The organism is Reyranella sp. (assembly GCF_965279465.1).
Taxonomy (GTDB): domain Bacteria; phylum Pseudomonadota; class Alphaproteobacteria; order Reyranellales; family Reyranellaceae; genus Reyranella.
This window is the reverse complement of record NZ_OZ257242.1, coordinates 4,134,643-4,249,045: the sequence shown is the minus strand read 5'-3', so window position 1 is coordinate 4,249,045 and position 114,403 is coordinate 4,134,643. Positions and strand designations below refer to the sequence as shown.

Annotated in this window: 101 protein-coding genes (2 of these 101 running past the window's edge); 39 read left to right on the top strand and 62 right to left on the bottom strand. The window is 66.7% G+C overall.

From position 1 onward, the window contains the following. Window positions 1-648, top strand: the end of a protein-coding gene (locus ACQY8M_RS20655; RefSeq protein WP_428658975.1) for an LLM class flavin-dependent oxidoreductase. The gene continues 699 nt to the left of window position 1, outside the view; 648 of the gene's 1,347 nt are visible here — the last part of the coding sequence; its start codon lies beyond the left edge, outside the window; the stop codon is at window positions 646-648. Beyond that, on the top strand, window positions 645-1,301 hold the full coding sequence (locus ACQY8M_RS20650) for a DUF1028 domain-containing protein (RefSeq protein WP_428658972.1): 657 nt from the start codon (window positions 645-647) through the stop codon (window positions 1,299-1,301). The genes ACQY8M_RS20655 and ACQY8M_RS20650 overlap by 4 nt, the downstream gene beginning before the upstream one ends. Before the next feature lie 319 nt (window positions 1,302-1,620). Here ACQY8M_RS20650 and mqo read toward each other — a convergent pair whose 3' ends face one another. Genes mqo through fumC form a run of 4 tightly spaced genes read right to left on the bottom strand, consistent with a single transcriptional unit; the run spans window position 1,621 to window position 6,239 of the window. After that, complete coding sequence (gene mqo, locus ACQY8M_RS20645) at window positions 1,621-3,117, bottom strand: malate dehydrogenase (quinone) (RefSeq protein ID WP_428658969.1); 1,497 nt, start codon at window positions 3,115-3,117, stop codon at window positions 1,621-1,623. Further along, window positions 3,114-3,515, bottom strand: coding sequence for a cupin domain-containing protein (locus ACQY8M_RS20640; protein WP_428658966.1), 402 nt, complete (start codon window positions 3,513-3,515; stop codon window positions 3,114-3,116). Before ACQY8M_RS20640 ends, mqo begins: the two co-directional genes overlap by 4 nt. After that, window positions 3,512-4,792, bottom strand: coding sequence for a threonine/serine ThrE exporter family protein (locus ACQY8M_RS20635; protein WP_428675417.1), 1,281 nt, complete (start codon window positions 4,790-4,792; stop codon window positions 3,512-3,514). The genes ACQY8M_RS20640 and ACQY8M_RS20635 overlap by 4 nt, the downstream gene beginning before the upstream one ends. Beyond that, complete coding sequence (fumC, locus tag ACQY8M_RS20630; protein WP_428658963.1) at window positions 4,785-6,239, bottom strand: class II fumarate hydratase; 1,455 nt, start codon at window positions 6,237-6,239, stop codon at window positions 4,785-4,787. The genes ACQY8M_RS20635 and fumC overlap by 8 nt, the downstream gene beginning before the upstream one ends. 266 nt (window positions 6,240-6,505) lie before the next feature. On the opposite strand from fumC, the gene ACQY8M_RS20625 reads away from it, so the two are divergent. Further along, entirely contained in the window at window positions 6,506-6,976 is a 471-nt protein-coding gene (locus ACQY8M_RS20625) for a carboxymuconolactone decarboxylase family protein (protein WP_428658960.1), read from the top strand. Next, window positions 6,973-8,631: an acetolactate synthase AlsS gene (gene alsS / locus ACQY8M_RS20620; protein ID WP_428658957.1), complete on the top strand. Its 1,659-nt coding sequence runs from the start codon at window positions 6,973-6,975 to the stop codon at window positions 8,629-8,631. Before ACQY8M_RS20625 ends, alsS begins: the two co-directional genes overlap by 4 nt. A gap of 232 nt (window positions 8,632-8,863) precedes the next feature. Here alsS and ACQY8M_RS20615 read toward each other — a convergent pair whose 3' ends face one another. From ACQY8M_RS20615 to ACQY8M_RS20595, 5 genes are all read right to left on the bottom strand, one after another. Continuing rightward, window positions 8,864-10,465, bottom strand: a complete 1,602-nt coding sequence (locus ACQY8M_RS20615; RefSeq protein WP_428658953.1) for an ABC transporter substrate-binding protein — start codon at window positions 10,463-10,465, stop codon at window positions 8,864-8,866. A 277-nt stretch (window positions 10,466-10,742) separates the two neighbouring features. Then, window positions 10,743-12,044: a lyase family protein gene (locus ACQY8M_RS20610; RefSeq protein ID WP_428658950.1), complete on the bottom strand. Its 1,302-nt coding sequence runs from the start codon at window positions 12,042-12,044 to the stop codon at window positions 10,743-10,745. A gap of 122 nt (window positions 12,045-12,166) precedes the next feature. Then, window positions 12,167-13,003: a universal stress protein gene (locus ACQY8M_RS20605; RefSeq protein ID WP_428658947.1), complete on the bottom strand. Its 837-nt coding sequence runs from the start codon at window positions 13,001-13,003 to the stop codon at window positions 12,167-12,169. 438 nt (window positions 13,004-13,441) lie between these two features. After that, the gene (locus ACQY8M_RS20600; RefSeq protein WP_428658944.1) at window positions 13,442-13,837 is read right to left on the bottom strand and encodes a GlcG/HbpS family heme-binding protein; all 396 of its coding nucleotides are present in this window, start codon (window positions 13,835-13,837) and stop codon (window positions 13,442-13,444) included. Between the two features lie 35 nt (window positions 13,838-13,872). Next, complete coding sequence (locus ACQY8M_RS20595) at window positions 13,873-14,997, bottom strand: LVIVD repeat-containing protein (RefSeq protein WP_428658942.1); 1,125 nt, start codon at window positions 14,995-14,997, stop codon at window positions 13,873-13,875. A gap of 184 nt (window positions 14,998-15,181) precedes the next feature. Between ACQY8M_RS20595 and ACQY8M_RS20590 the strand changes: the two genes are divergently transcribed. The 5 genes from ACQY8M_RS20590 to ACQY8M_RS20570 all read left to right on the top strand — a co-directional run bounded on the left by ACQY8M_RS20590 (window position 15,182) and on the right by ACQY8M_RS20570 (window position 20,534). Then, window positions 15,182-16,849, top strand: a complete 1,668-nt coding sequence (locus ACQY8M_RS20590; protein ID WP_428658939.1) for a flavin-containing monooxygenase — start codon at window positions 15,182-15,184, stop codon at window positions 16,847-16,849. After that, window positions 16,846-17,655, top strand: coding sequence for an SDR family NAD(P)-dependent oxidoreductase (locus ACQY8M_RS20585; protein ID WP_428658937.1), 810 nt, complete (start codon window positions 16,846-16,848; stop codon window positions 17,653-17,655). Before ACQY8M_RS20590 ends, ACQY8M_RS20585 begins: the two co-directional genes overlap by 4 nt. 310 nt (window positions 17,656-17,965) lie before the next feature. Next, the gene (locus ACQY8M_RS20580) at window positions 17,966-18,358 is read left to right on the top strand and encodes a type IV toxin-antitoxin system AbiEi family antitoxin domain-containing protein (RefSeq protein WP_428658935.1); all 393 of its coding nucleotides are present in this window, start codon (window positions 17,966-17,968) and stop codon (window positions 18,356-18,358) included. Between the two features lie 536 nt (window positions 18,359-18,894). After that, on the top strand, window positions 18,895-19,302 hold the full coding sequence (locus tag ACQY8M_RS20575; protein ID WP_428658932.1) for a CopG family transcriptional regulator: 408 nt from the start codon (window positions 18,895-18,897) through the stop codon (window positions 19,300-19,302). 68 nt (window positions 19,303-19,370) lie between these two features. Further along, window positions 19,371-20,534: an extracellular catalytic domain type 1 short-chain-length polyhydroxyalkanoate depolymerase gene (locus ACQY8M_RS20570; RefSeq protein ID WP_428658929.1), complete on the top strand. Its 1,164-nt coding sequence runs from the start codon at window positions 19,371-19,373 to the stop codon at window positions 20,532-20,534. Window positions 20,535-20,630: 96 nt separating this feature from the next. Here ACQY8M_RS20570 and ACQY8M_RS20565 read toward each other — a convergent pair whose 3' ends face one another. The 5 genes from ACQY8M_RS20565 to ACQY8M_RS20545 all read right to left on the bottom strand — a co-directional run bounded on the left by ACQY8M_RS20565 (window position 20,631) and on the right by ACQY8M_RS20545 (window position 24,031). Continuing rightward, entirely contained in the window at window positions 20,631-21,218 is a 588-nt protein-coding gene (locus ACQY8M_RS20565) for a hypothetical protein (protein WP_428658927.1), read from the bottom strand. A 22-nt stretch (window positions 21,219-21,240) separates the two neighbouring features. Beyond that, complete coding sequence (locus tag ACQY8M_RS20560) at window positions 21,241-21,543, bottom strand: PepSY domain-containing protein (RefSeq protein WP_428675415.1); 303 nt, start codon at window positions 21,541-21,543, stop codon at window positions 21,241-21,243. Between the two features lie 599 nt (window positions 21,544-22,142). Further along, window positions 22,143-22,310 (bottom strand): hypothetical protein, encoded by a 168-nt coding sequence (locus tag ACQY8M_RS20555; RefSeq protein ID WP_428658924.1) that lies wholly within the window; start codon window positions 22,308-22,310, stop codon window positions 22,143-22,145. 434 nt (window positions 22,311-22,744) lie between these two features. Next, entirely contained in the window at window positions 22,745-23,443 is a 699-nt protein-coding gene (locus ACQY8M_RS20550) for a Crp/Fnr family transcriptional regulator (protein ID WP_428658921.1), read from the bottom strand. Window positions 23,444-23,806: 363 nt separating this feature from the next. Beyond that, on the bottom strand, window positions 23,807-24,031 hold the full coding sequence (locus tag ACQY8M_RS20545) for a hypothetical protein (RefSeq protein WP_428658919.1): 225 nt from the start codon (window positions 24,029-24,031) through the stop codon (window positions 23,807-23,809). A 504-nt stretch (window positions 24,032-24,535) separates the two neighbouring features. Here ACQY8M_RS20545 and ACQY8M_RS20540 point away from each other — a divergent pair. After that, the gene (locus tag ACQY8M_RS20540) at window positions 24,536-25,288 is read left to right on the top strand and encodes a Crp/Fnr family transcriptional regulator (RefSeq protein WP_428658916.1); all 753 of its coding nucleotides are present in this window, start codon (window positions 24,536-24,538) and stop codon (window positions 25,286-25,288) included. A gap of 982 nt (window positions 25,289-26,270) precedes the next feature. On the opposite strand, the gene ACQY8M_RS20535 is transcribed toward ACQY8M_RS20540, so the two are convergent. The 3 genes from ACQY8M_RS20535 to ACQY8M_RS20525 form a co-directional block, all read right to left on the bottom strand. Continuing rightward, the gene (locus ACQY8M_RS20535) at window positions 26,271-27,494 is read right to left on the bottom strand and encodes an MFS transporter (RefSeq protein WP_428658914.1); all 1,224 of its coding nucleotides are present in this window, start codon (window positions 27,492-27,494) and stop codon (window positions 26,271-26,273) included. A gap of 8 nt (window positions 27,495-27,502) precedes the next feature. Continuing rightward, window positions 27,503-28,468, bottom strand: a complete 966-nt coding sequence (locus ACQY8M_RS20530) for a TIGR03619 family F420-dependent LLM class oxidoreductase (protein ID WP_428658911.1) — start codon at window positions 28,466-28,468, stop codon at window positions 27,503-27,505. Window positions 28,469-28,606: 138 nt separating this feature from the next. Beyond that, the gene (locus ACQY8M_RS20525) at window positions 28,607-29,017 is read right to left on the bottom strand and encodes a hypothetical protein (RefSeq protein WP_428658909.1); all 411 of its coding nucleotides are present in this window, start codon (window positions 29,015-29,017) and stop codon (window positions 28,607-28,609) included. Window positions 29,018-29,474: 457 nt separating this feature from the next. Here ACQY8M_RS20525 and ACQY8M_RS20520 point away from each other — a divergent pair, with 457 nt between their 5' ends. Further along, window positions 29,475-30,026 carry an alpha/beta family hydrolase gene (locus ACQY8M_RS20520; protein ID WP_428658906.1) on the top strand — a complete coding sequence of 184 codons (552 nt, stop codon included), beginning with the start codon at window positions 29,475-29,477 and terminating at the stop codon, window positions 30,024-30,026. 544 nt (window positions 30,027-30,570) lie between these two features. Here the strand turns inward: ACQY8M_RS20520 and ACQY8M_RS20515 are convergent. The 4 genes from ACQY8M_RS20515 to ACQY8M_RS20500 all read right to left on the bottom strand — a co-directional run bounded on the left by ACQY8M_RS20515 (window position 30,571) and on the right by ACQY8M_RS20500 (window position 36,227). Further along, window positions 30,571-32,643 carry a dipeptide ABC transporter ATP-binding protein gene (locus tag ACQY8M_RS20515; protein WP_428658903.1) on the bottom strand — a complete coding sequence of 691 codons (2,073 nt, stop codon included), beginning with the start codon at window positions 32,641-32,643 and terminating at the stop codon, window positions 30,571-30,573. Continuing rightward, window positions 32,627-33,484 (bottom strand): ABC transporter permease, encoded by an 858-nt coding sequence (locus tag ACQY8M_RS20510; protein WP_428658900.1) that lies wholly within the window; start codon window positions 33,482-33,484, stop codon window positions 32,627-32,629. The genes ACQY8M_RS20515 and ACQY8M_RS20510 overlap by 17 nt, the downstream gene beginning before the upstream one ends. Further along, window positions 33,481-34,494, bottom strand: a complete 1,014-nt coding sequence (locus tag ACQY8M_RS20505) for an ABC transporter permease (RefSeq protein WP_428658897.1) — start codon at window positions 34,492-34,494, stop codon at window positions 33,481-33,483. The genes ACQY8M_RS20510 and ACQY8M_RS20505 overlap by 4 nt, the downstream gene beginning before the upstream one ends. A 152-nt stretch (window positions 34,495-34,646) precedes the next feature. After that, window positions 34,647-36,227, bottom strand: a complete 1,581-nt coding sequence (locus ACQY8M_RS20500; protein ID WP_428658895.1) for an ABC transporter substrate-binding protein — start codon at window positions 36,225-36,227, stop codon at window positions 34,647-34,649. Between the two features lie 479 nt (window positions 36,228-36,706). Between ACQY8M_RS20500 and ACQY8M_RS20495 the strand changes: the two genes are divergently transcribed. Beyond that, window positions 36,707-37,678: an SDR family NAD(P)-dependent oxidoreductase gene (locus tag ACQY8M_RS20495; protein ID WP_428658892.1), complete on the top strand. Its 972-nt coding sequence runs from the start codon at window positions 36,707-36,709 to the stop codon at window positions 37,676-37,678. Window positions 37,679-37,748: 70 nt separating this feature from the next. Continuing rightward, a complete protein-coding gene (locus ACQY8M_RS20490) occupies window positions 37,749-38,336 on the top strand; it encodes a metallophosphoesterase family protein (RefSeq protein ID WP_428658890.1) in 588 nt (195 codons plus the stop codon). A 122-nt stretch (window positions 38,337-38,458) separates the two neighbouring features. On the opposite strand, the gene ACQY8M_RS20485 is transcribed toward ACQY8M_RS20490, so the two are convergent. Further along, window positions 38,459-39,148 carry a maleate cis-trans isomerase family protein gene (locus ACQY8M_RS20485; RefSeq protein ID WP_428658888.1) on the bottom strand — a complete coding sequence of 230 codons (690 nt, stop codon included), beginning with the start codon at window positions 39,146-39,148 and terminating at the stop codon, window positions 38,459-38,461. Window positions 39,149-39,158: 10 nt separating this feature from the next. Then, entirely contained in the window at window positions 39,159-40,424 is a 1,266-nt protein-coding gene (locus tag ACQY8M_RS20480; protein ID WP_428658885.1) for a CmcJ/NvfI family oxidoreductase, read from the bottom strand. Window positions 40,425-40,631: 207 nt separating this feature from the next. Here ACQY8M_RS20480 and ACQY8M_RS20475 point away from each other — a divergent pair, with 207 nt between their 5' ends. Both ACQY8M_RS20475 and ACQY8M_RS20470 read left to right on the top strand, forming a co-directional pair. Further along, window positions 40,632-42,263, top strand: coding sequence for an AMP-binding protein (locus ACQY8M_RS20475; protein ID WP_428658883.1), 1,632 nt, complete (start codon window positions 40,632-40,634; stop codon window positions 42,261-42,263). A 30-nt stretch (window positions 42,264-42,293) separates the two neighbouring features. Continuing rightward, window positions 42,294-43,292, top strand: coding sequence for an LLM class flavin-dependent oxidoreductase (locus tag ACQY8M_RS20470; RefSeq protein WP_428658880.1), 999 nt, complete (start codon window positions 42,294-42,296; stop codon window positions 43,290-43,292). Window positions 43,293-43,502: 210 nt separating this feature from the next. On the opposite strand, the gene ACQY8M_RS20465 is transcribed toward ACQY8M_RS20470, so the two are convergent. From ACQY8M_RS20465 to ACQY8M_RS20445, 5 genes are all read right to left on the bottom strand, one after another. After that, window positions 43,503-46,853 carry a calcium-binding protein gene (locus tag ACQY8M_RS20465; protein ID WP_428658878.1) on the bottom strand — a complete coding sequence of 1,117 codons (3,351 nt, stop codon included), beginning with the start codon at window positions 46,851-46,853 and terminating at the stop codon, window positions 43,503-43,505. Window positions 46,854-47,345: 492 nt separating this feature from the next. Further along, a complete protein-coding gene (locus ACQY8M_RS20460) occupies window positions 47,346-47,864 on the bottom strand; it encodes a DUF1993 domain-containing protein (protein ID WP_428658875.1) in 519 nt (172 codons plus the stop codon). 45 nt (window positions 47,865-47,909) lie between these two features. After that, window positions 47,910-49,085, bottom strand: coding sequence for an LLM class flavin-dependent oxidoreductase (locus ACQY8M_RS20455; protein ID WP_428658872.1), 1,176 nt, complete (start codon window positions 49,083-49,085; stop codon window positions 47,910-47,912). Between the two features lie 13 nt (window positions 49,086-49,098). Next, entirely contained in the window at window positions 49,099-49,866 is a 768-nt protein-coding gene (locus ACQY8M_RS20450; RefSeq protein WP_428658869.1) for an alpha/beta fold hydrolase, read from the bottom strand. A gap of 127 nt (window positions 49,867-49,993) precedes the next feature. Beyond that, entirely contained in the window at window positions 49,994-50,929 is a 936-nt protein-coding gene (locus ACQY8M_RS20445) for a 2-hydroxyacid dehydrogenase (RefSeq protein ID WP_428658866.1), read from the bottom strand. Window positions 50,930-51,085: 156 nt separating this feature from the next. On the opposite strand from ACQY8M_RS20445, the gene ACQY8M_RS20440 reads away from it, so the two are divergent. Beyond that, window positions 51,086-51,565 carry a nuclear transport factor 2 family protein gene (locus tag ACQY8M_RS20440; RefSeq protein WP_428658863.1) on the top strand — a complete coding sequence of 160 codons (480 nt, stop codon included), beginning with the start codon at window positions 51,086-51,088 and terminating at the stop codon, window positions 51,563-51,565. Between the two features lie 19 nt (window positions 51,566-51,584). Here the strand turns inward: ACQY8M_RS20440 and ACQY8M_RS20435 are convergent, their stop codons facing one another. The 17 genes from ACQY8M_RS20435 to ACQY8M_RS20355 form a co-directional block, all read right to left on the bottom strand. Further along, window positions 51,585-52,295, bottom strand: coding sequence for a C40 family peptidase (locus ACQY8M_RS20435; RefSeq protein ID WP_428658860.1), 711 nt, complete (start codon window positions 52,293-52,295; stop codon window positions 51,585-51,587). Between the two features lie 301 nt (window positions 52,296-52,596). Continuing rightward, window positions 52,597-56,130 carry a beta strand repeat-containing protein gene (locus ACQY8M_RS20430; RefSeq protein WP_428658857.1) on the bottom strand — a complete coding sequence of 1,178 codons (3,534 nt, stop codon included), beginning with the start codon at window positions 56,128-56,130 and terminating at the stop codon, window positions 52,597-52,599. Window positions 56,131-56,502: 372 nt separating this feature from the next. Further along, window positions 56,503-57,462 (bottom strand): oligopeptide/dipeptide ABC transporter ATP-binding protein, encoded by a 960-nt coding sequence (locus tag ACQY8M_RS20425; protein ID WP_428658854.1) that lies wholly within the window; start codon window positions 57,460-57,462, stop codon window positions 56,503-56,505. Continuing rightward, window positions 57,459-58,442, bottom strand: a complete 984-nt coding sequence (locus tag ACQY8M_RS20420; RefSeq protein ID WP_428658851.1) for an ABC transporter ATP-binding protein — start codon at window positions 58,440-58,442, stop codon at window positions 57,459-57,461. The genes ACQY8M_RS20425 and ACQY8M_RS20420 overlap by 4 nt, the downstream gene beginning before the upstream one ends. Window positions 58,443-58,574: 132 nt before the next feature. Then, complete coding sequence (locus ACQY8M_RS20415; protein ID WP_428658848.1) at window positions 58,575-59,435, bottom strand: ABC transporter permease; 861 nt, start codon at window positions 59,433-59,435, stop codon at window positions 58,575-58,577. Further along, window positions 59,435-60,442, bottom strand: coding sequence for an ABC transporter permease (locus tag ACQY8M_RS20410; protein WP_428658845.1), 1,008 nt, complete (start codon window positions 60,440-60,442; stop codon window positions 59,435-59,437). The genes ACQY8M_RS20415 and ACQY8M_RS20410 overlap by 1 nt, the downstream gene beginning before the upstream one ends. Beyond that, window positions 60,442-62,028 carry an ABC transporter substrate-binding protein gene (locus ACQY8M_RS20405; protein ID WP_428658842.1) on the bottom strand — a complete coding sequence of 529 codons (1,587 nt, stop codon included), beginning with the start codon at window positions 62,026-62,028 and terminating at the stop codon, window positions 60,442-60,444. Before ACQY8M_RS20405 ends, ACQY8M_RS20410 begins: the two co-directional genes overlap by 1 nt. A 2-nt stretch (window positions 62,029-62,030) precedes the next feature. Then, entirely contained in the window at window positions 62,031-65,912 is a 3,882-nt protein-coding gene (locus tag ACQY8M_RS20400; RefSeq protein WP_428658839.1) for a hydantoinase B/oxoprolinase family protein, read from the bottom strand. Window positions 65,913-66,046: 134 nt separating this feature from the next. Next, complete coding sequence (locus ACQY8M_RS20395) at window positions 66,047-66,592, bottom strand: REP-associated tyrosine transposase (protein ID WP_428658837.1); 546 nt, start codon at window positions 66,590-66,592, stop codon at window positions 66,047-66,049. A 131-nt stretch (window positions 66,593-66,723) separates the two neighbouring features. Continuing rightward, window positions 66,724-66,954 (bottom strand): MoaD/ThiS family protein, encoded by a 231-nt coding sequence (locus ACQY8M_RS20390; protein WP_428658834.1) that lies wholly within the window; start codon window positions 66,952-66,954, stop codon window positions 66,724-66,726. Beyond that, the gene (locus tag ACQY8M_RS20385; RefSeq protein ID WP_428658831.1) at window positions 66,954-69,230 is read right to left on the bottom strand and encodes a xanthine dehydrogenase family protein molybdopterin-binding subunit; all 2,277 of its coding nucleotides are present in this window, start codon (window positions 69,228-69,230) and stop codon (window positions 66,954-66,956) included. The genes ACQY8M_RS20390 and ACQY8M_RS20385 overlap by 1 nt, the downstream gene beginning before the upstream one ends. Further along, the gene (locus ACQY8M_RS20380; RefSeq protein ID WP_428658828.1) at window positions 69,227-69,733 is read right to left on the bottom strand and encodes a (2Fe-2S)-binding protein; all 507 of its coding nucleotides are present in this window, start codon (window positions 69,731-69,733) and stop codon (window positions 69,227-69,229) included. Before ACQY8M_RS20380 ends, ACQY8M_RS20385 begins: the two co-directional genes overlap by 4 nt. Continuing rightward, window positions 69,730-70,578 carry an FAD binding domain-containing protein gene (locus tag ACQY8M_RS20375; RefSeq protein ID WP_428658825.1) on the bottom strand — a complete coding sequence of 283 codons (849 nt, stop codon included), beginning with the start codon at window positions 70,576-70,578 and terminating at the stop codon, window positions 69,730-69,732. Before ACQY8M_RS20375 ends, ACQY8M_RS20380 begins: the two co-directional genes overlap by 4 nt. A gap of 72 nt (window positions 70,579-70,650) precedes the next feature. Next, window positions 70,651-71,502: an alpha/beta fold hydrolase gene (locus tag ACQY8M_RS20370; RefSeq protein WP_428658822.1), complete on the bottom strand. Its 852-nt coding sequence runs from the start codon at window positions 71,500-71,502 to the stop codon at window positions 70,651-70,653. 3 nt (window positions 71,503-71,505) lie between these two features. After that, window positions 71,506-72,018, bottom strand: a complete 513-nt coding sequence (locus ACQY8M_RS20365) for a YybH family protein (RefSeq protein WP_428658819.1) — start codon at window positions 72,016-72,018, stop codon at window positions 71,506-71,508. Beyond that, entirely contained in the window at window positions 72,015-73,037 is a 1,023-nt protein-coding gene (locus ACQY8M_RS20360; protein ID WP_428658816.1) for an LLM class flavin-dependent oxidoreductase, read from the bottom strand. Before ACQY8M_RS20360 ends, ACQY8M_RS20365 begins: the two co-directional genes overlap by 4 nt. 13 nt (window positions 73,038-73,050) lie before the next feature. Next, window positions 73,051-73,851 carry an IclR family transcriptional regulator gene (locus ACQY8M_RS20355; protein ID WP_428658814.1) on the bottom strand — a complete coding sequence of 267 codons (801 nt, stop codon included), beginning with the start codon at window positions 73,849-73,851 and terminating at the stop codon, window positions 73,051-73,053. 188 nt (window positions 73,852-74,039) lie between these two features. On the opposite strand from ACQY8M_RS20355, the gene ACQY8M_RS20350 reads away from it, so the two are divergent. The 17 genes from ACQY8M_RS20350 (at window position 74,040) to ACQY8M_RS20270 (ending at window position 90,447) form a co-directional block, all read left to right on the top strand. Beyond that, entirely contained in the window at window positions 74,040-75,668 is a 1,629-nt protein-coding gene (locus ACQY8M_RS20350; RefSeq protein WP_428658811.1) for an ABC transporter substrate-binding protein, read from the top strand. 16 nt (window positions 75,669-75,684) lie between these two features. Continuing rightward, entirely contained in the window at window positions 75,685-76,701 is a 1,017-nt protein-coding gene (locus ACQY8M_RS20345) for an ABC transporter permease (RefSeq protein WP_428658809.1), read from the top strand. Next, window positions 76,701-77,594 (top strand): ABC transporter permease, encoded by an 894-nt coding sequence (locus tag ACQY8M_RS20340; protein WP_428658806.1) that lies wholly within the window; start codon window positions 76,701-76,703, stop codon window positions 77,592-77,594. The genes ACQY8M_RS20345 and ACQY8M_RS20340 overlap by 1 nt, the downstream gene beginning before the upstream one ends. Then, window positions 77,591-78,592: an ABC transporter ATP-binding protein gene (locus tag ACQY8M_RS20335; protein ID WP_428658803.1), complete on the top strand. Its 1,002-nt coding sequence runs from the start codon at window positions 77,591-77,593 to the stop codon at window positions 78,590-78,592. Before ACQY8M_RS20340 ends, ACQY8M_RS20335 begins: the two co-directional genes overlap by 4 nt. Next, entirely contained in the window at window positions 78,570-79,553 is a 984-nt protein-coding gene (locus ACQY8M_RS20330) for an ABC transporter ATP-binding protein (RefSeq protein WP_428658801.1), read from the top strand. The genes ACQY8M_RS20335 and ACQY8M_RS20330 overlap by 23 nt, the downstream gene beginning before the upstream one ends. A gap of 24 nt (window positions 79,554-79,577) precedes the next feature. Beyond that, window positions 79,578-79,901: a hypothetical protein gene (locus ACQY8M_RS20325; protein WP_428658799.1), complete on the top strand. Its 324-nt coding sequence runs from the start codon at window positions 79,578-79,580 to the stop codon at window positions 79,899-79,901. 10 nt (window positions 79,902-79,911) lie between these two features. Next, window positions 79,912-80,235, top strand: a complete 324-nt coding sequence (locus tag ACQY8M_RS20320; RefSeq protein WP_428658796.1) for a hypothetical protein — start codon at window positions 79,912-79,914, stop codon at window positions 80,233-80,235. Further along, window positions 80,232-81,008, top strand: a complete 777-nt coding sequence (locus ACQY8M_RS20315) for an SDR family NAD(P)-dependent oxidoreductase (protein ID WP_428658794.1) — start codon at window positions 80,232-80,234, stop codon at window positions 81,006-81,008. Before ACQY8M_RS20320 ends, ACQY8M_RS20315 begins: the two co-directional genes overlap by 4 nt. 110 nt (window positions 81,009-81,118) lie before the next feature. Next, complete coding sequence (locus ACQY8M_RS20310) at window positions 81,119-81,367, top strand: type II toxin-antitoxin system VapB family antitoxin (RefSeq protein WP_428675413.1); 249 nt, start codon at window positions 81,119-81,121, stop codon at window positions 81,365-81,367. Further along, on the top strand, window positions 81,364-81,777 hold the full coding sequence (locus tag ACQY8M_RS20305; protein ID WP_428658792.1) for a type II toxin-antitoxin system VapC family toxin: 414 nt from the start codon (window positions 81,364-81,366) through the stop codon (window positions 81,775-81,777). Before ACQY8M_RS20310 ends, ACQY8M_RS20305 begins: the two co-directional genes overlap by 4 nt. A gap of 310 nt (window positions 81,778-82,087) precedes the next feature. Further along, window positions 82,088-83,686: an ABC transporter substrate-binding protein gene (locus ACQY8M_RS20300; protein ID WP_428658790.1), complete on the top strand. Its 1,599-nt coding sequence runs from the start codon at window positions 82,088-82,090 to the stop codon at window positions 83,684-83,686. 214 nt (window positions 83,687-83,900) lie between these two features. Further along, window positions 83,901-84,953, top strand: a complete 1,053-nt coding sequence (locus ACQY8M_RS20295) for an ABC transporter permease (RefSeq protein WP_428658788.1) — start codon at window positions 83,901-83,903, stop codon at window positions 84,951-84,953. Continuing rightward, entirely contained in the window at window positions 84,953-85,819 is an 867-nt protein-coding gene (locus ACQY8M_RS20290) for an ABC transporter permease (protein WP_428658785.1), read from the top strand. The genes ACQY8M_RS20295 and ACQY8M_RS20290 overlap by 1 nt, the downstream gene beginning before the upstream one ends. Further along, window positions 85,812-86,846, top strand: a complete 1,035-nt coding sequence (locus ACQY8M_RS20285; RefSeq protein WP_428658782.1) for an ABC transporter ATP-binding protein — start codon at window positions 85,812-85,814, stop codon at window positions 86,844-86,846. The genes ACQY8M_RS20290 and ACQY8M_RS20285 overlap by 8 nt, the downstream gene beginning before the upstream one ends. Then, the gene (locus ACQY8M_RS20280; protein ID WP_428658779.1) at window positions 86,843-87,790 is read left to right on the top strand and encodes an ABC transporter ATP-binding protein; all 948 of its coding nucleotides are present in this window, start codon (window positions 86,843-86,845) and stop codon (window positions 87,788-87,790) included. The genes ACQY8M_RS20285 and ACQY8M_RS20280 overlap by 4 nt, the downstream gene beginning before the upstream one ends. 18 nt (window positions 87,791-87,808) lie before the next feature. Then, a complete protein-coding gene (locus tag ACQY8M_RS20275; RefSeq protein WP_428658777.1) occupies window positions 87,809-88,906 on the top strand; it encodes a DUF917 domain-containing protein in 1,098 nt (365 codons plus the stop codon). Then, window positions 88,903-90,447: a hydantoinase/oxoprolinase N-terminal domain-containing protein gene (locus tag ACQY8M_RS20270; RefSeq protein WP_428658774.1), complete on the top strand. Its 1,545-nt coding sequence runs from the start codon at window positions 88,903-88,905 to the stop codon at window positions 90,445-90,447. Before ACQY8M_RS20275 ends, ACQY8M_RS20270 begins: the two co-directional genes overlap by 4 nt. Here the strand turns inward: ACQY8M_RS20270 and ACQY8M_RS20265 are convergent. Then, on the bottom strand, window positions 90,438-92,249 hold the full coding sequence (locus ACQY8M_RS20265) for a hypothetical protein (RefSeq protein WP_428658771.1): 1,812 nt from the start codon (window positions 92,247-92,249) through the stop codon (window positions 90,438-90,440). The two genes, ACQY8M_RS20270 and ACQY8M_RS20265, sit on opposite strands and share 10 nt — an antisense overlap. 56 nt (window positions 92,250-92,305) lie before the next feature. On the opposite strand from ACQY8M_RS20265, the gene ACQY8M_RS20260 reads away from it, so the two are divergent. After that, a complete protein-coding gene (locus ACQY8M_RS20260; protein WP_428658768.1) occupies window positions 92,306-94,021 on the top strand; it encodes a hypothetical protein in 1,716 nt (571 codons plus the stop codon). 14 nt (window positions 94,022-94,035) lie between these two features. On the opposite strand, the gene ACQY8M_RS20255 is transcribed toward ACQY8M_RS20260, so the two are convergent. The 6 genes from ACQY8M_RS20255 to ACQY8M_RS20230 form a co-directional block, all read right to left on the bottom strand. Then, complete coding sequence (locus ACQY8M_RS20255; protein WP_428658766.1) at window positions 94,036-95,130, bottom strand: malate/lactate/ureidoglycolate dehydrogenase; 1,095 nt, start codon at window positions 95,128-95,130, stop codon at window positions 94,036-94,038. A 105-nt stretch (window positions 95,131-95,235) separates the two neighbouring features. Beyond that, a complete protein-coding gene (locus tag ACQY8M_RS20250; RefSeq protein WP_428658763.1) occupies window positions 95,236-96,000 on the bottom strand; it encodes an SDR family oxidoreductase in 765 nt (254 codons plus the stop codon). 168 nt (window positions 96,001-96,168) lie between these two features. Beyond that, window positions 96,169-97,269: an ABC transporter ATP-binding protein gene (locus tag ACQY8M_RS20245; protein ID WP_428658760.1), complete on the bottom strand. Its 1,101-nt coding sequence runs from the start codon at window positions 97,267-97,269 to the stop codon at window positions 96,169-96,171. A gap of 12 nt (window positions 97,270-97,281) precedes the next feature. Beyond that, a complete protein-coding gene (locus tag ACQY8M_RS20240) occupies window positions 97,282-98,193 on the bottom strand; it encodes a carbohydrate ABC transporter permease (RefSeq protein ID WP_428658757.1) in 912 nt (303 codons plus the stop codon). Further along, a complete protein-coding gene (locus ACQY8M_RS20235; RefSeq protein WP_428658754.1) occupies window positions 98,193-99,122 on the bottom strand; it encodes a carbohydrate ABC transporter permease in 930 nt (309 codons plus the stop codon). Before ACQY8M_RS20235 ends, ACQY8M_RS20240 begins: the two co-directional genes overlap by 1 nt. An 82-nt stretch (window positions 99,123-99,204) precedes the next feature. Next, the gene (locus ACQY8M_RS20230) at window positions 99,205-100,545 is read right to left on the bottom strand and encodes an ABC transporter substrate-binding protein (RefSeq protein WP_428658751.1); all 1,341 of its coding nucleotides are present in this window, start codon (window positions 100,543-100,545) and stop codon (window positions 99,205-99,207) included. Window positions 100,546-100,771: 226 nt separating this feature from the next. Between ACQY8M_RS20230 and ACQY8M_RS20225 the strand changes: the two genes are divergently transcribed. The 5 genes from ACQY8M_RS20225 (at window position 100,772) to ACQY8M_RS20205 (ending at window position 104,419) form a co-directional block, all read left to right on the top strand. Beyond that, window positions 100,772-101,950, top strand: coding sequence for an aminotransferase (locus ACQY8M_RS20225; RefSeq protein ID WP_428658748.1), 1,179 nt, complete (start codon window positions 100,772-100,774; stop codon window positions 101,948-101,950). 199 nt (window positions 101,951-102,149) lie between these two features. Further along, entirely contained in the window at window positions 102,150-102,407 is a 258-nt protein-coding gene (locus ACQY8M_RS20220) for an AbrB/MazE/SpoVT family DNA-binding domain-containing protein (RefSeq protein WP_428658745.1), read from the top strand. Then, the gene (locus ACQY8M_RS20215; protein WP_428658742.1) at window positions 102,407-102,739 is read left to right on the top strand and encodes a type II toxin-antitoxin system PemK/MazF family toxin; all 333 of its coding nucleotides are present in this window, start codon (window positions 102,407-102,409) and stop codon (window positions 102,737-102,739) included. Before ACQY8M_RS20220 ends, ACQY8M_RS20215 begins: the two co-directional genes overlap by 1 nt. A gap of 227 nt (window positions 102,740-102,966) precedes the next feature. Then, window positions 102,967-103,839, top strand: coding sequence for an alpha/beta fold hydrolase (locus ACQY8M_RS20210; protein ID WP_428658739.1), 873 nt, complete (start codon window positions 102,967-102,969; stop codon window positions 103,837-103,839). Between the two features lie 37 nt (window positions 103,840-103,876). Next, a complete protein-coding gene (locus tag ACQY8M_RS20205) occupies window positions 103,877-104,419 on the top strand; it encodes a cupin domain-containing protein (RefSeq protein WP_428658736.1) in 543 nt (180 codons plus the stop codon). Window positions 104,420-104,433: 14 nt separating this feature from the next. On the opposite strand, the gene ACQY8M_RS20200 is transcribed toward ACQY8M_RS20205, so the two are convergent. From ACQY8M_RS20200 to ACQY8M_RS20155, 10 genes are all read right to left on the bottom strand, one after another. Next, window positions 104,434-104,805 carry a nuclear transport factor 2 family protein gene (locus ACQY8M_RS20200; protein ID WP_428658733.1) on the bottom strand — a complete coding sequence of 124 codons (372 nt, stop codon included), beginning with the start codon at window positions 104,803-104,805 and terminating at the stop codon, window positions 104,434-104,436. Next, window positions 104,802-105,593, bottom strand: a complete 792-nt coding sequence (gene thiD / locus ACQY8M_RS20195; protein WP_428658730.1) for a bifunctional hydroxymethylpyrimidine kinase/phosphomethylpyrimidine kinase — start codon at window positions 105,591-105,593, stop codon at window positions 104,802-104,804. Before thiD ends, ACQY8M_RS20200 begins: the two co-directional genes overlap by 4 nt. After that, on the bottom strand, window positions 105,590-106,939 hold the full coding sequence (gene glmM, locus ACQY8M_RS20190) for a phosphoglucosamine mutase (RefSeq protein WP_428658727.1): 1,350 nt from the start codon (window positions 106,937-106,939) through the stop codon (window positions 105,590-105,592). Before glmM ends, thiD begins: the two co-directional genes overlap by 4 nt. 10 nt (window positions 106,940-106,949) lie before the next feature. Continuing rightward, window positions 106,950-107,771 carry a dihydropteroate synthase gene (gene folP, locus ACQY8M_RS20185; RefSeq protein ID WP_428658724.1) on the bottom strand — a complete coding sequence of 274 codons (822 nt, stop codon included), beginning with the start codon at window positions 107,769-107,771 and terminating at the stop codon, window positions 106,950-106,952. A 260-nt stretch (window positions 107,772-108,031) separates the two neighbouring features. Continuing rightward, a complete protein-coding gene (ftsH, locus tag ACQY8M_RS20180; protein ID WP_428658721.1) occupies window positions 108,032-109,996 on the bottom strand; it encodes an ATP-dependent zinc metalloprotease FtsH in 1,965 nt (654 codons plus the stop codon). A 25-nt stretch (window positions 109,997-110,021) separates the two neighbouring features. Next, the gene (tilS, locus tag ACQY8M_RS20175; protein ID WP_428658718.1) at window positions 110,022-111,089 is read right to left on the bottom strand and encodes a tRNA lysidine(34) synthetase TilS; all 1,068 of its coding nucleotides are present in this window, start codon (window positions 111,087-111,089) and stop codon (window positions 110,022-110,024) included. 92 nt (window positions 111,090-111,181) lie between these two features. After that, entirely contained in the window at window positions 111,182-111,907 is a 726-nt protein-coding gene (gene ybgF / locus ACQY8M_RS20170; RefSeq protein ID WP_428658715.1) for a tol-pal system protein YbgF, read from the bottom strand. A gap of 120 nt (window positions 111,908-112,027) precedes the next feature. Next, window positions 112,028-112,498 carry a peptidoglycan-associated lipoprotein Pal gene (pal, locus tag ACQY8M_RS20165; protein WP_428658712.1) on the bottom strand — a complete coding sequence of 157 codons (471 nt, stop codon included), beginning with the start codon at window positions 112,496-112,498 and terminating at the stop codon, window positions 112,028-112,030. Between the two features lie 124 nt (window positions 112,499-112,622). Next, a complete protein-coding gene (tolB, locus tag ACQY8M_RS20160) occupies window positions 112,623-113,927 on the bottom strand; it encodes a Tol-Pal system beta propeller repeat protein TolB (protein ID WP_428658709.1) in 1,305 nt (434 codons plus the stop codon). 14 nt (window positions 113,928-113,941) lie between these two features. Beyond that, window positions 113,942-114,403: the end of a hypothetical protein gene (locus ACQY8M_RS20155; protein WP_428658706.1), read on the bottom strand. 549 nt of this gene lie beyond the right edge of the window; only the last 462 of its 1,011 coding nucleotides appear in the window; the start codon falls outside the window, past its right edge — the gene reads right to left on this strand; it ends in the stop codon at window positions 113,942-113,944.

Below are 114,403 nucleotides of genomic sequence, written 5' to 3'. Positions count from 1 at the left end.
GGCGGCGAGGGATTGTTCGGCACCGCGAGCAGCAAGGCCGACGCGCAGCGGGAATATGCCGACATCAAGGGGCGGATGGCGAAGTATGGCCGCCCCACCGATGCGCTGAAGATCCTGCCGGCGCTCAGCGTGTTCGTCGGCCGCACCGCGGCGGAGGCCGACGCGCTCTATGAGGAGCTGCAGGCGCTGATCCCGCCGCCGCTCGCCGTCAGCTACCTGTCGAAGCTGGTCGGCTTCGACGTGACCGAGGCACCGCTCGACGGCCCGATGCCACGCGGCCCGGGAGAAAGCGTAGGCGGCACCGCGATCGGCCGTTCGGTCGTCGAGATGGCGCAGCGCGACGGCCTCAGCGTGCGCGCGACCTCTCAGCGCGTGCTGTCCTCGATGGGCGGCAACATGGTGAAGGGCGATCCGGGACAGGTCGCCGACTTCCTGGAGGATTGGTACACGAGCCGGGCGTGTGACGGATTCATGCTGTCGATGCCGGTGCAGCCGCGCAGCCTGCGCGACTTCGTCGAGCTGGTCGTGCCGGAGCTGCAGCGCCGCGGCCTGCGTCCGCTCGACTATCCGGGTCCGACATTGCGCGACAATATGGGACTGGCCCGGCCGGCCGATCCGTTCGAACGCGCGCAGGAGACTTCGTCATGACCTTCTCCATCGCCGGCCGCTGCCCCCGCACCGGAATGCTGGGCGCCGTCGTCACCACCTCCTCGATGTCGGTCGGCAGCCGATGCGCCTACGCGACCGCGGGCGTCGGCGCCGCGCTGACGCAGCATCGCACCGACCCGCGCCTCGGGCCGAAGATGCTCGAACGGCTCGCGCAGGGCGCCGCGCCCGAGGCGATCGTGCGCGATCTCGCGGCGAGCGAGCCGGGCATCGGCTGGCGGCAGCTCGCCGTGATCGGCGCCGATGGACCGGGCGCGTTCTTCAACGGCGACAGGATCAGCTCGGTCGCCAAGGGCCAGGTCGGGCGCGACTGCGTGGCGATCGGCAACATCCTGCGCAACACCGGCGTCGTCGATGCGATGGTCGAGACGTTCGAGACCAACGCCGATCAGCCGCTGGCCGAACGGCTCCTGCGCGCGATCGAAGCCGGCGAGGCGGCGGGCGGCGAGCTGAAGCAGGTGAAATCCGCCGGCCTCGTCGTCGCGCACAGGGAGAGCTTCCCGTACGTCGACCTCCGCGTCGACCTCGACCCGCAGCCCCTCGTGCAGCTGCGCTTCCTGTGGGAGCTCTACCAGCCGACCGCCGATGCCTACGTCGTGCGCGCCGTCGACCCCGACAACGCCCCGCCGCCCTGACCCGTCTTCGCCGGAAGCGCGGCTCTCATAGGCCCTGGCCTTGGCTCAAAGGTCACCCGGGAACCTTGTCCATCAGAGCCTGTGAATTTTGTCCGCGCAACCCACTTTCATTGTCATGCTGCTGGGAGCGCGGCTCTCCAGAGCCGCTCATATACGTTAGTTGCAACATTCCATGAGCGGCTCTGGAGAGCCGCGCTCCCAGCAGTCTGAAAGATTCACAAGCTCTCAGGACGAGGGTCATGTTGGCTTGCCCACCAAAGCGCCGATGAGCTCGGCGCTCCAGAGCCGCTCATGACCATGCCGGGATGTGAGCCGGCCCTCAGACGAACTCGAGACCGAGAGTCTTGGCCGTGCTTGCACGGGTGTCGCGGCACGCGACAGCGTCTTTCTTCAAGTCGATGCCGTAGGTTGGGATAATCTCCCTGAGACGACCAAGCCATCCGTCGGGCGTGAGCCTGTCGTCGAAGCATTTCTCGAGAACCTCGACCGCGATGAATGCCGCCGTCGACGCCCCCGGCGATGCGCCGAGCAGCGCCACGAAGGACTTGTCGGCGCTCGCGACCAGCTCGGTGCCGAACTCCAGCACGCCGGTACGGTGCTGATCGGGCTTGATGATCTGCACGCGCTGTCCGGCGACCGCATCGCGCCAGTCATGACGTTGCGCGCGCGGGAAGAACCCCTGCAATGCGGTGAACTGATGGGCCGACGTCTGCAACACCTGCCCGATCAGATACTCGCTGAGCTGCCAGTTGTCGCGAGCCACCGCCAGCATGGGAAGAATGTTGCCCGGTTCCACGGACTTCGGCAGGTCGAAAAAGGATCCATGCTTGAGGAACTTGCTCGAGAATCCGGCATAAGGCCCAAAGAGCAGCGATCGCTTGCCGTCGATCATGCGCGTATCGAGATGGGGAACCGACATTGGCGGCGAACCTTGCGCTGCCTTGCCATAGACCTTTGCATGGTGCCGCGCGCTGATGGCGTCCACGTCACACCGCAGCCAGACTCCGCTGACCGGAAACCCGCCGAAGCCATGCCCCTCGGGTATGCCGGACTTCTGCAGGAGGTCGAGCGCGCCGCCGCCGGCGCCGGCGAAGACGAACTTCGCGGAAACCGTCTTGATCTCCCGCGTGACGACATCTTCGACCGACACCCGCCACCGCCCGTCTTCCGACTGCACGAGATCCGTGACGCGATGCCGGTAATGGACCGAGAATCCGGACTGCGCTGAAAGCTGCGCGACAAGGAGATGGGTCAACGCGCCGTAGTCGACATCGGCGCCGGAGACGATTCGCGTCGCCGCGACCGCCTGCCCGGCATCGCGCCCCTCGATCGTGAGCGGCGCCCAATCGGCGATCTTCCCGTGATCCTCGCTGTACTCCATGCCGTGGTAGCAATGATGCGCCGACATCGCGCGATAGCGTTCGCGCAGGAACGCGACATTTGCGTCGTCCCAGACGAAGCTCATGTGCGGGCACGAATGAATGAAGGCGTGAGGATCGGGAATCGCGCCTTTCGAGACGAGATATGACCAGAGCTGGCGCGAGAGATCGAACTCGGTGTTCACTTCCAGCGCTTTGGAAATGTCCACGCTGCCGTCGGCGCGCTGCGGCGTATAGTTGAGCTCGCAATTGGCCGCGTGGCCCGTGCCGGCATTGTTCCAGGCCTGGGAGCTTTCCTGCGCACAATCGGCGAGCGTCTCGAACATCGCGATGTTCAGGGACGGCTCCAGTTCCTTGAGAACCGTGCCGAGCGTCGCGCTCATGATCCCGGCGCCGATCAGGACGACGTCGGGCGTCTCGGACAGGGTGGTGCTCATACGACCTGCCTCCCGCGGGCGGGGCTGAAGCCGAGCGCGGCGCCCTCCTTGTAGACGACATACGCCCGCCGCCATGGTTCATCGCCGATCAGCCGCCAGGTGTGACCGGAACCGCTGTTGTCCTGTGCGAGCAGGATGTCGCCGGGGCGGATGGTGAAGGTCGCGCCCGACTTCGTCTCGAACTCGAGCGTGCCCGAGAGGGTGATGACGAACCTCGGAACAGGATCCTGATGCCACTCGTAGGAGCCGCCAGACCGCGTTTCCTGAAAGGAGAGCTCGATGGCGGGCACGGCCTTGCCAACAGCATCCCCGCGCATGCCACCACCGAGATCTATCCAGCCTTCTTCGAAGAGCGAGTTGCCATCCTCGCCGGTCCACATGCGCACGCAGCGTATCATCGGGGGTCTCCTGTCGATTCGAGTGAGCGGTACGGTTTGGGAACAGGCAGAGCGAGCGCGAGGCACAGCCCGATCGCAATGGCTGCCGTCACGACGATGGTGGTGACCGCGAGACCGATCGTTTCGCCCACGAGCGCGGCCGGCGCGTCGCGGCCGGCGCGCATGATGTCGAGGCCACCGATGCCGGCGCGAAAGGCATAGGCTCCGGGAATCATCGCGACGATGCCGGGAAAGGCGAACGTGACGGCAGCCACCCGGAACCGATGGGCCAAACCGCGCGCGAGCATCGTTGCCGCAAATGCGCCGATCAGAGAAGCGACGCTCAATTCGAGGCCGAGATGCTCCACCGCGGTGCGCAAGCCGTGCCCGGCCATTGCACAAACCATGCAGGCCCAGAGGGCGCGCGCGGGCACGTTGAACAACATTCCATAGCCTATTCCCGCGAGGGCGGAGAACAGAAGATCCTCGCCGGTCGGCAGAAGCGGAAAGCCCTGTGCCACCGCCAGCGCATCGCCGGCGAAGCCCGCTGCCAGGAACAGGCCGAGAGCGATCGCAAGGACGGTCGCCGTGCCGAGCGTAAGGCGCGCAAGGCCGGTGCCGACATGATTGCCGAGCGTATCGCGCACTCCATTGATCAGGGGAACACCCGGCACCAGGATCATGCCCGCGACGACGAGGCAGAGCGCCGGCGACGTGCCGGGAAACACCCGCATGGCCAACGCCCCGAACAATCCGCCACCGAAAGCCGCCAACGCCGCTCCGCCGACCGGGTTGGTGTGGTGTGCGCCCAACGTCTGGCGCAGAAGCTGCGTCACCACGCCGACGAGGAACGAGATCCCGACGACGGACCAGCTGCCGCCGAAGAGCCTGGCGAGAGCCGCGGCCGTGATACCGATACCGATGGCGACCAGCCAGGGACCATAGCGATGCGCACCGTTTTCGATCTTGTCCAGCTGCCGGTCGATCAGCGCAATGTCAGGCACCGACGCAAGTCCAACCCGGCAGACCCGATCGAGCGCGCCGAGCGCACTCATGTTGACCGTCATGCCGGAGATCGCTGGCCCGAGCCGGGTCCGGAAGCCCTCCGCGCTGACCAGGGTGAGGACGAGCCCCTCGGCAGCTATGAGCAGGTGCGCCTGATATCCGCACCTGCCGGCGAGCGCGACGACAGATTCATGGACATGCTCCGTATCGGCCCCGTTGGTCAGCATCAGCCGACCCAGACGCAACGCGACATGCGCCGCGTCGGCAACTGACGGCACGGCGGCTTCAGGCACCTGCAAGCCCTGATCCGACCATGTCGATCGGGCGCACCGTCTTGTCGAACAGCGCTTCGTCGACCTTGCCCGAGGCGAGCGCCGCCTGCTTCAGCGTGAGGCCCTTGGCAATCGCCTCCTCGGCAATGTGTGCGGCGTTCTGATAGCCGATCACCGGCGAGAGCGCCGTCACCAGCATCACGCTGCCATCGACATACTCCTGGATCTTGGCGGGATTGATCTCGGTCCCCTCGACCGAGTATTCGCGGAATTTCGTGCAGCCATCGGCGAGTATCCGCGCCGAGTGAAGAAAATTGTTGATGATGACGGGCCGCATGGCATTGAGCTGGAAATTGCCCTGGCTGCCCGCGAAGGCGACGGCGCTGTCATTGCCCATGACCTGGATGCAGATCATCACCATCGCCTCGCACTGGGTCGGATTGACCTTGCCGGGCATGATCGAGGAGCCTGGCTCGTTGGCCGGCAGGGTGAGCTCGGCAAACCCGCAGCGCGGACCGGACGCGAGCCATCGCATGTCATTGGCGATCTTCATCAGGGCCACTGCCAGATTGCGCAGCGCACCGTGCGCCCGAACCATCGCGTCGAGCGAGCCCTGCGCGGCGAACTTGTTGGGCGCGGTGACGAACGGCCGGCCCGTCAGCTCGGCGATCCTGGCGGCAACGTCCCGTGAGAAACCCTTGGGCGCGTTCAGGCCGGTGCCGACGGCCGTGCCGCCGACCGCCAGCTGATAGAGCCCGGCCCGGCTCGCCTCGATCTCCGCAAGGGCATCGCGGATCTGGCCCGCCCAGCCGTGCCATTCCTGGCCGACGGTCAGGGGCACCGCATCCTCCAGATGCGTGCGACCGATCTTGACCACGTCCATCCAGCCGTCGGCCTTGCGCTCGATGGTCTCGACGAGAGCGCTGACTGCCGGCACGAGTCGATCGTCGATCTCAGCGACGGCGGCGATGTGCATTGCCGTCGGGAAGGTATCGTTCGACGACTGGCCCATGTTGACGTCGTCGTTGGGACCGACCGGCTTCTGCGATCCGAGCGTCCCGCCCAGCAACTGGATCGCGCGGTTCGAGATCACCTCGTTGACATTCATGTTGCTCTGGGTGCCGGACCCGGTCTGCCAGACAAACAGGGGAAAGTGATCGTCCAGCGAGCCGTCGATCGTCTCGTCGGCTGCACGCACGATGGCGTCTTTCTTCCATGCCGGAAGCCGTCCGGCGGCGTGATTCACCAGGGCACAGGCCTTCTTGACGAAACCATAAGCGTGGTAGACGGCCTTTGGCATTCGATCGTCGCCGATCGAGAAGTGCTGCAGGGACCGTTGCGTCTGCGATCCCCAGTAGCGATCCGCGGGAACCTCGACCTCGCCCATGCTGTCGAATTCCCGTCGCGTGCCGGTCTCTCGAAGGCCGATAGGCACATCCCGCAGCGCTGGAGCTTGATCCGTGCTCATGCTCTACACCCTCCCCCTCGTCGACCTTATGGGCAAGCTGAACACATCGAGGACTCTTAAACCAGAACCTTTAGCGAAGTCGCCGTCGGGACTTCCGTGCCGCTCCGAGAGCTTGTGAAAAAATCGACGTCGCGACTCAATGACGATCTCGCCACACGACGGCGTCGGCGCACCGGTCTCTTCTCCGCAGATTGATGCCGTGCAAGCCCGAACGCTGCCGCGCTATAGTCCGGACCAGACCAAGGAAGTGAGCAGCGACAGTGGCCATGCCCAAGACGAAGTCGAGGAAGATCTCCGCTGGCACGCACGACGAAAAGTCGGCCGAGTACCAGCGCGGCATGGCGGAGATCCGCAAGCAGCTCGGGCCGATGGCCGATAGCTACATTCGCAATATCAAGGCGCTGGCGCCGGAATTCGCGTGGGTGAATGTCACCTTTCCATTCGCCGAGCTCTACACGCGCGACGTCATCGACCTCAAGACCCGCGAGCTCTGCACCGTGGCGGCCCTGACCGTGCAGGGTTTCTCACTGCCCGAGCTCAAGCTTCACATCAAGGCCGCGCTGCGCTGCGGCGCCTCGCGTGCGGAGGTGGCTGAGATCATTACCCAGATGATCGCCTATTGCGGTTTTCCCGCCGCCACCAACGCCCTGATGACCATGAAGGCGGCGTTCGACGAGCTCGACTCCACCGCCAAGTCAGGAAAGAAGAAGGCGATGAGCCGAAAGAGGCGCACATGAGCGGCGAACGCAACGGTGCGCACCTGCTGGTCCGCAATCTCGAGGCGCAGGGCGTCGAATATGTCTTCGGCATTCCCGGCGCCAAGATCGACCCGGTCTTCGACGCACTGCTCGATTCGAAGATCAAGACCGTGGTCTGCCGGCACGAGCAGAACGCTGCGTTCATTGCCGGCGGACTCGGTCGTCTCACCGGCAAGGCGGGCGTCGTCCTGGCGACGTCGGGGCCCGGTTGCTCGAACCTCGCGACCGGACTGGCCACCGCCAACACCGAGGGCGATCCCATCGTCGCCTTCGGCGGCGCAGTGCCGACACGCGATCGGCTGAAGCAGACCCACCAGAGCATGGATACGGTCGCCTTGCTCCGGCCCGTCACCAAGTATTCTGCAGAGATCGATTCGGTTGACGCGATCTCGGAGGCGGTGGCTGCCTCCTTCCGTGCCGCCGAAGCGGGGCGTCCCGGCGCTGCCTTCCTCAGCCTGCCCAAGGACGTGATGAGTGCCGCGGCTTCGGGCGATGTCCTTACCCCCGCGCGCTGCCCGGCCCAGGGTGCGGCCGATCCGGATGCGATCGCCGCGAGCGCGCGTCTGATCGACGCCGCAGAGCGACCGGTCGTGCTGCTGGGCATGCTGGCCAGCCAGCCGGCGGCCGCAGCCGCGCTACGCGCGGTCCTCGGCCGGACCAAGCTCGCCATCGCCAGCACCTATCAGGCGGCGGGCGTGGTGCCGCGCGAGCATCTCGACTGCTTCTCGGGGCGGGTTGGCCTGTTCCACAATCAGCCCGCCGACCGCCTGCTCGATGCGGCGGACCTCGTGCTGACGGTCGGCTTCGATCCCGTCGAGTATGACCCCGCCTTGTGGAACCATGGCAAGGTTCGCAAGCTCATTCATCTCGATTGCGTGCCGGCCGCCCCCGATCGCGACTACCGGCCCGACATCGAGCTGATGGGCGACATCGCAGCGAGCCTCGCCGCGTTGGGCGCGCTTCTGAGGAGCCGTCCGCGCGTGGCGCAGACGGCATTTCTTGAAGAGATCGGAAGGGATCGCGCCCAGCTCGCGGCGGAGGCGGCCAAGCGGCTCGGCATGCCGGTGCACCCTCTGCGTCTGGTGCATGCGCTGCAAGGCTTTCTCGATGAGGACACGACGCTCTGCTCGGACATGGGCTCCTTCCACATCTGGATGGCGCGCCACCTGATCGTGCACCGGCCGCGTCAGATTCTGATCAGCAACGGCCAGCAGACGCTGGGCGTTGCGTTGCCGTGGGCGATCGCCGCCTGCCTTGCCGATCCTGCGCGCAAGGTGCTCTCGGTATCGGGCGACGGTGGTTTCCTGTTCTCCGCGGTCGAGCTCGAAACGGCGGTGCGGTTGAAATGCAACTTCGTGCATCTGGTGTGGATCGACGGCAGCTACGACATGGTGCGCTTTCAGGAGGTGGCGGCGCACGGCCGTGAATCGGGCGTGCGGTTCGGGCCGGTCGACGTCGTGAAATTCGCCGAGTCGATGGGCGCCAAGGGCCTTCAGATCGGCTCGGCGGACGAGATCGAATCGGTTCTGAAGAAGGCCATGGCGATGGATGGGCCGGTGATCGTGGGCGTGCCGGTCGATTACCGCGACAATGCCGCCCTGATGGCGGCGTTGCATGCCGACGTGATTCACTAGTCCCTCGTCACGGAGGTCTTGACGAGTTGAGCCGATCGAGAACTGGCAGATCCCGAGGTGGAATAGACCCATCGGCCGGGGGCTCTCTACGAGACCTTCCCGGCGCCCGAGGCGCCGCGCAATGCCTCCGCAGCCCGAATTCAATGGATGTTCACCACCCGGGCCGTCCGGACCAAGCTCCTCGAGGCCCATCGAGACCGTGCCTGGGATTCATGATCCCTGTTCAGGGGTATCAGCGGTCGAGCCAGACGGTGTCGAAGCGCCAGTTGTTGTAGATGCTGTTCTGCTGCAGCACGATACCCTTGACCGCCGGCTGCCAGCAGGTGTTGGCCGCGCCGTGGCTGATGATCGGCCGCGCTCCGTCCTTGATCAGCATGCGCTCGATTTCGCCCACGATCTTCAGCCGTTTGGCGCGGTCGCGCTCTGCCGACTGCGCCTCGATCAATTTTTCGACCTTGGGATTGTTGTAGCCGGTGTAGTTCCTTTCGGACTTGCTGTGATAGTTCTCGAAAAAGTTCACGTCGGGGTCGTCGACGCCAAGGCCGGTCAGGTTCAGGCCGATCGCGTAGTCCTTGCGCGTCACTTTGCTGTGCCAGACCGTGGTGTCTATCGCCTCGAGTTCGCCATCGATGTGGATCGTCTTGAGCTGGTCGATCAGGATGACGGCGGGATCGCGGTAGACTGCGATGTTGCGGGTCGACACCTTGACCATCAGCGGCTTGGCGGCGCTGTAACCCAGCTCCTCCATGATCTTGCGCGCTTCGGCCCGGTTTTTCTCGATGTCCGGCCCGTAGCCCGGCAGCTTGGCGAGTTCATCCGCCGGCAGGCCCCAGACGCCGCTCGGTGGCGGCAGCATGGGGCCGCCGACCACGTCGTTGCCCTGTGACAGGATATCGCTGAACGGTTTGCGGTCGAGCGCCAGCGCCAGGGCCTCGCGCAGTTTGGGATTGTCGAACGGCGGCGCGTCGCGGTTGACGATCAGGTTGGAGCTGACGTTGGTGGTGCGGGCTTCGCAGACGGCATGCGGCGCCTGGCCCTTCACGTCCTTCAGGAGCGGGAAAGTGATGTCGGCGTCGAACGTCAGGTCCAGGTCGCCGGCCACGAAGGCCAGCACGCGCGTGCTGCGATTGGGCACGATCCTGTATTCGATTGCGTCGAGATACGGCAGTCCGTTGTTCCAATAGTCAGGATTGCGCACCAGCTTGATCGACTCGTTCCGCTTGAACTCCACGACCTTGAACGGCCCGGTGCCGATCGGCTTGGACCGCATGTCTCGCCCGTTCGCATGGCAGGCATAGACCGGCGAGTAGCCGGCCGCCAGAATCGACAGGAACGACGGCTGCGGCCGGCCAAGCTCGAAGGTGACCTGGGTGTCGGAATCGACCGTCACGTCCTTCAGATTGATGTACCAGATCTTGCGCGGGTTCTTGCGGATCAGGTCGGACTTCTCGTCAGCCTTTCCGGTCAGTGCGTCCCAGGTGCACTTCACGTCCCTGGCGGTGAACGGCTTGCCATCGTGCCACTTGACCCCGGACCGCAACTTGAAGGTGAGCCTGGTCTCGTCGGCATTCCACGACCAGCTTTCGGCCAGATCGGGAACGATCTTTTCCGCCGAATTGCGCTTCTCTTGCGGATCGAACATCACGAGATTGTTGAACACCGCCATGAACGGCATGATGGTGGAGTTCGTCGCCTCCTCGTGGATCGAGGCGCTGGGCGGGTTGTCACGATGTGTGACACGAAGGATTCCGCCCGACTTCTGGGCGAATACCGGTGATGCTGCCGTGACGAAAGCAGCCAGAGTGCCGGCCACGATTGCCGAGCGTGCGCGCATGTAGTGCCTCCCAGAGTCACGCGCTTGACGCGCATGTTATTTATTCACGGTTTTGAGAGATCTTGACGGCCGAGCTTCGTGTCAACGCAGTGAAATCACTCGGTCGCACGCATAAGATCGACGCGTCGTTGGTGAAACCTAGCACACACAATAGAGTTGCCAAGCGGAATACCGCATGCCGATCCGGCGAACGACGCCATGGACTGGCTGAAACCACATCTCGGTCGGGAGCGAGAGCAGCCGAAACACGCTATCGCCCCTTCCGCACTGTTGGCCGTTAGCGCCGCCGGAGCTCGGCCAGCAGCCGGTCGACGAACTTCGGCGAGTAGCCCAGCATCGCCTTCTTGTCGGAGAGTTCCGCCTGGAGCTGGCCCAGCGCCGCGACGAACGAGCCGCCTTTCGCGAGCGCCTTCTCGACCAATGCGCCGGCCTTTTCCTTGCCCATCGTCTCGGCCAGCAGGAAGGTCGCGCGCTCGGCCAGCACCGCGCCGTTGGTGGCGTCGAGGTTGGCCTGCATGCGGTCGGCAAAGACGGTGAGGTCCGGCGCCACTTCGGCGATGCCCTCGACCGCCGAGCCGAGCGCCTCGAGCAGGCCGGCGAGGCTCGGCCATTCGGCCTGCCAGCCGCCCAGCGCGCGCTCGTTCTCCTGCGGCATGGCGGCGACGATCGTGGCGGCGAGCTGGGCGGTGCGCGCGGCCGCGGTGAGCGCGAGGCCCGCGCCGACCGGATTGCGCTTGTGCGGCATGGTCGAGGAGCTGCCCCTGCCCGGTCCCGACGGCTCGGCCACCTCCTGCAGCTCGTACTGCATCATCAGCGCGATGTCCTTGGCCGCCTTGCCGAGCGCGCCGGTGACCAGCGCCGCGTCCTGCGCGAAGCCGGCGATGCGCACGCGCTGCGCGAACCACGGCGCGGGCGGCAGCGCGAGGCCGAGGCCCTTGGCCAGCGACGTCATCACCGGCTCGGCCTTGCGGCCCAGCGCCGATAGCGAGCCGGACGCGCCGCCGAACTGCAGGATCTGCGTCTCCGCGAAGCTCGCCTCGAGCCGGCGGGTCGCGCGGTCGATGTCGGACGCCCAGCCGGCGACCTTCTGGCCGAAGGCGAGCGGCGTCGCGGGCTGCATCAGGGTGCGGCCCATCACCGGCGTGGCGCGGTGCTTGCGCGCGAGCTTCGCGAAGGCCGCGACGATGCCGTGCAGCGATTCGATCAACGGCGGCACCGCCTCGGAGAGCTGCAGCACCATCGCGGTGTCGAGCACGTCCTGGCTGGTGGCGCCCCAATGGACCCACGCGGCCGCCTCCTCGTCGCGCCGGCGGACCTCGGCGGTCAGCGCCTTCACCACCGCGACGGTGAGGGTCATGCTGCGCCGCGCGACCGGCACCAGCGCGGCGGGATCGTAGAGCGACGCGTCGCAGGCGGCGGCGATCGTGACCGCATGCTTCTTGGGGATCAGGCGCGCGCGCGCCGCGGCATGGGCCAGCTCCGCCTCGAACCGCAGCATATGGCGCAGCGTCGCCTCGTCGGAAAATGCCTCGGCGACTGTCGTCGAGGCATTGAGGGCATTCACCAGACGGCCGGACATTGGCGCTCACAGGTCGTTGCGAAGAGGCCGGACTGTGCGCGCTTCGGCGCGTGGACTCCAGCGTCGGCGGTCCGCGAATCGAGTCAGACCGCCAGAAGATCGAACCGGGTCGGTCGCACCCTTCAATGATAGATGAACAGGGGCACTGTCAGTCCTCGCAACAGGCGTCGCGTGCTCGAGCCGAACAGCATCTCGTGCAGGCCCCGATGTCCAAACGCCCCCATCACCAGCATGCGCGCCTGAACTGCTGCAGCTCGCGCACAAAGGACGTCGGCAGGATGGTCGGTCGACGTAATTGCCTCCATGTCCGTGGTGATGCCGTGCAGCAGCAGAAAGTCGCGTGCGCGGGTTGCCGCCTGGAAAGCTTCGTCGCCGGGAGACACCGACACCACCCGGGCCGAGGACGTGCCGAATATGCCGAGCAGCACCGCGAGCTGCAGAGCCTTCGCGGCGGCCAAGCTGCCGTCGTAAGCGACGATGACCGGCCCCTCTTCGAACGCTTCGGGGCCCGTTACCAGCACCGGCCGGCAACCGCGTGCCACGATATGCTCCACGAGCGGGCTCACCTCGTCGAGCGGCTCGAGATGGAATTCCGCATCTTGCCCGGTGACCACCAGGTCACAGGTCTCCATCGCACAGAGCACGTCGCTGCGGATGTCTTCGCCAAGCATATGGCAGTTCGCTTCGACGCCTGCTGCAGCGCATGACTGCTCGAACGACGCGGGAAGCGCCGCCGCCCGCGCCCGCCGCTCCAAGGCGAGCTTCGCACGGCGTTGACGCCGATCATGTGCATAGTTCTGCGCGCCGAGCGGCGCGAGTTCGCCCCCCTCCAGATCGCTCACGTCGACGCCGGAGATTCCCTTGATTGCGGCCCCCGTCTGCCGCGCCAGCCCAAGGGCAATCCGCTTCGCCGTCGCCCCCGAGGGCGTTTCGTCCAACGTCAGCAGGATCGAGCGCATGTAGCCTAACTCCCATCTGGTGCCATCTTACGGCGGTCTGCCAACGATCTCGGATGCAGCAGATTGCGGGCGTCCTCAACCGCCACGCCGGTCGAGACCCGCATGAAGATGACCTTGCGGACATTGGCGTAAGCGACCCGCCCTTCCTGAATACCCCAGACGACGGACGCGAACTCCGGCTCTTGCCGCAGGAACCGCTGTGCCGGCTGGAAATGTCGGCCGTCGCAACGGTCTTGCCTGCTGCATCAATTGGGACGAGCCAGAGGGAAGCTCCTTGCGATAGATCAAGCGCAGGCCGCTTGGAGAGAAAGGATGCCACGACAGCGACGCGGGCAAGACGAAGTTGCCCCGCCAAAACCACGGTTCCGGCTGTGTCGGTTGCCGCGGCCTGTCGAAATACCTTCACCTACGACTTCCCCGAGGACCAGCCGGAGGTCTTTACAGCTTTTCGGCCCCGGCGCGGGCGCAGTCCTCGTCTTCCTGTGCCGTCCCGCCGCCGACGCCACAGGCACCGACGAGCATACCGTCGCGGAAGATCGGCACGGCGCCCTGGCCGTAGAACATGTGGTTGCCCTCGGCCGCGGCGATCCCGCGCAAGGTCGGATGGTCGGCGCGTGGCGTCAGATCGCCGCTCGGTCGTCCGAAGGCGGCCGAGGCGATGGCCTTGCCCTGGCTGCCGAACGAGCCGGCCCACATCGCGCCATCCATGCGCTGGAAGGCGATGAGCCGCCCGCCGGCGTCGCACACGGCGATATTCATCTTCGCGCCGATCTGGTTCGCCTTCTCGATGGCGCCGGCGATCACGCGATTGGCTTCCGCGAGGGTGAGGGTCATGACTTCATTCCTTTCCGGTTGCTGGGAGCGCGGCCCTACACACGCTCGAGGATCGACAGGCCGCGGTTGCGGTCGATCAGGTAGATCAGGCCGCGATGGTCGACATAGACGTCGTTGCTGCAGACGCGCTGGGCGCCCGGCGGCACGTCCGGCATCCACCAGGCGGCCTGCTTCATCGCCAGCGGATTGGCGATGTCGATCACCCTGAGCCCGTTGGCGAACCAGGCGGCGGGAACCTCGTTGCCGACGATGGTTTCGACCGGCTGGTGGCACGCCGTCATCAACGGCGTCTCGATCCCGACCAGCTCCGGCAGCTGGAAGCAGCCGACCGGCACCGGCCGCGTCTCGTCGGTGATGTTCACCATCCAGAGCGCGGCCGGCAGCTCGGGCGAGAGCTTCGGATCCAGCGGTTGCACATGCTCGTCGGCGACCAGCATCCAGCGATGGCCGGCGATCGGCACATCGATCGGGACCAGGCTGTGCGTCGGCCAGCCGAACGGCGGGCTCCAGTCGAGATGGGAGACCAGCTTGGGCCTGCTCATGTCACTGATGTCGAGGATGACGCCGCCGCCGTACCAGTAGCTGACGTACAGGCGATCGCCGCGCCGGATCGGATGGTGGCAGCGGTGGTTCTTCGCCTTCCAGCCCGGTGTCTCGCCGCCGCCCGTCCATTGCCCTTCCATCCACCAGCGGCCGACCTCTTCCGGCTTCGTCGGGTCCGCGAGGTCGAGGATCATGACGATGGTGCCGACATAGCCCTCCTGCTCGGTGGAGATGTAGGCGTAGCGGCCGTCGAAGGTGAAGCGGTGCACGCCGGACCCGGCGCACTGCCAGTGGCAGATGTCGCGCGGAGCGCCCGGCCGGCTGACGTCGAAGATGCGCAGCCCGACGAAATCGCCCGCCGGCGCGGTCCCCCGCGTGCGCTCGCGGTTGGTCAGCATGAGTCCGTTCGCCACCCGCACCTTGTGCGAATGCAGCCCCGGCGGAATGTCGATCGAGGCGACGACCTTCGGATTCGCCGGGTCCGATACGTCGAGGACCGACGTGCCGTGCGGCGGGTCCATGTGCCCGACGTAGGCGTGGTTGCCGTCCAGCACGACCTGCCCGCCGCCGGCGATATCGAGCCAGGCCACCTCACGAATGCCGGAACCCTGCGCCATGGCGTTTCCCCCTTCGCCGGTTTGCGGTTGGTGGCGATCTTGCGGCGCGCACGCCCGCATTGCAAATGCGCCGCCACTGCAGCCAGCGAAACGATGCCGCTTCCCGGGCTGGCACGTGTGGATGAAGCGGTCTATGCCCGATCACAGTGTCGCCGACGGCAACCCCGAGCAACGAGAGTAACCCATGACATCGATGCGTAGTGCGATGGCGAAGACGAGCGTTCCCGCAGGCGAGATCGACCGCGACGACGAGGTCCTGGGCGCCGTGGTGGTCGGCGCCGGGTTCGGCGGGCTCTATGCCCTGCACCGGCTGCGCGAGATCGGCCTGTCGGTGGCCGGCATCGAAGCGGCGCCCGATGTCGGCGGGACCTGGTACTGGAACCGCTATCCGGGCGTGCGCTGCGACGTCCCGAGCCTGTTCTACTCCTACAGCTGGTCGCCCGAGCTGCGCGCCGAATGGCGCTGGTCGGAACGCTATGCCTCCCAGGCCGAGATCCTGCGCTACATCGGCCATGTCGCCGACCGCTTCGAGTTGCGCCCGCTCATCCGCTTTGAGACGCGCGTCACGAGCGCCACCTACGACGACGACGACGGACTCTGGACGGTGCGCACCAACCGCGGCGACTGCCTGCGCGCCCGCTTCTGCATCCTGGCGACCGGCTGCCTGTCGGTGCCGAACACGCCGGACATTCCCGGCCTCGGCGACTTCGCAGGCGCCATCCTTCACACCGCCCAATGGCCGCACGAGCCTGTCGACTTCACCGGCAAGAGGGTCGGCGTGGTGGGGACCGGCTCTTCCGGCATCCAGGCCATTCCGGAGATCGCGAAGACCGCCCGGCACGTCACCGTATTCCAGCGCACGCCGAACTACTCCATGCCGTCGCGCAACGGCCCGCTGACCGAGCAGGATCACGTGCGGTTCGAGGCCGGGTTCGCCGCTTATCTGGAAAGCCTGCAGCATTCCGAGTTCGGCCGCGTACCGCCTTCGGCGGCGACGGCGCCGATCCCCCCGCGCGACGTCCAGTGGCAGCGCTACGAGGATCTCTGGCAGGAAGGCGGCGGCGCCATCCTCTATGCCTACCCCAACATCCTGACGCATCACGGGATCAACGACGTCGCCTGCGACTTCGTGCGCGGCAAGATCCGCGAGACCGTGCAGGATCCGCAGACCGCGGAGGATCTCTGCCCGACCAACCATCCGATCGGCGTGAAGCGCATCTGCGTCGACAGCGGCTACTTCGAGACCTTCAACCGGCCCAACGTCACCCTCGTCAACCTGCGCCGCGAACCGATCGAGCGCTTCACGCCGACCGGCGTGCAGACCTCCGATCGCGCGGTCGAGCTCGACATGCTGGTATTCGCCACCGGCTTCGACGCCATCACCGGCGCATTGCTGGCGATGGATATTCGCGGCCGCGACGGCAGGACGCTGAAGGACGCCTGGGCGGCCGGGCCGCGCACCTACCTCGGCCTCGGCGTGGCCGCTTTCCCCAACCTCTTCACCATCACCGGCCCCGGCAGCCCGTCGGTCATCGGCAACGTGATCACCAACTGCGAGCAGCATGTCGACTGGCTGGTCGGCTGCATCCAGCACATGCGCCGCGGCGGCCTGCGGACGGTCGAGCCCGAGGACACGGCGCAGGACGGCTGGATGGACCACGTGGCCGAGGTGGCGTCGCACACGCTCTATCCGGAAGCCAACTCCTGGTATCTCGGCGTGAACATCCCCGGCAAGCCGAAGGTCTTCATGCCGTATGTCGGTGCCGGCTACCGGCATACCTGCAGCCGGATCGCGGCGGACGGCTACACGGGCTTCCGGTTCGAGCGTGAGACCGAGGGCACAGTGAGATGACCGATCGTGTTGCAGGGAAGATCGCCGTCGTCGTCGGCGCCGGGCAGACCGAAGGCGAGACCGTCGGCAACGGCCGGGCCACCGCCCTGCTGCTGGCGCGCGAAGGCGCGACCGTTCTCTGCGTCGACCGGATCGGCGAGCGGGCGCAAGAGACGGCCGACATGATCGCCGGCGAGCGGAGCGACGCCATCGCCTCCTCGATCCTCGCCGACGTCACGGTCGCGGCGGACTGCGCCCGCATCGTCGCCGAGGCGAAACAGCGCTACGGCCGGCTCGACATCCTGGTCAACAACGTCGGCATCGGCGGCGGCGGCGATGCGCCAGCGCACCGGCTGGAGGAGGATGTCTTCGACCGCATCATGGCGGTGAACCTGAAGGGCATGTGGCTGACGATCAAGGCCGCCATCCCGGCGATGCGCGAGCAGAAGGCCGGAGCGATCGTCAACGTCTCCTCGCTCGCCGCGCTGACCGGTGCGACGCAGATGGCGTACGAGGTGTCCAAGGCCGCCGTCAATCGCCTGACGACGAGCGTCGCCCAGTCGAACGCGCGCTACGGCATCCGCGCCAATGCCATCATGATGGGTTTCATGGATACGCCGATGGCCGTCTCGGGCATCGCCCGCGCGACCGGCCGCCCGACCGCCGATGTCCGCGCCGAGCGCGACGCCCAGGTCCCGCTGCGCGGCAAGATGGGCACCGGCTGGGACACTGCCCATGCCGCCCTGTTCCTGGCCTCCGACGAGGCCCGCTTCATCACCGGCGAGATCCTGCGCGTCGACGGCGGCATGGGCACCGGCCTGCGCTGACGCGGGCGGGGCCCAGTATGTCGGGAGGAATTGTGGTCTGTTCCATTTGGCCAACAATTCCCCTCTTTATGCCGACGTTTGATAACATCCGACTATGAATTCCATGACCCACCGCGAACGCGCCCTCGGTCTTGCCCGGGCGCGGGGGATCGCCCGTGCGCGTGACTTCTAGGCTGCCGGCATTCCGCTGGTCTATCTGAAGCGCCTGACCGAAGCCGGCGATCTCGTCCGTCTTGGCCGTGGCCTGTATCAGGACCCGGAGCATGTCGGCGAGCACATCGCGCACGATCTCGCCGAAGCCGCCAGGCTGGTGCCGAACGGTGTCGTCAGCCTGGTCAGTGCGTTGCGCCATCACGGACTGACGACCCAGCTCCCGCGCGCCGTCTGGATGACCATTCCCCACAAGGCCCGAATGCCGACCCTGCAAGGCCTCCGCCTCGGGGTCGTCCGCGCCACCGGCGAGGTCATGACGGCGGGCGTCGAGCACACCCGCATCGAAGGAGTGGACGTGCCGATCTACGGCGTCGCCAAGACGATCGCCGACTGCTTCAAGCATCGTCGCCATGTCGGCGAGGATGTGGCCATCGAAGCGCTGCGCGACGCCCTGCGCGAGAGGAAGACCACGCCGAGCGAGATCCTGAAGTACGCCGCCATCGACCGGGTTGCCCGGCGCGTGGAGCCTTACGTCCGGGCAATGCAATGACGGCCAGGATCCTGAAGAATCCGGCAGCGCCGATCGGGGCCAGGCTGCTCGACCATGCGAGGAAGCACGGCGAAGACTACCCAGCGCATCCTGACGCGATATGCGGAAGTGTCCTAATTTGATTTCGCGAGGTATTCGGAGACGACGTGCTCGCAGCCCTTCGCGTCGTGCTCGTCAGCCTCAACCCAAAATCCACGTTCATCAAATGACCAATCTGGCTTACGCCCAAGCGCGAAGGTCCGCCGTAATGACGTGGCAACGGTGCTGGAAACACGGGAGTTCAGCAAGGTCGTGCGCGTTGCCACCCTTCGAGACGCTCCGCTGCGCTGCGCTCCTCAGGGTGAGGTAAGGGGGTGGCGAGATCGTCATTGAGTCGCGACGTCGAATTTTTCACAAGCTCTCAGTTGGACCACCGTCACATACAAAAGCCCATCGCCGAGCTAGCGCCAATCTGGCGTCATCCGAATCATAGCAGGCCTTGAACTCCTCTCGATCGCCACCAAATACCATCCATGTGGATGGTGAGAGGATGGCAGATGGATGAAAAGGCCGATCGACGCGGGGATAGCGAGAAGATCACCATAAATCTTGGGTACGTCGATCTCGGCCATATCGATCTGCTGGTTCGGGAGGGATTCTATTCCAATCGCTCCGACTTCATCCGAACGGCTATCCGCACCCAGCTCGATCGACAATCCGATGCGGTGAAGCAGTCTGTTGCGCGACGCCACCTCGAGCTGGGTCTGCGCCACTTCACGAGGGCGGATCTGGAGGGGGTCAGGGCCGCCGGAGAGACACTCCATATCCAGGTTCTCGGCCTGGCGGTGATCGCCTCCGACGTTTCCCCCGAATTGGCGCGAGCGACCATCGCGTCCATCCAGGTTCTCGGCGCTCTTCAGGCCAGTCCCACCGTCAAGGCGGCCTTGAGCGATCGGATCATCTGACCAGCCCATCGCGGTCAGCGCATTCCGTGCTGGCCCACCCCTGGTACCCCGAACTTTCAGGAGATCCCATGATACGTCCTTCCGTCGACATGATGGAGGCCTTGCGCCTGACCCGGCAAGGCAAGCTGGAAGAAGCGATGGCCGTCCTGCAGGGCGTGCCGCCCGTCGCCGACGCCGCACCCCGTCGCGCGATGGCAAAAGCAACTGTCATTGACATGGCGCCGCCATCCGCCGCTAGCGGCAACGCCTGGACGGCGGCGCCGACGGGCGCGAGGCCCGGCCCGCCACCCCGCCGCGAGACGGGGCCCGCGTCGGCGTCGGTACGCGGCGCATTTTTCGATCGCTTGCGCCGCTCGGAAACTGCAACGGCATCACCGGCGCTGACCTCAGGGGCGACGTTCGAGAGCCACGTCTTCGTCAACGAGGCGGGCAGCCGAAACTACAAGCTTTACGTTCCGAGCCGTTACAAGGGCGAGGCCCTGCCGCTCGTCGTGATGTTGCACGGTTGCACCCAATCGCCCGACGATTTCGCAGCCGGCACGCGGATGAACGATCAAGCTGAGGAGGAGATGTTCCTCGTTGCCTATCCCGAGCAGCCCAAGTCGGCCAACCCGTCCAAATGCTGGAACTGGTTCGACGGTCGCGACCAGCAACGCGGCCATGGCGAGCCATCCCTGATTGCCGGACTCACGCGCCGTATCATGCACGACTATCCGGTCGCGACGGGGCGCGTATACGTGGCCGGTCTCTCCGCCGGTGGTGCTGCGGCGGCCATCATGGGAGCGACCTACCCCGATCTCTATGCTGCGATCGGTGTGCATTCCGGGTTGGCGTGCGGTGCCGCTCGCGACCTTCCCTCTGCCTTCGCAGCAATGCGCGGCGGCGGCGAACTGGCAAGCTCATCGACGCCAGCCACGCGAACGAAAGTTCCAACCATTGTCTTTCACGGCGACAGGGACACAACGGTCAATCCTGTAAACGGTGACCAGGTCATTGCCCAAGCCAAGCCTGCCACAAGCCTCAAGACCAACGTCGTTCGCGGAAACGGCTACGTCCGTACGATCCAAGTCGACGACACGGGACGCTCGGTGCTTGAGCACTGGTTCCTGCAAGGGATCGGGCACGCATGGTCGGGAGGCAACCCAAGCGGGTCGTACACCGATCCGCGCGGGCCTGACGCCAGCCGTGAAATGGTCCGCTTTTTCCTACAGCACTCGATCAACGCGCAATGACGCAAACCGCCCACCGCCCGACCGGCGCAACTCCGGTTTCGGCCGCCGTAGCGGATGGGAAGCGCGCGAGCTTCCCATCCGTAAGACCGACTGCGTTTACGCCGCCTCGCGACGACGCATGCGCTCGATCTCGGTCTCGCTGGGCTTGTAGGCTGGCGCCGCAGGATCGAACGTTGTCCAGCCGGTTTTGCGGTACTCGGCGCCGCGAACCACCGGGTCGATCGGCTCGTAGCTGTCGAGGATTGCTTGGACCCGCGCCGCATCCTTCTCGTCGACCCGCGCGCTGACCAGCGTTCCGCCACGACGGACCGATTCGGAGTAGACGTGCGCGTGATCGTCGGACGTCCCTGCACTCACCAGCGCGCCGACCAGGCCGCCCGCTGCCGCACCGGCGGCGGCGCCAACCGCAAGCGAAGCGAGCCAACCCGCGGCGACAACTGGACCAAGGCCGGGAATCGCCAGCAGGCCAAGGCCCGCCAGGAGTCCCGCGCCACCGCCGAGCGCGCCACCTATCCCGGCACCCATGCCGGCTTTCGAGACGTCGTCAACTTCAGCGTATTTCTCGCTGACATACTTGTTGGCGACGAGACTTACCTCGGCGGCGGCAACACCTGCGGCCTCGATCGCGGTTACAGCGGCCTGCGCCTGAGAGTAGGTGTCGTAAACACGACTGACGGTTTGCATGATCATTGACCTTTTGACAGGGTTAAGGCGCGGTCTGCGGAACGACGTTGCCCTTGTAGTCGACGGCAATCTGGACGGTCTTGCCGTCCTGCATGGCGCTGCCCCGCCAGATGCCATCGCCGTCCTTCTTGAGGTCGGCGACGCTGGTTAGGCCATGCGAGAGAGCGCGATCCTTGGCTTGTCCTTCTGTGAAGCTGTTGGCGCCTTTCAGCGGCGCGCCATCGTCGTTCTTGCGCGTCATGTAGACGTCGGACTTGCACGCTTCCATGAACGAGGCCTGATCGACCCTGCCGTCGGCGCCGAGCTTCTTGTCGTGCACCCGCATCGCCGCGGCATAGCGCATGGACTCGATCTCGGTGAGAGCGCCATCCTTGTTGACGTCGGCCTTGGTCCACATCGATTGGCATTCGGCATCTGTAGCGGCATATGCCGGCAAGGCCGCACAGGTCGCAGCGACTGCTGCGACCAATAGGATCGTCTTCATGTTTTCCCTTTCGGGACGTCGACGGGCGGGGATTGCGCAATGAAGTCCCGCCCTTCAACGTGTCATGAGGCCGGCACGTTCCTTGCCCAATTGGGCTTCACGTCGTCGTGGGGCCAGATGAAGAAAATCGCGATGCGACCACAGGTGAAGGTGGCGCAGCCTCGCGTCAGCGGGCCACGCACTGCCCCGGCGCCTGTAGGTCGTTCAGGAACCGCGCGAGCCGCAGCAGCCAGGCCGGCATCGACGGCGGCTACGGAGTTGCGGGCGTTGGCTGAAGGCAACCGCCGAACGTTGGCTTTGGCCCGTTGTGCGGGGCCGGCATGTCGCTCGAACGCGACAGCGCAAAGGTGGGCGAGCACGCAGAGGACCTCGAGGCTGAAGCCGCTGGGCTAGAAGCTCAGGGAGACCCGCGTGACCGCTCCAAGGTAGTCGGACCTGCTCTAACCGCCTACCGCTTGTTCGGGCCTGTCGCCCATCTTTTGCTCGACGGGCTTCTCGGCATCGGGCCTTGATTTCGGGTCTATGTCCACTTCGCGCACCGTACTGCTGCGGCGTCTCAGTGCTTCATCCCTGGCGGACCCGTTGTTGAGGGTTCTGGAGTAATTCATGACCTGCTCCCTTCTGCGCGGCGACGCTCATGGCCTTCGGGTTGACCCACGCGGTGGAGGCTGCCTCGCCAGATGACCATCACCTGGCGAGGCAGTGGTAGCCGATGACGACACGGGGGGAGAGCAAGGACCGTCATCGACAGAACAACCTACGACCCGCCGCAGCTACGGGCTGTTCAAGGGGAGACAGGCCGGTGCCGAATGTTCAATTTAAGCTGATCCGCTAGCCCCGCCTCTGGCAGGGCGTAGGGTCGCGCCTGACGGCCGGCACCCGAGAGGGCCATTGCGGGACGAGGCTCCCAACGGGCAAATTTCCGGCTTCGCGAATGGGTTGAAGCGCAGCCGAGCCCAAGCGGCGCGCGGCCGCCTCGCGCAGCAAGTCGGGTCAGCTGGGATGGGATGCGGCTCCGAATGACACCAAAGTAACCACTCGATCACTCACGGATAATGATATTTACCAGCGAGGAGTGCACTTTGAGCTCGCCGTTGTATTCGATCAGGCCGAGCTTCCGGAACTTGTTCAGGAAGTGGTTGATACGCGGGCGGGTGGTGCCGACCCGCGCCGCCATGACCTCTTGGCTGATGGGCGTCGAAATGGTGCGAAGCTCGGCTTCCTTGCCAACCTGAGCCAGCATCAGGAGCAGGCGAGCCAGGCGTTTCTCGCTAGAATTGAAGAGGTGATCGACAAGATCCGCCTCGACCTGACTATTCCGCAGCAGAAGGTAGGCCATGGCCAGCTCGGGATGCTCGTTGAGGGCCTGTGCCAAGGTCTTGGTGTCGATGCGCGCCACCGTGGCTTCCGTGACGGCCCGCGCCGATGCGAGATGGCGGGGATGGCCGGCCAGACAGCCTTCGCCAACGAAGGCGCCGGGGCCGATTTGGCCGACGACCCTTTCCTTACCTTGGGCGGAGACGACGCTGAGGTCAATAAGGCCGGTCAAGACGTAGAAGACGGCCTCGCACTCGGCGCCCTGCCGAAAGATGATTGCCTTCGATTTGTAGGTCGAGAGGCTGCGGCCAGCACCTACCGTGGTCAAGAAGGCTTCCGTATCGAACTTAACGACTGCGGCGTTCCTGCCCTTCTGTTTGGGGGCATTCTTGGTCGCTGCCTTTCGCTTTTGACGTACTCGCATCTGCTCCCCTTTTAACGCGCTGGACGCTCTAGAATGGCGAGCTGTCCAATAGTGGACAGTTCAATGTTGAACAGCGGGCGGCATCTTTGTGCCTTAGCGTGCCAACGATCAACCGCAGGAATGATCTATGGATCGTCGTTCGAAGGCTTCGCTTAGCCCGAGAGAGTTCGCGGCACCGCGGACCCTGAAACAGGGGTTTCGAGACATCCCCGATTACAATCGGAGGTTGCTTCTGTCAATGGGGCTCGCCGTCGACGACGGTGAAGCCATAAAGCTATCACTCGCCGGCCTGTCTCGCCTCGATATGGAGGTCCGCGCGAGCTAAGGACAGCCCTGAATCCTGAGCAGCCATGGATTATGAACCTAGTGCAACGGTCGACCCAAATCCTCGGCGATCGAACATCCGAGAACCGTCAACGCAGCGCGGTTGCCATCGATCACCAGCCAGCCATTCTGGACGGCAAACAGAAGGGCGCCCTCAATGCCATCGATCAGCCGAACCGTCTGCCATTGCATCGGTTCACCATCGGTCGCCTCATGGAGCAGTCGCAACAACGCCAGGGCCATCGATTCGGTGTCGTTGGGCATGGACCTCCGGAACCACGGTGAAAGGCCATTGCGGCGGGGTCTAGTGGGAGCGCGGGACACTCTTGGATCGATGCCGCTCTCTCAAGCACCGACGCACACTAAGAAGCCGGTGATGACGACACAACGCGCCCCGAGCCGACAGATGGCAAGCGCTTTTCACTTCCCCCCGGCGCAACGAGCCTGCGGTCCAACTCGGCTGCCATTTCTCCGAGTTCATCGGCGTATTGTGACAATCGGGCTTTGGCCACCACGTTGGTCTGAAACTATAGCGAACGACCCCCAAAGACGCCGAGTTCGCGGACATCGGCAACGCCGTCCCCGACGAATCTCCTCGACCATGATTTCGCGCCGGCAATCCACATTGAACTGTTCAAAATTGGACAGCCCGGAGCATCCTCGCGTCTTACCATTTTACGATCAATCTCGAGCTTAAGCTTTCCGGGGAAGACTTGCGAAAGAAGGTCCCGCGCGCATAACGCGTCCGGGGGACAATTGAGGCGTTGAATGACCGGTATGCTGAAGCGATCAGGGCGGCAGTTTCTCGGACCTTTAAGGGAGAAACTCAGAAGCCCGGGAGGGGCTATTGGTAAGGAAGTTGATGCTGTTCTGAATCGCACCAAGCCGAGAATCGGCCGCGGCGAAATCATTGCTGGTCCTGCGTTTTCCGGCAAGCAATTCGCGGTTTTGCTTGAAGGCCTGGCCTGCATGGCCACCCGGAATGACAACGGGGCCCGACAGATATACGCCTTTTACTATCCGGGCGATTTTCTTGCTCTTCACGACTTCCTGCGCCCGGAATCAAGGGAGCACATCGAGATCGAGGCGCTGTCGAATTGCTCCATCGGCACGATCAATCGCGATATCCTCGAGCGGGCGATACAGCGTCGTCCGATGCTGGGGCAGGCGCTGTGGCAGGCCGCAATGATCGAAGCAAGAATCTTTCGCCAGCGGTTGGTCATGGCGCGGTGGCCCGCCTTACAGCGCGTGGCCCACCTCCTGTGCGAGCAGCGCGCCCGGCTCGGCGCCCACGAAAGAGTCATTCCACTCACCCAGATAGATGTGGCCGACGCAACAGGGCTTTCCGTCGTGCACATCAACCGCCTGTTCCAGGAACTGCGCCAGCTCGGAGTCCTATCTAAACAGCGGACCATAAAGGTCGTGAACAAGGAACGTCTGCAAGAGCTTGCCGCCTTCGACCCCGGCTATCTTGATCCGGGCGAGGCGTTATCCTATTGGGACCTGTACATTGACGACTAGGCGGGGCGTCCCCGCTGCGGCAGGGAATGCTTCAGTCGCTGTTGTGGAATCACCGTCAACCGATGAAGGTTCAGTGAAGGCAATTCTTAGGGTTGCCGCGGCGCGAGCGGAGTCGAGAATCGCTTCAATGGCGTGGCGAACAGGCCTGGAGAACGATGGACTACGATCGAATCCGCTTCGCGCCTGATTTCCCAACCGAAGGCGTCGGCTCCGCGCTGGCCAATCCGCACGAAGTCGCGCGGCCGTTCCTTCGCTTCGAATAGCATCCCGCCCAATGCCCGTCCCGGAGAGCGTCGACAGTGTTTGTGTATTTGTGTACGAAGCCCAGCCACGCCCAAAGACAAACCTGATTCACGCTACTGCGCAGCAGCCTGGCGCTCCAGTTCGTCTGCCTTTTCCTCAAGCTCAGCGGCGAATCGTGACAAGTTGGCTTTCTCCGCCTCATTGGTTTGATCGCTCGCCAGCCGTCTAGCTTGAGCGGCAAGATTTCGAGTGGCAGCCGCTTGGTTCCTTAACGTCTCCGGCATTGCTTTTCACCCGTCCTTAGATAGTGAAATGCTCGCTAAGGATGTTAAGTTCCCTTGCCGCGCAACAATACCGAGCGAGCCATCAGATCTTGCGCGGCCCGACCTCGCCGTCAGGCACCGCGTAAAGGCCACGGCGGCCCCTTGGAAACGAGTCGCCGGACGTTCCGCCAACCTGGCTCCACCAGCGACGGCCCGACAATCTGCCGGGCAAGGACGCCGTCGAGCTGGCCGACGACTGCGCCCGCGTGGGCAGCCCGTCGGGTGTAGACTCGCCCAAGGACCAAATACGGCTCGCCCTGCAACAACCGGTCGCTCCCTGGTGGTTTGTGAATAGCTTGGCCTGCTCGGCGCTGTGAGGTGGCCGTAACGATCACGTCCGTGCAGGTCGACATCGGCTTCGGCGATCGTGTCTATCCCCCGCCCCGGCGCGGCACGTTTCGGGATGACGGAAAAAGTCAGTGCCTTCGGCGTTGAGCAGTCGCCATCGCCATTACGGCAAGCGCCTGCAGTCCCGCGCTCAGCGCCAAGGCCCAGCTGTAGCCATCCGGATCCCAGCCGCCTGAAGCGGTGCGCGGCCAGAGATCGAGGATCCAGCCGATCGCCGCCTGGACCAAAAAGGCAAAGCCGAGCGTCAGCGTGTTCACGGCGGTCGAGACCCGCCCGGTCTGCTCGGGAGGGAACATCTGGCACAGCGCGATATAGCCGACCGGTCCCCCTGCACCGAATACCGCGATCGCCAGCCAAAGCGCGAGCACGACCGGGGGCTGGCTCGGCTGCAGCATGAGGCCCGCCTGCAGCACCACCATGCCGGTGAGCGCCACGATCGGAACGATGAAAGGCGGCAGGCCGGCCGCGTTCGCCCGGCTGGCGGCGCTGCCGGCGAGCATGCTGCCCGCGACCATCGCGAAGGTGTAGACGAACAGCACGCCGGCCCGGGCCGGCCCGTCCAGGCCGGCCACGTCACGCAGCCAGGGGCCTGCCCAGAGGCCCAGGTAGGCGAAGTTGAACATCGACAGCGTCGCAACCGCGGGAGCGACGCGCCAGAAGGTCCGCGAGGCGAGGATGCGACCGCTCAAGGCGATATCGCTCCTCAGCGTTCGCGCCGGGCCCGGCACACGAGGCTTGTCGGGCACCGACAGGAAGATCCAGGCCGCGGCCGCAAGCGCCAAGAGGCACAGGCCCCAGAAGACGCCGCGCCAGCCGATTGCGGGGAGCATGGCCTGGACGGGTGTCGTGGTGAGCGCGCTGCCGAGCGAGCCGAGCGCCGTCGCGATCCCCGTTACGTGCGCGACCCGGCTGCGTTCGTACCAATCGGCGTGCGCCTTGATCACCGCCATCAGCCCCGCCGAGATCCCGATGCCGAGGATGATCCGTGCCAGGGCGAGCCAGGCAAAGTCCGACGACAGAGCGAATGTCGCAAAGCCGATCGCCGTGAGCAGCATCAGCGCGGTCTGCACCCGTCGCGCGCCGAACGCATCGAGAGCGACGCCCAGCGGCAGTTGCGTGGCCGCATAGGCCGCGAACAGGGAGGCCGCCAGCACGCCCAGCTCGACAGCGGACAGGCCGAGCTCGACCGCGAGCACGGGACCGACGATCGCCATCACCATCCGCGCGGCCTGGTTCATGACGTTTGCCGCGGCGAGCGGAAACGTCACCTGCACCAGCATCCGGGACAGCACGCCCGAGCTCAGCCGAGCTTCGACAGCACGCCGTCGCGGAAGCGATGCATGTTGTCGATCGTGCCCTGCAGGGTCTGCGCCTCGCCATAGCCGAACAGCCGCACATCGACCGAGGTGACGCCGAAGTCCTGAAGCCGCCGGATATCGCCGACCCAGTCGGCGTCGCCGCCGCTGAACAGCTCGGGCTCGCCCCCGATGCTCCCCCGGGGACGCATGCCTGGGCCGGTGAGGACGCGATAAGCCAGCGTGATCTCCTTCGGATCTCGGTCACCGCGCTTGCAGAATTCTTGGAAGCGCTCCAGCCCCTTCTTGAAGGTCGAGACCGTGTTCATCGGATGCTGAGCGTTCGTGCCCACCGGATACCAGCCCTGAGCATAGCGGACGGTGCGACGGAGCGCCGGCGCACTTTCCCCGCCGACCCAGATGGGGATCGGCGCCTGCACCGGCTTGGGCGTGAACACGACATCGTCGAAGCGCACATACTTGCCGGCGAACTTCGGCGCGTCGGCCGACCACAGTTCCCGGCATGCCGCCATCCACTCGTCGGTCACGTTGCCACGATCGTCGAACGGAGCGGCGCCGATCGCCTCGAACTCTTCCCGGCACCAGCCGACCCCGATGCCCAGGGTCAGGCGGCCCTTGGAGAGGTAGTCGATGGTGGACAGCACCTTGGCGGTCAGCACGGCCGGGCGGTGCGGCACCACCATGACCGACAGCACGAAGCGAAGCTTCTTGGTCAGCGCGGCGACATAGGCCGTGGTCGTCAGCTGCTCGAGCCATGCAGCCGAAGCGCCGGCCGGGAACTCGCCGCTGCCGGTATAGGGATATTTCGAGTCGAGATTGCGCGGCACCATGATGTGGTCGCTGATCGTGACGTAGTCGAAGCCCAGCGCCTCCCCTTCCGTGACGATCCGGACCAGGCTGTCCGGCTCGATCAGAGGGCCCGTGGTGGGCAGATTGAATCCGATCTTCATGACGTTTTCCTCCTATTGGCAGTGACGCTTCTTTTTCACTGGAGCACGATGGGTTGAGCTCCATTCAGCCTCCCTCCCCCGTCAAAGCGCCTTCCGAGGCGCGGCGGGGGAGGAAGTCCAAGATGATCTCGTGATTGTCTAGCCCGCTCGAACGTCCTGATCTTCGAGGATCTCCAGTATTTCCAGATCCCGGATCGGCACCCAGCTCGTGCCCGCGGGCCAGTACGACGGGCATTGCATCATTGGCTGTGCCCCGTGGGCCGTATCGGACTGGCCGACGTGCCGAAAGATATCCTCCCTGCCGATGAAGCGCTCGAGACCCGGCGCCAACGTGTCGCTACGCATCGGACGGAATATGGCACGCACGCGGTCGAGGTATTGGACCGCACTGCGGTCGATCGGCGGCTGCGGATCGGCCTCGCCAGCGGACTCGTCGCCCCCCGCCGGCCGGTCCGGGTCCGTCATCGAGGGCACGCTCGGTGCGCGGATCACGCGCCGTCCAACCCGCACGCGCTCGCCCGCCTTTCGAGGCAATCCCTTCCAACTCATGCGCCGATCCTGCCACGTAGCCTCGATGGGCGGTAAGAATATTCGGCCTTTGGAAGCACAGGGAGGAACCTGATGAACGAACCATTTCGCCAACGCGTCATTCACAGGCGTCACGCTGGGAGCGCGGCTCTCCAGAGCCGCTCATGGGCCGTGGCAAACCGAAGAAAAGCGGCTCTGGAGAGCCGCGCTCCCAGCAGCATGACATCAATTCAGCGATAAACTCACAGGCTCTCAGGACGACGAGGATGAGCACGGGCTACATTCCAAACGTCTTGTCGGTCCGAGGCAGAGCCTCGCTAGCGCTCGGGGTTCTTTAGTGGCATCGCAAAGCAGCCGATCGCTCGAGATCATCGTCGATGCCGACCACACGGTGTCCGCGGCGTATCTCGCGCCGCGCGGGGCAGCCGCTTGTTATGTTTTCGCCCATGGTGCAGGGGCCGGCATGAACCATCCGTTCATGCTCGAGATCGCCAACGGACTTGCCGCGCGAAAGATCGCCAGCCTTCGCTATCAATTCCCCTACATGGAGGCGGGCTCCAGGCGCCCCGATCGCCCGGCCCTCGCACAAGCCACGGTCCGCGCCGCAGCGCAGGCCGCGGCAAGGCTCGCTCCTCGCATGACGTTGATTGCCGGCGGGAAATCGTTCGGCGGACGCATGACGTCGCAGGCCCAGGCCGCCGCGCCGCTTCCAAAGGTCCGCGGCCTCGCATTCGTCGGCTTTCCGCTGCACCCGGCGAAGAAGCCCTCGGCGACGCGCGCCGATCATCTGGCACAGGTCGATATTCCGATGCTCTTCGTTCAGGGCGATCGCGACGCCTTGGCAGAAAGGAAGCTCCTGCTTCCAATGGTTCGGCGTCTGGGCTCCCGCGGCGTTCTGCGAACGATCAAGGGTGCGGATCACTCCTTCCACGTCCTGGCGCGGTCGGGACGCACCGACAGGCAGGCGTTGGATGAAGTGCTCGACGGTTTGGCCCGTTGGATCACGGAAGTCATCCACGGCGATCGATAGAGCATGATGAGCTGAGCTCCATTCACACTCCCTCCCCCGTCGAAGCGCCTTCTAAGGCGCGGCGGGGAAGAGCCTGAGACGATCTCCGAGTTTGCGAATTTATCGGCCGGCAGTAAGAAGACCAATCTGGCTACCCCTCCGCCTCATCCTGAGGAGCGCAGCGCAGCGGAGCGTCTCGAAGGATGGCGACGCGAAGGACGCGCGGAAAGTGCTGCGATCTCGGCATTTGATCGAGGTTGTACGCGTTGCCACCCTTCGAGACGCTCCGCTGCGCTACGCTCCTCAGGGTGAGGAAAGTGGGTAGCAATATTCATCCTTAACTCGCCAAGGATGGCGACTCGAAGACGTGGCAACGGTGCTGGAAACACTGGAGTTCAGCAAGGGCGTGCGCGTTGCCACCCTTCGAGACGCTCCTCAGGGTGAGGCAAGTGGGAAGCGAGATCGTCATCGAGTCGCGACGTCGATTTTTTCACAAGCTCTCAGCTCATCATTGTTCAGTCGTCCCGTGACAACGCCTCCATGAGCGAGAAGTGGCGAGCGCTGGCTAGCTCAACCGCCCCGGGAAATGGCAGGCGACGCGCTGGCCCGCGGCGGCTTCCAGCAGGGGCGGCTCCTCCCGGGCACAACGCTCTTCGGCGATCGGGCAGCGCGTGCGGAAGCGGCAACCGCTCGGCGGGTTCAGCGCGCTCGGCGGCTCGCCCTTCATCGGCACGTGCCGGCGCGTGCGTTCCACCCTCGGATCGGGCACCGGCGCGGCGGAGATCAGGGTGCGCGTATAGGGGTGCAGCGGACGCGAGAACAACGCCGCGGCCGGGCCCACCTCCATGATCTTGCCGAGATACAGCACCGCGATGCGGTCGCAGACATGGCGCACCACCGCGAGATCGTGCGCGATGAACAGATAGGTCAGCCCCAGCCGTTCCTGCAGGTCGACCATCAGGTTGATGATCTGTGCCTGGATGTTGACGTCGAGCGCCGAGATCGGCTCGTCGGCGACCACGAAATCCGGCCCGACCGCCAGGGCGCGGGCGATCGAGATGCGCTGCCGCTGGCCACCGGAGAATTCATGCGGGAACCGTTGCACCGACTGGTGCGGCAGGCCGACGAGGTCGAGCAGCTCGGCCACGCGCGTGCGGGCCGCTGCCGCATCCCCGGCGATGCCGTGCAGGATCAGCGGACCGGCGAGGATCTCGCCGATCCTCATGCGCGGATTGAGCGACGCGTACGGATCCTGGAAGATCATCTGCATGCGCCGCCGCAGCGGGCGGATCGCCGCCTGGCTGGCATGGGTGATGTCGGTGCCGGCAAAGATGATCTTGCCGTCCGTCGGTTCGTGCAGCCGCGTGACCAGCCGCGCCAGGGTCGACTTCCCGCAGCCCGATTCGCCCACCAGTCCGACGGTTTCGCCGGCCATGACCTGCAGGTCGACGCCATCGACGGCGCGCAGCACGCGCTGGCGCGCGAAGAAGGCCTCCTTCGCCAGCGGAAAATGCTTCTGCAGGCCCGAGACCTCGAGAATCGGCACAGCCGGTGCCGGGTCGACGGGCACGGCAGCTCCCGCCCGGACGCGCTCGGGGGTGTGCAGCGAGCCGCCCGCCTGCGTCACCCAGCACCGCGCGGCCCTCTTGGCGTCGGCCTCTCCGACTTTCACCGGCAGCAGCTCGGGATGCTCGGCGCATTTCTCGATGGCAAAAGGGCAACGCGCCCGGAAGCGGCAGCCGGACGGCCAGGCGCGCGGGTCCGGCGGCTGGCCCTCGATCGTGATCAGCCGGCGATCCTCGGCCTGCGCGTCGATGCGTGGCGCGGCGTGCAGCAGCGCCCAGGTGTAGGGATGGCGCGGATCGGTCAGCAGATCCTCGGGCGCCCCCTCCTCGACCACCTCGCCGGCGTACATCACCAGCACGCGCGAGCAGATGTTGGCGATCACACCGAGGTCATGGCTGATCAGGATGACCGACGTGCCGAGGTCGCGGTTCAGCCCGCGCAGCAGGTCGAGGATCTGCGCCTGGATGGTCACGTCGAGCGCCGTCGTCGGCTCGTCCGCGATGAGCAGCGAGGGCTCGTTGGAGAAGCCCATGGCCAGCATCACGCGCTGGCGCATGCCGCCGGAGAATTGATGCGGGAACGAATTCACGGTGCGGTCGGCCGAGGCCACGCCCATGCGCCGCAGCAGGTCGATCGCGCGGCTGCGCGCCGCCGCCGGTGTGAATCGGCCGTGCGCCGTCATCGCCTCGATGAGCTGCCGCGCAATGCGCAGCACCGGGTTGAGCGACGTCATCGGGTCCTGGAACACCATGGCGATCTCGCGGCCGCGCACCGCGCGGATTCCTTCATCGTCGAGATGCGCGAGGTCGCGGCCCTTGAACAGGATCGAGCCGCCCACGATCCGCGCCGGCTCGTCGAGCAGGCGCATGATCGACTTGGCACAGACGCTCTTGCCGGAACCGGATTCCCCGACGATGCCCAGCGTCTCGCCGGCCTGCAGGTCGAAGCTGACGCCGTCGACCGCGCGGACGGGACCGGAATCCGTCAGGAACCAGGTGCGCAGATCGCGCACCTGCAGCAACGGCTCGGCCAGCGCCGGATCGGGCCGCAACGGCTCAGCGGCGGCTGGCATGCGGATCGAGCCAATCGCGGAAGCCGTCGCCCATGAAGTTGAAGGCCATCACCACCGTCAGGATGGCCAGCCCGGGAAAGGTCGCCACCCACCATTGCTGCACCAGCTCGCGCCCTTCGCCGACCATCGAACCCCATTCCGGTGTCGGCGGCACCGTGCCCAAGCCGAGAAAGGACAGCCCGGCGAACACCAGGATGGCGTTGCCGAGGTCGAGCGTGATCAGCACGATGAGCGGCCCGACGGCGTTGGGGATGATCTGGCGCAGCAGGATGTGAGCCGGGCCGAAGCCGATCGACTGGGCCGCCTCGACATACTCCATGGAGCGCTGCGAGATCACCAGGCTGCGGGAAAGCCGGGCAAACTTCGGCCACCACACCACCAGCATCGCGATGACGGTGTTCACCGTGCCGATTCCGAGCGCCGCCGCGATCGCCATCGCCAGGATGATCGGCGGGAAGCAGAAGACCAGGTCGGTCAGCCGCATCAGGCCTTCTTCCGCCCAGCCCCGCGCATAGGCCGCCGTGGCGCCGAGCAGCGTGCCGAACAGCGCACCGACCAGCACCACCACCATGCCGACGGTAAGCGACACGCGGGCGCCATAGATGACACGCGTCGCCACGTCGCGCCCCAGGGCGTCGGTGCCGAGCCAGTTGCCGGCCGACGGCGGCTTCAGGCGCATCGCCACGTCGACGAAGTTCGGATCGTACGGGGTGAGCCAGGGCGCGAAGATCGCGGCGAGGACCCAGGCCAGGATGACCGCCGCGCCAAACGTCGCCAGCCCGTAGCGGCGCAGCCACCGGACGCGTGGCGAGGCGATCGCGGGAAGAGCGATGTCGCTCATTTCTTCACCACCCGCGGATCGAGCAGGGCGTACGACATGTCGACCAAGAAGTTCACCAGAACGAAGATCGCCGCGACGATGGCGGTGACGGCCATGATGGCCGGGAAGTCGACCGTCACGGCGCTGCGGAAGGTGTAGCGGCCGAGGCCCGGCCAGGAGAACACGGTCTCGGTCATCACCGCGCCGGCCAGCAGGTTGGCATAGGCGAGACCGCCCAGCGTCACCACGGGCAGCATGGCATTGGGCAAGGCGTGGCCGACGACAATCAGCCGCCCGCGCAGGCCCTTGGCCTTCGCCACCCGCACATAATCCTGCGACAGTGCCTCGAGCATGGCGGCACGCGTGGTGCGGGTGATCAGCCCCAGCGTCGCTGCCGCCAGCACGATCGACGGCAGCACCAGATGCGCGGCGGCATCATGGAACGTCTCCCAGTCGCCCTGCAGCGCGGTGTCGATCAGCAGCAATCCGGTGATGCGGTCAGGCGGAAACGAGACCGCGTCGAGCCGCCCCGGACCGGGCGCCCAGTTCAGCCAGCCGTAGAACACCGCGAGCGCAATGAAGGCCAGCCAGAAGGTCGGTGCCGAGACGCCGATGAGCGAGACCGCACGGGCGACATGATCGATGACGGTGTCGCGCCGCACGGCCGCCAGCACGCCGAGCGGCAGGCCCACCACGAGCGAAAGAATGAAGGCGACGGTGGCGAGCTCGAGGGTCGCCGGGGCGTAGTCGATGATGTCCTGCAGCACCGGCCGGCGCGAGGAGATCGACACGCCGAGATCGCCATGGACCAGCCGCTCGAGGAACAGCCAGTATTGCTGCCACAGCGGCAGGTCGAGACCATACTGGGCGCGGAACGCCGCCACCTGCGCAGGATCGGACGCCGCCATGTCGCCGAGCGCCGTCAGCACCGGATCGCCGGGCACGGTGTTGGCGATCAGGAAGATGACGAGGGTGGCGAGCAGCACCATGATCACCGAGACGACCAGGCGCGAGACGACGTAACGGATCATACGGTACTACCCACGCAACGCCTTGAACTCCTCTCCCCCGCTAGGGAAGAGGTTGGGTGTGGGGGACTCGCACCAAACGCTGCCCCCTCACCTGGCCTCTCCCCTTAGCGGGGGAGAGGAACATGAGAGTAGAGAGGCCAAGTCACGCTGCATCAAGCGGGCTTGGCTCCGCCCAGCTCGGCCATCCAGCCGGCCGCCGTCAATTTCAGGCCGGACACGCTCTTGCGCACCGCCACCTGATACACTGGCTGGATCAGCACGAAGTGGTGGGCGGCATCGACCATCGCTTCCTGATACTTCCTGTAGAGTGCCGCGCCCTTCACCAGATCGCGTTCCGCGCCTGCGTCGGCCACCAGCTTGCGGACGTCGTCGGGCACCTTCCAGTGAACGCGGCCGGCGACGCGGTTGATGGTGGCGGAGCTCCACAGCCAATTCTCCGGCGCGGGCGGGTTCCAGAAGGTCAAGGCCGCCTCGAGCTTGCCTCCGAGATACAGGGTCCGCATGTTGACCTGGTCCTGCGGCGTCAGCTCGGCCTTGATGCCGACCCTCGCCAGGTCGGCCTGCAACTTCTGCGCCAGGTTCTGGTAGCCGACCCCGGCGATCGCGGCGTTGCCGTAGGAAAGCTGGAACTTGAATCCGTCCGGCAAGCCGGCCTGCGCCAGCAGCTGCTTCGACTTTGCGAGGTCCTCGCGGAAGCCGATCTCCTTGGTCAGCGCCTCGGTCGAGCCGTTGACGCCGACGGGCAGGAAGCTCACGGGACGGACCGCCTTGCCGCCGATGAGGTTCTTGATGATGCCGTCATAGTCGATGGCGTAGCCGATCGCCTGTCGCGCGAACTTGTTCTGCAGCGCAGGGTTCGTCGGCGCCTCGACCACCGCCATGTAGATGAAGTCGAGGCTGGTCATGCCCTCGATGGTGATGTTGGGATCGTCCTTCAGCGTGGCGATCTGTTCGGGGATCAGGTTGAACGCCACATCCACGTCGCCACGCTGGATGGCCAGGAGCTGCGCCGCACTCTCGCTCATATGGCGGATCAGGACGCGCTCGTAACCGGGAGTGCCCTTCCAGTAGTTCGGGTTTTTCACCATCTGGATCTGTTGATTGCGCTGCCAGCCGGTCAGGCGGTACGGACCCGTGCCGGCGGAGTTCCCGTTCAGCCATTCGGTGGCCTTGTCCTTCTCCTTGGCATCCGGCGCATCGGTGCCGCCATGGGCGATCACCTCCGCCTTCTCCAGCACGCCGAAGGCCGGGGTGGCGATGATGGTCATCAACGGCAGCGAGGGGTCCTTCAGCACGATGTCCACCGTGTGGGGGTCGACGACCTTCACCTCCTCGATGTGGTTGATGTACTGCCAGGGCTGGTCCTTGATGTTGAGCTGGCGCGTGAAGGAGAAGCGGACGTCCTCGGCGGTCATCGGCTTGCCGGAGGCGAACTTCACGTCGGTGCGCAGCTTCAGCCTCACCGTCTTCCCGTCGGGCTGGTAGGCCCACTCGGTGGCCAGCGCGGGCTTCAGGTTGACCGAATCACCGGGGTCGAAGGTGACCATCCCGTCATAGGCGGCATGGGTCGGCAGCGGGTTGGAATACTGGTAGACCCGCACCGGGTCGAGGCCGGTGGCATCGCTGATATCGAGCGCGATGACCAGGGTCCCGCGCCGCGCGGCGCTCTGCGCTGCGGCCGGGCGGGCGCTCTGCAGCACGGCCGCCAGCAGGCCGCCTGCGCCCAGGACCATGGCTCCGCGGCGGCCAAGGCCAGGCTCTGCCGTTGCGGCTTCGGAACCGGAGCTGGTTGCGTCTGCATCTTTGACGGTCATCGCGCTTCCTCGTCGGTGTGGCTTTGTCAGTGTCGCTTTCCTGGCGTTATCGCCCAGCTTCCGCGCAATGGCCAGTGCGGTGCTCGCTGACCTGCTGCGTGCCCACACCGGAGTTGTTCACCGGTGGCCTCGCCGACGCTCGGGAATGAAACGGGACCGTACTTGCGATCGGTCCAGCACACTCGGTGTCATCCCGAGCGCAGCGAGGGATCTATGCTGCGGCCCATAGATCCCTCGCTGCGCTCGGGATGACACCTTTGGTGAGGCGACCCTCGTGCTCTTTCCAAATCCGGTTTCTTGTTGGATGAACGCCCTTGCAACTCATGCCGTTGATCCTGCCACGTGTCCTCGATAAGCGGTAAGAATAACTGGCCCTTCGAGGCACAGGGAGGAATCCGATGAAAGAACTTTCCGGCAGGATTGCCGTCGTCACCGGCGGCGGCTCGGGAATGGGACGCGAGCTGGTACGCCTGCTGGTGGCCGAAGGCTGCCATGTCGCCATGTGCGATGTCTCGATGCAAGGCATGACGGAGACGCGACGGCAGTGCGAGGCGACGGGGCTGCCGCAAGGCCTGCGCGTCACCGCGCATCTTGCCGACATGTCCAGCGAAGCCGACGTGAGGCGCTTTCGCGACGAAGCCGCCGAGCGGCACGCGACGGACCGTATCCATCTGCTGTTCAACAACGCCGGGATCGGCGGTGGTGGCAGCATGATCGTCAACGGCCGGGACGAGTGGGAACGCGTCTTCAACATCTGCTGGGGTGGCGTCTACCTCGGCACCCGCACCTTCCTGCCCCTGCTGCAGGCGGCGGACGAAGCGCATATCGTCAACACCAGCAGCATGAACGGCTTCTGGGCGTCGATCGGCCCCGACGCGCCGCACACGGCCTACTCGGCGGCGAAGTTCGCGGTGAAGGGTTTCACCGAGGCCCTGATCACCGACCTGCGGTTGAACGCGCCGCACATCAAGGTCTCGGTCGTCATGCCCGGACACATCGGCACCGGCTTCCGCACCAACTCGCTCAAGGTCCAGACCGGCAACGATTCGGACGAGCGGGATGCCCGGCAGATCGCCCAGGCCCGCGCGCGGCTCACCTCGATGGGCAAGGACGCGTCGGCGCTGTCGGACGAGGAGATCAAGGCCATGCTCGCGGAACGCGCCCGCCGTTTCCTGGCGGATGCGCCGACCAGCGCGGCCGAGGCGGCGAAGATGATCCTGGACGGGGTCAAGGCAGACCGGTGGCGCATCCTGATCGGATCGGACGCCCATTTGATGGACCGGATGGTGCGCGACGACCCCGAGCACGCCTACGAGGCGCCGTTCTTCGACCGCTTCGCCGCCGCGGCCGGCTGGCATCCCGGACGCTGAGGACGTTGGAGGCGAAGGTCGCTGGGAGCGCGGCGACTATGGGATGTTACCCTCTAATCGGAGGCCTCGGTTGAAGCTCGGTATCGTCTCCGACCTGCACTGCAACATCGGTGGCCTCGACCGGGCCCTGGAGATCATGGGCCCGATCGATGCCCTGCTGTGTCTCGGCGACAGCATCTACGAGCACGGTTTCTCGAACGATGTGATCGGCCGGCTGCGCGAGCTCGACGCGCTCACCATCCTCGGCAATCACGAGGAGGTCTTCCTCGGCACGGCCGGCGCACGGGCGCGTTCGCGGCCGGAGATCGACCAGCGATTGCTCGGCTGGCTCGCCGAGCGCCCGCATCGGCACGAGCTCCGGATCGGCGGCAAGCGCATCCTGATGGTGCACTCGACGCCGTGGGAGCCGCGCGGCAGCTACGTGCTGCCCCACAGCTCCGAGCTGGAACGCTTCGGCGAGGCCGACGCCGATATCGTGCTCTACGGCCATACGCACCGGCAGCTCGTCCGACGCGTCGGCCGGGTGCTGGTCGTCAATCCCGGCTCGGCCGGCGAGGGCCGCGACCCGGGCAATGGTGGGCAATTGAGCTGCGCCGTGCTGGACACGGTGACGGAAGAGGTCGTGGTGCGCGATTTCCGACCACGCCCCGCGGCGTGAACGGTTTTCCCTATAGATCGAATAGCTGGGAGCGCGGCTCTCCAGAGCCGCTCTTCCTTCAAGTTTGCTACATCCCAGGAGCGGCTCTGGAGAGCCGCGCTCCCGGCAGAACAAACAAGCTCTCAGCCCACGGGCAGCTCTTCGAGCAGCCGGCCCTTGCCGGGGAGAGGCAGGTCGAACTTCATGGTCTGCAGCACCGCCCACAGCGCCGCCTGATTGGTGGTGATCACCGGCTTGCCGAACTGGCGTTCCCAGCCGGCGATCCAGTCCATGGTCGGGAAATTGCCTCCCGGCACCACCAGCGCGTCGACCTCCGGCCGGTCGATCCGGCGGAACGCGGCCTCGGCCGCGCCCGCGTCCATCTTGCCGATGGCATAGGCATCGGTGGCGCCCAGGCTTTCCCAGGCGACCGTTTCGACGCCGTACTTCGTCTCGTAGTAGCGCCGGGCCCGCTCGAGCACCTCTTCCGAATAGGGCGTCGCCATGGCGACCTTCGACGCCCCGAGCGCCTTCAGCGCCCGGCCGATCGCCTGGGCAGAGGTCAGAGACGGCACGCCCGATGCGTCGGTCATCCGCTTCACCGTCACCGCGTCGTAGTCGTCTGCGGACAGGCTGGCCGAGGTCTGCGCCAGCATGATCACCTCGACCCGCGCGTCGCCCAGCAGCTTGGCCTGGTAGGCCACGTCGTCATCCAGGGGCGAGGAGAACGTCGTGCCGCCGCCCTTGCCGAGCCGCCCGGTGTGCACCTGCAGCCCTGGCGCCAGCCGGCAGTATTCGATCTCGTTCGTGGTGTTGGTCGAGGGGACCAGCATCCCGAAATGTCTAGAAGAAGACATAGGCCCGGACGACGACGTTCTTGCGGCAGCGCGCATCGGCCGGCGCCGTCGGGTCGATGCAGGCGGTATGGAAGGACCAGCGCGAGACCGAACCGTCGGTGATGGAGTCGTAGCACTTCAGCATCGACACCTCGGTGGATTTCTGCTTGGGGAACCAATACCACTCATGGGTCGGGCGGTAGGTGAAGCGCGTGGTCTCGCCGACCCTGTCGTCGTAGATCCGGTAGTTGTTGATATAGGGCTGGTCGGCAAAGGACGGCCACGCGCACAGCACGAACGGGAATTGCTCGACCGTCTCCATCGGCTTGGCGAGGTTGATCGACATGAACCGTCGCGACATCTTCGCGTCGGCCTCCTCCTCCGTGTAGTTCTGCGGGCGCCCGAAGTTGCGCAGGTTCTTCGTCAGCAGCTCGCGGCAGCGCACGCGCCCGCTGTTGTCGTTCAGGTCGTTGTGCACGAGGTTGACGTAGCGGGCGTTCACGCCCGGGTTCTTGTTGTCCTGGTCTTCGGTGCGGTCGCCGGCATAGTCCTTGTCGAACACATCATGGTTGTAGACCAGGGCATCGGTGGCGCCGGGGAAGAAGTCGAGCAGGAGCTTCTCGATTTCCGGATAGAACACCCGCTCGACCTCGGCCGAATCGTAGAAGTTTGCGCACTTGGACTCGAGATGCGCCAGGGAAACGCCGAGCTTGTCCATGCATTCGGGGCTCCCGGGCGAGAGGCCCGGGTAGTATTCGCCGATGCGCCGGGCGTCGCGCAGCACCTGCGGGAAGTAGAGGTTCCGCCGCCGGTTGTCTTCCTCGTTGCGCTGCAGGATCGCGGCGATCTCGCCGCGCGCCGGATCGCGCCACAGCGCATTGGACGGCACGATCGAGTAGCTCGGCCGCTCATGGACGGTATAGGCCAGCGGCAGAGCCACGCCGCCGTCCGGGGCCTTGATGCTGTTGGACTCGCGGATGTACTTCACGCACTCGTCGTAATCACGGAACGCCAGGCCCCACTTGGTCTTGATCGGACCAGGCGGCGCATTGTCGATCATGTCGACGACGCGCCGGCCCTCGCCGCCGGCGACCTCGGCGAGCGCATCCTCCACCGCCTTGCCAGTTCCTGCATCGCCGTTGCGGTCGAACGACAGGTAGGACAAGCCGCCGTTCGCCGCGACGGGCGGCGGCTGGCCCTCGGTGAGCTGCAGCGACGGCACGTAAGGCGCCGAAGCGATCGCGTTGCTGTCAGGGACCTCGACTTGGCTCATGGCGCACCTCCGACTGATTTGACGCTACGGTCGCACACGGACCCGGTGCTTTCCAGATCATGAATCTCCCCGGGTCATGAGCGCAAGTCATGCGAACGCGCTCCCAGCATGACGCCCTCTTTCCATTCTCACAGAACTTGCGAGTTTTGATCAGGTGAGGTTCGCTGGGGGCGAAGACGCGCCCCAGCGCGCTGCAACGAGGAAACAATGCCCGATATCATGGACGGCACGACCATCGCTGCGGCCTTCGCAGCGGCGGTTTCCGCGTATCCCCATCGTCCGTTCCTGGCCGTGCCCGCCAACGAGGACCGTTCCTACCTGCCCTCGGGCTTCGAGATCTCGTACGGCGAGGCCGGGCAAAGGATCGAGGCGCTGGCGGAATTCTACCGGCAGGCGGGCTACGGGGTCGGCCACCGCGTGGCGACCCTGCTGGAGAACCGGCCGGAGCACGTGCTTCACACGCTCGCCCTCAACAGCATCGGCGTGTGCTGCGTGCCGATCAATCCGGACTACCGTGCCGCCGAGATCGCCTATCTCATCGACCACAGCGAACCCGAGCTCATCCTCACGCTCGCCGAGAGGCAGAAGTCGATCGAGGAGGCGCTGGCGCAGAGCGCGCACCGGTCCGCCGTCATCCTGCCGGATGCCGTCACGGGATCGCTGGCGAAGGCCGCCCGGGCGGCGCGCGACACCCGCCCCCTGCCCGAAACGCCCGCCAGCATCCTGTACACCTCCGGCACGACGGGCCGGCCCAAGGGCTGCATCCTGTCCCACGGCTACGAGATGGCGTCGGGCGCCTGGTACGCATCGCTCGGCGGCGTGGCCGGCCTGCGCACGGCCGAAGATCGCATCTACAATCCGCTGCCGCTCTATCATGCGAATGCCGGCGTCGTTTCGCTGATCGGCGCCATCCTGACGGGCAACTGCCAGATCCAGCCCGATCGCTTCCATCCGCAGCGCTGGTGGAAGGAGGTTGCCGAGACCGGCGCCACCATCGTCCACTATCTCGGGGTGATCGCGCCGGTCCTGCTCAAGCTCCCGCCCGGCGAGCACGAACGGCGCCACGCGGTCCGGTTCGGCATCGGCGCCGGCATCGAGCCCGAGCTGCACGCGGCGTTCGAGCAACGCTTCGGCTTTCCCATGGTCGAGCTCTGGGGCATGACGGAGATGGTGCGCGTGCTGGGCGACACCGTCGAGCCGCGCCAGGTCGGCACGCGCGCGTTCGGACGGGCGGTGCCGGGCGTCGAGGTCCGCGTCGTCGATGACGCCGATCGCGACGTCGCACCGGGCCAGCCCGGAGAGATGCTGGTGCGGCATTCGGCGGAGACGCCGCGGCGCGGCTGCTTTTCCGGCTATCTCAAGGACGAGGCAGCCACCGAAAGCGCCTGGCAGGGCGGCTGGTTCCATACCGGCGATGTCGTGTGGCGCGGGCAGGACGGCATGCTGCATTTCGTCGAGCGCAAGAAGAACATCATCCGCCGCTCGGGCGAGAACATCGCGGCCGCCGAGGTGGAGGCCGTGCTGCTCACGCACCCGGATGTGCAGCAGGTGGCCGTGATGGCGGTGAAGGACGAGCTGCGGGACGAGGAGGTGCTGGCCTGCGTGGTGCTCAAGCGCGCGCTGGCGCAAGACGAGGCGGCGACGGCGCTGTTTCATCACTGCAACGAGCGCCTCGCCTACTACAAGCCGCCGGGCTGGATCCACATCGTGCAGAGCCTGCCCACCACCGGCACGCAGAAGATCCAGAAGCACAACATCTACCCCGCCGGAACCGATCCGCGCGTCCTGCCGGAAATCATCGACCTGCGCCCCTTGAAGCGCCGTCGGCACGGACCATAAGGGGGAGCGACGAAACTCTGGTGAGGGAACATGAGCGATATCGGCTTACCCGTGGACGATCGCCTGCGGCTCGGCGTCCAGACCATCCACCGCCGCACCGAACCGGCGGCCGGCGCCTGGCTGCCGACGATCGACGAGATGCGCTCGCTGGTCGAGCTGGTCGACCGCAGCGGCTACGATTCGCTGTGGGTCGGCGACCACATCTCGTTCCACATCGCCATATTCGATCCGTTGCTGCAGCTCGCGCAGGCCGCCGTGCTCAGCCGGCGGCTGGTCTTCGGCACGGGCGTCTACCTGGTGCCGCTGCGCCATCCCACGCCGGTGGCCAAGCAGGTATCGACCCTCGATCACCTGACGGAGGGCCGGTTCATCTTCGGGGTTGGCGTGGGCGGCGAGTTCCACAAGGAGTTCGAAGCCTGCGGCGTGCCGGTCGCCGAGCGCGGCGCGCGGCTGGCCGAGAGCATTGCGGTGATGAGGAAGCTGTGGAGCGGGCAGCCCGCCACCCACGACGGCCGCTTCTTCAAGTTCGAGGGCGTGACGATGCAGCCGCCGCCGCGCCAGGCGGGCGGTCCGCCGATCTGGTGCGGTGGCCGCTCGGACGCCGCGCTCCGCCGGATCGGCCGGATGACCGACGGCTGGATGTCCTACGTCATCACGCCGGAGATGTTTCGCCAGGGATTGGAGAAGATCGCACTGGCCGCCGCCGACGCCGGTCGCACCTTCGACCGGAGCTTCGGGACGGCCCACCTGCTGTTTACCTGCATCGACGACACCTACGAGAAGGCACTCGATAAAGCGACCGCCTCCCTCAGCCAGCGCTATGGCATGGACTTCCGCAAGGCCGCCCAGCGTTACTGCGCGCTCGGCCCGCCGCAAAGCGTCGCGGAAACGATCATCCGCTTCCACGACGCGGGAGCCCGCCACGTCATCCTCGATTTCGTCGGCCCGTACGAGGAGCGCGACCGCCAGATCGAACGCTTTGCCGCCGAAGCCCTGCCCCTGCTGTCCGCGCTCCGCAAGCCATCGTAGCTCATCCCTGCGCCGCGTCTTGGCGGAAGGGCGACGCCCCCTCAGCCCGAGAGCTTGTGAATCTTTCTGACCGCTGGGAGCGCGGCTCTCCAGAGCCGCTCATGGAATGTTGCAACCAACGTATATGAGCGGCTCTGGAGAGCCGCGCTCCCAGCGGCATGACCATGAAGTCGATTGCGAGGCCGGATCGACTGCCTGCGCGCCGAAAAGTCAGATCACGTTGAACGAGGACGCGCCGAGACCGGGCGCGCCGGTCAAGGACGCAAACTGGGTGGCGCCGCCCGCAGCCGCACCGTTGCTGTCGAAGAACAGCGCTCCCGTCGTGTGGTTGTAGACAATCTGCGGGCCGGCGCCGCTCGCGCTGTCGAGCGCAAAGGCCGTGGCGCTGAGCTGTCCGAGCGCCAGGCCGGCGAAGACGGTGTGATCCAGCTGCAGGGAATCGCCGACACTGAAATCCGAGATCGTGTCGACATTGCCCGGAGCCAGTGGCGTGTCGAACCGGAAGATGTCGTTGCCGCCCCCGCCGACCAGCACGTCGCCGCCGCTGCCGCCGATCAGATGGTTGGCGAGCTCGTTGCCGGTCAGGGTGACGCCCGATGTCGCCCCGGCGCCAACGGCGCGCAGGTACTCGATCGCCTGGTGCGCAGCCATCGACCAGCTCACGCTCGAGCGGACGCCGTCGGTGCCGCCGCCGGCCGCCTCGATCACCTGATCGCCGGCATTGTCGACATAGTAGGTATCGTTGTCCGCGCCGCCCGACAGGGTGTCGGCACCGGCGTTGCCGTCGAGGCGGTCGCGGCCGCCGCCGCCGTTCAGCACGTCGTCGCCGCTACCGCCGACCAGGCGGTTGGCGAACTCGTTGCCGGTCAGGGTGACGCCCGATGTCACCCCACGACGGACACCCAGATACTCGATCTCCTGGCCGGCAGCCATCGACCAGCTCACGCTCGAGTAGACATGGTCGTAGCCGCCGCCGGCCGCCTCGAACACCTGGTCGCCGGCATCGTCGACACCGTAAGCATCGTTGCCGGTGCCACCCGACAGGGTGTCGGCGCCGGCGCTGCCGTCGAGATGGTCGTTGCCGGCGGCACTGTTCAGCACGTCACTGCCGCTGCCGCCGATCAAATGGTTGGCGAGTTCGTTGCCGGTCAGCGTGACGCCCGATAGCGCCCCGGCGCCAACGGCGCGCAGGTACTCGATCTCCTGGCCGGCAGCCATCGACCAGCTCACGCTCGAGCGGACGCCGTCGGTGCCGCCGCCGGCCGCCTCGATCACCTGGTCGCCGACATTGTCGACATTGAAGGTATCGTTGCCTGCGCCCCCCGACAGGGTGTCGGCGCCGGCATTGCCCTGGAGACGGTCACGGCCGCCGCCGCCGTTCAAGACGTCGGCGCCGCTGCCGCCGACCAGGCGGTTGGCGAGCTCGTTGCCGGTCAGCGTGACGCCCGATAGCGCCCCGGCGCCAACGGCACCCAGATACTCGATCTCCTGGTCGTCAGCGATCGACCAGCTCACGCTCGAGTAGACGTGGTCGTAGCCGTCGCCGACTGCCTCGCTCACATGGTCGGCGGAATCGTTGACATGGTAGAAGTCGTTGCCGGTTCCGCCGACCAGGATGTCCTGGACGGCGCTGCCCACCAGCCGATCCGCGCCCGAGCTGCCGACCTGCGCGTTCGGCGCGGCAAAGTAGAATGGGCTGTAGGTGATGTTGCCGGCCGGATCGAAGCTGAACTTGACCTGGTTGGCCTGGTTGGGGATCTGCTCGGCAAGCGCTCCGCCGTCGACCACGGCGGAGGTTATGAGGCTGGTCGGCGAAGACGGGCTCGACTGGACGTAGATGTTGTAGGTCTTGGCGAGGGCGCCGCTGCCGATCACCATCTGGTACCAGCCGGTCGAGCCGTCGCTGGTCACCGGCACGCCGGAGATCAGAAGATATCCCCGCTTTCCGCTGAAGCCGTTGGGCGTGAGGGTCCAATGGCCCGCGCTGCCGCCTACCGTGAAGCTCTGCTCGTAGTCGCTGTTCTGCGTCGCTCCGGTCGGCAGGCTGAAACTGACGAAGCCGTTCTTCGCCTGGGCGTCGCCCGGCGCATAGAAGCGGAACGTGATCGGCACGCCGGCGGCGGGAAAATACTTGCCCAGGGAAAAGTCGAACAGGAACTGGTCCGTGCTCTTCGTGCTCGCGGCCTTGTAGGTCGACCCGGACGGGGCGACGTAGGCGAAGCTGGGCTTGGTGTAGCCGGTCGGCGTTTCGCCGAGATCGAACAGCTTCACGCCGATGCTCGACACGTTGCGATTGGCGCCGGCGTCGTAAAGGCTGAGCGACGGATTGACACCGCCGCCTTCCGACAGCAGGTCCGAGTAGCTGTAGCCGTAGGCGTTGCTGTACTTGACGAACTCCGCGGCGAACGGGTCGTAATACATCTTGCGGTTGGGATCACCGACCGTGCCGGTCCCGAGACCGATCGAGTTCGTATAGCCGAAGTTGTTGGTGCCGGCGGGCGCCGTGATGGCCTGGTAGGTGTAGGGCGCGCTCCAGTTCCAGGTCTGGTTCAGGTCGATCGTGCCCGAAACCTTGGGGTTTATCGAGTTGGCGCTGCCGCCCCACAGGCCGGCATCGAAGCCGGCGACGAGAGACCGGGTGATCTGGCCCCAGGCATTGTTCGGGGTGAAGGTCGAGTATGTCTGAAGCAGGCTCCCGTTCATCGCCGAGTAGCGCTCGAGCGATCCCGTCTGGGTGTAGATGTTCTGGGTCAGGGCGGCGAAGGGGATCTTCAGCGAGTTCTTCGTCGTGTCCACGCCGCTGCCGAGACTGACCGGATTGAGCCAGAAGACCTTATTGCCCGAATCGTAGACCACCTTGTAGAGCGACAGGACACCCGTGTCGTTGAAGTAGGCGGACAGGTAGACGTTCCCCGCGATGCCCCCGAAGCCGGTGACGTAGGTCTTCCAGTCGTTCGCCACGTTCAGCGGATTGGGAACGACGTTGTTGGCGAGCCCCAGTGTCTCGCGCTGGCCGGTGAGCGGCCCTCCGGACGCCCACGGATAGTTCTGCGTGCCGGCCGGCGACAGCGCCTTGAGGTCGTTCACGATCGTCTGGCCGCTCACGGCGTAGCCGCGCGTCTCGGTCTTGCCGCTGCTGTACTTGACGGACAGCGAGATCGGCGCACCGAATTGCACGATGTTCGTCAGGTCGGCGACGTCGGAGCCGGAGTTGCCCAATGTGAACTCGATCGCGTCGTAGCGGTAGTTGAGCTGCTTGGCCTTGGCGGTATTCACCACATCGCCGATAGCCTTCACCGCGCCCGGCAGCGTGCTCGTATGGCCCTTGCCGACCTGCTGCGTCACCACGACGACGTTGCCGCCCGCCACGGTGCTGTTGTCGGCAAGCTGCAGCGACGTGGCCGCCTTCACGCCGTTGTTGACCAGGGTGGCCGATCTCAGCAGCTTGCCGGCGCCATCGAAGGCGAAGGCGTAGACGTAGGCGCCGTTGCCGGAACCGCCCTTGGTGAGGTTGCCGAGCAGGGTGCTGCTCAGCGTGAAATCCATCGACGTCGTGGCCATTGCATTTCCGGCGGTAAGGTTGAAAGAGACGAGAGGCGGAGCAAACGCCCCAGCAGACTTTAGCCTGCCGGGAGCGCGACTCTCCAGAGCCGCTCTTCTTCAGATATCTTACACAGAGGAGCCGCCCACGCCGCGTCTCGGCAGGGACACCTCCCCACCTCACCCTGAGAGCTTGTGAAAAAATCGACGTCGCGACTCAATGACGTTCTCGCCACCTACCTACCTCACCCTGAGGAGCGCAGCGCAGCGGAGCGGAGCGTCTCGAAGGGTGGCAACGCGCACGACCTTGCTAAACTCCCGTGTTTCCAGCACCGTTGCCACGTCCTTCGAGTGGCCATCCTTCGAGACGCTCCGCTGCGCTACGCTCCTCAGGGTGAGGTAGGTATGTCGCCCGATCGCCTTGACTCGTGCTCGGTAGAAAGATTCACAAGCTCTCAGGGTGAGGGGCAAGTCAAAGCTAGCGCCTATGAGAGCCGCGCTCCCGGCAATGCCCTAGAGCCAGTTGACCGGGCCGAGGAAGTCCCGCTTGCCCACCGGCACGCCGCGATGGCGCAGGATGTCGTACGCCGTCGTCACGAAGAAGAAGAAGTTCGGCAGGGCGAACTGCTGCAGGTAGTCGTTGCCCTTGAGCTTCCGGTCGTTGCCGCCGGCGGTCCAGGCGATGACCTTGTCTTCGGCCCCGTCGACCTGCGCGCGCGTGAGCGACTTCACGAAGGCCAGGGCGGTTTCGACCCGGCTCTTGGCGGCGGCGAAGCTGGTGTCGTCCACAGCCGGCAGCGCCGGCGGCGTCACGCCGGCGAGGCGGCCGCCGGTGTTCATGCCGAAGTCCGCCGACTGACGGATCTGCCGGGCAAGGCAGAACATGTCCGGATACAACCGGTCCTGCAGCAGGGCGGATTCCTCGATCTTGTTGGCGGCACAATGCGCGGCCGCCTTGTCGATGATTCCGGCGAGCGCCCCGAGTTGCTGGACGCACGGGGTCACGGCGGCGTCATACAGGGAATATGCCATTGAAACTGCTCCTTGGTGAGAATTGGTAGAAACAAGCGCTCATGCTCACAAGCCCTGCGCGAGGCGCGGCAGGACCTCTTTGCTGAACATCGTCAGGTTGTCGACGGTGTCCTCGTGGGTGATGTGGCCGCCCTGCCCCATCATCAACAGGTGGCCGAAGCCGCCGACATGGTCGTGGAATTCCTTCATCTGGTCGAACACCATGTCGGGCGTGCCCGCGAAGCAGATGCCGGCGTCGATGAACTCCTCGACGGTCGCCTTGTCCGGATCGACCTGCCGGCCATTGCGCAAGGTAACGGTGCGCGTGGCGACGCCCGCGCCGTAGCCGGGCATCCTCAGCGCCTGCGCCGTTGCGGCGACCGACTGGTAGCCGGGCGGGAAGGCGAACTGGGCGCCCACGCGCAGGGCGGTACGGCTGTAATCGAGGATCTGATCGGCGCGCCGGAACCCCTCCTCCCTGGTGCGGCCTACGCCCACCATCGCCATATAGGCAAACCGGTCGGGTGTCGCCTCGCGGCCCTTGCTCGCCGCCCCCTTGCGGTAGGCGTCATAGATCGCCGGCGTCCGGACATAGCCGGTGTTGAGCGAGCCGATGACATAGCCGCGCTCGCCGCCGGTCTGGGCCGACTCGGGGCTGTTCACGGTCAGCCAGACCGGCGGATGGGGCTGCTGCCAGGGACGCGGCCAGACATTGACCTGGCGGTACTGGTAATGACGCCCCTCCCAGTTGAACGGGCCGTCATGGGTGGTCATCGCCTTGAGGATGAGGTCGTGCGCCTCCCAGAAGCGCGTCGACAGATCGGCGGGATTGCTGTTGGCCGGCGTCACCTCGAACGGCGCGCCCTTGACGAAGCCCATCTCGACCCTGCCGCGCGAGATCACGTCCAGGGTCGAATATTCCTCGGCGACGCGCACCGCATCGAAACGGTTGCCGATCGGCATGCCGAGGCACAGCAGCCGCGCCTTCTTCGTCACGCGGGCAAGGATCGCCATCGGGATCGTGCACACCGAGTCGATGCAGGTCGCCGTCGCGTGGTGCTCGTTCACCATGATGTTGAGCCCCAGCTCGTCGCACAGCGCCCACTCGTCGAGACCGCGGTGGTACAGATCGGCCGCGACCTTGGGATCGCAGAGACGGCTCGGGACGACGTTGCGCAGCTGGGCGCCGAGTTCCTCCCACGCGGGATAATAGGCGAGCTCGCTGAAATGCCAGACTTTCATCGTGATCGCTCCTTCACCGGTGCACGAAGGCGTCGATCGCCTGGATGGTCGCTTCGGGTTGCTCGATCCCGGGATAATGTCCCGCCCCGCCGATGAGCTTCAGTTCCGCCGAGGGCAGCGCGGCGGCCAGCAACTTTCCATAGGACGGCGTGGCAAACCGGTCGGCCTCTCCCCAGAGCACCAGGGTCGGCAGATCGACCCGATGCAGCCAGCGCTTCAGCCCCGGATTGTGCAGGTACGGCCGCCAGCCATAGTGCGCGAGCATATGGCGCTCGCGCGCGAGCTGCTCGAGCTCGGCGGCGGTCATCGCGGCGTAGGTCGGTGCATGCCGCTTCGGGTCGGCGAACAGCAGCGGAAAGGCCTCGATGTCGGGCAGGTAGAAGAGATCGGCGAAGTCGCGCTCCTCGCGGCCCCCGAACTTCACGCCGACCGGCGAGACGAGGACCAGCTTCGACAGCCGCGCGCGATTGCGCACGCACATCTCCAGCGCGATCCACCCGCCGAGGGATGCGCCGACCAGAACCACGTTGTCGAGCTTCAGCGCATCGAGAAGATCGAGATAGAGATAGGCCAGATCGTCGACCGATCGAATCTCGGGCGGAACGGACGCTGCGCCGTAGCCGGGATGGCGCGGCGCGATCACTCTCCATTTCTTCGCGAGCGCGTCGAGATGCGGCCCTGCCTGCGCGACATACTGCTCGGCATGCAGGTAGAGAAGCGGCGGTCCCGAGCCCGCGATATGGGCCTCGACGGGGAAGCCCTTGATGTCCAGCGTTTCCATTCCGACCGTCCTGCACAGATTGTCTTATTGCCTGCGCGGGAGAGTGCCGCGAGCCAAGGACTTGCGCACTGATGCATGTGCGCATGGCCCCGCTGGCCGGAATTGCCGGCGATGCGCTGGGGGCGCGTCAGTACCCGTTCGCGACGTCGACCTCTTGCAGGAGCCGTCCTCCCGCGTCGAGGCTGCGGATGTTCGCGGCGACCTCGGTGACGAGCTGGCCCACGGTCGGCCGCCGCGCCACGTGCGGCATGATCGTGACCTTGGGATGTAGCCAGAGCGGGCTCTCCGGCGGCAACGGCTCAGGGTAGAGCGCATCCAGGGCGGCGTACGACAGCTGTCCCGAATCGAGCGCGGCGATCAGGTCCCTGTCCACCACATGCTTGCCGCGGCCGACATTCACCAGCATGGCGCCGCGCGGCATCATGGCGAAGGTGCGCGCGCAGAAGATGCCCTCGGTTTCCGGCGTCAGCGGCAGCAGGCAGACGGCGATGTCGGTCTGGCCGAGAAAGGCTTCGAGCTGGTCGCTGCCGTGGAACAGCGGCACCTCCGCGGCCGGCCGCGGCGAGCGCACCCAGGCAGAGACCGGGAACCCCAGCGACTGCAGGACCAGCGCCGGCGCCTTGGCCATCATGCCGAAGCCCAGGAAGCCGATGCGCCTCTGCTCGGGCCGGGCGATCGGCACCCGGCGCCATTCCCGATTGGCCTGCGCCGCCTGGTAGCCCGGCATGTCGCGATGCAGGCGCAGGACGTGCATGACGACGTATTCCGTCATCATCGGATCGCCGCCCGGCGGCTCCACCTTGCCGAGCGGCACCTTCGGCAGCTTCGGATGCTTGACGATGTCCTCCACGCCGGCCGCGCGGCTGAACATGGCCTTGAGGTTCGGAAAGGCGGGCAACTTGTCGAAATCCGGATGCATGAAGGCGAGGTACTCGATGTCCTTCAACTCGCCGGCCTCGGGCCAGAAGCGGATCGGCAGACCGGGAAGCTGCTCCGCGAAGGCATCGCGAAATGCCTCGGCGCTGCCGATGATCTTGTCCAGATTGACGATGAGCAACGCCATGCATCCTCCAGGGTGACGCCCGTGGCGGCGTGTCACTCGCCGGAATGATAGAGGAGATGATCGGCCGACCCAAATCCTTGGTTCGGCTCTCCCCTCGTTCAACTCCACCGGCGCCGCATCATGCGCAGGCAACTGGCTGGGCAGGTTAAAGGACCGTTGAGTGACATTCTGGTTATGCATCCCAGTGTTGCAGGCCACTCTTGTGCGGCAACAACTACGGGGAGAGGCATGATCAGTCGAGCCCATATGGAACAAACAATAAGGTCACTTTATGCAGCGCGCATACGGGGAGATCTCGACGGGACGGTAAAGGACCTGGCCGAGGACGCGGTCTTCGTATTGAACGGCCGCGGCACCGGCGTTCCGGCGATGAGCCAGGACTGCTGCGGCAAGGCCGCGGTGCGGGAGGCGATCGGGCAGCTGATCGACCATTGGCGCTTTGCCGATTGGAAGGAGACGTCGCTCATGGTCGATGGGCACAAGTTGGCGTTGGCATGGACGGCCCAGGTGACGTTTGTTCCGACCAATAAGTCTGCGACCATCGATGTCGTCGACATGATCACCTTTCGCGACGGCAAGATCGTCGATTTTCGTCAATCGACCGACACCGCCATGGTGATGTCGCTTGCGTCTTGAGGGACGCACGGCGCTCCTGCTACCGCGGCGATAGCCTCACCGCCGTCATGTAGTGCTGGCGGTAGTAGTCGGAGTCGAGGGCCGTGACCGAGACGGGCGAGCCGCGATGCGTGGCGTGAACGAACTGGCCGTTGCCGGCATAGATGCCGACGTGGGTGAAGGTGCCGCGATGGCCGAAGAAGACGATGTCGCCGCGCTGCAGGTCGCTGCGTGCGACCGCAGCGCCCTCGCGCGCCATGCCGTCCGGCATGCGCGGGATGTTCTGTCCAAAGACCGCGCCGTAGAGGTAATAGACAAAGCCGCTGCAGTCGAAGCCCGTGCTGGGCGAGATGCCGCCATTGCGATAGGGCGTGCCCAGGTATTGCATGGCGCGCGAGACCAGGCGGTCACCCCAATCGTTTGCGACCGCGGGGGTGGCAAACGAAGCTGGGACCACTGCGGGCTTCGCCTGTGTGAAACCGGCGAACGCGCCGTTCTCCTGCTGCCATTTGGCATTGAGCTGATCGGCGACACTGTCCGTCGGATCGGCTTGGGGCGCTGCCTTATGAGCGGCCTTCGCCGGAGGTTTCAGCTTCGACTTGGCCGGCGCCTTGACCTGGGCGATCGCGGGGGAAAGAACACCCGCTGTCCCGAACAGCATCAGAGCGGCCAGCACCGCGACCGACCAGGCTGTCGCCCGGCCAAAGACTCGTACGCTCGAGCGCGTGTAGCGCCCGCTTCCCAACGCCATGAACTTCTCCCCCTCGGGACTAAGGCAAGGCGGCCAGCGGCCTACCCCCATAGTGTCGAAAGGCGGTTCTTCCGTCCAACAAATGTTGCAAAGTTGCCACAACACCTTCGGACGGCTGAGCGTTGATTTTGCTTGCTTTTCGGGACTCGCTTCATGTGGCTTGTCCACAGGCGGGAAATCGCCAGCCCGTGCTCTGCCATGATTGCGGGCAGGGAATGCGCTCTTGAAATAGCAACGGGCGCATCTCGCGAGATGCGCCCGTCACCCTGTCAGTCAGCCGGCGTGCCCGCCGGCGATCGCGCTACACGATCGTGAACTGGTTCGCCGTCATGGCGAGGCCAGGGGTAACCGACCCGAACGCGACTGCAGCCTGGGCGCCATTGCCATCGGCGTCGTACAGCATGTTTCCGGTGGCCGAGTCGTAGCCGATCCGGTCCGAGGCATCGCTTGCGGCTGCACCGAGGAAGAAGGCGCTCGCCGCCAGCACGCCGACCGGGCCCGCCTGGCTGAAGATCGACGAGCTCAGCGCGACATTGTCGGCCCCGACGGTGAAGTCGACAATGGTCACGAAGTTGTCGGCAACGAGAGGGGTATCGAACTGGAAGGTGTCGTTGCCGTCACCGCCGATCAGCGCGTCGTTTCCGCCGCCGGTGATGAACTTGTCGTTTCCGCCGAGGCCAGACAGGACATTGTCGGCGCTGTTGCCGGTGATGACGTTGCCGAGCCCATTGCCGGTGCCGTTGATGGCGGCGGCCCCGGTCAGGGTCAGGTTCTCCAGGTTCGTCGACAGCGTGTACGAGACCGAAGACTGCACGGTGTCGATGCCACCGGCCACTTCGGCGGCCACGTCGCCGGCGTTGTCGACGATGTAGGTGTCGTTGCCGAAGCCGCCGTTCATGTTGTCGATGCCCGCGCCGCCATTCAGCGTGTCGTTGCCGTCGAGGCCCGACAGGACGTTGTTGCCGCTGTTGCCGGTGATCACGTTGTCCTTGGCGTTGCCGGTGCCGTTGATCGCGCCCGCTCCGGTCAAGGTCAGGTTCTCGAGGTTCACCGACAGCGTGTGCGTGATCGACGACTGGACGGTGTCGACGCCGCCGGCGACCTCGCCGGCCACGTCGCCGACATTGTCGACGATGTAGGTGTCGTCGCCGAAGCCCCCGTCCATGCTGTCGGCGCCCGTGCCGCCGTCCAGCCTGTCGTTGCCGTCGCCGCCGCTCAGCGAGTCGGCACCGCCGGCACCCTTCAGCGAATCGTCGCCCGCAAGGCCCGACAGGACATTGTTGGCGGCGTTGCCGACGATCAGGTTGTCGAGCGCATTGCCGGTGCCGTTGATCGCGGCGGCCCCGGTCAGGGTCAGGTTCTCGATGTTCGTCGAGAGGGTGTGCGTGACCGAGGCCTGCACGGTATCGGTGCCGCCCGCCACCTCGGCCGCCACGTCGCCGGCATTGTCGACGATGTAGAGATCGTTGCCGAAGCCGCCGTTCATGTTGTCGGCGTTCGTGCCGCCATCCAGCGTGTCGTTGCCATCGCCGCCGATCAGCGTGTCGACCCCGACAAGGCCCGACAGGACGTTGTTGCCGCTGTTGCCGGTGATCACGTTGCCCTTGGAGTTACCGGTGCCGTTGATCGCGGCCGATCCGGTCAGGGTCAGGTTCTCGAGGTTCACCGACAGCGTGTGCGTGACCGAGGCCTGCACCGTGTCAGTGCCGCCCGCGACCTCGCCGGCCACGTCGGCGGCGCTGTCGACGATGTAGGTGTCGTTGCCGAAACCGCCATCCATGTTGTCGGCGCCCGTGCCGCCGTCCAGCGTGTCGTTGCCATCGCCGCCGCTCAGCGTGTCGTCGCCGGCAAGGCCCGACAGGACGTTGTTGCCGCTGTTGCCGGTGATCACGTTGTCCTTGGCGTTGCCAGTGCCGCTGATCGAGGCCGATCCGGTCAGGGTCAGGTTCTCGAGGTTCACCGACAGCGTGTGCGTGACCGAGGCCTGCACCGTGTCGACGCCGGCGGCCACTTCGCCCGCCACGTCGCCGGCGTTGTCGACGATGTAGGTGTCGTTGCCGAAACCGCCATCCATGTTGTCGGCGCCCGTGCCGCCGTCGAGCGTATCGTTGCCGTCGCCGCCGATCAGCGTGTCGGCGCCGGAAAGGCCCGACAGGACGTTGTTGCCGCTGTTGCCGGAGATCACGTTGGCCAGCGAGTTGCCGATGCCGTTGGTGTTCCCGCTGCCGGTCAAGGTCAGGTTCTCGACATACTGGCCGGCCAGGCTGTAGCTGATCGAGCTGAAGACCTGATCGGTCCCCGCGCCGTTCGCCTCGACCGTGCTGTCGCCGGCATTATCGACAAAGTAAGTGTCGTTGCCCGCGCCGCCGGCCATCACGTCTGCGCCGGTCGAGCCGTTCAGGACATTGTTGCCCGAATTGCCGGTCAACGTGTTGGCCAGCGAGTTGCCGATGGCGTTGATGTTCGAGCTGCCGGTCAGGGTCAGGTTCTCGACATACTGGCCGGCCAGGCTGTAGCTGACCGAGCTGAAGACCAGATCGGTCCCCGCGACGTTCGCCTCGATCGCGGTATCGCCGGCGTCGTCGACATAGTAGGTGTCGTTGCCCGCGCCGCCGGCCATGCTGTCGGCGCCCGTGCCGCCAACCAGGGCGTCGTTGCCGTCGCCGCCGAGCAGCGTGTCGGCGCCGCCGGCGCCCTTCAACGTGTCGTTGCCCGCGAGGCCCGACAGGACGTTGTTGGCGTCGTTGCCGATGATGAGGTTGTCCTTGGCATTGCCGGTGCCGTTGATCGCGTTGGCGCCGGTCAGGGTCAGGTTCTCCAGGTTCACCGACAGCGTGTGCGTGATCGAGGACTGCACCGTGTCGGTGCCCCCCGCCACCTCGCCGGCCACATCGCCCGCGTTGTCGACGATGTAGGTGTCGTCGCCGAAGCCGCCGTCCATGTTGTCGGCGCCCGTGCCGCCATTCAGCGTGTCGTTGCCGTCGCCGCCGCTCAGCGTGTCGTTGCCCGAAAGGCCCGACAGGACGTTGTTGCCCGAATTGCCGGTCAACGTGTTGGCCAGCGAGTTGCCGGTGGCGTCGATGTTCGAGCTGCCGGTCAGGGTCAGGTTCTCGGTATACTGGCCGGCCAGGCTGTAGCTGATCGAGCTGAAGACCAGATCGGTCCCCGCGCCGCTCGCCTCGACCGCGGTATCGCCGGCGTCGTCGACGTAGTAGGTGTCGTTGCCTGCGCCGCCGGCCATGCTGTCGGCGCCCGTGCCGCCAACCAGGACGTCGTTGCCGTCGCCGCCGAGCAGCCTGTCGGTGCCGCCCGCACCCTTCAACGTGTCGTTGCCCGCGAGGCCCGACAGGCCGTTGTTGGCGTCGTTGCCGATGATGAGGTTGTCCTTGGCATTGCCGGTGCCGTTGATCGCGTCGGCGCCGGTCAGGGTCAGGTTCTCCAGGTTCACCGACAGCGTGTGCGTGATCGAGGCCTGCACCGTGTCGGTGCCGCCCGCCACCTCGCTCGCCACATCGCCGACGTTGTCGACGATGTAGGTGTCGTCGCCAAAGCCGCCGTTCATGTTGTCGGCGCCCGTGCCGCCATTCAGCGTGTCGTTGCCGTCGCCGCCGCTCAGCGTGTCGTTGCCGCTGCCGCCGCTCAGCGAGTCGTCGCCGGTGTCGCCGATCAGCGAATCGTCGCCGGCGCCACCGTCCAGCGTGTCATCGCCGCCACCGCCATCGAGCGAGTCGGCGCCCGCGCCGGGGAACGATCCTGCAGGAATGCGTGTTACCGTGGCCGAGACGAACAGCGGGGTGATTGTTTCGTCGGCGGCTGTACCCGTGAAAATGGCCATTTCTTTCTCCTGGGAATAATTATGTGGGTACGCAAAACTTGAAAAATGACTTCCACAAACTCCGGAAAGCGCTGCCGGTGTAATAGCCTTGGATGTCCCGCATATGTTGTGCAACCCACATTTACGTTTCGTGGGTTTCCCAGCTGAATGGCCTCGCCACAGAAAGTTTTCTTTTTCGAGAACGACGGTGGTGATTTTTTTGTGGCATAACCGCCGTTCTCGCTGGTATCAAAAACAGGTTTTCCCCGCAGTCGCGTATTTCTGTATATGAAGAACCGATTTCTTGATGAGCGCGCTCGAAGCTCAAAAAATGCGCAGCCGACTCTTTTGCCTAGGCTCGAGCGCCGCGGCGGGAGAAGAATTCCGCGATTCTCAGCGCACCGACGCGAGCGCTACCGGCGGGCAGGCGAGCCCGTTCACCAGCGGCGGCGGATTGCCGGTGCGGCAGGCGGGCTCGGCGCGGCGGCAGCGCGGGTGGAAGGTGCAGCCGGACGGCAGGTCCGCCGGATTGGGCGGCTCGCTCGGCGTGGCGGGGGGCACGGTGCCGGCGTGGAGGCGCGGCACCGACGCGAGCAGCGCCTGGGTGTAGGGATGGCGCGGCGCGCCGAGGACCTGCTCGGCGCTGCCCTGCTCGACGATCCGTCCGAGATACATCACCGCCACTTCGGCGCAGACCTGGCGCACCACCGCGAGATTGTGGCTGATGAACAGGTAGGTGAGGCCGCGGCGGGCGCGCAGCTCGGCCAGCATGTCGAGCATCTGGGCCTGCACGCTGACATCGAGCGCGCTGGTCGGCTCGTCGAGCACCAGCAGCTGCGGCTCCGGCGCGAGCGCGCGGGCAATGCAGACGCGCTGCTTCTGGCCGCCCGAGAGCTCGTGCGGATAGCGGCGCAGGAACTCCGGCCCGAGCCCGACCTCGGCGAAGAGCTGCCGCACGCGGTCGTCGAGCTCCGAGCCGCTGGCGAGGCGCTGGATGACCAGCGGCTCGGCGACAGCGGCGGCCGCCGTGAGCCGCGGGTCGAGCGCGGCCGACGGGTTCTGGTGCACGAGCTGCAGCCGGCGGCGCAGCGGGCGCAACGACGACTCCGGAAGTGCCGTGATGTCCTGGCCGTTGAACAGGATGCGCCCGGCGCTGACCGGCGTCAGCCGCAGCAGCAGCCGCGCGAGGGTGGACTTGCCGCAGCCGCTCTCGCCAACCAGCCCGAGCGTCGCGCCCGGCGCCAGCGAGAGATCGACGTGCGCCACGGCGGTCAACCTGCGTGCCGGCTGGAACGCCGTGCGCGGCAGAGCGTAGGTCTTGGCCAGGCCGGTGGCGTCGAGGAGCGCAGTCATGACGTGGCGTGATGGCAGGCGACGCGATGCGCCGGCGCGAGCTCGCGCAGGATCGGCTTGGTGTTGCGGCAAACATCGGTCGCCAGCGCACAGCGCGGATGGAAGCGGCAGCCGGCCGGCGGCGTCAGCAGGTTGGGGATGCTGCCGGGAATGCCGCGCGGCTTGTGCGCCGGGTTGTCGATGTCGGGTACCGCGGCGATCAGCCCCTGCGCGTAGGGATGGCGCGGATGGGCCAGCAGCCCGGCGGTCGGCGCCTCCTCGACCACCGTGCCGGCATACATCACCGCGACCCGCGCGCAGCTCGCCGCGACGACGCCGAGGTCGTGGCTGATCAGCATCAGCGCCAGCCCGCGCTCCTTCACCAGCCCGGCGATCAGCGCCAGCACCTGCGCCTGCACCGTCACGTCGAGCGCCGTGGTCGGCTCGTCGGCTACCAGCACGCTCGGATTACCCGCCAGCGCCATGGCGATCAGCACCCTCTGGCGCATGCCGCCCGAGAGCTGATGCGGATGGCTGGCGAGCAGGCGGTGCGGCTCGGCGAGGCCGACCGAGGCCAGCAGCCCGGCGGCCTGCTCGCGGAGGGCGCGGCGCGAGCGCTTCACCTCGCCCGCCGCCGCCTCCTGGCCGCGGATCGCGTCCTCCATCTGCGTGCCGATCGCCAGCAGCGGATTGAGGTAGCTCGCCGGATCCTGGAAGACCATGGCGATGCGGCGGCCGCGCAGCCGGCGCATCGCCTTATCGGGCAGGCCGAGCACGTCCTGACCCTCGAACAGGATGGCGCCCGACACGACCCGCGCCGGCGGCGACTCGTTCAGCCGCAAGAGGCTGCGCGCCAGCACCGACTTGCCGCAGCCGGTTTCGCCGACGATGCCCAGCGTCTGGCCCGAATCGAGCGACAGGTCGATGCCGTCGAGCACGTGCAAGGTGCCGTCGAACGTGTCGAACGCCAGCCGGTAATCACGGATCTCGACGAGGCTCATCGGAAAGCGCTCTTCGTTGTCGTCCTGAGCGCAGCGAAGGACCTCACCGACCGATCAGACACGGGCCGCGGGGCTGGCGTGAGGTCCTTCGCTGCGCTCAGGACGACAGAGGAGGAGCTCATGCGGCCAGCCTCATCCGCGGTGGCTTCGCGGGTCGAGGATGTCGCGCAGGCCGTCGCCCAGCAGGTTGAAGCCGAGCACGCTGGCGTAGATGAACGCGCCCGGATAGACGGCGTACCACCACCAGTCGGGCAGGTAGCCGCGCGCGATCGAGATCATCGCGCCCCACTCCGGCGTCGGCGGTTTGGCACCCAGCCCGATGAAGCCCAGCGAGGCAACCGCGAGGATCGCCTGGCCGATGTCCATGCTCATCTTGACGATGATCGGCGAGATGCTGTTGGGCAGCACGTGCCGCCACAGGATGCGCAGACCGGGCGCGCCGGCGACGCGGGCGGCCTCGATGAACGGCTCGCCGCGGATCGAGAGCGCCTTGGATTCGGCGAGCCGCACGTAGCCCGGCCACCACACCAGCACCAGCGCGATCATGGCGTTGACGATGCCGGGCCCGAGTGCCGCGACCAGGGCGATCGCCAGCACGAGGCCGGGCACCGAGAGGAACAGGTCGGTGATCCGCATGATGGTCTCGCGCACCTTGCCGCCCGCGGTGCCGGCCAGGATGCCGAGCGGCACGCCGATCGCGGCGGCGGCGAAGGTGATGCCGATGCCGACCAGCAGCGACAGGCGCGCGCCGATGATGACCCGGGTCAGGATGTCGTTGCCGACCTCGTCGGTGCCGAACCAGTGCGCCGCACTGGGCGACTGCAGCTTGCCGGTCAGGTTGACCCCGCCGGCGACGTCATCCGGATAGGGCACGATCCACGGACCGAGCAGCGCCAGCAGCACGATTATCGCAACCAGGCCCAAGCCGAGCGAGGAGGCGAAGCTGCGGCGGAAATGCCAGGCGGCAAGCCGCATCCCGCGCGAGGCGGCCATCAGGCATCCCTCAGGCGCGGGTCGAGCACGCCGTACAGAAGGTCGACGACGAGATTCACCAGCATGAAATTCAGGCCGACGATCAGCGTCACGCCCATCACCGGCTTGAAGTCTCCGGCGATCGCGGAGGACACCGCGTAGAGCCCGATCCCCGGCCAGTCGAACACGGTCTCGACCAGCACCGTGCTGCTCATCATCCAGCCCCAGCGCAGGCCGATGATCGCGAGAGTCGGCAGCATGGCGTTCTTGAGCGCGTGCACCGTCACCAGCCGCCACGGCGCCACGCCGTGGGCGCGGGCGGAGGTGATGTAGTCGGCGCGCAACGACTCCACCATCTCGCTGCGGTTCACCCTCAGGATCGAGGCGAGGCAGGGCAGCGACAGCACCAGCGCCGGCAGGAGAATGTACGACAGCCCCTGCCAGAACAGCGCCCCGTCGCCGCGCAGCAGGGCGTCGATCAGCAGCATTCCGGTGATCGGGTCGCCCGGATCGGTCGACACGCCGATCCGGCCGCTGGTCGGCAGCCAGCCGAGCCAGACGGCGAAGCCGAGCTGCAGCAGCAGGCCGAACCAGAACGGCGGCAGCGCTATTCCCGACACGGCGAAGATTCGCGTGATGTGGTCGAGCCACTGGTCCTTGAACAGCGCCGAGAGCATGCCGAGCGAGATGCCGACGACGAGCCCGATCGCCATCGCCAAAAGGCAGAGTTCCAGGGTCGCAGGGAAATAGCGCGCGAGATCGCTGCCGACCGGACGGCCAGTGGCGATGCTGCGGCCGAAGTCGCCCCGCGCCAGATCGGTCACGTAGCGCAGGAACTGCTCGGGCAACGGCTTGTCGAGCCCGTACTCGCGCCGCGCCTGCTCGATCTGGGATCGTCCGGCATCGGGCCCCGCGGCCAATACCGCGGGATCCGAGGGCGCGACATTGGCGATGATGAAGGTGAGGCAGATCAGACCGAACAGCATCAGCCCTGCCAGCGCGAAGCGGCGCAGCAGGTAGGCGAACATCAGCCCTCGATCCACATCGGATAGAGGTCGACCTCGCCGGTGAACCAGATCGGGCTGAAGGCGAAGCCCTTCACGTAGTCGCGCATCGCCCAGGTGCGGTTGGGGATCATGCCGAAGATCTCCGGCTGGTCGGCCACGATGCGCTTCTGGATCTCGCCATATAGCGCCAGGCGCTTGTCCTTGTCGGTCATGCCGCGCGCCTCGCCGATCATCTTCCAGACCTCGGCGTTCTCGTAATGCGACATGCCGTAATAGAGGCCCCAGGAATCGCGGTGATACTGGTAGGCGACGGTGTCGGGATCGGTGGCGACCGGCGTCACATAGACCGAGATCATGTTGGGGCAGGTGTCGGGCTTGGAGCCGCGCGCGACCATGGTGGGCCATGGCTGGCCCACGATGTTCACCTTGATGTTCAGCGGCCGCAGGCTGTCGAGCAGCACCAGGCCGATGCGGCGCGCGTCCTCGAGGCCCTGGACATGGACGTACTCGAGCTCGATATCGCCGTTCGGCACCTTGCTCTCGGCGAGGAACTCCTTGGCCTTCTCGAGGTTCTTGCGCGGCATGTCGGGAACGGCAATGTAGCCCGCCATATCAGGCGGGAACGGGCTGGTCATCAGCCGCGCGCCGCCGTTGTGGATGGTGATCAGCGCCTCGTAGTCGAAGGCATAGGCGATCGCCTTGCGCAGGTTGATGTCCGCGGTCGGGCCGGTCTGGCAATTGAACTTGATCCCGAAGGTCGTCGAACCAGGATGATCCTCGGCGCGCACACCCGGCAGCTTGGCGAGCTGCGACATGTCATCGGGCGACATGTTGGCGATCACGTCCATCTCGCGCCGCTGCAGGCCGGCGCGACGCGGGGCGGCCTCGCGGACGATCCGGTAGATCACGCCGGAGAGCCGGTTGGCCTCGCCCATCGGCCAGCCCTTCCAGTAGTCGGGCACGGCGTCGAGGTGGATCAACGCGGTGGAATCGAAACGCTTCAGCTTGAACGGGCCGGAGCCGGCCTCGTTCTCGGTCAACCACTTCTTGCCGTAGTCGTTGTCGACGGTGTTGGCGGCCACCTGCTTGGGATTGACGATATACCACCACGGCACATAGGCGATGAACGGCTGGAACGGCCTGTCGAGCGTGAAGGTCACCGTCCGCGCATCGACCGCCTTGATGTTCTCCGGCTTGAGGAAATCCTTCAGCATCCAGGCGACGCCTGCATTGAGCTTCAGCCCGCGCTCGAAGGAGTAGCGTACGGCTTCTGCATCGAGCGGATCGCCGTTGTGGAACTTGGCATTGCCCACGAGGTGGAAGGTGTAGGTGAGGCCGTCCGGCGACTCCTCCCACTTCTCGGCCAGCCACGGAATCACGCGCGGTGGCGTGCCGGTGTATTTCAGCAGCCCGTCATAGACCGACTGCTGCATCATGCGCGTCGACCAGTCGTAGCGGATATGCGGATCGAGCACCGGCACCGCCTGGTTGCCCGAGAACACCATGATCTTGCGGTTGCCGTCCTTGTCGAATGCCCAGCTGATGCCGGGTGCCAGTGCCGGCAGGGCGGCGGCACCGTGAAGGAAGGTGCGGCGGGTGGTGGTCATCGTCATTTCGCTCCGCTCGGTGTCAGCTCACGTTGGCGCAAGGTTGCTTCGATGTCGATCCGTCCGTCGGCGGTCATCACGCAGCCGTAGTCGCGCGCGGCGCCCTCGGACGTGATGTAGCCGTTCTCGAGGTCGGCGGCGATGTCTTCCAGCGCGCGCTCGTGCGGCGGTCCGAAGCCCGAGCCGCCGGCGATGGTCGCATCGATCTCCAGCCGTTCGTCGGTCATGGTGACCGTCTCGCCGGTATTCACGTTGTGGACCGTGCCGTCCGGCCGCTTCACGAAGCCGACCGCGCCGCCGCCCGGCAGCCCGCCGAACAGGCCCTGCACATGGATGCCGTGGCCCTCCGGAAACAGCCCGACCGTTATCGGATCCTTCGAGGTCGCGAGCCGCCGCGCCCGCATGCGCTGGGCGAGGCCGCCGCGCCGCGTACCCGGCCCGCCGGTGTCGGCGACCAGCGATTTCTCGAGGATCACCACCGGCATGCGGCTCTCCAGCAACTCGACCGGCGTATTGGCGGCCGAGGTCGGGAACAGCAGGCCGGACTTGCCGTCCTGGCGCTGCGAGGCGCCCTGCCCTCCGCCCATGAAGAAATGGTCGGAGGCGACCCTGCCCTGCAGGTTTCGGCCGTAGAAGCCGAAGGCCTTGGGCATGCCCGTGAAGGCCTGCACCTTGTCCGGGATCGCGGGCGCCAGCGCGCGATAGAGGTTCGGCCCGATCCACCACGAGATCCGGGTGCGATAGGCGACCGCCGCCGGCGGATCGCAGTTCAGCGACGTGTGCGGCGCCGCCGTCACGGTGATCGGCGCGTAGCACCCGGCATTGCCGCGCACGTTGGGCGTCAGCATGCACTTCACCGGATAGCTCGAATGTGCCGCGGTGACGTTCATCGTGCAGTTCACGCCGCCGCGCGGCACCTCCGGCGGCGGGTCGACGTGCTCGATACGGATCGTGTCGTCCTTCTTGTGGACCCGCACCTTGAAGCGCAGCAGCTCGACCGCGCCGGGCCGCGCCTCGAGCTCGCTCTCGTAGACGCCGTCGGGCACCGCGCGGATCGCTGCCCGCGTCGCCGCCTCGCTGCGCGCCCGCACGACCGCGGCGAGTGCCGCGAGATCCTCCAGCCCGTACTCGGCCATGAAGGCGAGCAGCCGCTGGCCGCCCAGCGCATTGGCGGTGATCATCGACTGGATGTCGCCCAGCACCTGGTCGGGATTGCGCACGTTGCTGTGCAGCATGCGCAACAGCGACTTGTCGGGCTTGCCGGCCTCGTAGAGCTTCATCGGCGGGATCAGAACGCCCTCGTCGAACAGCTCGCGGACCACCGTCGAATCCTTCACGCCGCCGATGTCGCTCACGTGCCCGACCGTGCCCATCAGCGCGACCAGCCGGCCGTTGCTGAACACCGGGCTCACGAGGGCGATGTCGAACAGGTGCCCGGCGCAGAGCCACGGGTCGTTGGTCACCAGCACGTCGCCTTCCTGCAGCGTCTCGGGCGGGAAGTGCTCCAGCAACGCTTGCACGCAGCGCGTCAGCGTCAGGTTGAACAGCGGCATGGCGCGCGGGCTATGCGCCAGCGGGTTGCCCTTCGGGTCGAGGATCTCGTTGGCGAAGTCCTGGCTCTCCGAGATGATCAGCGAGTAGGCGGTGCGGCAGACCGTCTGCCACATCTCCTCGACGATCGAGATCAGGCGCGACCACATGATCTCGAGCCCGATCGGATCGGCCTCGATGCGTGCCTTGGCCGCCTCAAGCGACATGCCGGGCGTCACGATCGCCTGCGCGTTCTGCGCGGCGGCGACGGCGATGCGCAGGTTGCGCGAGGCATCGACCGTCAGGCTGTCGCCCGGTGCAATCACCGTCGTGGCCTCGCGCTCCTCGACGATCGCCGGGCCGGCAACGGTCTGGCCGGGCGCGAGCGCATAACGGTCGTAGACCGGCGTGTCGTGGAACCTGCCGTCGAAATAGGCGGGGCGATGGCCCTTGAGCGCCGCGCCGACCGCATTGCCGGCAACGGCACCGGACAGGGCGATCTGCGGCTCCGGGCTGCTGACGCGGACGCGGAACGACAGCACCTCGATCTCGGCGTCGTCGACCACGCGGGTGTAGAGCGTACGATAGGTCTCCGCGAAGGCCTCGGTCAGCGCCGGCAGGCTGTCGGCCGCGAGCGCCCCCTCGGGCAGTCGCACCATGATCTGGTGGAGCTGGCCGACGAGGCGCATCTCGGCGGTGCGCTCGACCTTCACATCGGCGTCGGCGACGCCGGCCGCGTGCAGGCGGCTGCGCGCCAGCGATTCGAGCTCGGCGAGATTGGCATTGGCCTGTGCCCAGTCGGTGCCCGCGCCGAGCGAGGTCAGCACGCTGCGCGACTGCTCGAAGGCCAAAGGTGCCGCAAGGAAGCCGAGCGCCGAGGCCGCTCCTGACGCTGGTGGAATCAGGACCTGCCCGATGCCCAGCACGCGCGCGACCCTCACGGCATGCGCCGGCCCCGCGCCGCCGAACGCCACCATGGCGTAGCGCCGCGGGTCTCTGCCCTTCTCGATCAGATGCACGCGGGCTGCACCGGCCATCGCCTCGCACACCACCGCGTGGATGCCAGCCGCGGTTTCGATCGCCGGCAGGCCGAGCTTCGCGCCGAGCCGCGCCAGCGCCGCTTCGGCCGCCGGCTTGTCGAGCGTCATGCTGCCGCCGAGGAAGAAGCCCGGGTCGTAGTAGCCCAGCAGCAGGTTGGCGTCGGTGACAGTCGCCTCCTCGCCGCCCTGGCCGTAGCAGGCCGGTCCGGGCGCCGCGCCGGCGCTGCGCGGACCGACCTTGAGCAGGCCGGTCTCGTCGAGGCCGGCGATCGAGCCGCCGCCGGCGCCGATCTCGATCATGTCGACCACCGGCGCCTTGATCGGCAGGCCCGAGCCGCGCCGGAAGCGGCGCACGCGGGCGGTCTCCATCATCGGCACGACCGCGGCGCGGCCGTTCTCGATCAGGCAGGATTTCGCCGTCGTGCCGCCCATGTCGAAGGCGATGGCGTCGGGCAGCCCGGCCTCGCGCGCGAACAGCACGGTGGCGAGCGCGCCGCCAGCCGGACCTGACTCGAGCAGGCGGATCGGGAAGGTGCGCGCGACTTCCGGTGCGCAAAGGCCGCCGTCGGACTGCATCAGCCGCAAGGTGCCGGCAAAGCCCTGCGCGTCGAGCTCGCGCAGCAGGCGGCCGATGTAGCGATCCATCAGCGGCTGCACGAAGGCGTTGGCGCAGGTCGTGGCGAGCCGCTCGTATTCGCGGATCTCCGGTGCCACTTCCGACGACAGGCTGATGGATACGTTGGGGAAAGCCTCGCGCAGGATGCGGCCGGCGGCCTGCTCGTGCGCCGGATTGGCGTAGCTGTGCAGGAAGCACACCGCGATCGCCGAGCAGCCGTCGGCGACCAGCCGCGTGCCTTCGGCCAGCACTGCCGCCTCGTCGAGCGGCTCGAGCACGCGGCCGTCGTAGGCGAGGCGCTCGCCGATCTCGAGACGGCGATGCCGCGGCACCAGCGGATCGGGAAACTTCAGGAACAGGTCGTAGATGTCGTAGCGCTGCTCGATGCCGAGCTCGAGCACGTCGCGGAAGCCGCGCGTCGTCAGCAGCCCGAGCCGCGCGCCGCGCCCCTCGATCAGCGCGTTCGTGACCAAGGTTGTGCCGTGCAGCAGCTCGCCGATGTCAGCCACGGCGATGCCGGCCGCCGCGCAGATGCTGCGAATACCGTCGAGCGCACCATCGGCCGGATCCTCCGGCGTGGTCAGGCACTTGTGCAGCGAAATGCCGCCCGTCGTCGCATCCAGCAGCACGAAATCGGTGAAGGTGCCGCCGATGTCGAAGCCGAGCCGATAGCGTGCGGTAGATGGATCGATAGCCATGGGTTTCACCTTCCGAACGCCGTCACGCAAATCCTATGCCGCGGCAATCGCGCTGGGAGCGCGGCTCTCCAGAGCCGCTCTTCTTCAGATCGCCACATCCCATGAGCGGCTCTGGAGAGCCGCGCTCCCAGCATTCATGGCCTCAATCTCGCACTACCCCACTCCCAGTCGGCGGGAGCTCTTGCCAGCCCGGCCTTCACAGGATTGTTGTCGATGTAGCTGACCGCCGCGTTGAAATGATTCTCGTTCCGAATGAAGCGATCCCAGCAGTCCCCCTGCCAGAATGTCCCTGACTGTCCGAGCAACCGATTAGCCTGCCGCGCGGTAAATTTCTTCCACGATCCGACGATGTCACTCAGCGAAGCACCCGACGAGACGCCAAGCAGTGCATGGACGTGATTCGGCATGATCGTCCAGGCATGCAGACGATAGCGCTCGCCATCGAAGGCGAAGAGGGACTGCTCGACGACTTCCGCGACATCCGTCCGGCCTAACCAGCAAGCTCCTGAACCTTGATCGAGCGCCTCGTCTCGCAGGCTTTCCGGTCGATCGGACAGTCGTATCCGTTCGAGGGCTTCCTGCGGCAGGCTATCGGCCAACCGATAGGTCACGAATTGGACAACGTCCTGCGAGTCGAAGTGCGGCAGATACCCGCGCGAATGCCAGCCCTTGAATTGCATATGACAATGCTACCAAACAAGAACGGGCTCCAGAAAGGATAGTGACGGCTGGGAGCGCGGCTCTCCAAAGCCGCTCATGGGGTATGACAATCTGAAGAAGAGCGGCTCTGGAGAGCCGCGCTCCCGGCACACTACCCGCCATGCAGGTGGTCGAACAGGAAGACGCGGTCGTTGGGGGACAGGCGGGCGGACAGGGGGACGACCTTGCCGTTGAGGGCGGCGGCGTAGACGTCGTGCTGGGCGCCCATCTGGACCGCGAGGTCCTCGACGGTGGCGGCGTCGGCGACCTGCAGGACCATCGAGCCCGCGCCACTTGGCGCGAAGCGTCGGAGGTTGCCCCACAGGGTGACGCTGACCTGCATCAGTCGCCGTCCTTCAATCGGGCAAGCGCGATCTTCTCGGCGGTGATCGGCAGCGCCTGGATACGCACGCCCGTGGCGGCGGCGATGGCGTTGGCGATCGCGGCCGGCGGCTGGATGCAGGGCGGCTCGCCGACGCCCTTGGCGCCGTAAGGGCCGTTGACGCTGGGCTTCTCGATCAGGATGCATTCGACCCGCGGCATGTCCATCATGGTCGGCATCTTGTAGTCGGTCAGGTTGGCGTTCAGCACGCGGCCGCCGTCGTAGACGATCTCCTCGCTCAGCGCCTGGCCGATGCCCTGCGCCACGCCGCCCTCGATCTGGCCCTCGATGTAGGTCGGGTTGATCGCGAAGCCGACGTCCTGCGCCACCACGTAGCGATTGATCGTGACCTCGCCGGTGACCTCGTCCACCGAGAGGTCGACCGCATGGGTATGGAAGCTGTGGCTGGTCCACGCCGGCGACGGATGATTCTTCACCCGCGTGGGGTCGAAGGTCGGCATCGGATGGATGAACGTGCCGTGCGAGATCAGCCCGCCGCCGGTCCGCTGCGACAGGCCTGCCACCTCGGCCAGCGACAGGCGGTTGTTGCCGCTCACCACGCCCTTGCCCTCGAGCCGGACCGACTCGGGCGCGACGTTCCACAGCGGCGCCACCAGCTCGCCGATCTGGCGCCGCAGGTCCTTCGCGGCCGCGATACAGGCATTGCCCACCGAGAAGGCCGTGCGGCTGCCCTGCGCGCCGTAGTCGTAGGGCGAGAGGTGCGTGTCGACATCGGTCGCATTGATGTCGCTGAGGTCGACACCGAGCTCCTCGGCGAGGATCTGGGCCGCGCCGGTCATCGCGCCCGTGCCGATCTCGACCGCGCCGCTCACCAAGGTGACCGTGCCGTCCGGGTTGATCTTGACATAGACGCCGGACGAGCCGCCGGTCGTCAGCCACCACGAGCAGGCGAGCCCCTTGCCGCGGCCAGGGCCGGGCTTGCGATCCTTCCAGCCGATCGCATCGGCGGCCCGGCGCAGCGACTCCTCGATCGAGACGCTGGTCACCGTGTCGCCGGCCGGTCCCGCGTCGCCTTCTCGATAGACATTGCGCAGCCGGAACTCGAGCGGATCGATGCCGAGGTCGTCGGCGATCAGGTCGATCTGCGATTCGACGGCGAAGTTGCCCATCGGGCCGGCCGGCGCGCGGAACGATCCGGTCGAGCCCTTGTTGGTGTAGACGGCAACGCTTTCGTACGAGAAGTGGGGCGTGCGATACGGTCCGGCCAGCATCTGCAGGGCGAGCGCTGCCGTCCCCGGCCCGGAATTGGCGTAGGCGCCGCAATCCAGCAGCACCTTACCTTCGCGCGCGATCAGCAGGCCGTCCTTGCTCACGCCGGTCTTGAGCGTGATCACGGTCGGTTGGCGCGGATAGGCGTCGGTCAGCTCCTCCTCGCTCGTCGTCGTCACCTTGACCGGCCGCTTCGACTTGCGTGCCAGCCAGGCGGCGAAATGCTCGACACCGACCCGCAGCTTGCCGCCGAAGCCGCCGCCGATGCCCGGCACGACCACCCTCACCTTGCTCGCGGGCAGGTCGAGCACCTCGGCCAGCATGTTCTTCATGTCGAAGGGCAGCTGGGTGTTGCACCAGACGCTGACATCGCCATTGCCGTCCCAGCTCGCGATCGCCGTGCGTGGCTCGGTGTAGCCGGGATGGACGTGCTGTGTCGTGAAGCGATGCTCGTAGACGCGATGGCACGCGGCGAAGCCCGCCTCGAGGTCGCCGACAGCGATCGAGGAGCGGCCAGAGATGTTGCCTTCGCGGTCGAAAACCGGCAGCGCCTGGTAGTCGCTCCAGCCGGCGTGGACCTGCGGCGCGCCGGGCTTCAGCGCGTCCTCCATGTCGAACACGGCCGGTAGCGGTTCGTACGCGATCTCGATGGCGCGTACCGCGGCCTCGGCGATCTCCAGGCTGGTCGCGGCGACCGCCGCGATCGCCTCCCCGCGGAAACGCACGACATCCGACGCGAAGACCGGACGGTCCTTGATCGCGGTGCCGAAAAGGATCTGCGGGATGTCCTTCGCCGTCAGGATCGTGCGCACGCCGGGCAGCGCCAGCGCCTTGGTCAGGTCGAGCCGCACGATGCGGGCATGCGCCTCGCTGCTGCGCAGGATCTTGCCGAACAGCATGCCGGGCAGCGCGAAGTCGGAGGCATAGACGTGCTTGCCAGTGACCTTGCCGATGCCGTCGATGCGCTTCAGCCGCTTGCCGGCGACGCGGCGTTCATGGGTGCTCATGACGCCCTCCTCGCCGTCTCGGGCCACGAATTCATCTGGCGCGCCGCGGCGATCACCGCATCCACGATCTTCTGGTAGCCGGTGCAGCGGCACAGCGTGCCCGACAAGGCCTCGCGCACCTCGGCCTCGCTCGGCACGCGGCCGGGGCGCTCGTCGAGGAACGACTTGGCGGTCAGGATCATGCCCGGGATGCAGTAGCCGCACTGCACCGCGCCATGTTCGATGAAGGCTGCCTGCAGCGGATGGAGATGCTCGGGGTCGCCCAGCCCCTCGATGGTGACGATCGAGCGGCCGCGCGCCTGCTCGGCGAGCAGGATGCAGGAATTGACCGCCTTGCCGTCGAGCAGCACGGTGCAGACGCCGCACTCGGCCTCGAGGCAGTTCGCCTTGGTGCCGGTCATGCCGAGCTCCTGGCGCAGCACATGCAGCAGCGACCAGTGCGGCTCGACCATCAGCTGATGGCTCTCGCCGTTGATCGTGAGGTCGAGCGCCTGACGCGTCATGCTTCACCTCCTGCGATACGATCCGCGCAAGCGAGGAGCGCGCGTTCGACCAGCGTCGCGACCAGCAGCTTGCGGTAGCGCGCGGAGGCGCGCACATCGTCGATCGGCGCGACCGCGTCGGCAGCGATCCGCCCGGCCTCGCGGAACGCGGCGGCGCCCTGCTTCTCGACCAGCGCTTCCGCGTCCGGCATGCGCACCGTGCGCGAGGCCGCGGCACCGATCGCGATCCGCGCCTTGCCGCCGCGCACGAGGTGAGCCGCGACGCAGATCACCGAGATCTCCATCGCCTTCCGCCGGCCGGCCTTGAGGAACCAGGTCGCGCTCTCTGCCGGCGGCTTGTCGAAACCCACTGCCGTCAGGATCTCCTCGGGCCGCCGGTCGGTGCGGCCGCGCTCCACCAGGAAACGGTCCAGCGGCATCGAGCGCGTGCCGGCCGCGCCACGCAGTTCGACCGTCGCGTCCAGCGCGAGCAGCACCGGCACGAGATCGGCCGCCGGCGAGGCGTTGACGATGTTGCCGCCAACGGTCGCGATGTTGCGCACCTGCCGGCCACCGATCACGGCCGAGGCCTGCGTCAGCGCGGTGAGAGTCGTCTGGAAGCCGGGATGGTTGACGACCGCCTCGTGCGTCGCCATCGCGCCGATCACATACCCGGTCGGCGTCTCGCCGATCGTGTCGAGCCCAAGCCCGGCCAGGCTGATCAGGTGCTTCGGTGCGATCCGCCCCCGGTTGATCTGGATGAGGAGGTCCGTCCCGCCCGCCAGAAATCGTGCAGCGTCGCCCTGCTCGCGCGCGAAGGCGATCGCCGCGTCAAGGCTTTCGGGCCGGTGGAATGCAAAGCTCATCGATTATCCTGAGGCCGCAAGATGGGCCTGAGGCCGTAAGAAGGGCTGGGAGCGCGGCATGAGCGTTCAAGCCTAGAGACGACGAATGAAGTCTCGCACGGTGCGGAGGAACTTGGCGTTCTCTTCCCGCATCAGGCGGTGGCCGCTGTCCTCGAACACCACCTGCTCGGCCCCGGGGATGCCGTTCATGATCTCCTCGGACGCATCGGGCGGCGCGATCCTGTCGTGGCGGCCCGTAAGGACGAGAGTCGGCACGGTGATACCGCCGAGCCGCGATCTCACGTCGTAGGTGTGCCGGTCGCGGGCAAAGAACCAGTTCAACATGTCGATGTCGGCGATCGGCCTGAAGCCGCCCGGGGGCGATCGTTCCGGATCGTATTCATAGAATGGCGCGAGAGCCGTGAACACGCGCTCGAGGTCCTGGACGGATCGCACGGTCCCGGTCCTGAGGCGCGCCAGGGCGTCGCGCTGCTCGGGCGATGCGATGGCATGCAGGCGCGAAAGGCCGCGCTCGAAGGCTTCGTTGCTCGCCGCCGTCGCGCAGGGGATGAGCGCGGCCACGCTGTCCGGGTAGGTCGCGGCATAGGTGAGCGCCAGCATCCCGCCGAAAGACATGCCGAACACCACGATGCGCCCGAGGCCCAGCGTCTTGCGCAGAGCCTCCAGATCATCGGCCATGTTGGCCAGCGTGCATGTCTCCACGGGCGGGCGCGAGGAGCGGCCATTGCCGCGATGGTCGACGAGGATCAGCTGCGTGATACCCTCCATCGGTGTAAGCCATGGCACGAATTGCGAATGGTCGATGCCCGGCCCCCCGTGGAGGGCGACCATGACGGGCTTGTCGACCAGCTCGCCGCCGCGGGGCGCAAGCACGGAACCGTAAACGTCGAAGAACAGTTCCACGCCGTTGACCGCGATACGCATCGCTCAGCCTGCCTTGCCTCGGGTCAGCACGGAGTCCTGGAAGCCCCTCCGGATCTCATCGTCCGGTGCGTGCATCGAACAATGATGGTGCCATATCTTCCAGACCGGATTTCCCGCGCCGTCGTCGCGGATCAGCACCTCGGTCTCGCGGACCCTGAACCATCTGTCCGGGGTGCCCGGCGGGAGCTGCCCGCCCGGCTTCGCGACGCGGCGGATGAGGGCCTCGTGAGAGACCCACGCCATGTCGCCGCGGATCTCGATCCGCATGTCGATGACGTCCAGCTGCGGCAGGCCGTAGTCGCGGCCGATCAGCTCCCAGAGCTGGGTCAGCTCGTCGACCGACCGGTAGGTGTGCCCATTGAGGTTGTACTGCAGGAGCTTGTCGCCCGACGCGAAGCACGCGCGCATGCGGGGAATGTCGAGGTCGGTGTTCGCGGCCCACCACTCGTCGTGGATGCGCCGGACCTCGGCGATATCCTGTTCCATCGTCGGCTGGCTCACGGTCGCGGCGCTCATGGCTTCACCCGCGGCCAGACGTCCTTGCCGAGGGCAACCAGCGTTTGCTCGGCGGTCGTGCCCTCGCAGGGCAGCGGCATGACGATGAACCCGTCGGCGCCGGCGGCCTGCAGGTCCCTCATGTGCTGCGCCACCTCCTCCGGCGAGCCGGCCAGCGTGAAGGCGTCGACGTGCCGGTCGGTGACCAGCGGCAGCAGCGGTGTATAGGGTGCGGCACCCTCGGCGTAACGTACGTTGGCGAAGGGCGCGATCTGCTCGTCCGTCAGAAGCAGGCCCTGCTTCTCGGCGGTCATGAACTTCAGCCGGCCCGCCGCCAGCATGCGCGCCACGCCGAGCCGCACGCCGTCGCGTGCCTTCTTGCCATCGGGCGAGACGCAGGCGTTGAGGCGCAGCATCACCTTCACCGCGGAAGGATCGCGGCCCTTGCGTTTGGCACCCTCGGCCAGGATGGCGCGAAAGGCCGTGAGCTCCTCGACATTGCCGCAGCCTTCCATGATCGCGCCGTCGGCGAAGCCGCCGGTCACCCGCTGACCGAGCGGGCCGTTGCTCGCGACATAGATCGGGACGTCGGCGCGCACCGGCTTGAACGAGAGCTTGCCGTCGTGGAACGACACGACGTCGCCCTTGTAGTCGAGCACCTCGCCCTTCAGCAGGACTCGCACGACCTCGATCATCTCGCGGATCGCGACAGCCGGCTTCCGGCGCACGATGCCGAGTTCGGGGAAACCGGAGATGCCGGCGCCGATGCCGAGGATGGCGCGCTGGTTGGAGATCTCGTCGAGGGTGGCGATCGCCATCGCCGTCAGCGCCGGGTGGCGCGCGAACGGGTCGGTGACACAGGTGCCGAGCTTCACCGTCGTGGTGTGCTGGGCCAGGATCGCCAGCGTCGAGTAGACCTCGCGGTAGAAGCGCTCGTCGGCGACCCACAAGGCGTCGTAGCCGTTCGCCTCGGCAAGCCTGGCGCGCTCGACCATCTGGGAGATCGGCACGTTGCCCAGCATCAACAGTTCGAGAGACATCGACAACGGCTCCTTACGCGGCTTCGTTCCAGGACGGCGCCGAGAACGCGGCGAAGCGCGGCGCCGCCCAGTGCTCGTCGTCGAATTTCATGCCGATCTCGCAGCCGGCCCGCATCAGCAGCGTGACGATGCGCGACTTCTCGTTGGCCGAGATCATGGCCGCGGAATAGGAGATGCACAGCGCGACCCGCTCGCCGCTCTCGCGGTCGTCAACGCACACGGCGATCGATTCGACGCCCGGGAGGATCTCGTCGGTCGCCTGCGACCAGCCCTTCTCGCGCACCGTCGCGAGCGCGGCGAAGAGATCATCGATCGTCTGCGGCGCATTGGGCGAGGGCGGTTGCCAAGGCGTGGGATAAAGCGCGCGCACGGCCTCATCGTCGAGGCGGGCCAGCATCGCCCGGCCGGTCGAGGAGCAAAAGGCCGGCAGCCGATCGCCCGGCGAGGTCACGACCCGCAGTGGCTTGCTACCCGGCCGCATGCGCAGGCCGAGCACCTCGATGCAGTCGAGCATCGCGATGTATCCGGTGTGGCCCGTCGCCTTGACGATCTGCGCCAATGCCTCGTCAGCGGCAACGCTCAGCGTCGAATGGGCGCGATGACGACGCGAGGTCTCGAAGATCAGATTGCCCACCGAGTAGCCAGCGCCGAGCTCGGTGACAGCCAGAAGGCCTGCCTCGGCCATCCCCTTCAACAACCGGGACGACGAGCTTTTGGGCAGGGCGAGAAGCTGGGAAACCTCGGTAACGGACAACACGCTGCGATCCGGCGTGAAAAGCCGGAGGACCTTCGCGACATTATCGACAGAATTCATTGGCGAACTTTCTGGGTTCCATTTTTGGAACGCTATATGGGTTTTATTGGAACAGCAAGAATCGTAAATGGCCCGAATTGTGCAAGTCGCCTCCCGTCTTGCGCCACGCTGTTCCGAAAATATGAACACTGATTGACAATACTGGAACAGTATGGACTGAATGTGTCGGGGCTTGGAGGGATAGGACAATGGGCATCACGTCGGATCGGCGCACTTTCCTGAAACTTTCGTCGGGGGCCGGCGCGGCGGCGCTCGGCGGCATCGGCGCGCTGCCGGTGCAGGCGCAGGCCAGCTCGACGCTGACCGTCGCCTGGGACACCGACATCGACAGCCTCGATCCGCATGTCTTCAAGTCGGTCGGCGGCTATGCCGTGCAGTGCAATCTCTACGATCCGGTCGTTGGCTGGAAGGTGCGGCCGGTCGAAGGCAGCAAGGGCGTGTCGCGCTCCTTCCCCAACGAGTTCGAGGGCAGCATCGCCGAATCCTGGACCTTCGAGCGCGACGGCGCGACGATCGTGCTCAAGATCCGGCCGGGCATGAAGTTCCCGAGCGGCCGGCCGGTCGATTCCGCGGCGCTCAAATACTCGCTCGACCGCGCGCTGCAGTCGCCCGGCTACATGCGGTTCATCATGCCGCGCATGCTCCAGGTCACCAAGCCGGAGGAGATCGTGGTGCGCGATCCGATGACGATCGCGCTCGACATGAAGGGCCCGACGCCGCAGCCGATGGTGCTGAACTTCCTGTCGCTGATGACCATCACCGCGCTCGATCCCGAGTTGATCAAGCCGAACGCGACCGAGAAGGACCCGTGGGCGGCCGAGTGGGCCAAGCGCAACGCGGTCGGCTCCGGCCCCTATACGCTCGTCACGAACACGCCGGGCGTCGAAGTCGTGCTCGAGGCGCGCAAGGACCACTGGCGCGGCACCCCGCAGTTCCAGAAGATCGTGCTGAAGTTCGTGCCAAACGAGGCCGACCGCGTGCTCCTGCTCAAGCGCAAGGCAATCGACCTGGTGATCGGCCGGCCCGGCCTGTCGCCGCGCAACATCAAGACGTTCGAGAACGAGAAGGACTTCCGCATCGTCACGGTGCCGGACACGACCTGCCACTGGCTGGCGATGAACCAGACCAAGGCGCCGCTCGACAACGTCAAGGTGCGCCAGGCGATCAACTACGCCATCCCGGTCGCCGCGATCGTGCCCAACGTGCTGATGGGCTACGGCTCGGCGATGAAGTCGCCGGTGCCGGCGCTGACGCCCGGCCACGACGGCAGCCTCTCGCCCTACAAGTTCGATCTCGACAAGGCGAAGGCGCTGATGAAGGAAGCCGGCGTCACCACGCCGGTCACCCTCGACCTTGCGGTGCGCATCGGCTGGCAGCCGCACGAGGAAGCCGCCGTGTGGATCCAGCGCGAGCTCGAGAAGATCGGTTTCAAGATCAACATCACGCGCCAGACCGACGCCACCTTCCGCCAGCTGGCGACCAAGGGCGACATGCAGCTCTCGATCGAGACCTGGCAGTCATGGGTCAACGACCCGTTCTTCCACATGGTGCCATTGTTCCATTCGACCTCGAAGGGCACCAACACGGCGTTCTACAGCAACCCGGCCCTCGACAAGATCCTCGACGAGAACTACCACGAGCCCAACGCCGAGAAGCGCCTGGCCGCCGCCAAGGCCGCGCAGAAGATCGTCATCGACGACGCGGTCTGGGGCATGCTCTGGTACGACAACTGGACCCGCGTGATGCGCAACGACATCGTCGGCGTCGAGAAGCGCTGGGACACCTTCGACCGTTTCACGTCGCTCAAGACCGGCTAGGCCGGCAGCCAGCACAGTGGGCTTTTTCGGTTATTTCCTGCGCCGGCTGTCTCTCGTCATCCCGACCCTGCTGGGCGTGACCATCATCACGTTCACCCTCACCTACGTCCTGCCCGGCAATCCGGCGGTCGTGAAGGCAGGACCGCTGGTCTCGCCCGAGGTGGTGAAGGAGCTGGAGAAGGAGATGGGCCTCGACCAGCCGGCCTGGGTGCAATATTGGCGCTACATCTCGGGCGTCGCGCGCGGCGATCTCGGCCAGAGCGCGTCGACCGGACGTCCGGTGCTGGAGGATTTCCGGCAGCGCCTGCCGGCGACCTTCGAGCTCACCCTGGCGAGCCTGCTGATCGCCCTCGCCGTCGGCATCCCGCTCGGCGTGCAGTCGGCAGTGCATCGCGACACCGCGATCGACCATATCGGGCGCATCGTCGGCGTCGCGGGCGTCGCCATGCCGACCTTCTGGACCGGGCTGCTGGGTCTATACCTCTTCTTCTATCTGCTGGGCGTCGCGCCGCCGCCGCTCGGGCGCCTCGGCTCCGGCATCGAGCCGCCGACGGCGATCACCGGGCTGTATGTCATCGACAGCCTTCTGACCGGCAACTGGAAGGCGCTCGGCTCGTCCCTGCACCAGCTCATGCTGCCGGCGATCACACTCGGTCTCAGCGTCATGGCGCCGATCGCCCGCATGGTGCGCTCGACCATGCTCGAGATCCTCGAGTCCGACTACATCAAGTCCGCCTGGGCCGCCGGCATCCCGCGCCGCCAGGTGATCTACGGCGATGCGCTGAAGAACGCGCTGATCCCGGTCATCACCATCCTGGGCATCGTGTTCGGCTTCCTGATGGCCGGCAACGCGGTGGTCGAGAGCGTGTTCGCCTGGCCCGGCATCGGCAACTATGCGATCACCTCGCTGATGACCAAGGACTCCGGGCCGATCCAGTCCTTCGTCCTGTTCGTCGCCGTGCTTTACGTAGCCGTGAACTTCGTCATCGACATGGTCTACGGCTTGATCGACCCGCGCATCCGGCTCGACTGATGGCCGACGCCGCCGAAACGCCGATCCCCTTGATGAACCCCACCTCGGCCACGCTGCGCCTGGTCTGGCTGCGCGTCAGGCGCAACTGGCTGTCGACGATCGCGCTCGCCATCATCGTGGCGATGATCCTGGCAGCCCTGGGCGCCGACTTCATCGCGCCTTACGACCCCGACGCGACCGACCCCGAGGCCGCCCTGCAATCGATGTCGTGGCGCCACTGGCTCGGCACCGACATCTACGGCCGTGACCTGCTCTCGCGCATCATCCATGCGGCGCGGGTCGACCTCACGGTGGCGTTCGGCGCGACCGCGGTCGCGCTGGTGATCGGCTCGGCGATCGGCGCGATCGCGGGGCACTATCGTGGTCTGGTCGACCTGATCATCATGCGCTGCGTCGATTCGGTGATGGCCTTCCCCGCCTTCATCCTGGCGATGGCGATCACGGCGGCGCTCGGCAACAGCGTCGGCAACGTGCTGCTCGCCATCGCGATCACGCAGATTCCCAACTATCTCCGCCTGATCCGCGGCGAGATCTTCCGCATCCGGGAGATGGAGTACGCCGATGCCGCGCGGGTCGTCGGCAATCCGGCGTGGCGCATCATGTTCATCCACCTGCTGCCCAACTGCCTGCCGCCGATCATCGTGCAGGCGACCCTCGCGATGGGCTACGCGCTGCTCACCATGTCGGCGCTGTCCTTCATCGGCCTCGGCATCCAGCCGCCGCAAAGCGAATGGGGCTCGATGACCGCCGAGGGCGCGCAATTCATCGTCAGCGGCGAATGGTGGCTGTTCCTGTTCCCCGGCCTCGCCATCGTGATCATGGTGCTGGCCTTCAACCTGGTCGGCGACGGATTGCGCGACTTCCTCGATCCGCGCATGCGGGGCGTGCGATGAGCGCCCCCTCTGTCGTCGGCTCGTCGGTCGTCGACGTTCGCGAGCTCAGCGTCCGCTTCGCGAGCGACCGTGGTGAGATCGAAGCGGTCGACGCCGCGAGCTTCGACGTGCGCGAGGGCGAGATCCTCGGCCTCGTGGGCGAGTCGGGCTCGGGCAAGACCGTGACCGCGACGGCGCTCCTGCGGCTGATCCGCAAGCCCGGCCGCCAGACCGGCGGCAGCATCCTGTTCGACGGCCGCGACCTGGCGCAGCTCTCCGAGGACGAGCTGCAGCAGATCCGCGGCGCCAGTATCGCGATGATCTCGCAGACGCCGCGGACCTCGCTCAATCCGCTGATCACCGTCGGCGCGCAGGTCGCCCGTCTTTTCCAGCTGCATGCCGGCCTGTCGCCGGCCGACAGCCGCAAGCGCGCGCTCGAGATGCTAACCTTGGTCGGCATTCCCGAGCCGGAACGACGGGCGCGCCAGTATGCCCACCAGTTCTCCGGCGGCATGTGCCAGAGGGTGATGATCGCCATGGCGCTCACCACCTCGCCACGGCTGCTGATCGCCGACGAGCCGACGACCGGCCTCGACGTCTCGACCGCGGCCCGCATCCTCGACCTGCTGCGCGAGCTGGGCGCGCGGACCGGCGCCTCGATCCTGCTGATCACCCACGATCTCGGCGTGGTCGCCACGACCTGCCAGAGGGTCGCCGTCATGCACGCCGGACAGGTCGTCGAGGTCGCGCCGGTGCGCTCGCTGTTCCGGCACCCGGCGCATCCCTACACACGCGCGCTGGTGCGCTCGATTCCGCGCATCGACCGCGAGATCGTCATGGAGCCGGTGCCGGGATCCGTGCCGTCGCTGCTCAATCCGCCGGCAGGCTGCCGCTATGCCGGGCGCTGCCCCTGGGTGGAGGATCGTTGCCGGCGGCAGAAGCCCATGATGACGCCCGTGGCGCCGGAACATTTCGTCGCCTGCTTTGCCGTGGAGGATGGTCGTGCCGCCCCTGTGTGAGGTCGCCGATCTCAAGACGCACTTCCCGCTGCGCGGACCCGCGGCCTGGCTGCGTGCGTTCAAGGACGGCAAGCCCCCGATGGTGCGCGCCGTCGACGGCGTGTCGTTCACGATCGAGACGGGCGAGACGGTCGGGCTGGTGGGCGAATCGGGTTGCGGCAAGTCGACAGTCGCGCGGACTCTCGTGCGGCTGGTGCCGCCGACGGCGGGCAGCATCCGGTTCGACGGCGAGGAAATCGCGACGCTGAGCGACTCCGGCTTCAACAAGGTCCGGCCCGACCTGCAGATGGTCTTCCAGGACCCGACCGCGTCGCTCAATCCGCGGCTCAGCGTGCGCCGCATGGTCGGCGAACCGCTCAAGCTGCACACGCAGATGAGCACCGCCGAGCGCCGCGAGCGCACCGACGCGGTGCTCGAGGAGGTCGGTCTCGGCGCCGACCTCGCCGACCGTTACGCCCACGAGCTGTCGGGCGGCCAGCGCCAGCGCGTGAACATCGCCCGCGCGCTGGTGACCAATCCCCGCCTGCTGGTGCTCGACGAGCCGACCTCCGCGCTCGACGTCTCGTTGCGCGCGCGTGTGATCCTGCTGCTCGAGGAGCTGCGCCAGCGGCACGGCCTCTCCTATCTCTTCATCTCGCACGACCTGGCAACGGTGCGTTACCTCGCCTCGCGGGTGGCCGTGATGTATCTCGGCGTGATCGTCGAGGAAGCGCCGGCCGGCGAGCTGTTCGACCATCCGACCCATCCCTACACGCGCGCGCTGCTCGCGGCGGTGCCGGTGCCCGATCCCGATGCGCAGCGCGATCCGTTCGTGCTGTCGGGCGAGATCCCGAGCCCGATCGACATCCCGGCCGGCTGCCGGCTGCGCGCGCGCTGTCCGATGGCCCAGCCGGTCTGCGCCGAGCCGGTCCCGTATCGCGAGGTGGCGCCCGGCCATTTCGCGGCGTGCCACCTGGTCTGATCGGCAATCGAAGGAGGAGAACCGATGACGGTCGTTCGCTATGTGCTGGTGAAGGTGAGGCCCGGCGTCTCGCTCGACGAGTTCGAGAAATTCGAGCGCGAGGTCGACTACGTGAAGGCCGCGCAGAACCCGTCGATCGTGAGCTACCGAACCCACCGCATCGAGGATTTCGACCCCGGCCTCGAGGGCGGCCCGTGGGACTTCATGGAGCGTATCGAGGTCACCAGCCAGGCCGAGTATGAGAAGCAAGCCGCGTCGGGCAGCAAGGAGTTCCTCGACCTGCTCTACAGCAAGTGGCTCGACCGTTCGAAGACGGTCGCGATCTGGTCGGAACTGATCGAGCCGTAGGAGACGCACAATGGCCATCGTGAGATATGTGTTCGCCGCGCTGAAGCCCGGCGTCGACCCCGAAGCCTACGAGCGCTACGAGCGCGAGGTCGACTATGCCGTCGCGGCGAAGATGAAGACGATCGTCTCCTACCGCACGCACCGGCTGACCAGCGTCGTCCGAACCCTGGAAGGCGGCCCGTGGGACTATCTCGAGCGCATCGAGATCACTGACCGTGCCGCGTATGACGCGGAGATCAAGACGGTCGGCGCCGACCTGATCAACGAGCTCTACGAGAAGTATCTCGACAAGTCGAAGACCAGGTCGGTCTGGACCGTTCTCGTCGATCCGTGAGCGAGATCGCCGTCCTCGCCGGCAAGGTCGCGCTGGTCACCGGCTCCTCGTCCGGTGCCGGCGTCGCGATCGCGCTCGAGCTGGCGCGTCACGGGGCCAGAGTCGCCGTCCATTGCCGCTCGGCAATCGACGAGGCCGTGGCCGTGGCGTGCCGCATCCGGAAGAACGGCGGCGAGGCAGCGGCCTTCAAGGCCGACCTCGCCCACGCCGAGGCGTGCGCCACACTCGTCGACGAGGTCGAGCAGGCGCTGGGGCCGATCTCCGTGCTGGTGAACAATGCCGGCCCGTTTGCCGACGCGCCGTTCCGCACCCTGGCGTCCTCGGCCTGGGACCGGGTGATGTCGGCCAACCTGCGGGCGCCGTACCTGCTCGCGCAGAAGGTCGTGCCGGGAATGGAGCGGCTGGGATGGGGCCGCATCGTCAATCTCGGCGCCACCTCCGGCTTCGTGCGGACCCACTCCGTCTATGGCCTCGCCAAGGCCGCCCTGCTGCATCTTACCGAAAGCCTCGCGCTCGAGCTGGCGCCCACGATCACCGTCAATGCCGTCGTACCGAGCCAGATCGCCAGCGCGCGGACCGACACGATGCCGGCCTACAAGGCCGCCGCGATCGACGGCACGCCGCTCGGCCGGCTGGTCACCGAGGAGGAGATCGGCCGGATGGTCGCGCTGCTTTGCTCGGCGGATTTCGACTTCGTCACCGGCCGCTCGATCGTCATGGACGGCGGCCGCACCCTGCCCCGCTTCCCGCGCCTCAACATTCCCGACGGTTGAACGTTGAGAATATGCCAACAAGATTCAGACTGCCACCAAGCCACCTTCAGCCAGCTTGATGGCTGAAGAGCGAATACCTATAGTCTACCCGGAGAAAAATGGAGCGTGCCGTGGCTGAGCCTCAACTGTCCGTTCGTAGCGCCAAAGCGCGTGACCTCGCTCACCGACTTGCCCGGCGCGAAAGGCGCTCGATTGCCGAGATCGTCGAACGAGCTCTCGAAGCCTATGAAATTCGTGAAACCGGACGCGAGCCTGCCTCTTCCTTCTACGCGCGACTGTCGCGTGACTATGGGACGGACATCGATCTCGACACCGTCATCCGCAAGGCTCGGCGCATTAATCCCGGGCCGAAGCTTTGATCTTTGTCGATACCAACGTGCTCTCAGAAACGCTGCGGAAGGCGCCGGACCCGAGGGTTCTGGCTTGGCTCGCCCAGCACGACGCCGAACTGGCCTTGCCGACGGTGACGATCGCCGAAGTGGCGTTCGGTATTCAAAAGATACTGCCAGATCAACGCGCGAAGAGGCTACAGAAGGGACTTTCCGACTGGAGGCATCGCTTCGCCGACAGGATCTTTGGACTAACCGAGGAAGCCGCTCTCGCTTACGGCGAGATCATGGCCGCAGCCTCGCGTCGAGGCACCGGGATGTCGGCGCCGGATGGCATGATCGCAGCCATCACGCGGGTCACTGGGGGCCGACTTGCCACACGCAATCTCCGTGATTTCCAATCAACGGGACTCGATCTCGTTTCGCCATGGGATTCCTAACGAGGCTCTGCCTCGGACCAACAAGATGTGTAGCATGTCACTACGCCCAGCCTCGTCGTCCTGAGCGGAGCGAAGGACCTCACCGAGTGATCAGACACGGACCGCGTCGCTGGCGGGAGGTCCTTCGCCGCGCGAAGGACGACAGAGGAGAGGCCTCGTCAACCTCGGAAAGTTGACGCGTTTGGATGCAGTTTCGCCGCTCAAGCAGGCTGGCGGACGCGAGCGAAGCGAAACCGTGCACCGGACCGAACGCATTATTGGAACAGCTCTTGCACAATTCGCTGCAGGGAACATCCGAAGGAAATAGGATATGGTCGATACCTCGAACACGCGCGATCGTTTCGTCACACGGCGCGGCCTCCTGAAAGCAGGCACTGCGGTCGGACTTGCTTCCGCCGCCCTCATCCCTTCGGCACGGGCGCAGGCCGCCTCGACGTTCGTGTTCGCCAATCCGGTCGAGTACGACACGCTCGATCCGCACACCGTCTTCGACTACAGCCGCGTCGCCACGCGGCTCAATTTCTATGACGGGCTGTATCGCTGGCTCGACAATCCGCCGAAGCTCACACCGTGGCTGGCCGAGAGCCACACCGTGTCGGACAACGGCCTGGTCTATCGCTTCAAGCTCAGGGCAAACGCCAAGTTTCACGACGGCAGCCCGGTAACGGCCGAGGATGTCGTCTACACGATGGAGCGCACGCTCGGCATCAACAAGGGTCCGGCCGTGCTGTTCAGCGCGATCATCAAGCCGGGCAGCACCAAGGCGATCGACGCCAGCACCGTCGAGTTCACACTGACCCGGCCGTCGGCGGCCTTCATGTCGACGGTGCCCGAGATCCATGTCGTCAACTCGAAGCTCCTCAAGGCCAACACCAAGGGCGATGACTGGGGCCAGCCATGGCTGTCGAGCAATGTTGCGGGGTCTGGTTCCTACAAGCTCGAGCGCTACGATCCGGCGGTCGGCGTCATCGGCGTGCGCAACCCTGACCATTTCATGCCGTGGCCAGCCAAGTACGTCGATCGCATCGACCTGCGCACCGTTCGCGAGCAGTCGACGCAGGTGCTCGGCCTGATCAAGGGCGACTATCATTCGCTCGACGGCTTCCTGCCGGCCGATGCGCTCGATCGCCTGCGCAAGGCCAACACCGTGCAAATCATCGAGCAGCCCTCGATGCGGCTGTTCATCCTGCACCTCAACAACCAGCGCGCACCGCTGAACGATGTCCATGTCCGCCGCGCGATCAGCATGGCGTTCGACTACAAGGGCTTCATCACCGACATCCTGAAGGACACCGCGGTGCGCAATCCCGCGCCGGTGCCGGCCAACCTCTGGGGCTATCCCAAGGACGTGAAAGGCTGGGACTACGACATCGACAAGGCCAAGGCCGAGCTGGCGAAGGCCGCGGTGAAGATCGACCGCCCGCTGGAGATCCACACGCTCGTCGGCCTGTCGCAGACCGAGCAGGCCGGCCAGATCATGCAGGCCGGGCTGCGCAAGCTCGGCATCGAGAGCAAGATCGTCGCCGAGACCTGGCCGACGCTGTCGGGCAAGGCGCGCAACAACGAGACGACGCCGGATATCTGGACCAACTGGATCTCGACGCTCTACGCCGATCCGCAGAACTGGGTCGGCGAGATGTACGACAGCAGGAACTGGGGCAACTGGAAGACCGGCTCCTACTACAAGAACCCGAAGGTCGACGCCCTGATCGAGAAGGCCGTCACCTCGACGGATCAGTCGGTGCGCGATGCTGCCTATCAAGAGGCATCGCGCATCGTCGTCGACGAGGCGGCCAGCGTGTTCATCTACAATACCAAGTGGTACGGGCCGTTCGCCAAGCGCGTGCAGAATGTCCGCTTCTGCCCCGTCGGCAACGGCCAGGACTTCCGCTGGCTCAATCTCGGCTAAGGAGAAAGCGGCCGTCAGATGAGCAATGGGAAAGGCGGAGCGTGAGACCTTTCGATTCTCTCGGACCGCCGGGAGCGCGGCTCTCCAGAGCCGCTCATATACGATGGTTGCGCCATTCCATGAGCGGCTCTGGAGAGCCGCGCTCCCAGCGCTACGAAGAGTCACACGCGCTCGGGCTGATGTCAGCCCTGCCCTGCAGGCAACGTTAGCGCCTATGGCGAGAGCGCTCCGGCGGGCGGCCGCCTTGTGGAATGGCACGGGCGTGTGGGTCTTCGTGCTGCGACGCCTGGCCTGGAGCCTGGGCACCGTCGTGGGCGTGGTCGCCGTGACCTTCATGGTCAGCCACGTCATCCCTGCCGATCCGGCGGCGCTGGTCGCCGGAGAACGGGCGACGCGCGAGCAGATCGAGGCGCTGCGCCATCAGCTCGGCTTCGACCAGCCGCTGATCACCCAGCTGTTCGACTATTATGTCCGGCTGGTTCAGGGCGACCTGGGCAAGAGCCTGTTCACCTCGCGCCAGGTTTCCGCCGACCTGCTCGCGCGCCTGCCTGCCACGATCGAGCTCGCCCTGGCGGCCATGATCGTGACGATCGGACTGGGCGTGCCGATCGGCGTGCTGGCGGCGCTGCGGCGCAACGCGTGGTTCGACCAGATCGTGCGCATCGTCACAGTGTCGGGCCTGGCGATCGCGAGCTTCTGGCTGGCCATCATCCTGCAGCTCACCTTCGCCATGGATGTCGGTTGGCTGCCGCTGGGCGGACGCCTGCCCGCCGACGTGACGCCGCCGCCCTCCGTCACGGGCCTCTATACGGTGGATGCGCTGCTGGCGGGCCAGTTCGAGACTTTCATCACGGCCATCCTCCATCTCGCCTTGCCGACCGTGACGCTCGCCTTTCCCGCGATGGCCACCATCGTGCGCTTCACGCGCGCCGGCATGCTCGACACGCTGAACAAGCCGTTCGTGCAGTACGAGCGCGCCATGGGCCTGCCTGAATCGCTGATCGTCTGGAAATACATGCTGCGCAACGCGCTGACCTCGACTGTGACCCAGATCGGCCTGGTATCGGGCACGTTGCTGGGCGGCGCCGTCGTGATCGAGGCGGTGTTCGACTGGCCGGGCCTCGGCTACTACGCGGTCAATTCCATCGTGATGTCGGACTACAACGCGGTGCTCGGCTTCACCGTGTGGGTCGCCATCATCTACATCGTGATCAATATCGCGGTCGACGTGCTGCACCGGTTGATCGATCCGCGTAGCGCCGGCTGATGGGCAGCGAGACCGCCCTCGTCCTGCGCAAGCTTGCCGAAGATCGGCTCGCCTTGGTCGGGCTGCTGATCGTGCTGGCCCTGGTCGCCTGCGCCATCCTCGCGCCGTGGCTGGCGACCCATCCCGACGCCGTCACCGAGATCAATCCCGCCCACCGCCTGCGACCGCCCGGCGGCGACTACCTGATGGGCACCGACCGGCTGGGTGCCGACATCTACAGCCGGCTGTTGTTCGGCGCGCGCATCACGCTCGTCATCTCCGTGGTCGCGGTCGGCGTCGCGGTGGCGGTCGGCGTGCCATTGGGGCTCATTGCCGGGATTACCGACGGCTTTGCCTCCAGCGCCATCATGCGACTGGCCGACATCTTCCTCGCCGTACCGCAGATCGTGCTGGCGATCGCTATCGCCCAGACGCTGGGGCCCAGCCTGCCCAACGTCATCCTGGCGCTGTCGGCGACGTTCTGGCCGTGGTTCACGCGCCTGGTCTATGCCGAGACGCGAGCCGTGAAAAACGAGACATTCATCGAGGCCACGCTGGCGCTCGGCGCCTCGCCGAGCCGGGTGATCTGGCTCCATATCCTGCCCAACATCATCTCGCCGATCATCGTCCGCATCACGCTCGGGCTCGGCTTCACCATCCTGACCGCGGCCGCGCTGGGTTTCCTCGGGCTCGGCGCGCCGCCGCCGACACCGGAATGGGGCCGCACCATCGCCGAGAGCCGGGAGTTCCTGCCCGACGCCTGGTGGTACGCCGCCGCCCCGGGGCTCGCGATCTTCCTCGTGGTCATCGGCTTCAACATGCTGGGCGACGGCCTGCGCGATGTGCTCGATCCGCGCACACGCCGCACCGGGAGGCCGCGTGACTGAGCTGCTCGCGGTCCGCGATCTCGTGGTCAACTATCACACCCAGCGCGGCATCGTGCGCGCGCTCGACGGCGTGTCGCTGTCGATCGGCAAGGGGGAGGTCGTTGGCCTCGTGGGTGAGTCCGGCTGCGGCAAGTCCACCCTCGCCCGCGCCATCCTGGGCGTGCTGCCGGCGCCCGCGTCGGAGGTCAAGGCCGCCTCGCTGTCCTTCGGCGGCGAGAACCTTTTGGCCCTGGCGTCGGCCGATATCGCCCGCCGCATCCGCGGACGGCGCATCACCTTCATCCCGCAGGATCCCTACGGCTCGCTCAATCCGCTGTTCACGATCGGCCAGCAGATGCTCGACCTGATGCAGTGGAAGTCGCCGCTCGCCGTTCCGGCGCGGCGCGGCGCCTGGCCTTCCCTGCTGTCGCGCTATCCGTCGGCGCGGCGAGCACGCGACCGCGCGGCGATCCTCGAGATGCTCGAGGCGGTCCAGATCCCCAATCCCGAGCAGGCGCTCGCGAAGCTGCCGCACGAGCTGTCGGGCGGACAGCGGCAGCGCATCGTCATCGCCATGGCGCTGCTGCCGCAGCCCGAGCTGATCATCGCCGACGAGCCGACGACGGCGCTCGACGTCACGATCCAGGCGCAGATCCTGCGGCTGCTCCATCGCGAGGTGAAGCGCCGGCAGGTCTCCGTGCTGTTCACCACCCACGATCTCGGCACGGCGTGGGAGATCTGCGACCGAATCCTCGTGATGTATGCCGGCCAGGAGGTCGAGGCCGCGCCCACGCCGGCGTTCTTCGCCGCCCCTCGCCATCCCTACACCGCCCGCCTGCTGCAAAGCCTGCCGCGCGCCGATGGCGTGGCGCAGGACATCCCGGGCGAGATCCCGAGCCTGCTCGCACCGCCCGCGGGCTGCCGCTTCCATCCGCGTTGCAGCGAGGCATTGGCCGACTGCCGGACGCAGCGGCCGCCGGTGACCGGCAGCGCGCATCTGGTGCGCTGCTACCATCCAATCGACGCGCCGGCCGGAGCGGCCACATGAGCGACGCCCTGCTCGCGACGCGAGGTCTCGCCCATCGCTTCCGCCTGAAGGACGGGCGGGCCGTGCGCGCGGTCGACGGCGTAGACCTTGCGGTGCAGGCTGGCGAGATCCTCGGGATCGTGGGCGAGTCGGGTTGCGGCAAGTCCACCCTCGGCAAGACATTGATCGGCGTGCTGCGGGCCGATGACGGGACCGTGATCTTCGACGGCGCCGCGATCCAGAACCTGAAGGGCCCGGCGCTCCGCGCGGTCCGCTCCCGCCTGCAGTACGTCTATCAGGACGCCGGCGCCGCGCTCGATCCGCGCTGGACGATCGGCCGCTCGCTCGACGAGGCGCTGGTCATCCACACTACCCTATCGCGGCCCGAGCGTTTGGCACGCGTGCGCGAGACGCTCGCCGCCGTCGGACTGCACGAAGACCAGCTCTCGCTCTATCCGCACGAGATCTCGGGCGGCCAGCAGCGCCGCGTCGGCCTTGCGCGCGTCCTGGCGCTCCATCCCCGCGTCCTGATCCTGGACGAGCCGACCTCCGGCCTCGACGTGTCGGTCCAGGCGACCATCCTCAAGCTGCTCGTCGCCCTGTGGCAGCAGTACGGGCTCACCCTGCTCTTCATCTCGCACGACCTCGCAGTGGTGCGCAGCATCTGCACCCGCGTCGCGGTGATGTATCTCGGCCGCATCGTGGAGACCGGCACGACCGCCGGACTGTTCGCCAACCCACGCCACCCTTATACGAAGTCGCTGCTGGCGGCAGTGCCGCAGCCCGGCGGGCCGCGCGTGATCGACCAGGCCTGGCTCGAGGGAGAGCCGCCCGACCCGCTCGACATTCCATCGGGTTGCCGCTTTCGCAACCGATGCCCGATGGCGCAGCCGCGTTGTGCCGCCGAGGATCCCGCCTTGCGCCCGCTCGCGCCGGGCCACGACGCCGCCTGTCATTTCGCCTAGCCGCAAAGGACCCGTTCGATGCCCGCGCCTCCGAAGAGAATCACATTGGACGATCTCGAAGCCTTCGCGATCGGCGCCTGGATTCTCGGGACCGGCGGCGGCGGCGATCCGTACTTCTCGCTGCTCGAGGCGCGCCAGCATTGGAGCGCGGGCAAGTCGGTCGAGCTGATCGATCCGCTGTCGCTCGACGACGACGACGCGATCGCCTGCATCGGCCAGATGGGTGCGCCGATCGCCATGCAGGAGAAGATGGTCGATGGGCCGTTGATCGCCCGCACCATCACCATGATGGAAGAGCACATCGGCCGGAAGTTCAAAGCCATCATGATGTGGGAGGTCGGCGGCAACAACGGATTCCAGCCGTTCCTCGCCGGCTCCCTGCTCGGCCTTCCGGTCGTCGACTGCGACGCCATGGGACGCGCCTTCCCGCGCGCCGACATGACCACCTTCGCGATCCGCGACCTGCCGGCCTATCCCTGGACGATGATCGACATCCGCGACAACAGCGTAATCCTCACCTCGGCGGTCGACTGGACCTGGATGGAGCAGATGACGCGCAAGGTCTGCACGGTGTGGGGCTCGCTGGCCGCGACCTGCAAGGCGCCGCGCACCGGACGCGATGCGAAGGAGTCGGCGTGCCTGCATACCGCGACGAAGGCCATCCGCATCGGCCACGCGGTGCAGGCGGCGCGGCGCGGCCATACCGATCCGGTCGAGGCCGTGGTGAAGAGCGAACAAGGGCTGCTCGTCTTTCGCGGCAAGGTGACCGACGTGCTGCGGCGCGCGAGCGAAGGCTGGCTGCGTGGCACCGTGGTGATCGAGGGGCTCGACGCGCATCGCGGCGAGACCTTCCGCGTCGATTTCCAGAACGAATGGTCGATCGGCTGGCTGAACGACGAGGTGAAGGTCACCGTGCCCGACCTGATCTGCTTGATGGACACGGTCTCGGGCGAAGCGGTCGGCACCGAGACCGTGCGCTACGGCCAGCGGGTCAGCGTGATCGCCCTGCCGGCGCCGGCGATCCTGATGTCGCCCAAGGGTCTCAAGCACGTCGGCCCGCGCGCCTTCGGCTACGACATCGACTTCAAGTCCATCTTTCCGGAGAGCGTCCGATGATCTCCCTCGGCATCGACGTCGGCGGCACCAACACCGACGCCGTCCTGATCGACGGCAAGACCGTGCTGCATGCGGTCAAGACCGCCACGACCCCGGAGGTCGGCGACGGCATCGTCACGGCGCTGCAGCGCCTCCTCCAGGGGAGCGCGATCGATCCGGCGCGGATCGACGCGGTGATGATCGGCACGACGCACTTCACCAACGCCGTCGTCCAGCGCCGCCATGTCGCCAGGGTCGCCGCGGTCCGCATCGGGCTGCCGGCGGCGGCGACCCTGCCGCCGTTCGTCGACTGGCCGGCCGACCTGCGCAGCCTGGTGCAGGGGCCGACCTTCATGATCCGCGGCGGCCACGAGCTCGACGGGCTGCCGATCGCGCCGTTCGACCGCGCGGCGATGAAGGAGGCCGCGATGAAGATCCGCGATTCCGGCGTGGACGCGGTCGGCATCGCCTCGGTTTTCTCGCCCCTCAATGACGAGTCCGAGCAGGAAGCGGCGGAGATCCTTTCTGCCGTCGCCCCCGGCATCGCCATCACCCAGTCGCACCAGCTCGGCCGGATCGGCCTGCTCGCGCGCGAGAACGTCACCTTGCTCAACGCAGCCCTGGTCGGGCTGGCGAAGCGCACGGCGGAAGGCTTCGTGCGGGCGCTCGTCGACTCCGGCATCAAGGCGCCTCTCTACATCACGCAGAACGACGGCACCGTCAGCCTCGCCGAGCAAGCCGCGCGCTTTCCCGTGCATTGCTTCGCGTCGGGACCGACGAATTCGTTGCGCGGCGCGGCGTTCCTGTCCGGCCTCGAGGATGCGATGGTCGTCGATATCGGCGGCACGACGTCGGATGTCGGCTGCCTGCGCCACGGCTTCCCGCGCGAGGCCAACAACAACGTGGAAGTCGGCGGCGTGCGCACCGCCTTCCGCATGCCCGACCTGCTGTCGATCGGGCTGGGCGGCGGCACGCTCGTCGATCCTCGCAACCCGACCAGCATTGGCCCGGTGAGCGTGGGGTACCAGCTGACCGAACGGTCGCTTGTCTTTGGCGGCGAGGAGCTCACCTGCACGGATATCGCCGTGGCGGGGAGGCTGATGGAGCTCGGCGATCGCGACCGCGTGGCCAGGCTCGACAAGGGCTTCGTCAGTGCCGCTCTTGCCCGCTGTCATGCCATGCTGGCGGAGGCGGTCGATCGCATGAAGACCGAGGCCGGCGACGTTCCGTTGATCGCCGTCGGCGGCGGCTGCTTCCTGGTGCCGCCGGAAATGGAGGGGGTCAGCGAGGTCGTGCACGTCCCGCACCAGGGCGTCGCCAACGCGGTCGGCGCCGCGATCGCCCAGGTCTCGGGCGAGGTCGACCAGGTCTTCCAGGGCATGAAGCGCGAGGAAGCGCTCGAGCGCGCCCATGAGATGGCGGCGGAACGCGCGGTCCGCGCCGGCGCCGTGCCGGCCTCGCTCGCCGTCGTCGATCAGGAGGATATTCCCCTCAGCTACCTGCCATTCAACAGCCTGCGGGTCCGCGTGCGGGTCGTCGGCGACATCGCGAGTCACGCCTGAGGGCGTAAGGATCCTGCTCGTGCCGCGCTCTCGGCGCTCAGCCAGCGGAAGGGGATCACCCAGCAGATCAGCGCCAGGGCCGCGAAGAATTCGACGAGGCGGAAATAGTTCAGCCGGTTCGTCCTGGCTTCCGACACGGTGACGACGGCGCCCGTCGCGAGCGGCCCAATGACCAGATCCTGCTCGCAGGCCGCCAGCGGCGCCGGCCCGCCATCGACGCTGTATTCGACCAGCCCGACCGGCGCGCGCCGCACCGCGAGGAAGGGCGCCTCGGCCTTCAGACCGGCGCGCAGCTCGGGATAAAGGATGCGCCGGACACCGGACGCCTCGCAGTGGCGCGGCAGCCTGGCGTAGTTGGGGACGTATTCGAGCACGCCCCAGATCGCCTCGCCGCGATCGTAGTCTTCCAGCGTGAAGCGGTCATTCTCCCGCCCTCGCGTCAGGTCCTTCACGAAGCCCGGCGCGAGCTCGAGCATCACGAGCATCATGCCCGCCAGCGAGGCGGCCGCCAGCGGCGCAAGGGTCCAGCGCGACGGCGGCCCGACCTCCCGCCAGCCAATCAGCAGGCCGCCGAACAGCAGGAACGCCACCGGCAGGGCGAGCCTCCAGACGAAGAGCGAGAGCGCGAGGGTCGGAATGTGTCTTGCGACCTCGTAAAGATAGACGGTCTGCAGCGCCATGATCGCGAAGCCCGCCACGACCGGCACCCAGACCCGCAGCGACAGGCGTGCGCGCGCGATGAAGATCAGCAGCACAACGGCAAGCGGCAGCCAGACCCCAATGGTCCGTTCGTTGCGCGGGCTGAACATCTGGGCGAGGGTCAGGAACGAATCGCGAAAGTGGGCCGGCAGGTTGGCCGGCCCAAGGATCTCGCCCTGCCAGAGCGCCTGCGGCAGCCAGAACGGCACGGCCAGCACCAGCGCGGCCACCATCGGCACGAGGCCGCGGCGAATGAGGCCGGCGAAGGTCAGCCCGGTCAGCACGTAGGCCACCAGCACCTCGGCGACGAGGGTCTGCACCACGATGATCGGATGACCGCAGAGCTGCAGGAAAATAAAGAGCGCGAGCGCCCGGCCGTTGGACGACAGGGCCCCCACCACGACACAGGGCAGAAAGCAGTAGACCCAGAGCTCGCCCAGAGCACCGCGCGCGAACCACAGCGCGTAGACATAGTTGGCGCTCATGAACAGGAACGCGACCAGATAGTCGGTCTGCGTCCGTGCGCGCGAGGTGTCGGCCGGCGTGGTGCTTTCGATCAGGCGTTGCAGGCCCCAGCCCAGCACGACGAAATGCAGGGCCGTCACCAGCTTGAAGGCAAGGAGCGCCGGCAGGCCGAGCAGGTTCAGCAGCGTCGGCACCAGATAGGGGATCGTGCTGTAATAGACGAAGGTCGGCAGCGTCTCGCCGTTGTTCGGATTGGTCAGGAACGCGCTGATCGTCCCGCTTCTGATCTGGTCGGCGAGCGCGGCGATCCGGTAGATGTGGGTGTAGGTGTCGTCGCCCCAGGAAAACAGGAAGCCGACCACGATCGCGCCAATCAGGCACCAGAAGGCCCGCTTCGCCTCGCCGCGCCAGAGCAGCCACGCCGCCAGGACGGCAAGCGCGACGAACGGCACGATATAGAGCGCGTAGAAGACGGGATGCTCGAGCGCCGCCTGGTAGTGACCTTGATAGATTGCCTGGAGCTTGCGAACGACCAGCGTCCACATCCTGCCGGCCTCCCCCGCCGTGACGTCGTCAGCGCCGCCCGATACCCTGCCCCTGTCGCGCGACCGGTAGACGCTATACCAAGGGGCGTGCATGCGTGCGCCGGAATTCGTCGCGCGCCACCGCCGGAATTCGCAGTCGGGAGAGAGGGTTGGACGCTTCAGCGCAGCGCGCGCCGCCCGGGCAACGCGACCTGGCAGCCCGGCGATTCGGCCCCGCCATGGGCACCGCTCTGGACCTCGCCCTGCTGGCGCTGGGCGGCTTCGCCCTGCTCGTCGTGCTCGTCCTGTGGTTCGACAATGCGCAGGGTACCCTGACCGGCAACGGCGTGTTCAAGACGATCGAGCTGCGGCCGTGGATCGATGACCCGGCGACCGCGCCGCTCTATCCGTCGAACTATCTCTTCTATCCGCTCTATGGCGCGGGCTGCCGGCTGCTCGATGCGCTCGGCGTGCTGGCGGGCGATCCCCGCCGCCAGCTCACGATCCTGAACGCCGCCAGCGCCAGCCTCTCGCTCTGCGTGGTCTACCTGCTGGCGCGCGCGCTGGATGCCAGCCGCGCGATGGCGCTCGCGACCGCGCTGTTCCACATCGCGTGCAGCTTCGTGTTGATGCTGGCCATCACCAACGAAGACATCATGCCGAGCTACACGGTCGTGCTGGCCGCCATGGCCCTCGGCGCGATCTGGTTCGCCAAACCGACGCCGGCCCGCGTGCTGGTCGTGTCGATGGTGTTCAGCCTGGGCTGGCTAATGGAATGGCGGCTGGTCTTCCCCGCCTTGCCCGGCTTCCTGGTCGCGCTGTGGCTTGCCGAGGCGACGCTCGCGACGCGGCTGCGCTGCGTCGCGCTGTTCCTGGGCGGCATCGTCGCGACGGCGGTGCTGGTGTCGGCCCTGTGGCATGGCCACACCGGCGCGGTCGGGCCGCTCGACCTGATCTGGACGGGCAAAGGCGTCAATTCGGCATGGGGCGGATTCACCTGGGCCAAGGTCGGCTATCTGCGGGACGGCATTGCGGCCTATTTCCTCGGAACGGCGGTGACGTGGCTGCCCGTCGTCGGGTGGGACCTGTGGCGCATCCTCGCCCTGGTCGCGATCCTGGCCATCGCCGCCGGCGCGGCCGTCGCCTTGTGGCCGCGGCGGCGGGAACCCGTCGTGCGCGCAACGGTCGCGCTGTTCGGCGTCACCTTCATCGCGGGTGAGGTCTTCAACGTCTATGGCCAGCCGCATGAAGCGCAGATGCAGGTCAACGTCATGCCCTGGCTGACGCTCGCCTGGCTGTTCGTGATGCTCGCCGCCACGGCGCGCTGGCCGCGCCGCGCCCTGCCGGCAATGGCGGGACTGGCCGCGCTGCTGCTCGCCTTCAATGTCTGGAGCCTCGCACCCCTGCGCGGCCTCGACTCGGCCTGGAGGAACGCCTTCGAGCAGCTCGAGCGGCGCGCCGATCCGGCACGCACGGTGTTCGTGGTGCACGACTTCGACTGGATGATGGCCTACGGCTCGCTGCACTGGGGTGTCGAGGAGCCCGGCGTCGACCGGCTCGGCCCGCCGCCGCAGGCCCTGCCGAAGTTCAAGTGGATCGGCTTCATGGGCCAGCTGCTGCGGCACGTGGACTGGTCGGTCGAGCAGCAGACGGCGGACCTGCGCCGGCAGATCGATCGTGCCCTCGAGCTTGGCTACGACGTGCTGATGGTCAGGCTCTGGGACATCGACCGCGAGCAGCTCGAGCGAGAGAGCGGCATGATCGCCGACCGCCGCCAGCTCGCCGCGCTGCACGCCATGCTGCGCCGCGACTACGTCGCCGTCCCCGCCTTCACCGATCCGCTCATGGGCCCGTTCGTCCGCCTCCAGCGCGCCCCGCGGCCGTAGCGCTGGGAGCGCGGCTACGGCGAAACCGCCTGCTGGATGCGGCGCTCGTCGAGGCCGACCGAGCGGGCGGTCTCGACGATCGCGGCCCAGGTGTCGTCGGGCAGCGGCACGCCTTCGGCCAGCCGCTTCTGGCGCATGCGCGCCTCGGGCTCGCCCGGGACCAGGATCTCGCCGCCCTCGGACGCCGGCCGCGAGCTCTTCACGAAGGCGACGTACTTGGCCACGTCCTTCGGAAAGAAGCCCTCGGGGTCGAACACCCTGGGATCGACGTAGAACGACAGCATGCCGTTGGCGAAGCGGCCGCGCTCGGGATCGGTGGCGCCGCTGCCGGCCAGCGAGCCGCCCAGCATCTCGCACATGAAGGCGAGACCCGAGCCCTTGTGATCGCCGAACGCCTGGATCGCACCGGTGCCCTTGCTGTGATCGCGCGGCCCGGTCGGCGTGTAGTCGCCGTAGAGCAGGTGCGGATCGCCGCTCGGCTTGCCGTCCGGCCCGATCAGCGCGCCCTCCGGGATCTTCTTGCCGCCCTGGCTCGCAACCAGAACCTTGCCCTCGGCGACGATCGAGGTCGCGAAGTCGAGCACCAGCGGATCCTGGCCGGGCCGCGGGATGCCGACGCAATAGGGCGCGGTCGAGAAGCGGCGGTCGACGCCACCGAACGGCGCCACCAGCACGCTGCCCGAGGCATTGACGAAATGCACCGAGACCAGGCCTTCAGCAGCGGCCATTTCGGCCCAGTCGCCGACCCGGCCGACATGGCCCGCGTTGCGCAGCGTCACCGCCGACAGGCCGTTCTTGCGGCACTTCTCGATGCCGATGCGCACCGCCTGCGGCGTCACGGTCTGGCCGAAGCCGTACTTGCCGTCGATCACGGCGATCACCGGCGTGTCGACCACGACCTCGACCGTGACGTCGGCCACGACGGTGCCGTTCTTCTTCTGCGCCGCATAGCGCGGCACACGGATCACGCCATGGCTGTCGTGCCCCGTCAGGTTGGCGCTGACGAGGTAGCGCCCGATGCGGCCACCCTCCTCCGTCGAGCAGCCGGCCGAGGCGAAGATATCTCCGACGAAGGCTTCGAGCGCCTTCGCCTTGATGGTCACTGTCATAACTCTACTGTCCTCTTTGTACGCTGGGAGCGCGGCTCTCCAGAGCCGCTCTTCCTTCGGTCTGCGGCATCCCATGAGCGGCTCTGGAGAGCCGCGCTCCCGGCGTCAGGTGTTGCTGCGGCGGAGGTTGGCGACGTAGCCGCGGTTCCAGGTCGGGTTGATCATGACCTCGTTGATCACGATGTGCGGCGGCAGGCAGGCGACGTAGCGGATCAGGTCGCCGACATCCTCCGATTGGGCCATGCGCTTGCGCTCGTCCGGCGTGATAGGCACCGGCCGCTTGTCGAGGATCGGGGTGGCCACCTCGCCCGGGCAGACAACGCAGGAACGGATGCCGTTGACGCACTCCTCCATGTTGATGGTGTGGCTCATCGCCACCACGCCATGCTTGGCCGCCGAATAGGCCGGGCCGGACAGCAGGCTCGCGTTGCGGCCGGCCATCGAGGAGGTATGGATCAGCACGCCGTCCTGCTGCTTGCGCATCATCGGCAGCACCGCCGTCGTGCAATAGAAGGCGCTCGACAGGTTGCCGTCGATCACCTGCTCCGCCCCCTCCGGCGTGAGCTTGGCCCAGCTGCGATCGAGGATGTTGAGGCCGGCATTGTTGACCAGGATGTCGCAGCGGCCGTGCTCGGCCTCGATCTCCTTGGCGATCCTGGTGACGGCTGCGGCCTTCATCAGGTCGCCCGGCTTGATCTCGGCCTTGCCGCCGGCCTTCTTGATGGCCGCCGCGGTCTCCTCCAGCGGCTCCTTGCGCCGCCCGGTCAGCACCACCGTCGCGCCCTCCTTGGCCAGCGCGATCGCCGCCGCCTGACCGATCCCCGAGCCAGCGCCGGTCACCCAGGCGACCTTGCCCGTCAACGAACTCATCGAATACTCCCCTTCACAAAATGCTTTCCTCCCTGCGCGCAGCGCGGGGAGGTGGCGCGGTAATCCGCGACGGAGGGGTCATGGGCCACAGCATCGGTGCGGCCCATGACCCCTCCGTCGGCGATTACGCCGCCACCTCCCCGCGCTGCGCGCAGGGAGGAAATTTGATTAAAGCACCTTGCCGGTGCTGTCGTCGATCAGGTGCATGTTGCTGAGGTCGGCGCGCAGCTTCATCGACTGCATCGCAACGGCGCCGGCATTCGGATTGACCCGGCCGCAGACCTCGACGCCCTGCACCGTGAAATAGACCAGCGTCTCCATGCCCATCGGCTCGACGACATCGATCATCTGGTCGAAGTCGTGCTGGTTCGGCTCGACGTGCGGCCGCGTCTCCATGATGTGCTCGGGGCGCAAGCCGAGCACCAGGTTGGGCTTGCCGACATAGGGCTGGTAGCGCGCGGTGCGGCCGTCGGGCACCGGGAAGGCGAGCTTGTCGCCCAGCCGCACGCGCAGCGCGCCGGCGGCCTGGTCGAGCTGGCAGGGGATGAAGTTCATCGCCGGCGAGCCGATGAAGCCCGCCACGAACTTGGTGGCCGGCGAATGGTAGAGGTCGTTGGGCGTGCCGACCTGCTCGATCAGGCCGGCGTTCATCACCACCACCCTGTCGGCGAGGGTCATCGCCTCGACCTGGTCGTGGGTGACGTAGACCGTGGTGGTGCGCACCTTCTGGTGCACCTTCTTGATCTCGGTGCGCATCTGCACGCGCAGCTTGGCGTCGAGGTTGGAGAGCGGCTCGTCGAACAGGAACACCTTGGGATCGCGCACGATGGCGCGGCCCATCGCGACGCGCTGGCGCTGGCCGCCCGAGAGCTGCTTGGGCTTGCGGTCGAGCAGCTCCGTGATGTCGAGGATCTGCGCCGCCTGGCGCACGCGCTGATCGATCTCCTGCTTTGGCGTCTTCTTGAGCTTCAGCCCGAACGACATGTTCTCGTAGACGTTCATGTGCGGGTAGAGCGCGTAGTTCTGGAACACCATGGCGATGTCGCGATCCTTGGGCGGAACGTCGTTCACGATGTTGCCGCCGATTGCGATGTCGCCGCCGGTGATCTCCTCGAGGCCGGCGATCATGCGCAAGGTCGTGCTCTTGCCGCAGCCCGAGGGGCCCACCAGCACGATGAACTCCTTGTCGGCGATGTCGAGGTCGACGCCGCGCACCGCGGGAACCTCGTCGTACTTCTTGACGACCTTACGCAACGTTACCTGAGCCATTGTCCCCTGCCCCTAGCCTTTGGTGGCGCCTGCGGTGAGACCCGCGACGTAATAATCCATGAGGAAGGCGTAGATGATGAGCGGCGGCGCCGCCCCGAGCAAGGCGCCCGTCATGATCTGCCCCCAGTTGAACACGTCGCCCTTGATCAGCGTCGTGACGATGCCGACCGGAAGGAGCAGCTCGCTCGCCGAGGTCGTGAAGGCCAGCGGATAGAGGAATTGCGCCCACGACACCGTGAAGCTGAAGATCATCGCGGCGATGATGCCGGGCATCGCCACCGGGATGAAGATCTTGGTCAGCGTCTGGAACCAGCTCGCCCCGTCGATCAGCGCCGCCTCGTCGAGCTCCTTGGGGATCGAGGCGAAGTATCCGATCATGATCCAGGTCGCGAACGGCACCGACAGCGTCGGGTAGAGGATGATCATCGTCCACCAGTGATTGATCAGCTCGATGCCGGTCGCCTCACGCACCCAGGCGAACATCTTGAACAGCGGGATGAACAGCAGGGTGTCGGGAACGAGGTAGGTCAGGAACACGCCGGTCGCCAGCGTCGCCGAGCCCCAGAACTTCATGCGCGCGAGCGCGAACGCGGCGGTGACGCTGATCACCATGGTGACCGTCACGACGCAGACCGACACCAGGGCCGAGTTGCGGAAGAAGACCAGGAAATCGTTCTTGGTCAGCAGCGCGACGTAATTCTCGAGCGTCGGGTTGGAAACCCACCACGGGTTGGCCGCCGCCGAGATCTCCGCACTGGTCTTCAGCGAGGTGATGAGCATGTAGACCGGCGGCATCAGGAAGAAGATGGCGAACAGCACCAGGAAGAAATACGACCAGCGCAGGGCCCAGCGCCGGTCCCGGCTCATGCTCCCGTAGTGCGTGGGCCGGACCGGGGCTTCGCCGGCAATCGCGACGTTGGCCATCAGACTTCACTCCCACGCTTGCTGATGTCGCGAAGAATGAACGCCGCCCCGACTGCGAGAATCGGGACCATGAACAGCGACACGGTGGCGCCGAGCGGGATGTCGCCGCTCTCGATGCCGATCTTGAACGCCCAGGTGGCGAACAGATGCGTCGAGGTGAGCGGTCCGCCGGCCGTCAGCACGCGCACGATGTCGAAGTTGGCAAAGGTGACGATGGTCGAGAACAGCGCCGTGATGGCGATGATGTTGCGCATCATCGGCAGGGTCACGTACCAGATGCGCTGCCACCAGGTGGCGCCGTCGATCGAGGCCGCCTCGTAAAGCTGCTCGGGCACCGATTTCAGCGCCGCGAGATACATGATCATGAAGAACGGGGCGCCGGCCCAGATATTGACCAGGATGACCGAGAACCGCGCCCAGCCGGTCTCGCCCAGCCACGAGATCGAGCCCAGGCCGAACTGGTGGAAGATCCAGTTGAAGGCGCTGTAGGACGGGTCGAACAGCCACAGCCAGGCGAGCGTGCTCATCGCCGGCGGGATGACCCACGGCACCAGCAGCATGCCGCGCCACTTGCGCTGGCCCTTGCTCGGGATGTTGTGGACGAAGTGCGCCACCATGAAGCCGATGATCGCCTTGAAGATGACCGCGGTGATGGCGAACAGGCACGACTGGAAGACGATGTCCCAGAACGTCGCGCGCTTGAAAAGGAACTCGAAATTGCCGAAGCCGACGAACTTGGTCATCGATTTGTTGAGCGTCGACAGATAGATCGCGTAGCCGGCCGGATAGGCCACCAGGATCAGGATCAGCAGGATCAGCGGCAGCGCCATCAGGAAGGCGATGGTGGACTTGCGCTGCATCAGCTTGTGCAGGCTGCTGCGATGGTCCGCTCGGGCGGACATTGAACTTGGGGCGGCGATGTCGGCCATGGCGGGCTCCGTGCAATTGCGGCCGGTGCTGAGGCGGTGAGGACGTCGCCGCAGGGCGACGTCCTTCCTGTTCCTGTTACGTCTAGTTACGCATGAAGCCTTCGAGCTCGCCGGACGCCCAGTCCAGCGTCTTCTCGAGCGCCTCGCCCTTGAAGTAGCGCACCGCCATCTGGGTCTGGATGCCCTGGTTGTAGATCTGCTCGGCGATCTTGTGCGGCGCGGGGGCCGCGGCGACCGACAACGTCTGGTGGTTGTAGGGATTGGGATAGTGATACAGCGTGCCCTTCGGCGGGCCTTCCTCCGCCCACACCTTGAAGGTCGTGAGCTTCTCGAACGACGGCAGATCGTAGCCGCCCGACGCCACCACCATCTTCTCCGCCGACGAGGCCTGCGACAGATAGAGCATCAGGCTCTTGGCGGCCGCCTGGTTCTTGCTGAAGTTCCAGGTGCCCCAGAAGAACGGCAGGAACGGCGCGTAGCGGCCCTTCGGCCCGGCCGGGAAGCCGTGCGTCCAGCACTGCTCGGCGACCTGCGGCGCGTCGCGCTTGGCGACCGCCCAGGCCGACGGCGGGTTCATGATCATCGAGGCCTGCCCCGAGACCAGGAACTTGTTGTTCGAGGCGTCGTCCCACGCCGCCACGTCGGGCGGCAGGAAGGCCATCAGCTTCTTGTAGAAGTCGAGCGCCTGGCGGACCTGGTCGTTCTTGATGACGATGTCGCCCTTGGCGTTGACCAGCACGGCGCCGAACGCGTGGAAGATCGCACCGATGGTGTCGACGTTGTCCGACGTCGTGCCGAGGCCGATGCCGAACGGATTGCCCCCCTTGTGGCAGGCTTCCGCCGCCTTCAGGAAGGTATCGAGGTTCCAGTTGTCCGCCTTGGGCGCTTCGCCCGCCGGATACATCGCCTGGATATCGAGGCCGGCGTGCTTCTTCAGGAGATCGATGCGCGAGCACGGCCCCTTGATCTGGCTGCCGACCGTGGCCGGTATCGCCAGCCACTTGCCGTCGACCTTGCCGAGATACTCGACCGTGGCGTTGACCTTGCCGTTGTCGGCGATCAGCTTGTCCATCACGTCGTTCATCGGCACCAGCTGCTCGGCGTAGCGCGCCGGCAGGAAGGTGTTCATCGCCAGGATGTCGTGGCCCGACTTGGCCTGCGCTTCCGCCGCGGTCGTCAGCAGGAGCTTGTTGCCCTGCGAGGTGATGAAGTCGATCTTGACCTCGACCTTTTCCTTCTCGCCCCATTCCTTGATCAGCTTTTCAGTCGCCCCGTTGGCGTTGGGCACCCAGTGATCCCAGAAGCCGACCGACAGCGTGCCGGCGGCATGTGCCCCGCGCACGAACGGCGCGGCGATCGCGACGGTCGACAGGGCTGCCGTACTCGCAACAAAACGCCGACGCGAAACTTTACTCGAAACCATGCGCATTTCCCTCCTGTACGCCGGCCGTGCCGCCGGCTGACACTTGCTCGCGTTGGTCGCGAGCGGTTGCCCTTCAAGGGGCCTTGGCATGGATGCTATGCATAAGAGTGAGTCCAAGCAATTCATTTTCGATTGCCGAGACGAACTCGGTTTGACAGTCGCGTGCGGTGCCGGGATGGTGGCCCGCTCCATCCCTCGTGAATCAATGTGAAATCGAGCTCGACCAATGCGTGACGTACCCGCCGCAAATCCCTGGCTTGCCGCCGTCGACCCCTCGCCGATCGGCGAGACCAAGCGCTGGGTGCTGAACCGGACCTTCCCTGCCGACCGGCCCCTGATCGACCTCAGCCAGGCGGTGCCGGGCTATCCGCCGGCGATGGAGCTGCGCCAGCATCTCGGCGAGCGGCTGCTCGACCCGACGATGCACGGCTACACGCCGATCCTCGGCCTGCCGGCGCTGCGCGAGGACTATGCCGCGCATCTCTCCGCCTTCTACGGCGCGCCGGTCGCGGCCGGCGAGGTCGGCATCACGTCGGGCTGCAACCAGGCCTTCTGCCTCGCCGCGATGAGCATCGCCCGCGCCGGCGACGAGGTCATCGTGCCCCGGCCGCACTACTTCAATCACGACATGTGGCTGCGCATGCAGGGCATCACCCCGGTGTCGCTGGATTTCCGGCCGGGCTCGGGCGGCGTGCCGCATGCCGACGACGCGGCGAAGCTGATCACCGCAAAGACGCGCGCCATCATCCTGATCTCGCCCAACAATCCGACGGGCGCGGTCTACCCGCCCGCCACCATCCACGCCTTCTTCGAGCTGGCGAAGAAGCACGGCATCGCGCTGCTGCTCGACGAGACCTACAAGGACTTCCTGCCCGAGGGCACGCGGCCGCACGAGCTGTTCAGCGACCCGAGCTGGCGCGGCACGCTGGTCCATCTCTACAGCTTCTCCAAGGTCTTCGCCCTGACCGGCTATCGGGTCGGCGGCGTCACCGCGGGCGCCAAGCTGATCGCGGAGATCGAGAAGGCGATGGACTGCGTGTCGATCTGCCCGCCGCGGCTCGGCCAGGAGGCGGCGCTCTACGGCCTGCGCAACCTGCTGCCCTGGGCACGCAAGAACACCGAGGGGCTGAAGGCGCGCGCCGACCTGCTGGGCAGCGGCCTGGCGCGCTCAAACCGCTGGCGGCTGGTCAGCATCGGTGCCTATTTCGCCTATGTGGAGCATCCGTTCGACGGCGAGCGCTCGACCGTCGTGTCCAAGCGCATGGCCGACGAGGAGAACCTGCTCACCATTCCGGGCGACATGTTCGGCGCTGGCCAGGAGCGCTTCGTGCGGCTGGCCTTCGCCAACGTGAGCGACGACAAGATCCCGGCCGTGCTGCAGCGGCTCGATCGCTTCGGGGCGTAGGTGATGCGGGCATCAGCAGCAAAGGGAGAACGGTCATGACCAGGATTCAGATCGAACTGCCCTACTCCACGGCCGAGGCCCCCAGGGCGGAACGCAAGGCGGCAGACCGCCGCGCTCGTTGATTGATCCTCCACGCAAACGTTGCGTTCGTCTCCGCCATCGTGTTATATTTTAATATAACTTTTGAAGGGGGCGCATCATGCACACGACCAATCTGCGGAAGGTCGGAGGTTCCATCATGCTCGCCGTTCCGCCCGCGCTTCTCGATGTTCTGCATCTCGGCGCAGGAACCAAGGTCGGTCTCACCGTCGAAAACGGCCGTCTCGTGGTCGAGCCACAGGCCCGGCCGCGCTACACGCTCGATGAGCTTCTGGTGCAATGCGACCCGGAAGCACCCGCTGCCGCCGAGGACCGGGAATGGCTTGATGCCCGGCCTGTCGGGAACGAGATTCTATAATGGAGCGCGGCGACATTTATCTCGTCTCGCTGGACCCGACCGCCGGCCATGAGCAGCAGGGAACGCGTCCGGTGCTGATCGTCACGCCGGGCGCGTTCAACCGGCTGACCCGGACCCCCATCGTCGTGCCGATCACCACCGGGGGCAACTTCGCCCGGACGGCGGGCTTCGCCGTTTCGCTGATGGGGGCCGGCATCCGTACGACCGGCGTGGTCCGTTGCGATCAGCCCCGCGCCCTGGACATCGGGGCGCGTCACGGCCGCAAGCTGGAAAGCATCCCGCCCGTCATCATGGACGAAGTGCTGGCCAGGCTCGCGCCCCTATTCGAGTAGCCGCCGGCACTGAGCGCCGCGTGTCCGTTGCGGCATTGATCTTCAACCCACAAGGCCACTACGTTGTGTCCCGGTTCCACTGCATGCAGGCTCTCGAGCATGGCGGCGCGATTTGGTATTGCGACAACAGCGGCGTCGGCCAGACCGACTTCACCCGTAGCAGACGCCTCCAGGAGAAGGCTTAGCCTGCATCCGGCGCGGGGCGGCAGTGCTTCGGGGCATAGGTGATGCCCCACGCGACGACGCCCGACGGCGTGAAGCTATACTACGACGAGGCCGGCAGCGGCACGCCGATCCTGTTCGTCCACGAATATTGCGGCGACTGGCGGAGCTGGGAGCCGCAGATGCGCTTTTTCAGCCGCAGGCATCGCTGCATCACCTATTCCTTCCGCGGCTACCCCGGCTCGGACGTGCCGCAGGAACCCGCGATGTACGGCCAGCGCCATGCTGTCGACGATGCGAAGCACATGCTCGACCATCTCGGGATCGCGAAGGCGCATGTCGTCGGCCTGTCGCAGGGCGCGTTCGCGACGGCGCATTTCGGCCGCACCTATCCAGACCGCGCTCTATCGCTCACCTTGGCGGGGGTCGGCTCCGGCGCCGGTCCCGAAGGGCACGAGCAGTTCAAGAAGGACGCGACGACGACGGCGGCACGCATCCGCGCGGAAGGCATGGCGGCGTACGCGCGGGGGCTCACCACCAACCCGACCCGCTCGCGCTTCCGCCAGAAGGACCCGCGCGGCTTCGACGAGTTCATCAAGCATCTGTCGGAGCATTCCGACACCGGCTCGGCCAACACCATGGCCGAGTACCAGGGCAAGCGGCCGTCGCTCTACGATTTCGAGGCGGCGTGGCAGGCATTCGATCTGCCCGTCCTGATCGTCTGCGGCGACGAGGACGAACCCTGCCTGCAGCCGAGCCTGTGGCTCAAGCGCGTGCTGCCCAACGCTGGCCTGGCCTTGTTCGCCAAGACCGGCCATACGGTGAACCTCGAGGAGCCGGACGCCTTCAACCGCGAGGTCTGGAACTTCATCACCCTGGCCGAAGCCGGCAAGTGGCTCCCGGCCCAGCCGATGGACGCCGGTGCGAGCCTGATCTGACCCGAAGCGGTTCTTCTGCCTGAAGAGGTGATCATCCATGACCGACCAGCTTCCGCCCGTGCGGCGCCTCGTCAGCGGCGACAATGCTGCCGGCCGCTCGTCGATCGTCGATGACGGGCCGGCCCTCGAGTCGTCGCGGACGGTGCCGGGCCGCCCCGGCTATCGCGTCACCAACCTCTGGACGACGCTCGGCACCCCGGCGCCGATCGGCCAGCCCGACCGCGCGGCGGAGCACCAGGGCATTGCGCCGCCGCCGAACGGCACCGTGATCCGGGTGATCGACATCCCGCCGGAATCGTCCGACCCGGAGGAGCGCAAGCGGCAGGTGTCGGCGTCCTTCAGCCACATGTTCACGGATGCCGACCATCGCCCGGACCAGCGTCATCCCGGCATGCACAGGACGGACAGCGTCGACTACGCGATCGTCCTGATGGGCGAGCTGGTCGCCATCATGGACGACGACGAGACGGTGATGCGCGCCGGCGACATCCTGATCCAGCGCGGGACGAACCACGCCTGGGCGAACCGGTCCGGCAAGATGTGCCGCATCGCGTTCGTCCTTATCGACGGCAAGCGCTGACGAACGCTCATGCTCTACCCCGCCGTCCGCGTCTGGCCGGCGATCCATTGCCAGCCGTCCGGGCCAGCGACGAAGACGCAGAGCGATTGGTAGGTCGCCGCGATCGTCGCGCCGTCGACGATGAAGCTGTCGTGGGCGATGAAGGTCGCCTCGGCGACGCCGGGGAATTCCTGCACCGAGAGGTTGCTGAAGCGTTGCGCGGCGAAGGCGATCCTGCCCGACGTGCAATAGGTCTCGATGTAGCCGGCCTTGTCGAAGCTCCGGCCGGCCGCGTTCACGTAGACGAAATCCGGATGGATGAGGCCGTCCAGCCGGTCGGCGGCGCGGCGAACGATGGCGTCCGCCTTGGCGAGCAGGATGTCGTATATCCGCTCGGCGGTGCTCATCGCACGGTCACGGCGTGATTGAGCGGACCGTGGCCCCGCCCGTAGCCGGGCGCGGTCGCAATCGCGTCGCGCACATAAGTGCGCGCGCGGGCGACGGCGTCCGCGAGACTCATCTTCTGGGCGAGGCCAGCGGCAATCGCGGATGCAAGAGTGCAGCCGGTGCCATGCGTGCTGCGGCTGGCGATGCGGGCATCCTCGAAGCGATCAATCCTGCCCTTCTGGACCAGCAGGTCGACGACACGGTCGCCCTCGAGATGGCCGCCCTTCATCAGCACCGCCTGCGCGCCGAGCGACAGCAGCGTCTCGCCGGCCCGCTTCATGTCGGCCTCGGTGTGCACCGGGAAGCCGGCCAGCACCTCGGCCTCGGGCAGGTTGGGCGTCAGCAGCGCGGCCAGCGGCAGCAGCCGGTCGCGCAGGGCCGTCTCGGCCTCGCTCAGCAGCAGCCGGTGACCGCCCTTGGCCACCATCACCGGATCGACGACCAGAGGCACGCCGGGCGCGTACCTGCGGAACGACGCCACGACCGTGTCGATCACCTCGGCGCTGTGCAGCATGCCGGTCTTCAGCGCGTCGGCACCGATGTCGGTCAGCACGACCTCGATCTGCTGTGCGATGAAGGCCGGGTCGACCGGCACGACGCCGTGGACGCCGAGCGTGTTCTGCGCCGTCAGGGCGGTGATGGCGGTGGCGGCGAACCCGCCCATCGCAGTCACCGCCTTGATGTCGGCCTGGATTCCCGCGCCGCCGCCGGAATCGGATCCGGCGACGATCAGGACGCGGCCCCTCATGCCGCCTGCCGCGGGATCGCCTCGATGATGCGGTCGACGACGCTGCGCACCAGCTCCGAATCGTCGCCCTCGGCCATCACCCGGATCAGCGGCTCGGTGCCCGACTTGCGCACCAGGATGCGCCCGCCCTGGCCGAGGTCCTTCTCCGCCGCCGCGATCGCCGCCGCGACCGGGGCGGCGTTCAGGGCGGCCGCGGCGTCGCTCACACGCACGTTCTTCAGCAGCTGCGGCACGGGCTGGAAGGCGCGGAAGGTCTCGCTCGCCGGCTTGCCGCTCCTGATCAGCGCGGCGAGCGCCTGCAGCGCCGCCATCAGCCCGTCGCCGGTGGTGGCGTGGTCGGTCATGATGATGTGGCCCGACTGCTCGCCGCCCAGGTTGAAGCCGTCGGAGCGCATGCGCTCGAGCACGTAGCGGTCGCCGACCTGGGTGCGCACCAGCGAAAGGCCGCGCGCGCCGACATAGCGCTCCAGCCCGAGATTGGACATCACGGTCGCGACCAGGCCGTTGCCGGTCAGCCTTCCGTCCCTCTGCCACAGGTCGGCGATGGTGGCCATCAGCTGATCGCCGTCGACCAGGCTGCCCTTCTCGCAGACCAGCACGACGCGGTCGGCATCGCCGTCGAGCGCGATGCCGATGTCGGCACGGTAGGTCCCGACGCTCTCCTGCAGCAGCGACGGATGCGTCGAGCCGCACTTGTCGTTGACGTTGAAGCCGTCCGGCTTGACGGCGATCGGGATGACCTCGGCGCCCAGCTCCCACAGCACGGTCGGCGCGACCTTGTAGGCCGCGCCGTTGGCGCAATCGATCACGATCCTGAGGCCGGAAAGATCGAGCCCGCGGGCAGCGGAGCCCTTGACCGCCTCGATGTAGCGGCCGCCGGCATCGTCGAGGCGCGTGGCGCGGCCGATCGCCGGCGGCGCCGCGAGCCTGATGGAGTCATACGAGGCGACCAGCGCCTCGATCTCCATCTCGACCGCGTCGGACAGCTTGAAGCCGTCCGGCCCGAACAGCTTGATGCCGTTGTCCTCGTAGGAATTGTGCGACGCCGAGATCATCACGCCGACGTCGGCGCGCATCGAGCGCGTCAGGAAGCCGACCCCGGGCGTGGGCAGCGGCCCGAGCAGCAGGACGTCCATGCCGACCGACAGGAAGCCGGCCGTCAGCGCCTGCTCGATCATGTAGCCGCTGAGCCGCGTGTCCTTGCCGACCACGACGCGATGGCGATGGCCGCCGCGGTTGAAGATCTGGCCCGTCGCCATGCCGATGCGCATGGCGATCTCGGCGGTCATCGGGCGGGAATTGGCACGGCCGCGCACGCCGTCGGTGCCGAAGAGAGAGCGTGTCATTGGCGGGATGCTATCGCATCGCCGCCCACACCGCGAGGGCCTGGCGGGTTCCGGCGACGTCGTGCACCCGCAGGAGGGAGGCACCCTGCCGCGCCGCCTCGACCGCCAGCCAGACCGACGCCGGATCGCGCCGGCGCGGCTCGGCGATCCCCGTCAGCCGGCCGATGAAGCCTTTGCGCGACGATCCGACCAGCACCGGGTAGCCCGCCGCCGCCAGGCGTCCCGAGCCCTCGATCAGGGCAAGGTTCTCCTCGACGCTCTTGCCGAAGCCGATGCCGGGGTCGAACGCGATGCGATCGTGCGCGACGCCGGCCGCTTCTGCGGCCTCAGCCCGTGCCATCAGGAAGTCGCGCACGTCCTCGACGACGTCGCGATAGGCCGGGCCTTCGTACTTGTCCTCGGACCGGCCTCGGCGGTGCATCAGCACGACGGGCGCACCGCGCTGCACGACCAACGGGAGGAGCGCCGGATCGTCGCGCAGCGCCGCCACGTCGTTGACGATGCGCGCGCCGGCATCGAGGCAGGCCCGCGCGACCTCGGCGCGGCGCGTGTCGATCGAGACCGCGATGCCCCTCCGTGCCAGGCCCTCGACGACGGGCAGGACCCGCTGCAGCTCCTCCTCGACCGAAACCGGCCGCGAGCCCGGCCGCGTCGACTCGCCGCCGACATCGACGAGGTCGGCACCCTCCGAAACGAAACGCAGACCATCGGAGAGGGCCTGCGCTGGGTCGAGGCGTTCGCCGCCATCGGAAAAGGAATCGGGCGTCACGTTCACGATCGCCATCACCCGAGGGCGATCGAGGAGGATGCCGCCGAAGCTCGGAACGGTCATACGCCGGGAGCGCGGCACTCCGTGGCCCTCATGATCGTGAAATGAGCGCCACGGGGAACTCGAGAACTAATTCGAGTAGCTGGGAGCGCGGCTCTCCAGAGCCGCTCATGTGATGCCGAAAGTCGAAGAAAGAGCGGCTCTGGAGAGCCGCGCTCCCAGCAGCATGACGGGATACTCGTTTCCCTTGCCACGAGCTTACAAACTCGGAGTGGCGCGGTCCCGGCGAAGAGGCTCATGCTCTTCCGAACCGGAGCCGGGAATCAAACGCCCGGCTGCGGCTCTGGGTTGGCGCCGGGCGAGGGGCCCGGGTTCTGGCCACTGTTCTGGCCACTGCTGGTCGGCACCGAGGCGCGGCGCCGGCGATCACCGCCGGAGCCTGCCCCGCCGGTGTCGTCGCGCACGACCTTCTCGCCGCGCAGCACCTGGCCGATCTCGTCGCTGCTCAGCGACTCGTACTCGAGCAGCGACTTGGCGATGATGTGCAGCTCCTCGATACGGTCGGTCAGGATCTGCTTGGCCTTGGCTTCGGCCTCCTCGATCAGGCGGCGGACTTCCTGGTCGATGATCTGCGCGGTCGCCTCGGATACGTTCTGGGTCTGGGTAACGGCATGGCCGAGGAACACTTCCTGCTCGTTGGCCTGGTAGCGCACACGGCCAAGCTTGTCGGACATGCCGTAGGCGGTGATCATGCCGCGCGCCATCTGGGTCGCGACCTGGATGTCGCTGGCGGCACCCGTGGTCACGTTCTCCGGTCCGAAGATGATCTCCTCGGCGGTCCGGCCGCCGAACAGGATCGCCAGCCGCGATTCGAGGAACTGCTTGGTGTGGCTGAGGTGATCGCGCTCGGGAAGCTGCATGGTGACGCCCAGCGCCCGGCCGCGCGGGATGATCGTCACCTTGTGGATCGGGTCGGACTTGGGAACATGCATCGCCACCAACGCGTGACCCGCCTCGTGGTACGCCGTCAGCGTCTTCTCCTCGTCGGTCATCGCCATCGAGCGGCGCTCGGTGCCCATCAGCACCTTGTCCTTGGCATATTCGAAGTCGCCCATGGTGACGAGGCGCTTGCCGACGCGCGCGGCGCGCAGTGCGGCCTCGTTCACCAGGTTGGCGAGATCGGCGCCGGAGAAGCCCGGGGTGCCGCGCGCCAGGACATGCGGATTGACGTCCGGCGCCAGCGGGACCTTGCGCATGTGGACCTTGAGGATCTTCTCGCGGCCGCCGATGTCGGGGTTCGGCACCACGACCTGGCGGTCGAAGCGGCCGGGACGCAGCAGCGCGGGATCGAGCACGTCGGGACGGTTGGTGGCGGCGATCAGGATCACGCCTTCGTTGGACTCGAAGCCGTCCATCTCGACCAGCAGCTGGTTCAGCGTCTGCTCGCGCTCGTCGTTGCCGCCGCCCAGGCCCGCGCCGCGATGGCGACCGACGGCGTCGATTTCGTCAATGAACACGATGCAGGGCGCGTTCTTCTTGGCCTGCTCGAACATGTCGCGCACGCGGCTCGCGCCGACGCCAACGAACATCTCGACGAAGTCGGAGCCCGAGATGGTGAAGAACGGCACGTTGGCCTCGCCCGCGATGGCGCGCGCCAGCAGCGTCTTGCCGGTGCCCGGCGGGCCGACCAGCAGGCAGCCCTTGGGGATCTTGCCGCCCAACCGCTGGAACTTCTGCGGGTCCTTCAGGAAGTCGACGATCTCCTCGAGCTCGGCCTTGGCCTCGTCGATGCCGGCGACGTCCTCGAAAGTGACCCTGCCGTGCTTCTCGGTCAGCAGCCGGGCTTTCGATTTGCCGAAGCCCATGGCGCGGCCCGTGCCGCTCTGCATCTGGCGCAGGAAGAAAATATAGACACCGACAAGAACGAGGACCGGCAGCCAGCTCACGAAGATCGAGCCGATGTTGACGCCCTCCTCCGCCGGCCCGGCATCGACCCGGTCGACGTTCTTGATCAGCATCGGCATCAGCGTCTCGTCGGGCGGCGTGCTCGGCACGTAGGTCGCGAACTTTTGCACGCCATTGCGCGGCTCGCGGAAGGTGCCGCTGATGGTATTGCCCGAGATCCGGACGTCCTGGACCTGGCGCTGCTCGACCGCGCGGACGAAATCCGAATAGGAGATCGTGTTGCCGGCGGTGCGGGTCGTACCGCCCTGGAAGACGCTGTAGAGCAGCGCCAGCAGCAACACGATGACGATCCACAAAGCGGCGTTGCGATTGAACGGGTTCACGAGGGCATGTCCAATTTGAAGGGTTTCAAACTAAATGGGGGGCGCCGGAAGCGCCGCAAGCGAAAAATACAGCCGGAACGAGCGGCTGGCTCGGTTTCCTCCCACTCTTCCTGCCACTTTCGGGCCGGACAATCCAGCGCAGCCGCTGGCTGCCGGGCACCTGACGCAGCATCAGCCGGCAGCCCGATAATGTGAAATCCTGGCTTTTTCCCGACTTGCCACGCATCGCCCCCCGCGAAAGCCGTGCCACCGCGCGCTCCAGCCGGTCGCGCCGCGGCGGATAATCGCCGCCACCGACGGATTGGACGACGCGGCTCAGCAAGCGGACTGCAATTTCCCGGTCCAGTCGCGAGACGCGCAGGTGATCGAGGGCGACCGCACCGTCCGGCTCGACATCGAGAACCTCCAGCATCGTCTCGGCCAAGACGCGGTCGCGCGCCGCCCGGGCCGCCGGTTGCGTGACCGCCCCTGCAAGGGCGCTGCCGTCCTGCCGCACGCGCACGCGCTCGAAGCGCCGGTCGTCGTTCGACGGATCGTCGACCCAGCCGACTGCGCGCGCCTCGAGCGTCGCCGTGAGCCGGTCGCGCGATACGCCGAGCAGCGGGCGCAGCAGGCGGACGTCGCGATGCTCGACGGCCGCCGCCATGCCGGCCAGCCCGTCGGGCCCACTCCGCCGCGCCGCGCGCATTGCGATGGTTTCCGCCTGGTCGCCGGCATGATGCGCCACCAGCAGGTGCAGGATGCCGTGACGGCGGCAGGCCTCGAACAGCAGCCGATAGCGGGCGTCGCGCGCGGCCTCCTGCAGGCCGCTGGCGGGCTTCGTCCCGGCCCACTGCAGGATCTCGCCGGCAATGCCGCGGCGGTCCAGCCGCCCGAGGGTCGCCCGGGCCTCGGCTCCCGACTCTGGCCGGAGCCCATGGTCGACGATCAGCGCCAGCACCCGCCCCTGCCGCGCCACCGCCCAGTCGTGCGCCAGCAGCGCGAGTGCCAGCGAATCCCGCCCGCCCGACACGGCGACCGCCAGGACGGGCCGCGCCTCGAATGGCCCCAATGGCGCCATCAGAGCGGCAAACTCGGCCCCCTCGATGGACATGGCTGGGAGCGCGGCTCTCCAGAGCCGCTCTTCCTTGGGCTGGCCAGATCCCATGAGCGGCTCTGGAGAGCCGCGCTCCCAGCCGAACCGGCTCACCCGCAGCCGTTCTTCTGGCGCTCCTGGTCGATGCGCCGCTTCTGCATGTCGGTGGCGCGCGGGTAGTCTTCCTTGAAGCGCGCGAACACCGCGCAGGCTTCCGATTTCTTGTTGAGCGCCGCCAGCGTGACGCCGAGCTTCAGGAGATTGTCCGGCCCCTTGGGGCTGGTCTTGTAGGCCTTGTAGCCCTCGGCGAAGGCGACCATCGCATGCTGGTAGTCGCGGCGGGCATAATAGGTCTCGCCCAGCCAGTATTGCGCATTGCCGGCCAGCACGTGCTGCGGATTGCGCTGGACGAAGGTCTTGAAGCCCTGCTCCGCGCCGGCATAGTCACCGTCCTGCAGGTGCTTGAAGGCGTCGTGATACAGCGCTTCGCCCTGGGGGCCGCCGCCCGGCGGCGGAGCGTTGGCGGCAAGGTTCCCGCCTCCCGCAGGCGCCGGCGCGGATACCGGCGGCGAAGCCGCCGGCCGCGGACCGGCCTTGCCGCCCTTCTCCAGCGAGTCGAGGCGATACTCGTAGTCCGCCTGCATCTTCTCCATCTGCTGCTGGAGCTGCTGGTTGCGATACTGAAGCTGCTCGAGCTGGCCGGTCAGGTTGGTGAGGGTCTGCTGGATCTGGTTCAGCCGGTCCTCGACATAGACGGCGTCGCCGCGCTGGGCCCACGCTGCCGATGGCAGGGCGAGCACGAGCAGAACGACCAGTCTCGAGCGGAGCGTCTTCATGGCAAGCATGGCAAGCATTGTCTCACTGCGATCCGGGCCATTTTCAGGCAGGAGCTTCCCGCCAACAAACGAAAACGCCGGTCATCGCGACCGGCGTGTCCGTTCCGTCCGGGGAAAATCCTACTCGAGGGCCGTGATGGCGACACGGTTGCGGGCCCACGCGCCTTCGTCTGAACCAACCGCTTCGGGCCGCTCCTTGCCGTAGCTGATGGTCTTGATGCGCGACGCCGGAATGCCCTGTGCGACCAGGTACTGGCGCGCGGCATTGGCGCGGCGCTCGCCGAGGGCGAGGTTATATTCTCGCGTGCCGCGCTCATCGCACTTGCCTTCGATGGTGACCGGGTAATTCGTGTACCGCTTCAGCCACTCCGCCTGCTTGGCAAGCGTATCGCGGCCATCCGCCCGGATGCTCGACATGTCGGTGTCGAAATAGACACGGTCGCCCACGTTCTGGCGGAAATCACCGATCGACCCGGGGGCAACCGACGTGCTGGCGGACGGCGGCTCCGAACCGCTGGTGTTGGTGTTGCTGCTGCACGCCGCGATGAACATCAGGGCCGCGATGGCGGCAATCGCTTTGATCGTCTGCATGTCGTCTCTACGCGTCCTTCTCACGACGCGCTCCTCTCGGTTTTCCGGTCTTTCGGCAAACTCCCAGACGCACACGACCCGAGCCATAGTGCGCTCGGGTCGTGTGCGCGGATCATATCCTTCGCTACTGCGGAATCAAGGGTGACCAGGCCGGATCCGACGCATCCGTGGGCGTCGGAACCCGACGCTCGAAGCGCCCGGTCACGTCGATCGCGCTGAGGCCCACGCTTCCCCCGCGTTCCTGGCGGAAGAACATCAGCACCCGGCCGTTGGGCGCCCAGGTCGGACCTTCGACCAGATAGCCGTTGGCCAGCAGCCGCTCGCCGCTGCCGTCCGGCCGCATGATTCCGATGCCGAAACCGCTGCCTCCGATCTTGGTGAAGGCGATGTAATCGCCGCGCGGCGACCATACCGGTGTGGCATAGCGGCCCTCGCCGAAGCTGATGCGCCGTTCGCCGCCGCCGCCCGCCGGCATGACGTAGAGCTGCTGGCTGCCGCCGCGGTCGGAGTTGAAGACGATCTGCGTGCCGTCACTGGAATAACACGGCGAGGTGTCGATCGCCGACGAGTTGGTGAGGCGCCGCTGGCTGCGGCCGCGCACGTCCATCTCGAAGAGGTTGGTGCGACCATCCTGTGACAGGCTCATGGCGATGCGCGAACCGTCGGGCGAGAAGCGCGGCGCGAAGCTCATGCCCGGGAAGTTGCCCATCAGCTCGCGGCGGCCGGAATCGACGCTTTGCAGGTAGACGCGCGGCGGCCCCTTGTTCTCGCCGAACGCCATGTAGACGATCTCCTGCAGGGTCGGCGAGAAGCGCGGCGTGATGGCGATGGTGGCGCCGTCGGTGATGTAGCGGTTGTTGGAACCGTCCTGGTCCATGATCGCAATGCGCTTGACCCGGTTGTTGAGGGGCCCGGTCTCCGAGACATAGGCAACGCGGGTATCGAAGTAGCCTTCCTCGCCGGTCACGCGCTTGTAGATCGCGTCCGAGATGATGTGCGACAGGCGCCGCCAGTTGGCGGCCTGGCTGGTGAAGCTGAGGCCGGTTGCCTGCGCGCTCGCGATCACGTCCCACAGGCGGAAATCGACCTTGAGGCTGCCGCCGGAACTGGAGACCGAGCCGACCACCAGGCCGGCCGCGCCGACCTGGCGCCAGTCGGGAAAGCGGGGCTGTGAGCTGGCACCGAGATTCTTCTCGATGAAGGAGCCCGGCGGGATCGAGCGGAACAGGCCCGAGTTCTGCAGATTGTTGCGGATCACCGTGGCCATCTGCGCGCCCATCGCATCGCCCTGGAAATCGACGATCGCGATCGGCACCGGCTCGAAGCTGGGCTTGGTCATGTCGATCGTGAGCTGCGCCCGCGCCGCCGGCACTCCCAGCAGGGCGGACGCCGCCCCGAACAACACTGTCCGGCGTTGAGGGATCATCATGTCGAACCTCTTCATTAGTAGTCGCGGGGATCGAAATTAAAGGTGATGCTGCGCCAGGAATTGTATTTATCCGGTGACAACGGCCAGGGCTGGCAGCGTGGATTGAGGATGGCGCGCCGCGCCGCGTCAGCCGCCGAGCGATAGACCGGATCGCTGTTGTAGCGTCCGCCGTCCTTGAATACCGCGTCGACTGGCGTGCCGTTCTGGTTCATCTGCACGACCAGTGTCACGATCGGCGCCTCCTTGGCACCGCCGAGGGTGTTCCAGCATGGGCGGATCTTCTGGCGCACGCCCTCGACCTCGCTCGCCGTCACGACGGCGGCGAACTCCGGCGCCATCGGCGCCTGGCGCGTGATCTCCTTCGGCCGCTGCGGCGACTGCTGCGGCGTCTTGATCGGCGGGTTCCGGTCGTTGTTCTTCAGGATGTCGTCGACCAGGCTGTCGACCGGGTCCTTCTTCGGCACGGGCTTGGGCGG

Bases quoted from the DNA above. Each gene is read 5' to 3' on its own strand.
- ACQY8M_RS20575 (WP_428658932.1), top strand. From the start codon at position 18,895: ATGGATGAAAAGGCCGATCGACGCGGGGATAGCGAGAAGATCACCATA.
- ACQY8M_RS20450 (WP_428658869.1), bottom strand. From the start codon at position 49,866: ATGGAAACGCTGGACATCAAGGGCTTCCCCGTCGAGGCCCATATCGCG.
- mqo (WP_428658969.1), bottom strand. From the start codon at position 3,117: ATGAGCACCACCCTGTCCGAGACGCCCGACGTCGTCCTGATCGGCGCC.
- ACQY8M_RS20295 (WP_428658788.1), top strand. From the start codon at position 83,901: ATGGCGAGAGCGCTCCGGCGGGCGGCCGCCTTGTGGAATGGCACGGGC.
- ACQY8M_RS20215 (WP_428658742.1), top strand. From the start codon at position 102,407: ATGGAGCGCGGCGACATTTATCTCGTCTCGCTGGACCCGACCGCCGGC.
- tolB (WP_428658709.1), bottom strand. From the start codon at position 113,927: ATGATGATCCCTCAACGCCGGACAGTGTTGTTCGGGGCGGCGTCCGCC.
- ACQY8M_RS20375 (WP_428658825.1), bottom strand. From the start codon at position 70,578: ATGAGCTTTGCATTCCACCGGCCCGAAAGCCTTGACGCGGCGATCGCC.
- ACQY8M_RS20605 (WP_428658947.1), bottom strand. From the start codon at position 13,003: ATGCGCTCGATCCTGCTGACGTTGGACGAAACGCCCTCGGGGGCGACG.
- ACQY8M_RS20515 (WP_428658903.1), bottom strand. From the start codon at position 32,643: ATGCCAGCCGCCGCTGAGCCGTTGCGGCCCGATCCGGCGCTGGCCGAG.
- ACQY8M_RS20545 (WP_428658919.1), bottom strand. From the start codon at position 24,031: ATGCCCAACGACACCGAATCGATGGCCCTGGCGTTGTTGCGACTGCTC.
- ACQY8M_RS20240 (WP_428658757.1), bottom strand. From the start codon at position 98,193: ATGGCCAACGTCGCGATTGCCGGCGAAGCCCCGGTCCGGCCCACGCAC.
- ACQY8M_RS20250 (WP_428658763.1), bottom strand. From the start codon at position 96,000: ATGAGTTCGTTGACGGGCAAGGTCGCCTGGGTGACCGGCGCTGGCTCG.
- ACQY8M_RS20485 (WP_428658888.1), bottom strand. From the start codon at position 39,148: ATGCTGGTCCCCTCGACCAACACCACGAACGAGATCGAATACTGCCGG.
- ACQY8M_RS20340 (WP_428658806.1), top strand. From the start codon at position 76,701: ATGGCCGACGCCGCCGAAACGCCGATCCCCTTGATGAACCCCACCTCG.
- ACQY8M_RS20615 (WP_428658953.1), bottom strand. From the start codon at position 10,465: ATGCGCGCACGCTCGGCAATCGTGGCCGGCACTCTGGCTGCTTTCGTC.
- ACQY8M_RS20385 (WP_428658831.1), bottom strand. From the start codon at position 69,230: ATGAGCACCCATGAACGCCGCGTCGCCGGCAAGCGGCTGAAGCGCATC.
- ACQY8M_RS20415 (WP_428658848.1), bottom strand. From the start codon at position 59,435: ATGGCCGCCTCGCGCGGGATGCGGCTTGCCGCCTGGCATTTCCGCCGC.
- ACQY8M_RS20230 (WP_428658751.1), bottom strand. From the start codon at position 100,545: ATGGTTTCGAGTAAAGTTTCGCGTCGGCGTTTTGTTGCGAGTACGGCA.
- ACQY8M_RS20355 (WP_428658814.1), bottom strand. From the start codon at position 73,851: ATGAATTCTGTCGATAATGTCGCGAAGGTCCTCCGGCTTTTCACGCCG.
- ACQY8M_RS20425 (WP_428658854.1), bottom strand. From the start codon at position 57,462: ATGACTGCGCTCCTCGACGCCACCGGCCTGGCCAAGACCTACGCTCTG.
- ACQY8M_RS20625 (WP_428658960.1), top strand. From the start codon at position 6,506: ATGCCCAAGACGAAGTCGAGGAAGATCTCCGCTGGCACGCACGACGAA.
- ACQY8M_RS20255 (WP_428658766.1), bottom strand. From the start codon at position 95,130: ATGACAGTGACCATCAAGGCGAAGGCGCTCGAAGCCTTCGTCGGAGAT.
- ACQY8M_RS20445 (WP_428658866.1), bottom strand. From the start codon at position 50,929: ATGGCGTTGCTCATCGTCAATCTGGACAAGATCATCGGCAGCGCCGAG.
- ACQY8M_RS20205 (WP_428658736.1), top strand. From the start codon at position 103,877: ATGACCGACCAGCTTCCGCCCGTGCGGCGCCTCGTCAGCGGCGACAAT.
- ACQY8M_RS20200 (WP_428658733.1), bottom strand. From the start codon at position 104,805: ATGAGCACCGCCGAGCGGATATACGACATCCTGCTCGCCAAGGCGGAC.
- ACQY8M_RS20480 (WP_428658885.1), bottom strand. From the start codon at position 40,424: ATGAGCCAAGTCGAGGTCCCTGACAGCAACGCGATCGCTTCGGCGCCT.
- ACQY8M_RS20220 (WP_428658745.1), top strand. From the start codon at position 102,150: ATGCACACGACCAATCTGCGGAAGGTCGGAGGTTCCATCATGCTCGCC.
- ACQY8M_RS20280 (WP_428658779.1), top strand. From the start codon at position 86,843: ATGAGCGACGCCCTGCTCGCGACGCGAGGTCTCGCCCATCGCTTCCGC.
- ACQY8M_RS20495 (WP_428658892.1), top strand. From the start codon at position 36,707: ATGAAAGAACTTTCCGGCAGGATTGCCGTCGTCACCGGCGGCGGCTCG.
- ACQY8M_RS20330 (WP_428658801.1), top strand. From the start codon at position 78,570: ATGGTCGTGCCGCCCCTGTGTGAGGTCGCCGATCTCAAGACGCACTTC.
- pal (WP_428658712.1), bottom strand. From the start codon at position 112,498: ATGCAGACGATCAAAGCGATTGCCGCCATCGCGGCCCTGATGTTCATC.
- ACQY8M_RS20290 (WP_428658785.1), top strand. From the start codon at position 84,953: ATGGGCAGCGAGACCGCCCTCGTCCTGCGCAAGCTTGCCGAAGATCGG.
- tilS (WP_428658718.1), bottom strand. From the start codon at position 111,089: ATGTCCATCGAGGGGGCCGAGTTTGCCGCTCTGATGGCGCCATTGGGG.
- ACQY8M_RS20595 (WP_428658942.1), bottom strand. From the start codon at position 14,997: ATGGCGCAGGGTTCCGGCATTCGTGAGGTGGCCTGGCTCGATATCGCC.
- ACQY8M_RS20370 (WP_428658822.1), bottom strand. From the start codon at position 71,502: ATGCGTATCGCGGTCAACGGCGTGGAACTGTTCTTCGACGTTTACGGT.
- ACQY8M_RS20600 (WP_428658944.1), bottom strand. From the start codon at position 13,837: ATGACCCTCACCCTCGCGGAAGCCAATCGCGTGATCGCCGGCGCCATC.
- ACQY8M_RS20235 (WP_428658754.1), bottom strand. From the start codon at position 99,122: ATGGCCGACATCGCCGCCCCAAGTTCAATGTCCGCCCGAGCGGACCAT.
- ACQY8M_RS20460 (WP_428658875.1), bottom strand. From the start codon at position 47,864: ATGGCATATTCCCTGTATGACGCCGCCGTGACCCCGTGCGTCCAGCAA.
- ACQY8M_RS20610 (WP_428658950.1), bottom strand. From the start codon at position 12,044: ATGTCCGGCCGTCTGGTGAATGCCCTCAATGCCTCGACGACAGTCGCC.
- ACQY8M_RS20430 (WP_428658857.1), bottom strand. From the start codon at position 56,130: ATGGCCATTTTCACGGGTACAGCCGCCGACGAAACAATCACCCCGCTG.
- ACQY8M_RS20470 (WP_428658880.1), top strand. From the start codon at position 42,294: ATGAGCGATATCGGCTTACCCGTGGACGATCGCCTGCGGCTCGGCGTC.
- ACQY8M_RS20400 (WP_428658839.1), bottom strand. From the start codon at position 65,912: ATGGCTATCGATCCATCTACCGCACGCTATCGGCTCGGCTTCGACATC.
- ACQY8M_RS20420 (WP_428658851.1), bottom strand. From the start codon at position 58,442: ATGAGCCTCGTCGAGATCCGTGATTACCGGCTGGCGTTCGACACGTTC.
- ACQY8M_RS20555 (WP_428658924.1), bottom strand. From the start codon at position 22,310: ATGAATTACTCCAGAACCCTCAACAACGGGTCCGCCAGGGATGAAGCA.
- ACQY8M_RS20455 (WP_428658872.1), bottom strand. From the start codon at position 49,085: ATGAAAGTCTGGCATTTCAGCGAGCTCGCCTATTATCCCGCGTGGGAG.
- ACQY8M_RS20570 (WP_428658929.1), top strand. From the start codon at position 19,371: ATGATACGTCCTTCCGTCGACATGATGGAGGCCTTGCGCCTGACCCGG.
- ACQY8M_RS20365 (WP_428658819.1), bottom strand. From the start codon at position 72,018: ATGAGCGCCGCGACCGTGAGCCAGCCGACGATGGAACAGGATATCGCC.
- ACQY8M_RS20320 (WP_428658796.1), top strand. From the start codon at position 79,912: ATGGCCATCGTGAGATATGTGTTCGCCGCGCTGAAGCCCGGCGTCGAC.
- ACQY8M_RS20650 (WP_428658972.1), top strand. From the start codon at position 645: ATGACCTTCTCCATCGCCGGCCGCTGCCCCCGCACCGGAATGCTGGGC.
- ACQY8M_RS20275 (WP_428658777.1), top strand. From the start codon at position 87,809: ATGCCCGCGCCTCCGAAGAGAATCACATTGGACGATCTCGAAGCCTTC.
- ACQY8M_RS20530 (WP_428658911.1), bottom strand. From the start codon at position 28,468: ATGAAGATCGGATTCAATCTGCCCACCACGGGCCCTCTGATCGAGCCG.
- ACQY8M_RS20465 (WP_428658878.1), bottom strand. From the start codon at position 46,853: ATGGCCACGACGTCGATGGATTTCACGCTGAGCAGCACCCTGCTCGGC.
- ACQY8M_RS20565 (WP_428658927.1), bottom strand. From the start codon at position 21,218: ATGCAAACCGTCAGTCGTGTTTACGACACCTACTCTCAGGCGCAGGCC.
- ACQY8M_RS20335 (WP_428658803.1), top strand. From the start codon at position 77,591: ATGAGCGCCCCCTCTGTCGTCGGCTCGTCGGTCGTCGACGTTCGCGAG.
- ACQY8M_RS20410 (WP_428658845.1), bottom strand. From the start codon at position 60,442: ATGTTCGCCTACCTGCTGCGCCGCTTCGCGCTGGCAGGGCTGATGCTG.
- ACQY8M_RS20590 (WP_428658939.1), top strand. From the start codon at position 15,182: ATGACATCGATGCGTAGTGCGATGGCGAAGACGAGCGTTCCCGCAGGC.
- ACQY8M_RS20640 (WP_428658966.1), bottom strand. From the start codon at position 3,515: ATGATACGCTGCGTGCGCATGTGGACCGGCGAGGATGGCAACTCGCTC.
- ACQY8M_RS20525 (WP_428658909.1), bottom strand. From the start codon at position 29,017: ATGAGTTGGAAGGGATTGCCTCGAAAGGCGGGCGAGCGCGTGCGGGTT.
- ACQY8M_RS20270 (WP_428658774.1), top strand. From the start codon at position 88,903: ATGATCTCCCTCGGCATCGACGTCGGCGGCACCAACACCGACGCCGTC.
- ACQY8M_RS20405 (WP_428658842.1), bottom strand. From the start codon at position 62,028: ATGACCACCACCCGCCGCACCTTCCTTCACGGTGCCGCCGCCCTGCCG.
- ACQY8M_RS20210 (WP_428658739.1), top strand. From the start codon at position 102,967: ATGCCCCACGCGACGACGCCCGACGGCGTGAAGCTATACTACGACGAG.
- ACQY8M_RS20245 (WP_428658760.1), bottom strand. From the start codon at position 97,269: ATGGCTCAGGTAACGTTGCGTAAGGTCGTCAAGAAGTACGACGAGGTT.
- ACQY8M_RS20500 (WP_428658895.1), bottom strand. From the start codon at position 36,227: ATGGTCCTGGGCGCAGGCGGCCTGCTGGCGGCCGTGCTGCAGAGCGCC.
- fumC (WP_428658963.1), bottom strand. From the start codon at position 6,239: ATGAGCACGGATCAAGCTCCAGCGCTGCGGGATGTGCCTATCGGCCTT.
- ACQY8M_RS20325 (WP_428658799.1), top strand. From the start codon at position 79,578: ATGACGGTCGTTCGCTATGTGCTGGTGAAGGTGAGGCCCGGCGTCTCG.
- ACQY8M_RS20435 (WP_428658860.1), bottom strand. From the start codon at position 52,295: ATGGCGTTGGGAAGCGGGCGCTACACGCGCTCGAGCGTACGAGTCTTT.
- ACQY8M_RS20510 (WP_428658900.1), bottom strand. From the start codon at position 33,484: ATGAGCGACATCGCTCTTCCCGCGATCGCCTCGCCACGCGTCCGGTGG.
- ACQY8M_RS20265 (WP_428658771.1), bottom strand. From the start codon at position 92,249: ATGCACGCCCCTTGGTATAGCGTCTACCGGTCGCGCGACAGGGGCAGG.
- glmM (WP_428658727.1), bottom strand. From the start codon at position 106,939: ATGACACGCTCTCTCTTCGGCACCGACGGCGTGCGCGGCCGTGCCAAT.
- ACQY8M_RS20540 (WP_428658916.1), top strand. From the start codon at position 24,536: ATGACCGGTATGCTGAAGCGATCAGGGCGGCAGTTTCTCGGACCTTTA.
- ACQY8M_RS20300 (WP_428658790.1), top strand. From the start codon at position 82,088: ATGGTCGATACCTCGAACACGCGCGATCGTTTCGTCACACGGCGCGGC.
- folP (WP_428658724.1), bottom strand. From the start codon at position 107,771: ATGACCGTTCCGAGCTTCGGCGGCATCCTCCTCGATCGCCCTCGGGTG.
- ACQY8M_RS20520 (WP_428658906.1), top strand. From the start codon at position 29,475: ATGCTCGAGATCGCCAACGGACTTGCCGCGCGAAAGATCGCCAGCCTT.
- ACQY8M_RS20350 (WP_428658811.1), top strand. From the start codon at position 74,040: ATGGGCATCACGTCGGATCGGCGCACTTTCCTGAAACTTTCGTCGGGG.
- ybgF (WP_428658715.1), bottom strand. From the start codon at position 111,907: ATGAAGACGCTCCGCTCGAGACTGGTCGTTCTGCTCGTGCTCGCCCTG.
- ACQY8M_RS20585 (WP_428658937.1), top strand. From the start codon at position 16,846: ATGACCGATCGTGTTGCAGGGAAGATCGCCGTCGTCGTCGGCGCCGGG.
- ACQY8M_RS20475 (WP_428658883.1), top strand. From the start codon at position 40,632: ATGCCCGATATCATGGACGGCACGACCATCGCTGCGGCCTTCGCAGCG.
- alsS (WP_428658957.1), top strand. From the start codon at position 6,973: ATGAGCGGCGAACGCAACGGTGCGCACCTGCTGGTCCGCAATCTCGAG.
- thiD (WP_428658730.1), bottom strand. From the start codon at position 105,593: ATGAGGGGCCGCGTCCTGATCGTCGCCGGATCCGATTCCGGCGGCGGC.
- ACQY8M_RS20390 (WP_428658834.1), bottom strand. From the start codon at position 66,954: ATGCAGGTCAGCGTCACCCTGTGGGGCAACCTCCGACGCTTCGCGCCA.
- ACQY8M_RS20380 (WP_428658828.1), bottom strand. From the start codon at position 69,733: ATGACGCGTCAGGCGCTCGACCTCACGATCAACGGCGAGAGCCATCAG.
- ACQY8M_RS20560 (WP_428675415.1), bottom strand. From the start codon at position 21,543: ATGCGGGTGCACGACAAGAAGCTCGGCGCCGACGGCAGGGTCGATCAG.
- ACQY8M_RS20395 (WP_428658837.1), bottom strand. From the start codon at position 66,592: ATGCAATTCAAGGGCTGGCATTCGCGCGGGTATCTGCCGCACTTCGAC.
- ACQY8M_RS20360 (WP_428658816.1), bottom strand. From the start codon at position 73,037: ATGTCTCTCGAACTGTTGATGCTGGGCAACGTGCCGATCTCCCAGATG.
- ACQY8M_RS20505 (WP_428658897.1), bottom strand. From the start codon at position 34,494: ATGATCCGTTACGTCGTCTCGCGCCTGGTCGTCTCGGTGATCATGGTG.
- ACQY8M_RS20550 (WP_428658921.1), bottom strand. From the start codon at position 23,443: ATGCGAGTACGTCAAAAGCGAAAGGCAGCGACCAAGAATGCCCCCAAA.
- ACQY8M_RS20225 (WP_428658748.1), top strand. From the start codon at position 100,772: ATGCGTGACGTACCCGCCGCAAATCCCTGGCTTGCCGCCGTCGACCCC.